Source organism: Motilimonas cestriensis (assembly GCF_021295315.1).
Taxonomy (GTDB): domain Bacteria; phylum Pseudomonadota; class Gammaproteobacteria; order Enterobacterales; family CBDFNC01; genus Motilimonas; species Motilimonas cestriensis.
On record NZ_JAIMJA010000007.1, the window covers coordinates 115,343 to 227,787 of the forward strand.

79 protein-coding genes, 1 pseudogene and 1 other annotated feature (1 of these 81 cut by a window edge) are annotated in these 112,445 nt (G+C 43.2%); of the genes and pseudogenes, 33 read left to right on the forward strand and 47 right to left on the reverse strand.

The features are described from left to right. Both pbpC and K6Y31_RS08730 read right to left on the reverse strand, forming a co-directional pair. Positions 1-1,022, reverse strand: the 5' portion of a protein-coding gene (gene pbpC, locus K6Y31_RS08725; RefSeq protein ID WP_233052404.1) for a penicillin-binding protein 1C. 1,165 nt of this gene lie to the left of the window's left edge; the window shows 1,022 of its 2,187 coding nt (coding positions 1-1,022); the start codon lies at positions 1,020-1,022; the stop codon falls past the left edge of the window. A 26-nt stretch (positions 1,023-1,048) separates the two neighbouring features. Continuing rightward, the gene (locus tag K6Y31_RS08730) at positions 1,049-5,752 is read right to left on the reverse strand and encodes an alpha-2-macroglobulin family protein (RefSeq protein WP_233052405.1); all 4,704 of its coding nucleotides are present in this window, start codon (positions 5,750-5,752) and stop codon (positions 1,049-1,051) included. Positions 5,753-6,043: 291 nt separating this feature from the next. Between K6Y31_RS08730 and K6Y31_RS08735 the strand changes: the two genes are divergently transcribed. After that, positions 6,044-7,765 (forward strand): methyl-accepting chemotaxis protein, encoded by a 1,722-nt coding sequence (locus tag K6Y31_RS08735; RefSeq protein WP_233052406.1) that lies wholly within the window; start codon positions 6,044-6,046, stop codon positions 7,763-7,765. A 96-nt stretch (positions 7,766-7,861) separates the two neighbouring features. On the opposite strand, the gene K6Y31_RS08740 is transcribed toward K6Y31_RS08735, so the two are convergent. From K6Y31_RS08740 to K6Y31_RS08785, 10 genes are all read right to left on the reverse strand, one after another. Beyond that, complete coding sequence (locus tag K6Y31_RS08740; RefSeq protein WP_233052407.1) at positions 7,862-9,916, reverse strand: M4 family metallopeptidase; 2,055 nt, start codon at positions 9,914-9,916, stop codon at positions 7,862-7,864. 343 nt (positions 9,917-10,259) lie between these two features. Beyond that, entirely contained in the window at positions 10,260-14,228 is a 3,969-nt protein-coding gene (locus tag K6Y31_RS08745; RefSeq protein ID WP_233052408.1) for a hybrid sensor histidine kinase/response regulator transcription factor, read from the reverse strand. 817 nt (positions 14,229-15,045) lie between these two features. Continuing rightward, a complete protein-coding gene (locus K6Y31_RS08750; RefSeq protein ID WP_233052409.1) occupies positions 15,046-16,164 on the reverse strand; it encodes a hypothetical protein in 1,119 nt (372 codons plus the stop codon). Positions 16,165-16,178: 14 nt separating this feature from the next. After that, on the reverse strand, positions 16,179-19,043 hold the full coding sequence (locus tag K6Y31_RS08755) for a DUF4132 domain-containing protein (RefSeq protein ID WP_233052410.1): 2,865 nt from the start codon (positions 19,041-19,043) through the stop codon (positions 16,179-16,181). A gap of 14 nt (positions 19,044-19,057) precedes the next feature. Further along, positions 19,058-19,504 carry a hypothetical protein gene (locus tag K6Y31_RS08760; RefSeq protein WP_233052411.1) on the reverse strand — a complete coding sequence of 149 codons (447 nt, stop codon included), beginning with the start codon at positions 19,502-19,504 and terminating at the stop codon, positions 19,058-19,060. A gap of 921 nt (positions 19,505-20,425) precedes the next feature. Then, positions 20,426-21,850, reverse strand: a complete 1,425-nt coding sequence (creD, locus tag K6Y31_RS08765) for a cell envelope integrity protein CreD (protein ID WP_233052412.1) — start codon at positions 21,848-21,850, stop codon at positions 20,426-20,428. 101 nt (positions 21,851-21,951) lie between these two features. Continuing rightward, on the reverse strand, positions 21,952-23,397 hold the full coding sequence (creC, locus tag K6Y31_RS08770) for a two-component system sensor histidine kinase CreC (RefSeq protein ID WP_233052413.1): 1,446 nt from the start codon (positions 23,395-23,397) through the stop codon (positions 21,952-21,954). Positions 23,398-23,399: 2 nt separating this feature from the next. Beyond that, positions 23,400-24,095: a two-component system response regulator CreB gene (creB, locus tag K6Y31_RS08775; RefSeq protein ID WP_233052414.1), complete on the reverse strand. Its 696-nt coding sequence runs from the start codon at positions 24,093-24,095 to the stop codon at positions 23,400-23,402. A 205-nt stretch (positions 24,096-24,300) separates the two neighbouring features. Next, positions 24,301-25,218, reverse strand: a complete 918-nt coding sequence (locus K6Y31_RS08780; protein WP_233052415.1) for a carbohydrate-binding protein — start codon at positions 25,216-25,218, stop codon at positions 24,301-24,303. A 211-nt stretch (positions 25,219-25,429) separates the two neighbouring features. Beyond that, positions 25,430-26,317, reverse strand: a complete 888-nt coding sequence (locus K6Y31_RS08785; protein ID WP_233052416.1) for a carbohydrate-binding protein — start codon at positions 26,315-26,317, stop codon at positions 25,430-25,432. 368 nt (positions 26,318-26,685) lie between these two features. Between K6Y31_RS08785 and K6Y31_RS08790 the strand changes: the two genes are divergently transcribed. From K6Y31_RS08790 to K6Y31_RS08825, 8 genes are all read left to right on the forward strand, one after another. Beyond that, entirely contained in the window at positions 26,686-27,654 is a 969-nt protein-coding gene (locus K6Y31_RS08790; RefSeq protein ID WP_233052417.1) for an alpha/beta hydrolase, read from the forward strand. Further along, positions 27,651-28,409 carry a chitosanase gene (locus tag K6Y31_RS08795; protein ID WP_233052418.1) on the forward strand — a complete coding sequence of 253 codons (759 nt, stop codon included), beginning with the start codon at positions 27,651-27,653 and terminating at the stop codon, positions 28,407-28,409. Before K6Y31_RS08790 ends, K6Y31_RS08795 begins: the two co-directional genes overlap by 4 nt. Positions 28,410-28,577: 168 nt before the next feature. Then, positions 28,578-29,711, forward strand: a complete 1,134-nt coding sequence (locus tag K6Y31_RS08800; RefSeq protein ID WP_233052419.1) for a PQQ-dependent sugar dehydrogenase — start codon at positions 28,578-28,580, stop codon at positions 29,709-29,711. A 412-nt stretch (positions 29,712-30,123) separates the two neighbouring features. Next, positions 30,124-31,362 (forward strand): helix-turn-helix domain-containing protein, encoded by a 1,239-nt coding sequence (locus K6Y31_RS08805; protein ID WP_233052420.1) that lies wholly within the window; start codon positions 30,124-30,126, stop codon positions 31,360-31,362. A 93-nt stretch (positions 31,363-31,455) separates the two neighbouring features. Next, entirely contained in the window at positions 31,456-32,829 is a 1,374-nt protein-coding gene (locus K6Y31_RS08810) for an isochorismatase family protein (RefSeq protein WP_233052421.1), read from the forward strand. Between the two features lie 234 nt (positions 32,830-33,063). Beyond that, complete coding sequence (locus tag K6Y31_RS08815) at positions 33,064-34,188, forward strand: nuclease-related domain-containing protein (RefSeq protein WP_233052422.1); 1,125 nt, start codon at positions 33,064-33,066, stop codon at positions 34,186-34,188. 45 nt (positions 34,189-34,233) lie between these two features. After that, positions 34,234-34,863, forward strand: a complete 630-nt coding sequence (locus tag K6Y31_RS08820) for a nuclease-related domain-containing protein (protein WP_233052423.1) — start codon at positions 34,234-34,236, stop codon at positions 34,861-34,863. 216 nt (positions 34,864-35,079) lie between these two features. Next, positions 35,080-37,152, forward strand: coding sequence for a DNA phosphorothioation-associated putative methyltransferase (locus K6Y31_RS08825; RefSeq protein WP_233052424.1), 2,073 nt, complete (start codon positions 35,080-35,082; stop codon positions 37,150-37,152). On the opposite strand, the gene K6Y31_RS08830 is transcribed toward K6Y31_RS08825, so the two are convergent. Continuing rightward, the gene (locus K6Y31_RS08830) at positions 37,125-37,907 is read right to left on the reverse strand and encodes a restriction endonuclease (RefSeq protein WP_233052425.1); all 783 of its coding nucleotides are present in this window, start codon (positions 37,905-37,907) and stop codon (positions 37,125-37,127) included. The genes K6Y31_RS08825 and K6Y31_RS08830 overlap by 28 nt on opposite strands. Then, complete coding sequence (dndA, locus tag K6Y31_RS08835) at positions 37,904-39,028, reverse strand: cysteine desulfurase DndA (protein WP_233052426.1); 1,125 nt, start codon at positions 39,026-39,028, stop codon at positions 37,904-37,906. Before dndA ends, K6Y31_RS08830 begins: the two co-directional genes overlap by 4 nt. A gap of 151 nt (positions 39,029-39,179) precedes the next feature. Here dndA and dndB point away from each other — a divergent pair, with 151 nt between their 5' ends. Genes dndB through dndE form a run of 4 tightly spaced genes read left to right on the forward strand, consistent with a single transcriptional unit; the run spans position 39,180 to position 44,226 of the window. Continuing rightward, a complete protein-coding gene (gene dndB, locus K6Y31_RS08840; RefSeq protein ID WP_233052427.1) occupies positions 39,180-40,271 on the forward strand; it encodes a DNA sulfur modification protein DndB in 1,092 nt (363 codons plus the stop codon). Continuing rightward, on the forward strand, positions 40,261-41,928 hold the full coding sequence (gene dndC, locus K6Y31_RS08845; RefSeq protein WP_233052428.1) for a DNA phosphorothioation system sulfurtransferase DndC: 1,668 nt from the start codon (positions 40,261-40,263) through the stop codon (positions 41,926-41,928). Before dndB ends, dndC begins: the two co-directional genes overlap by 11 nt. Continuing rightward, positions 41,918-43,876, forward strand: coding sequence for a DNA sulfur modification protein DndD (gene dndD / locus K6Y31_RS08850; RefSeq protein WP_233052429.1), 1,959 nt, complete (start codon positions 41,918-41,920; stop codon positions 43,874-43,876). The genes dndC and dndD overlap by 11 nt, the downstream gene beginning before the upstream one ends. Next, positions 43,876-44,226: a DNA sulfur modification protein DndE gene (dndE, locus tag K6Y31_RS08855; RefSeq protein WP_233052430.1), complete on the forward strand. Its 351-nt coding sequence runs from the start codon at positions 43,876-43,878 to the stop codon at positions 44,224-44,226. Before dndD ends, dndE begins: the two co-directional genes overlap by 1 nt. A gap of 5 nt (positions 44,227-44,231) precedes the next feature. Here the strand turns inward: dndE and K6Y31_RS08860 are convergent, their stop codons facing one another. The 5 genes from K6Y31_RS08860 to dptF are packed head-to-tail and all read right to left on the reverse strand — an operon-like array spanning position 44,232 to position 54,333. Continuing rightward, entirely contained in the window at positions 44,232-44,711 is a 480-nt protein-coding gene (locus K6Y31_RS08860; RefSeq protein ID WP_233052431.1) for a hypothetical protein, read from the reverse strand. Between the two features lie 2 nt (positions 44,712-44,713). Continuing rightward, on the reverse strand, positions 44,714-46,366 hold the full coding sequence (locus tag K6Y31_RS08865; RefSeq protein WP_233052432.1) for an ATP-binding protein: 1,653 nt from the start codon (positions 46,364-46,366) through the stop codon (positions 44,714-44,716). A gap of 12 nt (positions 46,367-46,378) precedes the next feature. Then, the gene (dptH, locus tag K6Y31_RS08870; RefSeq protein WP_233052433.1) at positions 46,379-51,448 is read right to left on the reverse strand and encodes a DNA phosphorothioation-dependent restriction protein DptH; all 5,070 of its coding nucleotides are present in this window, start codon (positions 51,446-51,448) and stop codon (positions 46,379-46,381) included. Further along, entirely contained in the window at positions 51,429-52,739 is a 1,311-nt protein-coding gene (gene dptG, locus K6Y31_RS08875) for a DNA phosphorothioation-dependent restriction protein DptG (RefSeq protein ID WP_233052434.1), read from the reverse strand. Before dptG ends, dptH begins: the two co-directional genes overlap by 20 nt. 1 nt (position 52,740) lies before the next feature. Then, positions 52,741-54,333 (reverse strand): DNA phosphorothioation-dependent restriction protein DptF, encoded by a 1,593-nt coding sequence (dptF, locus tag K6Y31_RS08880; protein ID WP_233052435.1) that lies wholly within the window; start codon positions 54,331-54,333, stop codon positions 52,741-52,743. A gap of 842 nt (positions 54,334-55,175) precedes the next feature. Here dptF and K6Y31_RS08885 point away from each other — a divergent pair. Continuing rightward, positions 55,176-55,874, forward strand: a complete 699-nt coding sequence (locus K6Y31_RS08885) for a pirin family protein (RefSeq protein ID WP_233052436.1) — start codon at positions 55,176-55,178, stop codon at positions 55,872-55,874. Positions 55,875-56,071: 197 nt separating this feature from the next. Continuing rightward, a complete protein-coding gene (locus K6Y31_RS08890; RefSeq protein ID WP_233052437.1) occupies positions 56,072-58,762 on the forward strand; it encodes a UvrD-helicase domain-containing protein in 2,691 nt (896 codons plus the stop codon). A gap of 156 nt (positions 58,763-58,918) precedes the next feature. On the opposite strand, the gene K6Y31_RS08895 is transcribed toward K6Y31_RS08890, so the two are convergent. The 9 genes from K6Y31_RS08895 to proQ all read right to left on the reverse strand — a co-directional run bounded on the left by K6Y31_RS08895 (position 58,919) and on the right by proQ (position 74,783). Then, positions 58,919-60,112: a cyclic di-GMP phosphodiesterase gene (locus K6Y31_RS08895; protein ID WP_233052438.1), complete on the reverse strand. Its 1,194-nt coding sequence runs from the start codon at positions 60,110-60,112 to the stop codon at positions 58,919-58,921. Between the two features lie 130 nt (positions 60,113-60,242). After that, positions 60,243-60,782 carry a cell division protein ZapC domain-containing protein gene (locus tag K6Y31_RS08900; protein WP_233052439.1) on the reverse strand — a complete coding sequence of 180 codons (540 nt, stop codon included), beginning with the start codon at positions 60,780-60,782 and terminating at the stop codon, positions 60,243-60,245. An 88-nt stretch (positions 60,783-60,870) separates the two neighbouring features. After that, complete coding sequence (gene pyrD / locus K6Y31_RS08905) at positions 60,871-61,881, reverse strand: quinone-dependent dihydroorotate dehydrogenase (RefSeq protein WP_233052440.1); 1,011 nt, start codon at positions 61,879-61,881, stop codon at positions 60,871-60,873. A gap of 161 nt (positions 61,882-62,042) precedes the next feature. Continuing rightward, positions 62,043-66,899, reverse strand: coding sequence for an NAD-glutamate dehydrogenase (locus K6Y31_RS08910; protein ID WP_233052441.1), 4,857 nt, complete (start codon positions 66,897-66,899; stop codon positions 62,043-62,045). Between the two features lie 127 nt (positions 66,900-67,026). Then, complete coding sequence (locus K6Y31_RS08915) at positions 67,027-67,248, reverse strand: DUF2835 domain-containing protein (RefSeq protein WP_233052442.1); 222 nt, start codon at positions 67,246-67,248, stop codon at positions 67,027-67,029. 54 nt (positions 67,249-67,302) lie between these two features. After that, positions 67,303-69,918 (reverse strand): aminopeptidase N, encoded by a 2,616-nt coding sequence (gene pepN / locus K6Y31_RS08920; RefSeq protein WP_233052443.1) that lies wholly within the window; start codon positions 69,916-69,918, stop codon positions 67,303-67,305. 136 nt (positions 69,919-70,054) lie between these two features. After that, positions 70,055-71,458 carry a sodium-dependent transporter gene (locus K6Y31_RS08925; protein ID WP_233052444.1) on the reverse strand — a complete coding sequence of 468 codons (1,404 nt, stop codon included), beginning with the start codon at positions 71,456-71,458 and terminating at the stop codon, positions 70,055-70,057. Positions 71,459-72,140: 682 nt separating this feature from the next. Next, entirely contained in the window at positions 72,141-74,141 is a 2,001-nt protein-coding gene (prc, locus tag K6Y31_RS08930; protein ID WP_233052445.1) for a carboxy terminal-processing peptidase, read from the reverse strand. A 15-nt stretch (positions 74,142-74,156) separates the two neighbouring features. Continuing rightward, positions 74,157-74,783 carry an RNA chaperone ProQ gene (gene proQ, locus K6Y31_RS08935; RefSeq protein ID WP_233052446.1) on the reverse strand — a complete coding sequence of 209 codons (627 nt, stop codon included), beginning with the start codon at positions 74,781-74,783 and terminating at the stop codon, positions 74,157-74,159. Positions 74,784-75,189: 406 nt separating this feature from the next. Between proQ and K6Y31_RS08940 the strand changes: the two genes are divergently transcribed. Continuing rightward, positions 75,190-76,980 (forward strand): ABC transporter ATP-binding protein, encoded by a 1,791-nt coding sequence (locus K6Y31_RS08940; RefSeq protein WP_233052447.1) that lies wholly within the window; start codon positions 75,190-75,192, stop codon positions 76,978-76,980. A 10-nt stretch (positions 76,981-76,990) separates the two neighbouring features. After that, positions 76,991-77,995 (forward strand): helix-turn-helix domain-containing protein, encoded by a 1,005-nt coding sequence (locus K6Y31_RS08945; protein WP_233052448.1) that lies wholly within the window; start codon positions 76,991-76,993, stop codon positions 77,993-77,995. Here the strand turns inward: K6Y31_RS08945 and K6Y31_RS08950 are convergent. The 4 genes from K6Y31_RS08950 to K6Y31_RS08965 form a co-directional block, all read right to left on the reverse strand. After that, a complete protein-coding gene (locus tag K6Y31_RS08950) occupies positions 77,992-79,014 on the reverse strand; it encodes an alpha/beta hydrolase family protein (RefSeq protein WP_233052449.1) in 1,023 nt (340 codons plus the stop codon). The genes K6Y31_RS08945 and K6Y31_RS08950 overlap by 4 nt on opposite strands. 267 nt (positions 79,015-79,281) lie before the next feature. Beyond that, positions 79,282-80,988 (reverse strand): sodium:solute symporter family protein, encoded by a 1,707-nt coding sequence (locus K6Y31_RS08955; RefSeq protein ID WP_233052450.1) that lies wholly within the window; start codon positions 80,986-80,988, stop codon positions 79,282-79,284. 10 nt (positions 80,989-80,998) lie between these two features. Beyond that, positions 80,999-81,262 (reverse strand): DUF4212 domain-containing protein, encoded by a 264-nt coding sequence (locus K6Y31_RS08960; protein ID WP_232799650.1) that lies wholly within the window; start codon positions 81,260-81,262, stop codon positions 80,999-81,001. Positions 81,263-81,527: 265 nt separating this feature from the next. Then, positions 81,528-82,397 (reverse strand): hypothetical protein, encoded by an 870-nt coding sequence (locus K6Y31_RS08965; RefSeq protein WP_233052451.1) that lies wholly within the window; start codon positions 82,395-82,397, stop codon positions 81,528-81,530. A 373-nt stretch (positions 82,398-82,770) separates the two neighbouring features. Here K6Y31_RS08965 and K6Y31_RS08970 point away from each other — a divergent pair, with 373 nt between their 5' ends. The 4 genes from K6Y31_RS08970 (at position 82,771) to K6Y31_RS08985 (ending at position 88,643) form a co-directional block, all read left to right on the forward strand. Beyond that, positions 82,771-83,586, forward strand: coding sequence for an ion transporter (locus tag K6Y31_RS08970; RefSeq protein ID WP_233052452.1), 816 nt, complete (start codon positions 82,771-82,773; stop codon positions 83,584-83,586). Positions 83,587-83,898: 312 nt separating this feature from the next. Continuing rightward, positions 83,899-85,821 carry a PrkA family serine protein kinase gene (locus tag K6Y31_RS08975; protein WP_233052453.1) on the forward strand — a complete coding sequence of 641 codons (1,923 nt, stop codon included), beginning with the start codon at positions 83,899-83,901 and terminating at the stop codon, positions 85,819-85,821. A 23-nt stretch (positions 85,822-85,844) separates the two neighbouring features. Beyond that, positions 85,845-87,113: a YeaH/YhbH family protein gene (locus tag K6Y31_RS08980; RefSeq protein ID WP_233052454.1), complete on the forward strand. Its 1,269-nt coding sequence runs from the start codon at positions 85,845-85,847 to the stop codon at positions 87,111-87,113. Between the two features lie 9 nt (positions 87,114-87,122). Then, entirely contained in the window at positions 87,123-88,643 is a 1,521-nt protein-coding gene (locus K6Y31_RS08985; RefSeq protein WP_233052455.1) for a SpoVR family protein, read from the forward strand. Positions 88,644-88,861: 218 nt separating this feature from the next. Here K6Y31_RS08985 and fadR read toward each other — a convergent pair whose 3' ends face one another. Further along, positions 88,862-89,572 (reverse strand): fatty acid metabolism transcriptional regulator FadR, encoded by a 711-nt coding sequence (gene fadR, locus K6Y31_RS08990; protein WP_233052456.1) that lies wholly within the window; start codon positions 89,570-89,572, stop codon positions 88,862-88,864. 314 nt (positions 89,573-89,886) lie between these two features. Between fadR and nhaB the strand changes: the two genes are divergently transcribed. Together nhaB and dsbB are read left to right on the forward strand one after the other, a co-directional pair. Next, entirely contained in the window at positions 89,887-91,470 is a 1,584-nt protein-coding gene (gene nhaB, locus K6Y31_RS08995) for a Na(+)/H(+) antiporter NhaB (RefSeq protein ID WP_233052457.1), read from the forward strand. Positions 91,471-91,622: 152 nt separating this feature from the next. Next, a complete protein-coding gene (gene dsbB, locus K6Y31_RS09000) occupies positions 91,623-92,141 on the forward strand; it encodes a disulfide bond formation protein DsbB (protein ID WP_233052458.1) in 519 nt (172 codons plus the stop codon). Positions 92,142-92,317: 176 nt separating this feature from the next. Here the strand turns inward: dsbB and K6Y31_RS09005 are convergent, their stop codons facing one another. From K6Y31_RS09005 to K6Y31_RS09015, 3 genes are read right to left on the reverse strand one after another with little or no spacing between them, the layout of a single operon-like run. After that, a complete protein-coding gene (locus K6Y31_RS09005; protein ID WP_233052459.1) occupies positions 92,318-92,785 on the reverse strand; it encodes a YcgN family cysteine cluster protein in 468 nt (155 codons plus the stop codon). Between the two features lie 60 nt (positions 92,786-92,845). Continuing rightward, positions 92,846-93,811 carry a lytic murein transglycosylase gene (locus K6Y31_RS09010; RefSeq protein ID WP_233052460.1) on the reverse strand — a complete coding sequence of 322 codons (966 nt, stop codon included), beginning with the start codon at positions 93,809-93,811 and terminating at the stop codon, positions 92,846-92,848. Positions 93,812-93,829: 18 nt separating this feature from the next. Continuing rightward, positions 93,830-94,108, reverse strand: coding sequence for a YcgL domain-containing protein (locus tag K6Y31_RS09015; RefSeq protein WP_233052461.1), 279 nt, complete (start codon positions 94,106-94,108; stop codon positions 93,830-93,832). Between the two features lie 111 nt (positions 94,109-94,219). On the opposite strand from K6Y31_RS09015, the gene minC reads away from it, so the two are divergent. Genes minC through minE form a run of 3 tightly spaced genes read left to right on the forward strand, consistent with a single transcriptional unit; the run spans position 94,220 to position 96,036 of the window. Then, entirely contained in the window at positions 94,220-94,945 is a 726-nt protein-coding gene (gene minC / locus K6Y31_RS09020) for a septum site-determining protein MinC (RefSeq protein WP_233052462.1), read from the forward strand. Positions 94,946-94,964: 19 nt separating this feature from the next. Then, positions 94,965-95,774 carry a septum site-determining protein MinD gene (gene minD / locus K6Y31_RS09025; RefSeq protein WP_233052463.1) on the forward strand — a complete coding sequence of 270 codons (810 nt, stop codon included), beginning with the start codon at positions 94,965-94,967 and terminating at the stop codon, positions 95,772-95,774. Position 95,775: 1 nt separating this feature from the next. Then, positions 95,776-96,036 carry a cell division topological specificity factor MinE gene (gene minE, locus K6Y31_RS09030; RefSeq protein WP_232799663.1) on the forward strand — a complete coding sequence of 87 codons (261 nt, stop codon included), beginning with the start codon at positions 95,776-95,778 and terminating at the stop codon, positions 96,034-96,036. Positions 96,037-96,139: 103 nt separating this feature from the next. Here the strand turns inward: minE and rnd are convergent, their stop codons facing one another. The 7 genes from rnd to K6Y31_RS09065 all read right to left on the reverse strand — a co-directional run bounded on the left by rnd (position 96,140) and on the right by K6Y31_RS09065 (position 103,242). Then, positions 96,140-97,249 carry a ribonuclease D gene (gene rnd / locus K6Y31_RS09035; protein ID WP_233052464.1) on the reverse strand — a complete coding sequence of 370 codons (1,110 nt, stop codon included), beginning with the start codon at positions 97,247-97,249 and terminating at the stop codon, positions 96,140-96,142. An 11-nt stretch (positions 97,250-97,260) separates the two neighbouring features. Then, positions 97,261-98,946, reverse strand: coding sequence for a long-chain-fatty-acid--CoA ligase FadD (gene fadD / locus K6Y31_RS09040; RefSeq protein WP_233052465.1), 1,686 nt, complete (start codon positions 98,944-98,946; stop codon positions 97,261-97,263). Positions 98,947-99,046: 100 nt separating this feature from the next. Next, positions 99,047-99,931, reverse strand: coding sequence for an alpha/beta fold hydrolase (locus K6Y31_RS09045; RefSeq protein ID WP_233052466.1), 885 nt, complete (start codon positions 99,929-99,931; stop codon positions 99,047-99,049). After that, positions 99,931-100,206 carry a hypothetical protein gene (locus tag K6Y31_RS09050; protein WP_233052467.1) on the reverse strand — a complete coding sequence of 92 codons (276 nt, stop codon included), beginning with the start codon at positions 100,204-100,206 and terminating at the stop codon, positions 99,931-99,933. The genes K6Y31_RS09045 and K6Y31_RS09050 overlap by 1 nt, the downstream gene beginning before the upstream one ends. 100 nt (positions 100,207-100,306) lie before the next feature. Further along, positions 100,307-101,020 (reverse strand): tRNA (adenosine(37)-N6)-threonylcarbamoyltransferase complex dimerization subunit type 1 TsaB, encoded by a 714-nt coding sequence (gene tsaB, locus K6Y31_RS09055; RefSeq protein ID WP_233052468.1) that lies wholly within the window; start codon positions 101,018-101,020, stop codon positions 100,307-100,309. Between the two features lie 2 nt (positions 101,021-101,022). After that, a complete protein-coding gene (gene yoaA / locus K6Y31_RS09060) occupies positions 101,023-102,933 on the reverse strand; it encodes a DNA repair helicase YoaA (RefSeq protein ID WP_233052469.1) in 1,911 nt (636 codons plus the stop codon). 87 nt (positions 102,934-103,020) lie between these two features. Then, the gene (locus K6Y31_RS09065; protein ID WP_233052470.1) at positions 103,021-103,242 is read right to left on the reverse strand and encodes a hypothetical protein; all 222 of its coding nucleotides are present in this window, start codon (positions 103,240-103,242) and stop codon (positions 103,021-103,023) included. A gap of 182 nt (positions 103,243-103,424) precedes the next feature. Beyond that, positions 103,425-103,554 (forward strand) — a sequence feature (His leader region). 27 nt (positions 103,555-103,581) lie between these two features. Between K6Y31_RS09065 and hisG the strand changes: the two genes are divergently transcribed. The 6 genes from hisG to hisA all read left to right on the forward strand — a co-directional run bounded on the left by hisG (position 103,582) and on the right by hisA (position 109,327). Continuing rightward, positions 103,582-104,481: an ATP phosphoribosyltransferase gene (gene hisG, locus K6Y31_RS09070; protein WP_233052471.1), complete on the forward strand. Its 900-nt coding sequence runs from the start codon at positions 103,582-103,584 to the stop codon at positions 104,479-104,481. Positions 104,482-104,483: 2 nt separating this feature from the next. Beyond that, positions 104,484-105,794: a histidinol dehydrogenase gene (gene hisD, locus K6Y31_RS09075; protein ID WP_233052472.1), complete on the forward strand. Its 1,311-nt coding sequence runs from the start codon at positions 104,484-104,486 to the stop codon at positions 105,792-105,794. Further along, positions 105,791-106,846 (forward strand): histidinol-phosphate transaminase, encoded by a 1,056-nt coding sequence (gene hisC / locus K6Y31_RS09080; protein WP_233052473.1) that lies wholly within the window; start codon positions 105,791-105,793, stop codon positions 106,844-106,846. The genes hisD and hisC overlap by 4 nt, the downstream gene beginning before the upstream one ends. A gap of 61 nt (positions 106,847-106,907) precedes the next feature. Beyond that, complete coding sequence (gene hisB / locus K6Y31_RS09085) at positions 106,908-107,981, forward strand: bifunctional histidinol-phosphatase/imidazoleglycerol-phosphate dehydratase HisB (protein WP_233052474.1); 1,074 nt, start codon at positions 106,908-106,910, stop codon at positions 107,979-107,981. After that, on the forward strand, positions 107,981-108,577 hold the full coding sequence (gene hisH, locus K6Y31_RS09090) for an imidazole glycerol phosphate synthase subunit HisH (RefSeq protein WP_233052475.1): 597 nt from the start codon (positions 107,981-107,983) through the stop codon (positions 108,575-108,577). The genes hisB and hisH overlap by 1 nt, the downstream gene beginning before the upstream one ends. After that, positions 108,578-109,327 (forward strand): 1-(5-phosphoribosyl)-5-[(5-phosphoribosylamino)methylideneamino]imidazole-4-carboxamide isomerase, encoded by a 750-nt coding sequence (gene hisA / locus K6Y31_RS09095; RefSeq protein WP_233052476.1) that lies wholly within the window; start codon positions 108,578-108,580, stop codon positions 109,325-109,327. Positions 109,328-109,679: 352 nt separating this feature from the next. Here hisA and K6Y31_RS09100 read toward each other — a convergent pair whose 3' ends face one another. The 3 genes from K6Y31_RS09100 to K6Y31_RS09110 form a co-directional block, all read right to left on the reverse strand. Further along, complete coding sequence (locus K6Y31_RS09100) at positions 109,680-109,916, reverse strand: hypothetical protein (protein ID WP_233052477.1); 237 nt, start codon at positions 109,914-109,916, stop codon at positions 109,680-109,682. A 166-nt stretch (positions 109,917-110,082) separates the two neighbouring features. Next, positions 110,083-110,526 carry a hypothetical protein gene (locus K6Y31_RS09105; RefSeq protein WP_233052478.1) on the reverse strand — a complete coding sequence of 148 codons (444 nt, stop codon included), beginning with the start codon at positions 110,524-110,526 and terminating at the stop codon, positions 110,083-110,085. Between the two features lie 120 nt (positions 110,527-110,646). Continuing rightward, positions 110,647-110,937, reverse strand: coding sequence for a hypothetical protein (locus tag K6Y31_RS09110; RefSeq protein ID WP_233052479.1), 291 nt, complete (start codon positions 110,935-110,937; stop codon positions 110,647-110,649). Between the two features lie 151 nt (positions 110,938-111,088). On the opposite strand from K6Y31_RS09110, the pseudogene K6Y31_RS09115 reads away from it, so the two are divergent. Next, a pseudogene (locus K6Y31_RS09115) lies at positions 111,089-111,952 on the forward strand (IS91 family transposase); the annotation flags it as partial. A gap of 303 nt (positions 111,953-112,255) precedes the next feature. Here the strand turns inward: K6Y31_RS09115 and K6Y31_RS09120 are convergent. Further along, a partial coding sequence (locus tag K6Y31_RS09120) for a hypothetical protein (RefSeq protein ID WP_233052481.1) occupies positions 112,256-112,445 on the reverse strand: 190 nt, incomplete at its 5' end.

Genomic DNA, 112,445 nt, shown 5'->3' on the forward strand with positions numbered 1-112,445 from the left:
GTCATATCAACATGGCCAAAACGTTGTGCGCTGTAAAAATCTGCCGAGCCTTTATAAGCAAGTACATGCCCTTGGCGATTATCCATTACCATCACAGCGACAGAAAGCTGGCTAGACAAGCGACTTAACCGCCTTGCCACTACGGCATCGACATCGGCTTGTAAGGTTTGATTAATGTAGGTTTTGATATTGGCATCAACGGGCGCCTGTTGGCGCAGCTCTCTGGCTAGCAGTGGCGTGGATTGCGGCAAGCTTATACGCCCCGCTTTTATCGGCTCTTGACGCATCATCTTCTGCTGGTATTCGGAGATCACCTCAAACGTTAATAAACGGTCAATTACCTTGTTTCGGGCTTTTAGGGCGCGTTCAGGGTGGCGATCGGGTCGATATAAACTGGGTCGCTGCGGCACTACCACCAACAAAGCCGATTCAGTTAAATTAAGCTGATCGGCCGTTTTACCAAAATATCGCAGGCTAGCAGCTTGCACGCCCTCAATGTTGCCGCCCATTGGCGTATAAGTAAGGTATAAATTAAGGATCTGCGCTTTATCTAAATTCCACTCCAACTGCAGTGCCCGAAATAGCTGAGTTAATTTGCCAAGGTAGGTACGTGAGTGAGGATAAAACATTCTTGCTACTTGCATGGTCAGGGTTGAGCCACCTGAGATCACCCGGCCATAGTGCCAGTGTTGATACAAGGCGCGCACTAACGACAGCGGATTAACGCCAACGTGCTGATAAAAATAGCGGTCTTCATAGGCCATTAACGCCTTCAGATAAAACGGGCTGACGTCATGGCTATCCACTGCAATACGATAAACGCCTTGTTCGTTGGAGAACTGGCGTAAGATCTGCCCTTGCTCGGTATAAATGGTGGTAGAAACGTGCCCTTTTACCGAATAATCAAACGGAAACAGTTTGTTAAGTAAGTAAAAGAAAGCAAAAAGCGATACGCATAATAGCGCGCTAAAGCGAGTAAACCGCCACAACGCGCCTTTTAATTTTATAGCCTCTATCGCCATTGCTTTTTTATATAGCCTTACACGTGTTACTGAATATTAAGCTGAGCCACTGAGCCAGTTTGATAAATAAAACGTGCTGGCTGATACATATCCTCAATATAGAGCGCCGGCATTTTCGCCTGACCTTGGCTTTGCGCTCGTAACACATAAGCCAGTGTTAACTCTTTGTACTGACCAGCACTTGGTAATGCTACCACCCAGCGGTCGTTACGATATTCAATGCGCTCAGCGGCGGCATTATCGGTTTTTTCTAACACCGCGGCAATCAAGGCATCACTGTTAGTAAACGCAGGGTCTTCTAATACAAACCCTGTTGGTACTTGCTCTACCAATAAGCCATTTTTTAAATACTCTTTTAATTTTACCGTTAGCACCACAATGAGCTTATCCCCTACAGCGAGTGTTGCTGCTTGTTGAGTATTGTTGCCATCCATCGCTTGCATGCTAATTGGCTGGCCATTACTTTGATAAAAAGTTCTGGTCACGTGCTCAATATCGATTGTCGACGTTGGCGGCGTATTGGCGTTGGCATGGCCTTGCGCAGACGCAATCACATAAACAGGGTTGGTTGATTTATTTTCCAGTACCAACTCAGGCCACATTGGTGCACTGCCTTGCCCTTGCGCAGTATGTTCAACACCATCTAGGGTCAAGCTTACAGGCTGCTGATTTAACTGCTTTAAGCTTATGCCAGCCTCAACCAAGGCGTTATTTTCTTGGGTACTGAGGTAGCGGTCTTTACTGGCCTGCTGTACTACTTTTTCTACTAGTTGATTACGCAGCGCAATGAGCGGCTGACTCAGTTTTACCCGTTGTTCAAGTTGAGCGAGTAACGCAACAATACGCGCATTATCCCGCACCGCTGAGCCGTAATCATAATCCTGCCAGCGCGTCGATTGGCGGGTTTGAGTATTCGCGTTAAGCAAATATTGTTGACCTTTTGCCGCATCGCCAGCCAGCATAAACGCAGCGCCAAGATGAGCCGAGTCAAGGGCAGAGCTAAACGTTACTTGCTCTAACTGCCAAAGATCTGACACCGTAATTTGCCCCTCACGCGCTAAGATCCAAGCACTATAAAAAGCCGCAGATGACTGTTGTTGTAACAGCTGCCCTAGATAACGTTGGCTGGCATTAAACATATCATCAGGCACCAAGGCTTCATCAAATTGGTTCACCCGCGCCAAAAAGTCACTGACATAAGCACTGATCCAATAGCGGGTATCGCCGTGTTTACTCCACATGGCAAAACTGCCGTTGGCTTTTTGCATACCCGATAAGCGTTGTACCGCTTGACTGAGTAACTGACGCTCTGTTTTCTTTGCTAATATCGGCGCTTTTAATAAATCCAGCGACGTATCTTGATACAACCAAGGCAATGCCTTACTGGTCGTTTGTTCGGCGCAGCCATAAGGGTAAGCAAATAAATGTTGTGCGTATTGGCCAATATTTAGCATCGCCGATGACGAAAAACTTAACCAGCCAGCCTTCCCCTTAACCGGTGTCATATTCGGCCAGTTGCCGCTTTCATTTAACCAAACACTCTCACCGGCCGCTAAGGTGCGATGTACCACATGAGATAGCATCGGCTCAGGGCTGCGCACCGGCATCTGCCAGCTGCGGGTTTGAGAGTAAACATCACTGGCTAAGGTTAAGGTTAACTGTCCTTTACTAAAGCCTGCATTGGCCGACAAACTCACGGGTAAACTTGCCCGTTCACCGTCTTGCAACGTCACTTCAAGCTGCGTATTGCCTTCAAGGCTGAGGGCTTCATCACCACTGACTTGCGCGTTGATGGTTGCCACTTCGCCCGATTGATTAAATACTTCTAACAAAGTTTGCGTTTTGTCACCGGGCGCAATAAATCGAGGTACCGACAGCTCGGCGACCAGCGGCGCAGCAATAGCGACATCCTCAACTTGCTGTCCTACTTGCTTGGCGCTAAACACGGTCGCCACCACTTGTGCTTCACCGTTATAGTCAGGCAATGCAATAGACACCGTGGCTTGACCATTGGCATCAAGGGCCACCAGATCAGACATAATAGTAATTGTTTTGGCCTCAACCAAATCACCTAAATGATTATTTGCAGCCATATCACCGCCATAACGATGACGTAAAAAGGAATCAGGACGCTGCTGATATTGACGAGAATATAAATCCACGACATCAGCGCCGTATCTACGCTGGGCAAAAAACCAATCACTGATGGATGGCACCTGATAACGCGATAAGTTCGTAATGCCCTTGTCCATTAAAGAAAGGGTTAACCATGCCTGCTCACCGGTGAGCTCGCCGGCGCTAACGGTAAAGGTGGCATTTTCAAGGGGACGCAGCGGCTGTTGATGCTCGATGGCAACTTTAACTATGCGCTGCTGACGATCCAGTAGCACTGGCTTAATGCTAAACAAGCGTCTTGGCATATGCTCAGTGGTGACTATCTGCGTGGCCGTTAAGTAAATGTCGTGGCGCTTTAGATTTTCAGGTATCGTCACGGCGGCACTGCCTTTGCCATCAACAACAGTAATATTTTGTTGCCAAAGAATTTTGCCTGCTTCTAACGCCAGCTGAATGTCGCCATCAAAATCGCTGTTGATGGTAACCTCAACTTGCTCACCATTTTGGTAATGGGGTTTATTTAGCGTTAAGTCTAGATGATCGGGTTTTGCTGGTTTTTGCTGTCCGCCTTCCTGCCAGCCAGCATAAAAAGTGTATAAGGTTTCGACGCCATCACTGTTGCGTAACCGCACGCGATAATCGCCCCACTCTACAGCAACATTAATGTCAGCGGCCTCGCCTTGGTTGACGTTAATCACTTCACTTAATACTGGGCGCCACTCATTATCACGCACTAAATCCCAACCATAAGCTTCGCTATAGGTCCAATAGTAGCCACCGCGGTTGCGCTCTAGCTTATACTCCAACTTACCTGCCATTGGCTCAGTGCCGTCGCTGCTGAGGTTTATCACCTTAAAGTCTAAATGGCTAAATGATTGGGCCTCATCAAACTCAGCTCGGATCCCCGGAATGGCAAGATTGCGCCATAACAAGGCTTGCTGCTGACGCGTCACTGCTGCGCCACCTGTTTCAAGTAGCTCAAAACTGATATTGGCGACAGCGGGCCCTTTTAATTTCTGTTGATCTATCAAAGGTAATGAAAAAGCCACGTCACCTTGTTGATCCAATTTTAACGCTGGTAACTCCGGTAAATCACGATAGCTATCAACATAAAAAGGCGTACCGACAAAATAGTCTTGATAAGGCCCCACCAGCTCATTCACACTTTGATAAGTAACGTTTAGCTTTAGCTCATTGCCCGCCGCTGGCGCGCCAAATAAATAGCGGCCATTGGCGGTCACATCTACACGCTCTTGGCCAATTAACAAAGGTTTTTTAGCACTGCCCTGACCCCCTAAGGCAAAGGTTAAGTCCATGCGCTCAGGCACAAATTCACTCACATTGAACGAAAACACCGACAAGGCTTTACTGGCAGCTTTATTTGCTTTTACCATCAATGACCAGCGGCCCAACGGCGCATCTTTTGGTATATCAAACCACTGCTGAAAAAAGCCTCGACCTTGCTCTGTTAGCAGCTGGCCAATGACCACTTTGCCATCGGGTTTAACCAGCTCAACATAGACACTATTTTGTTTAATCGCAGCGCCATCAGCATCACGCAAAACAATATTAAGGGGTAAGGACTCGCCCGGTTTAAACAAGTCTCGATTAGAATAAGTAAACGCTTCAACCGGCTGATAATCTCGGCCATCCACACTAAAGTCAGAGAGATCTAATGGCACTTCACGCAGTGGTAAATAAGCCAAGCCTTGGTCAGACTCCACTAATAACACATCGCCAGTGTGCGCTTTATAATCAAAGCTGGCAGCGCCATTACTAAGTTGTCCAAGTAAGTTTTGCTTACCTCCTTCGGTTAGCACCCACACTTTGGCTTTAGGTAACGGAGCATCGTTTTTCAGCCAAACTGCATTCACATTTAACTGTTCAGGATAAACCTTGGCCTGTAAACCTATGTCTGTTAATAACAGTTGCGCAACGGTCATGTTGTCACTTGAAAACTGGCCGCCGCCTTTTATTGCAACTAAATACCATCCGTTAGTTACTTCATCTGGAATTCGAATATTGGCTTGTACCGCTTCATTTTTAGCAGCCGTTGGCAGGTCAAACTGCAGCGTGGTCACGGTAGTAAAATACTTACTTAATTGATCAACCCGCCAACCAGATGCCTGCTCAGAATAGTAAAACTGGCTTAATAGGTCGGCTTGATTGTTAAGGCGCAATACCTCAACCGATACACTGGATAAATTCACCGCCGAAATCGGTAAGGTGCGCGAGCCCGACGCCATCACGAAAGGGCCTCGGCCCAATAACTTAACCGCAGGTTGAATTTCAGCAATCTCAACTTGCTGGCTAAATGTTTGCTCACCATTAGCCACTTGCACATTATAACGCTGGCCTATTTCAACATCAGTTGTAATAAAAGCGTTTTCAGCTTGGTTCATAAACCAGCTCATTGTCACAACCTGGTCAGAGTTCTCCATGGTTACCTTAATGTCGTTCACATCCGGCACCACCACTGCATCATTAAATTCCAGAATAATTGCAGGTTTACCTAAGTGCGTGTAAGGCCCGACATAATCAACCTCGGTCGCAATACTAAACACGCTAACAACACATAAAATAAAGCCTAAAAATAGTTGATAAAGGAAACGCATATTGCCGCCTTACAATCAGAAAGAAAAAGATGTTGAACGTTATTGGAACTAATATAACGCTTAAATCGAAAAAACGGGTTAGGAAAATCGACCTAAACGGGTTTGCATCATAACGAAGCGATACCAAGAGGTAAAATATTGTCAGAAATAACAATAAGTAAATAAATATTGCTACCCGCCCTTGATATAAATCAACCTTGATTAAACTACACTAGTAGTTAGTCTATGCTTTCTCTTCGCAAAGCCTAGAATAAAAAAAAGAATAATATGCTAAGTGTTAGGAAGTGAAAGATGCAATCTATTACAACCAATGTCGATAAACCACAGCGCTCTAGTCCAAAAGCCAATAAAACAGGGTTTTTGTCATTGTTTCAAACGGTCAATGCTCGCCTTAAAATCAGTGCATTAATTACACTGCTATCGTTAATCTTTATTGCCTACCAAGGCATCACTGGTATGCAACAAGCGACTAATTCCCTAGAAGACCTGTACACACAAGGCATGCAACATACAGTACGCTCAGGAAAAATTTTGCAACTCTTAAGCAGTGCCCGCAGCCAGCTGTTATTGTCCTTTCAGCATGATCCAACTTCTGACTTTGCCAAAATGCATCAACACCACCTTAACCAGCATATTGATGCAATTAATAATGCGTTAAAAGAGCTGCACAATATCGTCGACAAAGAAATATTAACGTCCCAATTATCGCCCGAAGAAAGCAAGCAAATCAATAAATTAGTAGCAGAGCTCGACAAGATCACTAACCAAGGTTTCAACCCCGCAATTTCTGCATTACAAAACAATGAATTCACCAAAGCAAATCTCATTTTGCTGCAAGTGATTAATCCTATGTTCGTTCAAGTCAGCCAGCAAGCAACGGGCTTTTTAACGCTACAGACGAACGAGGCAAGAACGAATTTCGAACACGCAAAAAACAACAGCGAGTCTTTCTTTACTTTTACCCTTGCTACGGTAGTCATCTGCATCAGTGTTATTTCATGGCTATCTTGGTTAATCATTAACAGAATTAACCGCGCCTCATACCAACTTGAGCATACCGGTAACGATATTGCCCAAGGTGATTTAACCCAGCGCGTGCATATTTCGGGTGATGATGAATTTGCCCATATCGCCGTCCACGTTAATCGAATTGTGGATAGCTTCCATCACTTAGTACAAACCACCCATCAATCAACCCAACTATTGGCTCAAGCGGCTGAAGAAAACTCAGCGGTGTCTTTGCAAACTAAACAAAATATTCTAGACCAACAGATGCAAACCCAGCTCATCGCCACCGCAATCCATCAATTTACCGCGACCGTCCACGAGGTGGCGCAAAGTGCACAATCTGCCTCAACCGCATCAGAGCAAGCCGACATATCAGCCGCTAGTGGTCTTAAAATAGTCAAAGACAGTATCACCATGATTGAAAACTTGTCTGATGAAATGCAGCAATCTGTTGCTTCAATGCAAGCGCTAGCACAACATGCTTTAGATATTGGCAGCGTAGTCGATGTGATCCAAAGTATTTCAGAGCAAACCAACTTACTGGCACTTAACGCAGCGATTGAAGCCGCGCGCGCAGGCGAACAAGGCCGTGGTTTTGCCGTGGTTGCTGATGAGGTTCGCACCCTTGCTAGTCGTACGCAACATTCAACCCAAGAAATTCAAGGAACGATCCTCACCTTACAACAAGGCAGTAAGGACGCAACGCAACGCTTAGAAAGAGGCGCGGAGCATGCCAGTAGCACAGCACTTGAAGCGAAAAAAGCGGGAGATGCACTGGTTGAAATCACTGCAAGTGTAGATCAAATCAATGCCATGAACGCACAAATTGCCACCGCAGCTGAACAGCAAAGCTCTGTCACCGAAGAAATAAACCGCAACATCACCAACATCAGTGAAATAGCCAATCAAACTGCATCAGGTGCAGAGCAAAGCAGTGCGGCCAGTGACCAGCTAGCGCAACTAGCCGAGAACTTACAACAAGAAATCGAAACATTTAAAGTGTAAAACCAAACAAACTCGCCATCCGATCAAGGGTGGCGAGTGAGTGATTAGTTGAATATTAAAGGAGCCAACTGGCTCCTTTATCATTCATTAAGCAGATTAACAACCGCCTAATTTTTTCCAAATATTCCAAGCTGAACTCGCGGTAGGAACGACATTGGTACTCCACCAAATTGCCTCGTAACGGTTACCTGAGTAAACCACTTCATCGCCTAGTGAATAAGACTGATTAGCGCTCCAAGCGCCAACACCGTTACAACCTTCACCCGGCTCATTGGTTGGCGTAACACTTGGCTCAACTGTAGGTGCTACCGTTGGGGCAACGGTAGGTTGTGGCGTTGGCTCAGGCACTGTGCCGCCATCCACTAAATCCCATGGTCCCCATTGTGCAGTCCCTGGCTCTTGACCTTGGTTCCACCACAGTGATACATACTGCTTGCCTTTGTGTGACACTTTATCACCCGCAAGATAAACTTTTTGGCTGTTCCAAGCGCCGCCTGGTAACGGATCAGGCGTGGGCGCTATCGTCGGCTCCGTTGTTGGTGTAACGGTTGGTGCTAATGTGGGTGCAACCGTTGGCGTCACGCCACCCACGGGTTTTTTACCAGCGCGACAATAGCTTGATGACAAACCAACATCACTAAGGGCAGCCGCAATGTCATTACCGTCCCAGCCTAAATCGGCAGCCGCACGACAAGCGCCATCGCCCGCTTGCTGATAAGTTGCGTTAGAGGTCCATAAACGACGCTCATTGGCACGTAAGAACACTTCAAATGCATATCTCACATTCCAACCGGGCGTAGTCGCTAAGTTGTAAAACACCTTGTTAAACACACCTGACGAATGGTGAGGATCCATACCAGTGGTGTATCTTGATACATGATCAATCGAGCGTCCATCAGATGTCGGGTTTTTCATGCTGCGCATAAAGCCCGAATTTTTATAGATTTCATTACCCATAATGAAATCAGCACGGCCATAAATGTATTCCTTTAATGCCATGCCCGCCATGTCAGAAAATGATTCATTCAGCCCACCTGATTGGTTTCTATAAACTAAACCTGAGTGGTTTTCTGTAAAACCGTGAGCGACTTCATGGCCCACCACAGACACACTGGTAAACGGATGAAAGCGTGAGCCGCCATCACCAAAACTCATTTTGCCCTGATACCAAAAAGCATTATTGGCGTCTTTGTCTGTATTGCCATAATGCACACGCATTATCAACTTAGAAGGTAACGCCGCCGTGGCATACCAATCACGAAACATTTGTACATGTTTAGTACCATTGTACAAAGCTTCACTGCCCACGCCGTAAGCACCATTCACATCCGCTTCAACAAAACGGTTATCAGAATCAACACAGTTGTATGGGTAAGCCGGAGATGTAGTCGTGTAATCAGCACGATTATTTAGATTGACTATGCGCACATCTTGGTTTTCCAAGGTACAGCGATTGCCTGATTTCGTAACGCTCAGATGATCCCACTCACCTTGACCGTAACTGATTAAACCGCGTCTTTCATTGCCACCTTCACCCGTCGCTTTGGCATGGGGAATATTATTATATTGCTCTAATACCTCCCCAGTATTGGCATCCATGATCAACACTGGTGCTTTAACGGCATTGACATCAACAAAGCCAAAGAATAAGTAAGCTAAGTGCGCTTTACCCGATTCACTGGCGTAAATATAAAGCTGGGTTGGCTGCTCTTGTTTAACTCGATCAAGAGAGGTGCCTTCATCACGCGCGATAATCTGTTTCGCTAAGCCATCAATATCCCGAACACTGATCAGAGGCGTGACTGATTTTACATCGTCCTCAATATTTTTAAGCACGCTACCTGCTACATATGTGTATTTTTCCGTTTGCTCATTTTTAAGCAACACAATATCACCACCGAGGATCGGGACACCTTGGTAATATTGTTGCAACGTCTGATGCAGTTCGCCGTGTTGCGCGCTATTACTTTGCTCAGCCACGCTCAACCCATCTGGCTCAGCAAGTATGCCTAAACTCAGTGCTTGTGGACTACCAACAATACCTAGGCTGTTGACATCGTCTAGGTTCAATTCCACTACTTCTGCTGAAAAAGCAGGGCTGGCTATTAATGCAGCGGCGACTGCAATGACGCTTCCTTTCAATTTAAACATTATCATGTCTTCCTTTATCAATTCTAATGAGTGCTCAACCAGAACGTCCTCGTTCTTTTAAGCCCATTTAGAGTAGATAAAGCGCACAACCATTTATTTCAGATAAGGGACGTTTTTTTGAAACTAAACGACAAGATGTCATAAACAATGTTTAAGCTACTTTTGTCATTTCTCTGCAAATTAGCTAGGCTATTTCCATAATGAATGGCTTATTTCAGCGAACAGAGTGGTTACCATTCAACGCAGGCTAAAACTGACAAGTAATTTTTTTATAACTAAATTTCATTAACTTAATAATGAACAGGTATCAATTTAGCGAAAGTAAATGGCACCAACCAGCTTGTTATACCCGCTCGACTTGATCCTGATATTTTTTCGGTGTGACGCCAAAGCGAGCCTTATAAAGGGTTGTAAAATAACTTTGCGAACTAAAGCCACACATTAACGCCACTTCCGATATGGCAATGCCAGAGCGTAGAATTTCATTAGACTGCAGTAACCGATATTCCCGTAGCATTTCACTCGGTGTCACCCCTAGCAAGCCTTTAATTTTGCGCTGCAACTGCTTACTACTCATAAACATTTGCTCAGCACATTGCACAACACTGAAATCACTATCATGAAAATGCTGCTTAAAAATATGCTCAAGTTTATTAATAAACTCTTGGTCTTTACCTTTAAGACCATGGCTAATGCCTATGGGACCCGCGGGCTCACTTTTATCAGCGGAGAAACCATGGGTAAGCACATTTAAGTTATCTACTTTTAATTTAAGCTCATCGATATCAAATGGCTTGGTGATAAAATCCGTCACTTGATGTACTAGCGCCATCCTTCGTGAGTCATCATCGACCTTAGCGGTCACTAATAAAAAAGGGATATGGCAGGTTTTATCATTGTCACGAATCGCATCACATACTTCCAGCCCGGTTAAACTTGGGATCTGCCAGTCACATAGGATCACATTTGGAATTGCATCAGTGGCTATCGCCAATGCTTGCTGGCCATCACTGGCCACCAAGCATTGGTAGTGGTCACAAAATACCGACACCAAGTAATCTGACAACTCAATATTATCCTCAACAATCAACAAAATATCGTCTATGTCTGTGGCAGTATTCATTGCATTAGTCTGTGAACGTGTAACGGGTCGCAAGGGCTCTGTTAATGGCTGAAAGTCAAAACAAGGCTCAACAATTTCCTTAGCGCGCGCGAGGGGCAAACGAATCAAAAAGACGCTACCTTGATCAGAGGTTGATTCCGCTGTTATATCGCCGCCTATCGCAATTAAGGTTTCCTTAACTAAAGCTAAGCCTAATCCGGTGCCTGTTACATCGGGATGCCGTCGCTGTTGTTCTCGATAAAAAGGTTCAAAAATATGGTCTAAATCAGCCTCATCAATGCCATAGCCATCGTCTTCAACCGTTATGATCAACTGGCCATTGTCTCCATGCCACTTAACGTTAACATGACCACCGGGACGGTTATATTTAATGCCGTTACTGATGACATTTTGAATAATGAGTTGTAACTCATCCGCGCTGGCCGCCACACAATAACCCGCCTGTCCCGATAGGCAAATATCAACTTGTTGATGCTGTGCTAAATCTTGATACTGCAGCTTAATGTGCTTGATCACCGGATCAAACGGCGTGACTGCAGAGGGCTCCCTGAGCCCAGTTTGGGTCAATTTAAGCAGTTTATCTGTCATTAACAGTAAGCGACGCGCGTTTCTCTCTATTACTGCCCACTGGGTTGGGGTGATAGCAGATGATGCCTTGTCAGATAGAGCCGACGTTAACGGGCTCAGAATAAGCGTCAAAGGTGTGCGAAACTCATGGGACACATTAGCAAACAAGCGAACCCGCTGATCCAACATAGCTTTTATTTCATGGGTACGCTCTTGTACTTTTCCCTCAAGTTTATGATTCTGACGCTGTAAAAATCGCGCTCTAGAGCGCGCAATCAATACGCCAACCATGACCAGCAGCAACCCCAACAACAAGGTAAACCAAAGTGTTTGGTAAAAATAAGCCGGAACTGCTAGCTTCAGCTTTTGTTGCCCCAACCACTCACCGTTCGCGTTTTCACTTTCAATAAAAAATGTGTGACGCCCAGGCGGTAATTGATGATAAGTGACCGAATGCTGACCGGGCTCGGTATAATTCCAGCTATTATCTATGCCTTGCATTTTATAGCGAAAGCGTGTGTCGGGGTTAAATGAGAAATCGGCAAAATGTAATCTAATGGCCGAATCTTGCACTAGGTTAAGTCTTTGTTCATATCGAAACGGCACCGTTACCCAAGACGATTCATCACTGCGCATGGTTGTCGCCTGTTTGATTTCTATATGGGTGACTTGTGCAGCACTGGCCTGCTGCTCTAAATCAACCAGCGCAGGATCAATCTTTAACAGACCATTTATCCCGCCCATATAAAAACGGCCGTCTGCGAGGGCAAGACTGGCCTTAGCGTTAAATTCTTGAATAGCCATGCCGTTAGCTAATGAAAAGCGCCTTACTTGCAAACTGTTGGGATCAATATGCAATAAGGTCGACCCTGCGTTACTCCAAATATCGCCTTTGGCGTCCTCAAAAACCGAATATGCGGCTCGCCCTTGGTCAAAGCCACTGGGCTCCTTTATTGATTGAAACTGTTTAGTATTTAAATCAAAACGGATAACCCCAGAGCGACTAGCAAGCCACAGTGCGTGACTAGATTGATCAACTAAATGATCGTACACCCCATCAAAAACCAAGGCGCCATTGGCCGTCAGCTCAGTGAGCTGAAAACTTTTCTTATCCATCTCAATAAGTTGATTATCCACGGTGGTCAACCAAACTTTTGCTTGGTTTTGCGCGGCGCTGGTCACCTTAGCTAAAAAGGGCTGATGACTCGGCCAGTCATCCGGTTTGAATGGTGAGAACCGATCGGTAACCTGATCGTATTTCAATAAACCAGACTCAAACGATAGTGCCCAGAGCGCATCATTGAATACCATTAATTCACTGACAAAGCGCCCTCTATTCATCTGATCAAAGTGGTCAAACGAATAAGGCTCAAGCTGGCTAGATTGAGGCGAAAAAGTAGCAACACCAAAATCGCCAGCTAACCACGTTTTACCATTAAAGGGTAAAGAATGAACGATGACGCCAAGCTTATTGCCGTTCATTTTAGTCAATATTTTTTTGTCGATTAACTTGCCATCGTCAGACACCAAGTTATAGGCCCCGTTTGCGGTAAAGCTTTGTAGCTGATTGTATTTATCTTTGTTTAACGCCATGACAGAGCTATCTAATAAGCCATCACTTTTGTCAATTAAGTTAAAATATCGTGCAGTATTCGATAATTTAAACGCACCATGAAGTTGGCTGCCAATCCATAGATTACCGACCTTATCCTCAAAAATCGCACTAACAAACACTTCAGAGAAGCCCTGACCCAGGCTAATAGGATATGCACGTTGTTTGACAAAATCAGCTTGATAAAGGCCTGCTTTTGAGCCCAGCCAAATCAGCCCTGCTGAATCTTCAAACAATATTTGCACGGGATCGGTTAACGCCAGTGCTTGATTCGAGAAATAGCGCACCTCATGCGTTTGGCTATTTATTTCATAAAGTCCGTCAGCACTACAAACCCATACCACTTGATTGGTGGCAGTAAGACACGTGGCATCAAGCTCTGCATTGATGGCTTCACCGGTAAAAAGCTCAAAATCGTTGCTCTGTGCCGGTGAGAAATATAGCCCTTTGTTGGTCGCCGCCCAAAGGGTATTGAGCCCATCTTTAGCAAGGCTATGAACATCAAGAGTGAGTTTGCTGAGATTAGATTCAGCAGAAATATTGGTGACATCCCCCCTTTCAGAAACCATATAAACGCCGCCCCTGCCCGCTAAATAGGCGTGCTCACCATCAATAAGAATGCTGCGAATGAGATAGCCAGCATGGGTGCCCGTTAACTGCTCAGGTGTGAAACTGCGAACGACAGATTGTGTCGTTGGATCATAAATATCAAGGCCATTAGGAGTTAATATCCACAAATGACCATTCCTACCCTTTGCTAAGCGCCAGATAAATTGGCTTGATAACGCGCCAGCGGGAATCGATTCAAAGCGGTGACCATCAAAACGATTCGCCCCTTCTTGCGTGGCTAACCACAGAAAACCGCTGTCGTCTTGCACCATGGCATTAACACTGGCTTGGGTTAACCCTTGATTTAATGACACATTGGCAAAGCTATAATGAGGCGCGCTATGAATTTGCTTTGTAAACAATAACATGAATACAATAAAGGCGAGTTTGGCTTGATACATCTGTCTCATCCTTGAGATCGCTTATTTCACCATGGATAACACTAGTATCCTGCTGAGATATAGAACATTGTATGTTAATTGATTGTTAAGGAACGGCGCAATAACTGAGATGCTTAATTGGGATCTAAGTGGCTTCGAACTCGGCTGGAGCAGCAGAAATACTGCAACATTGCATACGCTTTGTTCGCAGAATAAATTCTGCTCCTACGCCACGCATCAGGCCCTGTAGGAGCGGTATTTATACCGCGAAAACTAGTGATTATTCGCAGAATAAATTCTGCTCCTGCGCCACAAATCAGGCCCTGTAGGAGCGGTATTTATACCGCGAAAACTAGTGATTATTCGCAGAATAAATTCTGCTCCTGCGCCACAAATCAGGCCCTGTAGGAGCGGTATTTATACCGCGAAATCTAGTGATTATTCGCAGAATAAATTCTGCTCCTGCGCCACGCATCAGGCCCTGTAGGAGCGGTATTTATACCGCGAAATCTAGTGATTATTCGCAGAATAAATTCTCCTACTGCGCCACGCATCAGGCCCTGCAGGAGCGGTATTTATACCGCGAAATCTAGTGATTATTCGCAGAATAAATTCTCCTACTGCGCCACGCATCAGGCCCCGTAGGAGCGGTATTTATACCGCGAAATCTAGTGATTATTCGCAGAATGAATTCTGCTCCTGCGCCACGAATCAGGCCATGTAGGAGCGGTATTTATACCGCGAAATCTAGTGATTATTCGCAGAATAAATTCTCCTACTGCGCCACGAATCAGGCCCTGTAGGAGCGGTATTTATACCGCGAAAACTAGTAATTAACTTACTCTGCTTCCATCATCAATACCAAAAAGTCTTTCCAAACCAGAAAATCATCATAACTTTCAATGGCTCCTTCTAGCAGCTCCGCGCCTTCTTCTAACACAGGCCCCAATACGCAAATAAAATCTAACACTTCATCATGTTGCAAAATCAAGGTACCGAGTAAGTTACCTTGCGCTAACTTTGAGACAACTTGTTTTAAGTAAGTTGCTAAGTGAGTGTTTAATGGCTCCATCGCAATGGCATCGCTATATTGCGGATAAAATTCTAAGAAATCTTGCGGATTCTCAGGTGCCATTTCATAACCCGACTGATATTGGCTTTCTAATTCCACTAAACATTGGCTGGCTTTGCTCAGCACCAGCAACGTCTCTTCAATACTGGCTTCTTGCGACAAGCCCGCGCAAATGGCACGTAAGCCCTCTAAAGCAACATCGTCTAATTCAGGGCCAACTTGCTCAATTTCAGCTTCTTCATAAGGCGCATCTTCGTCGTATTCATCGTCTTGACCTAATTCCGACAACCATTCTTGGTAGCGCATCTCCGACACCATTTGGTAATCATCGTGCTCAACCTCATCGGCATAGTCAGCGTCATACAAAAAACCTTCGCGGATTTGCTTGGGTAAGCCTTGGTGCCAACGCCGATAGATAGTGCCCAATAAAATAGTGTCCTCCCCTTCAAATGGGTAGTCATCAAACCGCATTACTTGGCCATCATGAACAAAGAACCAAAATTCCCAAGGGTCATCATCGCCACAGCCCCAAGACAACACATGTATCTCTGGGCAAAGATGATGTAAAAAGCTAACCAAACCATATTGAATTTCATCACCCGGTGAACCTCCGACCCAATGGGAGGTAAAATAGCCCGCAATTTCCCCTACGCTCTCAGAGCCAAACTCACTGTAAAGCTCATTCGTTACGTAATTGAGCAGATCAGTTGCTAACTCGGCGCCCTTTTCTGGGTTAATGTCAGCCGCTAAGTGTATAAATTGCTGGTCAATATCATCTTGATTTTGACCAGAATTAAGATCATGTAAGGTGAGCAACGCCACCAACTTTTTATGTTGATCTGGCTCTGGGTGTTTAAAATATAAATTTGAATGTAACTCTGCCATTTTGCTCTCCTTACTTACGCGCTTTGCGCGGCGCATTGATTAATTTGACTTAGAATGGTTTCATCTTTGATCTGGTCATCGCTAATCAGTAAAAATATCTTACTGATAATTTCTGCCATGCGTTTATCGACATCGGCAAACGGCAGATATAAATCCTCACTCGCTTGTCCTTCTGGCACGATACATAAGTAGTTGCCTGGTTGAATATGGATCACCCCCGTACCGAGGTGCACTCGATATTGAGCTAGCTTACCGTCAATATAGGCATAGTTGTCTTCACAACGAACTTGTTTCAAGCCTAAATCTTGGATCAGGTTTAATACTAACTCGCCGCGGCGCTGCGCACTTTCTGTAGACCAACGGCCATACTCATCGTCCAGCTGCGCAACCGATGCAACAAGATCAATATCTCGCATCACTTCAGAGAACACGACCGGCTCAACATCTTCAAGTAACAGCTTGTCATTGCCGCGTTTAAAGTAAATCACATCCATCGGGCCATCATCTTCAGCCAAATAGTGACGTGATTCGGGAAATTCCACTTGGGCATAGCATTGCTGTTTCGGAAAACGTTTAAAAACCTCGACCCAATCACCACCATATTGAGTCCAGTTTCTCCCTTGGAATAAGCGACTAGCAATCGCGCCATCAACCACATGACCGGCAAAACGCATCGAGTCATGTTTTGCTTCAATTTCAGCGGGCGTCACCACGTAGAGCTCACGAAACGCTTGCTTAAAAGGTTGAACTAATCGCTGTGAAACTACTGTCTGTTGGCTTTGCGGTAAAATATTCACTTTTAATAAATCATACACATGGGCAATCACCGGCTCATCAACAATGGCCACTGCTTCCCCTGATAAACCCGTTAACGTATCCGTAGTGCCATTGAAAAAACCAAAACCTGTACCCGATTTTAAAATCAACTGGCTTAACATGCCTTTCACCACAGGCAAGCGACTTAAAGTTGCTAGCTCATCGGCGCTGATGGTATCGCGCTGACACATCATTTCTTCTAAGGTATTTTTAAATCGGCTTGCTTGGCTTCGCACATTATCTTGCGCGGCGCGCATGGCCTGATAAATCTGCGTTTTACGCACTTTTGGCGGCACTGACTTTAGGGGCTTGCCGGCTTTTTTCACCACTATCTTAGCTTTGAGTCCTGCCATCACTAAGCTGACAGTCCAATCTTCTGCTTCATGCTCTTGGTTAAACGCCACCATGTCATCAGCAATGTCCGCTTCTAATGCCCATTCCATGCGAATTTCATCGCTGTATCCGGCCGACTGCGCTAAATTTTTCAAGCCCGCTTTCACTGCAGCTTGAGTATTCGCTTGACGCTCCGCGCCATATTGCGTCGCTTCTTTGTGCATTTGTTTAAATTTAAGATAACGCGCTTTTAACTCAACATCATCTTCGATGGCATACAAGCCATAGGCTTTAATGGCTATTTGGTGGTGGCGCACTAACTTTTTCTCAAGTTTTTCCTTGTCCCAGCCTTTAACAGCGGTCAATAGCACCAGATAGTTCTTCAGATCGATACTCGATGCGTTCATCGCTTTAATATATTTTTTTAATGCCTTATCGTCGGCGGCCGCCAACACCTCACTGGCGGCACTTCTATCTATCACGCCGGAATTTGTGCTGGTTGAATTACAAACGTCTCTGCAACTATCTAACGTTGCTGGATTTCCTTTGCCCCAATGAAATAGCATTTTTTGCACGGGTAAAAGAGACTGCCAACCTAGCGCGATCAAAATGGCATCACGGGCAAAGCCTGCATAAGGTAGCGCAGTTAATAAAGTGGCTTCTTTAAACTCACCTAACATGGCAATTAATTGCGCTTGAGTTTCATCTTTGAGCAAACCAGGACAACGGATTAAATAGTAAGCCGCTTTCGATACATCATGCTCATAGAGATCTTTTAGGGCTTTTGCCTTGATGCCGTACTGCTCAATTAGCCCCAACCCTTTTTTCAACCATGAAATACCCGCCGTTTGTGAATAATCAAAAATACTCGATAGCGCATAACCATTTTCAATAGGATCTAATTCTTCCACCAGCTGCTTTAAATACGTGGAATAGGCTTTGATAAATTCGCTGGAGAACTCACTATCTGCTTTAACTTCATCAATATCAGGCTCAAGCCAATAGCTGCGCACTAACTCGGGGTGAACTAATACCGCCTGTTTAAACCAATCATAATCAAACTGGTTATTGCTGTGTAAACGCTGGCACACATCTGCAAACTCGCTATAAAGTGAACCCAACAAATTGTGATTGCTGCGGTTACGTCTTTCATAAGCATAATCACTTTCTTTACGTGCAATTATTCGGTTATGCTGCCCTGAAAAAGCCACTTTTAATGCTTGATTAATCGCAGGGGTTTCTTGCATCAATAGTAGAAAGCGTACACAGTCATAACTGTTGGGAAAACAGTAACGCTGTAAAATATCCTCCTCACTTAAGTATGTATTTGGTGCTATTTCAGTGCCCTCAGAGTAAGCCTCTAAGATCCAAAATAAACGTTTAATCACCCCTTGGGTTAGGCTCTCATCTGGATGTTCCGCAAAATAATACACGGCAAGCAAGCTGGCAATATCAGCAATAAAGCCGTCCATATTTTTCCAGTTGCTTTCAATATAATGCTCCGCCGGGTGCAATAAATATTCAGCTAATTGACTTGATGCATTATCACCTAATTTTTCCATTAGTTGAGTAACATACTGTTCAATTTCGCGCTGCGACTCTGGCTTGTTATCCCTGCCTTCAAATAGGTCTGAAAAATCATCTTTCAGGTCTCGAATATTGTTTACGTCAGTCAAAAGTTCGCTAACGGCATTAAACACCTGCTGGTGTGCTGGGCGCCAATTTTCCATTTTATCTCTCCTAGTTAGCCGCCAACCAGCGGGATCAAGCGTAAAAATTTAATGTTTGAATCATTGTGTAGCTGACAAAGTTGATCTACGTCGTGGACTTCTTCACCGTCGATAAAGATTTTGAAGCGTTTATTACGAAATGCCGTGATGGCTTTCGCCGCTTCTTGTTCAACATTGATGACAGGTGTTGACGTGGTAAGGGGCTTAGCTAAAGCAATTTTGCCCTCGACTTGCATTTGCTCGACGTCATCAGGGTGCAAGTATTGATGATGAACGCTCTCAGCAATCGATTCAGGCTGATTTTGCGCGGCCGTCATGGCGCTTATTTGTTTAGCAACCGTTAAGCGAATTAACTCACTGACACTAATACCGGTTTGCGTTAATTGCAACGAAACATCGGGGATAGGAATATGGGTTGGCTCGTGACCAAACACTAAAACAGAAATATTGACATGTAGCATAGCGAGACTTTTAACTATTTAATATTGGTATTGCGCCAGTAAAACAAATAATCAGTTAAAGATGGTTATTTTTTCTTGGTTAACGTACATTTTTGTGAGGTGGATTTGATCACGTTAGCGCGGCCATGCTGTTAGATTGTATGCGGGATAAATATCTCGATATTCCACGCGCTGTATTCGCAGTATAAATGCTACTCCTACGTGGGTTTAGATGCGGCTTTCATCGGTGATTCATACTGCGATATTTCACGCGCTTTATTCGCAGCATAAATGCTGCTCCTACGTGGGTTTAGATGCGGCTTTCATCGGTGATTCATACTGCGATATTTCACGCGCTTTATTCGCAGCATAAATGCTACTCCTACGTGGGTTTAGATGCGGCCTTCATCGGGGATTCATACTGCGATATTTCACGCGCTTTATTTGCAGCATAAATGCTGCTCCTACGTGGGTTTAGATGCGGCTTTCATCGGTGATTCGTACTGCGATATTTCACGCGCTTTATTCGCAGCATAAATGCTGCTCCTACGTGGGTTTAGATGCGGTTTTAATCGGTGATTCATACTGCGATATTTCACGCGCTTTATTCGCAGCATAAATGCTGCTCCTACGTGGGTTTAGATGCGGCTTTCATCGGTGATTCGTACTGCGATATTTTACGCGCTTTATTCGCAGCATAAATGCTACTCCTACGTGGGTTTAGATGCGGTTTTAATCGGTGATTCATACTGCGATATTTCACGCGCTTTATTCGCAGCATAAATGCTACTCCTACGTGGTGTTTATCCCCTGTAGGAGCAGAGCTTGCTCTGCGAATATCACACATCCCTGAGCAAGCTAAGGTTCTACAAAAAATACCAATCAACAAGTTCAACATACAAGGAGCGGCTTTTAAGCCGCGAAAAACCATATCCTCGGTGGTTAATCTTTTGACTGGCTGATTGGGGCTTCAGGCTCATCTAACAGGTCATCTGCCCATTGCTCTTCTTGCTTGGCGCGATACAGCTGCGCTTTGGCTTTTTCGCTAGCCCAATTACTTACTTGATACCAATCTAAATGGCGGGTGGCAGCCATGACTAAAACAAGGGCGGCAAACACTAATCCCGCGCCAAGTAATAACGCATGGTCTTCAGAGCTTAAAATCACATAAAGCAGCACATATAACAGAGCGATAAAGCCGCCAAATCCGAGCCCCCATTTCACATTACGCAGTATTGAAGCGACGTAAAAGGTCAGCAACAACACACAAGCGCTGGTGGCAAGACCATAAGCCATTAAAAAGCCAAGGTGTTCAGACAATGCAATTAACAATAAATAAAACACCGATAACGCCAGCGCCACTAAGGTGTATTGCACCGGGTGAATCTGCAGACGCTTGAGCACTTCAAACACAAAGAAGCTAATAAAGGTTAATCCTACAAACAACAAACCATATTTAGCACTGCGAATAGACTGTCGGTAAATATCCACCGGCGTGTTTAAACTCACGCCAAAACGATTGCTCATCAAGCCTGAACAATCCCCAGTTTGGCAACGCGTCACATCCTGCGTGATATTGCTGCTAAATTCCGATACTTGCCATTTAGCTTGAAACTGCTGTTGACTGATTTCACGCTCGGTCGGTAAAAACTGGCCGACAAAATTGGGATGGGGCCACGAAGCGGCTAAATCCACTTTGGTGTCTTTGGCAATGGGCGTAAACCACAATGTATCCATGCCGCGCAGGTTTAATTCAAAATCAAACTTAGCGCGGGTGCCAGTTAGGTTTTCTAACGGTGCGTGCACGCCTTGTGGGCTAAAGCTCAAATTACTGCCTGCGGCAAAGGTGTGCTGACTACTTTGCCAATTCAAAATGGGCTTGTTATTGATGCCGCGCATATCCGATAAAGTAACGGCCAAATACGGCGTTTCAATGTTAAATACATTTGGCATATTTTTAAGACGGTTATATTCGGTTAAATCAAACTCACCTGCTAACGTCATTTGACTGGTAAACACCGGAAACGAGAATATGCCCCGGGCCCGCTGCTGCGTGGTCATTTGTGAGTCTAACTTAAGATGCTCTGGAATAATGTACAGCACGCTGCGGTGCTCAACCGTGCGATTAATATACTTTTCAAGCTTGCCGTCCCAAACCGATTTTACTTCTCGGTAATGATGCGGCACCACCAGCATCGGCCCAAATACCTGCTGCTCACCACTCCATGCGTGGGCAACACTGCGCTTAGCTTGATCTTGATAGTGCAATCGCTCTTGAATTAATTCTTCAATCACGGTTAACGCAAAAGCGGCGAGTAACCCGCTAAAAACTAAGAAAATGATTTTTTTACCTAACATCGATTTCATATTGGCTCTCCCTTTTGATATAGCAAAAGAGTAACCAAGGCATTTGTGTTAACGATGTGGCTTTTGTGTGTTTTATGTGTGAATTGTCAAGCCATTCACGTCTATTTTGGCTGAGTGAACGGCAACGTTAGCTGCGCGATTGCGCCTTGTTCACCATTTCTTAAACTGCATTTGGCTTGATGTAAATAACATATTTGCTGAACAAAGCTTAAGCCCAAGCCAGAGCTCTTCTTCCCTGTATGCGGACGCGGTAAAGAATAAAAACGCTCAAACACCCGCGCCAACGCATAATCCGGTAAACCGGGGCCTTGATCGGCCACTTTTAAAAAAATGTGATCGCTTTTAGCGCCGATGGTCAAACTGATCTCAGCCCCAACAGGACTAAAATCAATGGCATTGGTCATGAGATTCTCAATGGCTTGGCCTAACAAAAAGGCATCACCTTCTACACAGCCTGTACCTTGAATATTAACCGTTAACTGTTTTTCCTTAAGTGATAGGTCTAAACGTTCAACCACAGCTAGTGCCAATTGCCCTAAGTCAACAGCAACGATGTTATTCAACCCCTGCTGGTTTTCAAGCGCAGCCAAAGCCAATAGCTGGTTAATCAATATTTCAACGCGCACACTTTCATTTTTAATATTACCAATGAAATGCGCTTGATCAGCCGGTGGTAATCCCTGCTCTAACAACTCAGCAGCCCCTTTGATGGCGGCAACAGGGCTTTTCATTTCATGGGTTAAACTATGAATGTATTGTTCAACGTAATTTTTGCCTTCTAATTGCACCCGCATGTGCGCCATCGCCTGAGCCAAGTGCTCAAGCTCAATATCGGAAAATTGCGGCACCGCGACCGCCTCTTTGCCTTGGCTCACCGCCACAGCGTAGTCGCGTAACTTTCTTATTGATCCCGTTAACCAATAACTCACGGCTAAGCCCAACAACACCGCCAGTAAGATTAACACCATGCCAAAGCGCTCTACTTTATCCCGCGAGACCTCTAAAAAAGGTTGTAATGAGAGATTGGGTTTGACTAAAGTCAGCACACCTATAACTTGTTCGCCCACCAAGATAGGCGCCGCCACATACATCTCAGAAGTTAACGGATCCCCCTTCACCGCTTCGGTGCTGCGCGCGCCGTATTGGCCATTTAAGGTACGCTGTACATCGTTCCAGCGATAATAGCTTTTGCCTATATCGCGCCCTTCACTGTGATACACCACCACACCCCGACTATCGGTAATGTATACCCTTAATAAGCTTTCGGTTTTTGCTTTGGTCCAAATTTGCGCATTCAGCTCACGTTGCTTAAACGCTTTAAAGGCGCGATCAAATTCGCCATTTGCTAACTCACCGCGAACAAATTCAGGCGTGGCTATTTCAGCAAGCAAATTTGCCGCATCCACCATGCTTTCTTCGGTGGCTTGACGCAGCCCAGGCTTTAATTCGCTGGTCAGCACGTTTAATTGCAGCGACAAGCCAACGCCAATCAGTAGAAAGAAAAACAAAAACAATCGTAAGCGAAAACTAATTTTGGGCAATTTCATGGTTAACGTTCCGCTGACGAGCCAGGCAGCACGAGGCTGTAACCTAATCCACGATGGGTTTTTATCGGGTCGTTATCAGAAACTTTCTTCAGCTTCGCTCTTAACCCTTTAATATGAGTATCAACAGCCCGATCAAAACTGCCACAAGCATCAGGCCAAACCTCGGCCATTAATTGCTCGCGGCTAAATACCCGCTCCGGCTGACTAAACAAAGTCGCCAATAGGCCATATTCATAGCGCGTTAAATCAAGGGGCTCACCGTAATATCGCCATTGTTTTTTAACTTCATCGCATAGTAAAACGTCTTCTTGTTTATGCGCTACTGGCACTGGCTGCGCTGGCCCAACGCGCTTTAAAATCACCTTCACTCTTGCCACCAGCTCACGCGGACTAAAAGGCTTAGTCACGTAATCATCGCCGCCAATCTCTAGGCCTACTACACGATCAATTTCGTGATCGCGAGCGGTTAAAAAGATGATCGGCAGTTCGCTGAATTGGCGCACCAACTTACACACTTCAAAACCATTAATATCTGGTAAGCCAACATCCAAAATTATTAAGTCAAAAGGTTGCTGTTTTAATAAGGTCAAGGCGTCGTTGCCTAGCATGCAGTGCTGCGGCGCAAAGCCCTCAAGTTTAAGGGAATAAACGATGTTATCTGCAATGGCCTGTTCATCTTCAACTACCAGCACCTTCATGGAAAACCTATTACATTTCAATATTATTGATGGGGTTGATATTTAGCAGATATGAACAGTAAGTACAAATATTAACGCCTATAGCAGCTGAGCTCGCTCAGGGAATCGCTATCCTTCGCCGAGCAAGCTCGTCTCCTACCGAACATTACATCCGAAATACCTGTAGGACCTGAGCTTGCTCAGGGAACCTTCCATCGGAAACTGTTTACAGGTTAACAATAACCTTTCGACAAATATCTTTTTCACTACAAACCAACACAACCTCTGGCACAGGCGTTGGCTCTAAAGTGGGTGGCATCATAGTACGAGATTCAAGCTCTTCATTTGCTTGTGCCTGCTCAAAACTTGGTGGAGGTGTTGGGATGGGAGTCGGCGTTGGCATCACACTGCCATAAGTTTTAGACCAAGACTTAGTGGCAATGGAATAGTAGCTTACTTGTTTCTCCTCACCATTTAGCAGCGCATTACAAGCCGCTTGGCCTTTACAAGTTTGACCATCAATCACAGCCGTGATCGGCTCAATCTTACCGGTAAAGTTAGATGAGAAACGCACCGTATCAAAAATCACTTCATCGGTCATTTCGGTCGCAAGGCTAATGCTGCGAACATAATGGCGGGTGTAGTAGTAGCTGCCATCAGGATTCATTTGCGGCGGTGCACCGCAATCATAACTCTCCAGACTAAATTGCGCAGCTTGCATCTTTTTGGTGACTTCTGCTACCACCCAAGGCCCTAACTCGCTTGGCGTTTGTCCTTGAGTCCAATATTGCGCTTGGTAGATTTTTCCACCAAACAGCACCGTATCGCCTTGGTTATATACTGCATTTGAACGCCAAACATCATTCTCACGTGTCAGCAGTTTCCAACTTGCCCAGGTTGGCCCCGGCGCTTCATTTTGTGTCCACCAACGAGCTTGATACAAACCATTAGTGTGCAAAACAATCTCACCTGCTTGATAGACCTGCTCTGATTGCCAAAGCGGGGCGCTCACATCAACCAAGGGAAAATCCACCACCAAATCAGTATTATCTGTGATCGGGGTATTGATTATTGGGCCACACGTTGCTTGTACTTGCCCTGCGGCCAGTAGCGACAGTAAGCCGATTGGTAACATCCTTTTCATTATTGCTCCTTTTTTATTACTAGCCAACTCATGTTAGCCATCAATCAAGCATTATAGATATAAGAAAAATCAAAGAGGTGCGAATGAGTAGAATTGAGAGAGCTGGCAACAAATCAGTCCAAAAACACGCGATGAAAACGATGATTCGGATAAATTGCAGGAGTGGCTTTTAAGCCGCGATCTTAACAATCGCGGCAGTTCCTCCATAACATTAAAAGCTAATTGGCAAACAAACATGCTGTTGATTACAGAACTTCACCACAACATCTGGCCGCTTTTGGTTTTCAGCATTAACCAACTCAAAGGCTGAAGACGCTAACGCAGGGTTCACTGGCAGCGGCGTTGGTTCCGGCGTTGGTTCTTTAGAGCCATGGCTTTCGGTATATGAATAGCTATAGCCATTATAATAATCAACCTGCTTCGCCACGCCATCAAGCAAAGCATTACAAGCCATCTGCCCCTCACAAGAAACACCCCCAATTGAGGCGCGGATCGGCTCAGAGGAAATTTCTTCATCACGCTCAATAATCACGTAATCAAAGATCACTTCATCGGTGATAATAGGCATCATTTTTAACGAGTTAGAGCCTGACACCTCCCAATAGTTACCGCCAAAATCAGACGGTGGTCGGGCACAACTGTAGCCAGAGCGTATAAAGAAGGCACTACGCATTTTTTGCGTCACTGGATGATGCGACCACGCGCCACTTGCACCCGGCGTGGTTTGTTGGTTCCAATACTCAGCTTGATAAATTACGCCTTCAAACAAAACCGTGTCACCTTGCTTGTATACAGCCGTTGCATCCCAAACTGCATTTTGTTGCATTATTTTTTGCCAACTTACCCAGCTCGGGCCAGGCTCTTCATTTTGCGTCCACCAGCGCGCCTGATAATTAACAAGTTGGTGCTGTACACTATCGCCCGCTTGATAAACCTGATCAGGCAGCCATGGTGGAGCAGTCAAATCAACCACTGGAGTCTCCACCACTAACTGTGCATGTGTATTGTTGAATAACGTCTCTGGAAAAAGCGTACAAGTGGCTTGTGCTTGCCCGGCCGCGAGTGCCGCTAGCACCGCCGTTGATAACAGTGTTTTCATCGTTCATCCTTAAACAGTTTTTTATACATATCTAATCAACCTGAAAATGCTTGAAACATGCATGTTCAAGTTGATTGGGTATAAACCAACCCCTTGTCGGTTCATTCAATTCAGATTATAGATAAATTATTTGCCATCGAAACGGCAAAAGATAAAACTGCGAATTAGGCCTTACTTTTATTATGGTTTTTAGCTTTGAAACGATGAATGCGTTATACGTATTGCAGCGAAGCAGCAGGCTTAAACAGCAATGTTTCAACAAGTGCAGCAATCAACAATATCTACCTTGCGCACATTTTTTATATAAACAGCCAACAACTAGCCATTTTTGTCTAACTTTATAAAATCAAAAACCACTACTGATATATATGTTATTTATAACTAATCGGGCGCCATTAGGCGATCGCGCCGCTGCTGCCAACAGCACGTTTAACTTTGATCCAAAATGTAACGCGCCAAGCTGCGAGGTGTTTTATTGTTTGCGCAACCAAGCCAACCAATACACCGAACTTGGCTCCACTGGCTTCATGCAGCAACTCAAACAAAGTCCTTATCAGCAACTGCTGTTTTATATCCATGGTTTTAGCAATCAGCCCGAGCCTGACATTTTTCCAAGGGCGCAGCAGCTACAACAATACTTTGATCAACACCAGCACAACCATATTCAAGTGGTGCCGATTATCTGGCCATGTGATACCGATATCGGCATTGTGAAAGACTACTGGGACGATCAAAAATCCGCCGACGCCAGTGGCATGGCATTCGCACGGGTACTGCAAAAGCTACTTGTTTGGCAGCAAAGCAACCTTGACGATCCCTGTTTAAAACGAATGAACGTGTTGGCTCACTCAATGGGTAACCGTGTACTGCGTGAAACCCTATACCGGTGGGAGCATGACTACCTAGGTAAAGGCGTCCCCTTAATTTTTCGCCACATTTTTTTAGTCGCCGCCGACGTCAACAATCAAACCTTAGGTCACGCCGAGCCGGGCAGACTAATAAGCCAAGCGGCGCGTAATGTGAGTGTCTATTTTGCCAGTGACGATCTAGCATTACGCGCAAGTAAAGTATCCAACCTTGCCAATGGCATTGCCTCACGCCGTTTAGGTCACAGCGGGCCAGAAGACAAAAGCCAACTGGCGCAAAACGTTTACAGCATCGATTGTGACGACATCAATACCCACTACGATTTCCCCAAAGGCCATAGCTACTTTATCAACCAAACTCATCAGCAGCCTGGCGTGGTGTTTCAGCATCTTCTTAACACGCTAATAAGTGGGCGAGTCAACGCCACACTTGCCAATCAAAGCCATCAACTAAGTGAGCATACGCCATGAGCCTGCATTACAATCCACACAAGCCCCCAACGCAAGCGAGCCCACAACCAGTGGCAGTGGCAAACAATGCCAACAAACTTGCTAACCAAGAGGTCATCGAGCGTATATGGCGTATCATCAACGTGTTTGAAACAGGGAAAACCAGCGGTAACTATCATGCACTGGTTGTAATGCAAGATGGCAAAGGCAACACGCGGCAAATAACCTATGGCCGCAGCCAAACCACCGAGCAAGGAAAATTAATTGATTTAATTCGTCTTTACTGCACTAATCAAGGCCGCTACAAAACTGAGCTTGCGCCTTATTTAAACAAAATTAAACGCCAACCGCTGGCTGACAACAACCACTTCAAACAGCTATTAATCCAAGCAGGCCAACACGACCCTATTATGCAACAAAGCCAAGACCAATTTTTTAGCCAGCACTATTGGCAGCCCGCCTACCACTGGGCCCAGCAACAAGGTTTTGTTTGCCCCCTTAGCTGGCTGGTTATTTACGACTCATATATTCATTCAGGCCATATTATGGCGTTTTTACGCAAGCGCTTTGCCGCTAAAACACCGCGCCACCAAGGCAACGAACAGCAATGGATCTCACAATACACTCAAACTCGTCACCACTGGCTCAGCAACCATAGCAAACCACTACTGCGTAACACCCGCTATCGCACTCAATGCCTACTTAACCAAATTGAGCTCAACAACTGGCAGCTTGATCAGCTGCCTATTATTGCCCATGGCGTAGCGGTGAGCTAAGCAACACGAGCTTCATTCACGCGCCTTGTTCGCAGAATAAATTCTGCTCCTACTTGGTGTTTCGCCCCCGTGGGAGCAGCATTCATGCTGCGATATTTAACTGACATAAATTGCACTATTTAGCCTAAATGATATGGTTAAACGTAAACAACATAAGCAGGTGAATTTATGACCTTATCTAACACGTTGCTATTACCTACATCATTTGCCTCTAGCAAAACCCTGCGCCTAGTATATTTCTTAACAAGCGCAATCATGCTCACTACCCTAACCACCAATAACGCTTACGCTTGGCAGGCGAAAAAAATGGCCGACGGCCTAACTCTGCCTTGGGGAGTCACCTACATAAACGAAAGCACCCTACTCATCACCGAGCGCGGCGGAGCAATTAAACAACTCAACCTCAAAACTGGCCAACATCAAACCTTATTTCAAGTGCCTAACGTGTCGGCAAAAGGCCAAGGAGGCTTACTCGATATCGCCAAATCTCCTTTTGCTGAAAACGCCGTGTATTTCACCTACAGCAAAGACATCAACGGCCAAGGTGCTACTACCCTTGCATCCGCTAAATATGAAAACGGCAAACTCAACCACTGGCAAGATATACTCGTCACCCAATCACGCAGTGACACCGGACGCCACTTTGGCAGCCGAATTACCTTTGACAACAACAGCGTGTATTTTTCAATAGGCGATCGCGGCGTGCGTGACAACGGCCAAAACACCCAGACCCACGCTGGCAGCATTTTACGCTTAACGCCCCCCGGCCAAGTGCCGTCAGACAACCCGTTTCTCAATAACAACAAGGTACGCAACGAAATTTGGAGCTACGGCCATCGCAATCCACAAGGGCTATTTTTTGATAGCCAAACCAACCAGCTCTGGTCGATTGAACACGGCCCACGTGGCGGTGACGAAATTAACCTGATCAAAAAAGGTGCTAACTACGGCTGGCCCATCACCTCACACGGCAAAGAATACTGGGGCCCCATCAGCGTGGGAGAAGCCAAAGAGAAACAAGGCATAGAATCACCCGTTAAAGTGTATGTGCCCTCCATCGCCCCCGGCAGCTTAGTGCTATATCGCGGTGACAAATTTCCTGAGCTTAATGGCAAACTACTCGCTGGCGCGCTCAAACTCATGCACATTAACGTGGTCACACTTAACCAAGCCGGTGAGGCAGTAGATGAACAACGCCTCTTGGGAGATTTAAACGAGCGTATTAGAGACATCGAAACCAGCCCTGCAGGCGACATCTATTTTGTTACTGACAGCGGTAATTTGTATCAGCTAACGCGTTAACAGCCAAGCGGGTCAGCTTTAAACATCCCATGTAGGCGCAGAGCTTGCTCTGCGAATATCACACATTCCCTGAGCAAGCTCAGGTCCTACAAAAGACACAAATCAACAAGTTCAGCATACAAAAAACGGCTTTTAAGCCACTAAGCAGCGCGCGCACTATTCGCGGTATAAATACATCTCCCACAACATTGCTTAACTTGGTAGGAGCGGCTTTTAAGCCGCGAAGCAGCGCGCGTAACAATCTAATGTTACTTGTGCTCATTTAAGTTGAACTTCTAACCAACCCTGTTTAATGCCAGCGTGTATTACAAGCCAATCACCCAACTGAGATCACACCCTCGCCCTATTATGATTGCAGGCAAGCATAAGGGCACAAATAATCAGCACTTCTTAAATCTTAACTGGTTAGTTTATGGATGAATCAATCAGTGCAGGGGCGGTGGTATGCACACTCATTCTAATGGGAGCAATACAAGCCGCTTTTTCTGCGTTTTCTATCTACCGTCAACAGCAATATTACTTAGCGGCATGGCTTGGCTGCTTTAGCATCGAAGTTGCCAGTAAAGGCCTGCTTTACATGGGATTTTTGACCAATTGGACGCAATGGTTAGGTTATTGGTTCTCGTTCGATATTACCTATGGACCCCTGTTATTGCTTTGGATCTTGAAGCTAACATCCAACAAGCCGCTATCAAAATGGCATTTATTGCACTTTTTACCCGCTGCTGGCTACGTAGCATTAACCCTGCCCGAAGCGCTGTCGATGCCAAGTGCAACGCGCATGGAACGAGTAAACAACTACCTCTCTGCTGGCGAATGGGTCAGTTACAGTCCAGAAACCATTCAGTGGTTAGGCGGTTTATTGTGGCACCCTTATGTTTATGTTCTGCTCGCGTTCGCTTGCGTAATTTGGCGACGAAACCAAGTGCAAGCAATCATTTATCGCTGGCTTATCTCCATTCGATTGGTTCATTTAGCAATGTGGTGCGCCGTTATATTTGGTATGGAGCGGCTTCCTTTATCGCTGCCGCTGCTCTTTCTGGCCAGCTACTTACCAGCCGTGCTGTGGGTAAATTTTCTGGCTTGGTTAAGCCTGTCATATTTTCAACTCAAACCAACAGCGGAGCTAAAATACCCACTGCAGCCAAACACATTTAACGAGTTAGAAAGGCAAACGGCGATAACCACCCCGCCCCAATACAGCACATTAACAACACCCACCGATCAGCCCGTTACAACGAAAGAGAAGTATCAACACACACGGCTAGATCAAGACCAACAGATATTAATAGCCACACAACTGGATAACTTAATGTCACAAGGCGCTTTTAAAAGGTCGCGCTTATCACTGGCCGAAGTGGCAGACGAAATAGGCATTGCGCCCCACTATGTTAGCCAAGTAGTAAACGACCATTACCAGAGTCACTTTTCAGATTTTGTAAACAAATATCGAATTAAGGCTATCAAAGCGCAGTTGTTGGATGCCCAATTACAACAGCAAACCATTTTAGAAATTGCCCTTGCCAATGGATTTAGCAGCAAAGCAACCTTTAATGCGGTATTTAAAAAAGAAACCGGAGTCACTCCCTCTTATTACCGTAAGCAAAAAAACCATAATAAATGTGATGTGGAGCAAATTTGTTTTAAGTAAAAGGTACAGTTTTATAAGACTGAACGCCTTAGTTGTTGTTTTTATTCATCATATTTTCGCGAAATGGATTTACTTATCGTTCAAGGAGAAAATATGAAGAACCAAACCTATACATTGATCTGCAGTGCATTACTGTCTGGAAGTGTGATTACCTCAGCCCACAGTGCTAGCGCAGACCAGGTTACCAACGCGCAAAAAATCACAGACAAACACAGCTACAACCAGCAATTACACTACGTGAAAACAGACGTATTTGCTGACTTCAAACGTCATAATACCGCTTTATTGGTGATAGACGCCCAGCAAGGCTACATACCCAATTCGCCCGATTATTGGGCAAATATTTACTACCCCGATATGCCAAGACCCCCTGAAAACAATTATTATCAAACCGATCAGCAAATTGACAATATTGTTGCGCTCACCAAAGCCGCGGCCAATAAAAATTTATCCACCCATATAACCTATGAAGGCTACCCTGAAGACCACTCACCCTATATTGAAAAAGTTGCACAAGAGCTACCAGCCAACACCAAGCGCTATTTCAAGTCTTACTTTAACTCAACCACAGAGCAAGACGTTAAAGCGGGCATGCAAAAGCTAAGGGAGCAAGGTATTCATCAAATCATTGTGGCTGGCGCCGAAACCGATGTGTGCGTGATGCAAACAGTATTGGGGCTACGCAAAATGGGCTTTGACGTATACCTGGCCAGTGACGCAGTGTTTTCTTCCGAGCTTTACACTCGGCCAACCTTTAAACGCTTACAACAAGCCGGGGTAAAATTAGCCAAAACAGACCAACTTATCGCCGCTATCAATGGTGACGACAAGTTAACCTTAAGTCCGCGCTACAATATCAAACCGCGCTACAACTTGTTTCAACCTGATCGCCAGCAAATGGCAACGTTGCATTTTAACCAAGACGAAGTGAGTATCAGTAAAGCAGAGCATGACAATAAATCGGCTGTCGACTACCGCATGCGCCAATCGAGCGAATACACCAGCTATGTGATGGCGCCAGCCATGGGTGTAGCAACCTTCCATATATCTGGTAACAACAAACCGTATAGCGTGAACCTAGTCCAACCCGATAATTTGCAAAACGTGCGAAATATCAAACAAGCTATAACGGGCATGCAGGCAGAAGGAAAAACACAAGCCATCATTTCAGGCGTAGTGTCTAAAAGTGAATTAATTGGCGCAACCATTAAGTTAATTGAGTCGGGGATCGTGCCAGTCATCATGGAAGATAACCTAATGGGTAAACAAATAGACCCCATTAACTACCTCGATACGGTGTATAGCTTAGGCGCAATACCTGCCACCTATAAATCGTTGGGTTATGAAATTACCAAAGCCATCTACTATCTTGACTTGTCGCAAGCTGAAATAGATGCCCACTATGACATGTATAACAACACCAACCAAATCATCATGGAGCTGTTACCTAGAGTGCGCCAATTTTAACCCCATAACGGCCTTGCCAATGGCAAGGCCGTTACTACCCTCAACATCACCTTTTCGCCCGCGTAGGAACATCACAAATTGCCTGAGCAAGCTCAGGCCCCACAACATTGAAATATCACTAGCAAATCTCACTCATCCCCACTCAACTCACAACTAAACACAAAACTAATTTTAAAAACCGTTGCAAAACCTTAATATCGATATATCAACTTTATATCACCTGTGAGGTGCGCCTTGATTTGTAAAGACAAAGACAACCAAACCACTAATAGCATCAAAGTAAAAGCGGGCATTAAACAAGAGCAAGACGTCGCCTTTTTCCTAAAGCGAGCCTTCAGCGACAGCCCTAACATAATGATATTTAACGATCTCAAGCTACATCACCAAGGTGAAAACGCGCAAATTGATCACTTGGTGTTATACCCCTATGGCTTTGTACTCATCGAATCAAAAAGCATCACTGGCCACGTAAAAGTTAATCAACACAGCGAATGGCAGCGCAGCTACAAAGGCAACTGGTCGGGCATGCGCTCGCCCATTAAACAAGTCGAGCTACAACAACACCTGCTACGGCAACTCCTGCACGATCACAAACAAAACATCTTGCCTAAAATGCTATTTGGTAAAGTGCAACAAAGCTTTGGTGGCCGTTGCTGGGACAACATCTGTGCTATCTCAAGTAATGCCATTATCGACCGAGGCGACATGCCTGCAAAACTTGAAAAACAGGTGGTTAAATCTGAATTTGTCGTCGACAAACTCAAGCAAATAATGGACTTGCCAAGCGGTATTTTTAAAGCACTTAAACCCACTACCCGTCCAGAGTTCAGCGGCGAAGACATGCAAGCTATCAAAGCGTTTTTGTTAAGCCAACATCAGGGGGATACACAAAAAGGCAGTGAACAGACTCCCCCTGAGACAACAGAATTGGCCATGGCTACACCAACGGAAGCCATCATTTCAGAGCAAAATGAACCCGCGGCCAATGAGCAAATAGCCCCACCTCAGCCAGCGATAAACAACAGCAATAAAAGCGTGGCAAAAGCCGTTACCTTTCCTGCGAAAGCCGAGCCTAAACCGCTACCAGCAGTAACCAATAACGACAATGCAACTAAGCGGGTCAAATGCAAAAAATGCGGCGCCACTGCGCAACTCACCGCCGCCTTTGGCAAGTATGGCTACTACGTGATTTGTGGCGTGTGTGAAACCAACACAGCAATGAAAATGCCCTGCCCCGCGTGTAATAGCAAAAATACCAAGGTGGCGAAAAAACGTGATGACTACTCAGTAAATTGCAGTGACTGTGAAACCACTACCTTGATTTATCAACAAGACAAACAAGCAGCGAAAACCGCTTAGCCCGTTAACTAACATTGGGTTAGCGCATTAAAGGAAAAGTATTACATGTGGTTAGCTTTCACTTGTGTGGCGATTGTCTTTGCCTATTTGCTAGGCAAATCTCACGCCAGCTATCGAATCAGTGCAAGTGAAAGAAAAGTCGCAGGCATCATCAACCAGCATATTAACCCCGAAACAGAAGTGCTGGTAAACAACGTTACGTTGAAGTTAAAAGACGGCACCACCACACAAATTGATCACTTACTCCTCTCTCAATTTGGCGTGCTAGTGATAGAAACCAAAGATTACAGCGGCTGGATCTTTGGCGAACAAAAATCAGCTAAGTGGACACAAGTGTTGTACCGGGCGAAAACGAGATTTCAAAATCCGATTCGGCAAAACTACAAACACATTAAGGCTATTGAAGCCCTTTTTGAATTTTTACCCCGCCAAGATATCCATTCGTTGGTGGTTTTTTCAGGCACAGCCAGCTTTAAAACGGCCATGCCAAGCGGGGTTATATATGTCAAGGACCTGCCAAATTGCCTAAACGCCAGAGTTGAAAAAACCATTAGCCTTAATCGCGTTCAATTTTGCCTTGGCAGACTACAGTTTTACCGCCTGCCTGAGACCAAGCAGACGGATAAGATTCATATTCAGAACATCAAAACCAAGGTAGGAGGTTCAACCCTGTAGGGCGTAGGTACAGAAAACACATTAAAATGATGGAGCAGCATTTAGTCTTACCAACAATACAAACCAATCAAAATCTTTTACTAAGCTGCCTGTGCGGCAGTGAACGTCAGCAAGCGTTATCGCGCATTGGTTGCAGGTCACATTAGGCCAGCAAAAACCTACCAATAAACCTGAAATCGCAATAGCATTGCTCTATCTCTCAGACAGGGGCACACTATGCTAAACGCAACCGAATTCAAACAATTAGTAAAGCAAGTTCCCTATAAAAAAGTCTTGCCTGATGCCATCTACCTTCATAAAAGCGCATTGGAGTATGCACCGGATAAGCTTAATAAATTTATCTACGCCGTTGCAACAGCGCTCAAAATTAACGAGCAAGAATGGGACTTGGTCAAATTAGCTAAAAATACCTTTCGGTTGTCATTACTCCACTACCCTGATTTTTTTAACGAGTCTTACCCCGCACTTAAAACCGCCATCACAATCGATTTAGAGAAACTGAGCCATCGCATCACCCAATATCAGCAGCAAGATAACCCGCCAATTTTGCACCGCAAAGAAACCATGATTTCACCGGAACATGAATGCTACAACACATTCAAAAGCATCACCGAAGAAGGCGAGCAAGCAGGCCTATATGAAAAGCCGCGGCTTATTGGGTTTCAGCAAACTTGGTTACGCTTAATAGAAAAGAAAGGCTACCACTTAATCGATGGCCGCCTATTTCCTAACGCTTCAGGGCAGCAGCAAGAAGAAAAAACCGGTATAGAGAGAGAGAAAACTGCCATTGTGCGCCACGAATTGTCTGCGCCAATGAAACAACTGGCCAAGCATGGCTACCTGAGTGGTGAATATACCGTATTTGATTACGGCTGTGGGCGTGGCGACGATCTGCGCGAACTAGAAGCACATGGAATTGACGCTCTTGGCTGGGACCCTAACTTTAGACCTGAAGATGAACGAGTTAAATCCGATATCGTGAATTTAGGATTTGTTATAAATGTTATTGAAGATCAAGACGAACGAATTGCTGCTCTACTGAGTGCATGGGAGCTGACTGAGAAATTATTGGTCGTATCGGCCATGCTAGGCAATGAACAAACAACATCACAATTCAAAGCATATAAAGATGGGGTAATCACTTCCCGTAATACCTTTCAAAAATACTTTGATCAAAGTGAATTAAAGCATTACCTCGAACGAGTTGTTGATGAAGTCCCTATCGCCGTTGCACCCGGTATTTTCTACTTATTTAGAGACAAAATAGAAGAACAACGCTTTCTAACCAAAAGACATCGCCGCCATCACCAATGGCAACAACTCACAACACCAACACCAGTCAGTGAAACTCAAGCACGGTTACTCATTACTACCAACCTGCCACTATTTGAAGATTATTGGTTACATTGCCTACAACTAGGTCGTATCCCAGCTGCTCCAGAATTTAGCCAAAGTGACCAGCTCAAGCATCTCGCAGGCTCACCAAGAAAAGCCTTTAAACTGGCTGAGAGTTATTTTGATGCTAATGAATTTCAACAAGCACAGGCACTAAAGCGGGAAGACCTACTGGTCTATTTCGCGCTCAGCCAATTTGATAAACGAAAAACCTATGTCAGCCTACCCGATGAGCTTAAACGTGACGCAAAATACTTCTTCACCCAATACCAGCAAGCACATGAAGAAGCAAAAGCACTGCTATTTTCTATCGCCAATACCGAGCTTATTGAAGAGGCCTGCATCGCAGCACACAAAACCCTACCAGCAAGCGTATTAAACCAAGGTCATTCGCTGATCTTACATAAACAATGGCTAGTTATGTTACCCGCAATTCTTCGTGTTTATGTTGGCGCAGCCGCACAACTGTATGGCGAATTAGAGCCTATTGATTTGGTCAAAATCCACATAACCTCAGGCAAAGTCAGCTTTATGATTTATGACGATTTTGAAAACAGTGCAGTGCCATTCTTGGTTGAGCGCATCAAGGTGAAAATGATGGAGCAAGACATCGACTTTTTTGATTATGTTGAGCCACTAAGGCAGCCGCCACTTTTATGCAAAGGAAATTATCTGGCTCCTGAGCATCATCTTTATTTAAAGCAGTCACGTTTTGATAAACGCTTAGCTAAACTCCTACAGATATCTACTGACATAGATACAAATATGCCTAGGATTGAGTACGAACAACTATTGAACAAGCATTTTAAAAAGGTCAATAATTACTCCCTAATTACTAATATCCGCAACCCTGAAAATCAACTGGTTCAAACAAAATCTATCTCAAAATCATAAATTGGAATATGGCTGGTAGTCACGCCTATCCCTCTATCGATCATAATCTCAGCTAAAGTTTCACCGTCGATCAATACAATAGGTACACAACCGCGCTTAAAAGCCACATCTTGGGCATCTTGAGTAAATGTGCTAGTCGTAATGAAAATACCTTGTTGATAATCACCCTGTATAGCCCCGCGGAATTGATCTATTTCAGGACGAGAGACTTTGTTACCCTTTTTATAACGCTTACATTGTGCAGCAACATGCAACGGAGAGATTCCGACTTCCAAAGTCCCATAAACGTCAATGCCACCGTCACGCCCTCTCTGCGTAATCTGCATATCTTCAAAGCCATATCGTTCTAGAAACCTAAGACAAAAAAACTCAAACTCTTCAGGTTCTAAAGTATATAGATGATCAATTATCCTTAAGATCGTATCTTGCTTTAATTTATTTGCTAATTTTTTAACGAGCTCAAGGTTGTCAACACTTTCCGGTACTGATGCGCTCACATTCACATGACAATCTAGTAAGTAAAACAACCCATCTTCATTTTTTGAAAATAGCTTACGTTTGGCTCCTGAACCCCAGCTTGTACTATCGCAGTGCCTTTCCATTTGAATTCGTAAAACTGACAAAGGGTCTTTAGCACCAAACTTGTATAATGAGCGTTCCATTATTTTCGCATATACTTGCTTCGGGTTAGATGGAGCAGCCAAAATCTTTAATGCTTCTTCAGCAGCCTCAACAATTGTTCTTTTTATATTCATAATAATTGGCTTAACTTCTCAACAATCTGCTTTGAAGGAATAAAATCAGTTTGATGGCTCCAAGATGCTCTTAACGCGCCTTCGATACGCTTAGAGTCTAGCTTCATAGCAGTTAACACGTGTGACGGGGTGTAACTTGAAGAAGTACACGCTGAGCCATTGGAAACCGCAACGAGTCCTTTAAGCATAACCATCGCAGCTTCCGAGTTGACGCCAGGTATAGAAAAATTCAGTACGTAGGGTGAAGTGTTTGCCCCATTATATTGCGCTCCAATCTTATCGAGATCTTCTATAAGCTCGTTCTTCAACTTCATAGCATGAGCTTGCCAAGTATCTGAATTTTTAACAGCAATTTCGCAAGCCAACCCAAACCCAGCGATCAATGGTGCGGCTAGCGTGCCTGGCCTTAGGGTTTTTTCTTGTCCTCCCCCAAATAATATCGGCTTCAAAGGAGGACGCATAAATCCACGCTTTCGTATAATAAGAGCTCCAATACCATTGGGAGCGTACACTTTATGTCCGCTTGCACTTATCATATCGATGCGGCTGTGATTCAGATCCATACTCAATTTGCCAAAGCTTTGCGCCGCATCGACATGAAAATAGGCGTCATGTTCGGCTAGAATCTCACAAAGCTCAACAAGTGGCTGAATACACCCTGTTTCGTTATTCACATGCATAATCGACACCAGTAAAGTATCTTCCCGCAAAAGAGACTTTAATGATGCAGGGTCAACTAAGCCAGATTCATCGACTTCAATATAGCTTACCTCAAACCCTTGGTTTACTAGCTGCTCTATCGGCTCAAGTACCGCTTTATGCTCAATACGAGTTGTTATGATGTGCCGTTTTGATACTTCATTGCCATATTCTTTCAGACCTAAAATGGCAATATTATTGCTTTCAGTAGCTCCGCTCGTGAAGATCACCTCAGATTTATCTGCTCCTGCAACATCCGCAACTTGTTTTCGCGCTTTTTCAACAGCTCTCTTAGCACTTAGCCCAAATTCATGAGTACGACTTCCAGCATTGCCATATTGCTCAGTGAACATTTTCAAAACTAAATCAGCAACTTCTGGAAGTACTGGTGTGGTAGCATTCATATCTAGATAAAGTGTCATAAAAAACCCCGATTAAACTCACACTAACAGCGAGACACTAACAAAGAATTCAAGTAGAATACGCACGCTAAAAGTTCGTACGAACAAACTAAAAAATCACGAACAAACTAAAAAATCACGAACAAGAACTATAAAACGATTTAAGAAGATAATGAACCAAATTGTATCAGGAACATCGTTCCCCGCCATCAGGGGAACTCAAGCAAAAACAGAATATTACATCGTAATGTGCCCACTAAAAAGGCTCAGTAAAATATTTACATTAGATGAAGGACAACTTCCAGTAGATCAACGAGCACAACGCATTATAAATGAAGAACGCATTCCTGATATCACCAATTACATCTTAGAAAGCAGAGACAAGTATGTTTTCTCCGCGCTAACTGCCTGTATTGATGGTATTAGCGAGTTTGTTGCGATAGGCAGTGCCAAACATGAACAAAAAATTGGCACTCTCATTATTGATGAAGATGCAGAAATATACATTACTGATGGTCAGCATCGAAATGCAGCAATCTTGGAAGCGCTTCAAGCGGATCCGACACTTGCGGACGAGACTATTTCAGTGGTCTTCTTCACTAACAAATCGCTTGAAGAGCGCCAACGTATATTCAAAGACCTCAATTTATATCCGGTTAAAACAGATAGCTCTTTGAGTATTACTTACGACGACAAGCCCGATGCGATCCTGTCGAAGACCGTTATATTTCGAAGTGAACAGTTAACAAAACTCGTACACATGGAAAAAAGCAATTTAGGGGCGCGCTCAAAAAAACTAATAAGCCATAGTGCTATCAATAAAGCCACAAAATATTTACTTGGAAGCATAACAAAAAGCAATTACGAGTCTTTAATCCCTATTGCGGGAGAGTTTTGGCATGAAGTAATTAAAAACATGCCAGCATGGCAATTAGTTTGCAACGATAAAGCATCGGGTGGCGAGTTCCGTGATGAAGCAATACATGCACATGCCGTTACATTTCATGCATTCGGCTTATTAGGGCGCGACTTACTAAAAAATGACCTCAACTGGCGAGAAGTATTAAAAGGTTTTGAGCAGATAAATTGGAGCCGCAATAATCCCGACTGGGCAGGTCGGTGTGTCGTTAATAAAACAATGACAAATACACGAAAGGCAGCCGAGCTAACTTGCATAAAAATTAAATCATATCTGAATATTCCACTTACCGATAAAGAACAAGTGGCAGAGAAATCATTTGTAGAGGAACGAAATGGCTACTGATAATGAAGTACAGTTCCATTCGGCATTTGACAGAAGTGGTTTAAAAAACACGATCCGTCAAAGTATCGAACACATAAAGATGTTATATCAAAGCGACTCAATACCTTGGGTCATTGGCTACAGTGGCGGTAAGGACTCAACCGCGATACTGCAATTAATTTGGTATGCGTTACAGGAACTTCAGCAAGAAAAAAAATGCGGAAAAAAAGTACATGTTATAAGTACTGACACATTAGTAGAAAATCCAATTGTCGCAATGTGGGTAGGAAAATCGTTAGAGCGGATGAAAGAGCAAGCTAATGAGCAAAAACTCCCCATCGTGCCACATCGTTTAACCCCTGCAGTTAAAGATAGATTTTGGGTCAATTTAATCGGGAAAGGTTACCCTGCTCCTCGCTATAAATTTCGATGGTGCACAGATCGCCTCAAAATATCCCCCTCCAATACCTTTATACAAAATATGGCGGATAAAAGTGGTGAAGCCATTTTGGTACTTGGTACGCGTAAAGCCGAAAGTACAGCGCGTGCTGCCAGTATGGATCGTTTTGAGAATTCAGCATCTAACACCCGTAAAGCATTAGGGCTAACAGAAAATGGCTCACTCGAACGAGTGTGGGTCTATACGCCTATTGCTAGCTGGAGTAATGATGATGTTTGGGTGTATTTAAACAGTGTTGAAAACCCATGGAACTTTCCCAATCAAGATCTGATGGGTATGTATCAAGGTGCAACAGACGGCGGTGAATGCCCGCTGGTCGTCGACAAGTCTACGCAGAGCTGTGGCGATAGCCGTTTTGGTTGTTATGTTTGCACTATGGTGTCCGAAGACAAGTCAATGAACGCAATGATCTCAAACGACGAAGAAAAAGAGTGGATGTACCCATTAGTCGCTCTGCGCAATGAGATTGAAGTTAACGATGCAAATCGTAGCAAAAAGATTGAGAAGCTAACACGTGATAAGGCCAACCGTGATTTTAGACGCATGAATGGCAATCTCACCGTACATATATCAAAACATGGCGCGGATTTAGTACCTGGACCTTATATCCAATCATTTCGTGAACACTTATTAGGAAAAGTACTTGAAGCGCAGCAAGCGGTCCAGCAATTAGGACCGGCTGAAGTTAAAGATCTTGAGTTACTTCCACTGGAAGACCTCGAAGAAATTAGAAGAATTTGGCTAGATGAGAAGCATGAAGTCGAAGACAGTGTACCTAAAATATATGAGAAAATACTCAAACGAACTTATCCTGGGAAGAAACGCGCACATCACCCAATTTTAAACTTGGATGTATTAACGAAACTGAAATCGCATTGTGAAAAAGAAGGCGATGAAGACGGCCTACTCTATCAGCAAATGTGCGCAGTTTTGAGTATTGCAAACAAACATAGAAACCAATTACGCAGAGCCAAACTGTCTGAAGAACTAGCCAAAACGTTAGACAAAGGCGCATTTAATAACCTGTTTGAAGCAAAGAAATTTGCATTAGAGCGTGAGCGTCATCGTTTGCAAATTCAGTTAAATAACTCACCGAATTTAAGTGACGACGACAAAAAGACCATTAATGACAAAATCATCATGGTAACAAAGTCGATCAAAGAGCAAGGCTATAGCTCAATGATTATCGATTTCGAAGAGGTACAAGATGATAATTAAACGCCTTGAAATAGAAAACTTTGGTATCTACAAAGGTCACCACATCATAGATTTAAGAACGACGGCCAACAAACCTATCGTTCTATTTGGTGGTTTAAATGGTGGCGGTAAAACAACTTTTCTCGATGCTCTTCAGCTCGTTCTATACGGAAAACATGCAAAGTGTTCAAACCGCGGGCACCAATCTTATAGTAAATTTTTAGCGAGTTCAAAAAACAGGCATGCACCAGACAACGAGATTGTTGAGCTAACCCTTGTCTTTGACCATACCACTGAAACAGACACCAATGAGTTTAAAATCATTCGGAATTGGAATATCAATAACAAAGAAGTAAAAGATTACGTAACTGTATTTTGCAATCAAAAAGAAGACCCTCACCTAACGCAATATTGGGATGAATTCGTAAGTGAGTTTATACCACTAAGCTTATCTGATCTGTTCTTTTTTGACGGTGAAAAGATTGAAAATTTAGCCCATCAAGATCGCAGTGCAGACTTAATAAAAACAGGCATTGAGAACCTTCTAGGCTTAGACCTGTTAACACAACTACAAATTGATTTAAATAATGTAGAGCGTAAGCGTCAGAGTGACAACCTTGACAGTAGTGTTATATCAAAAGTAGCAACCTTAGAGGCAGAAATAGGAGAACAATCAACTATTGTGTCCTCACTTAAAAAAGACATTGCGACTTTAGAAAATCACGCATCTGATACAAACATTAAAATAAATAAATCTCGTCAAAAAATACGTCATGCAGGAGCACACTTAATAGAAGAGCGCGATACATTAAAATTCGAATTAGGTGCCATTGAAGAAAAAATAAAGACTAATATCACTGAGCGTGTAAAGCTTGACGCCGGGTGTGGGCCGCTGGGTTTAATCAAAAACCTAATCAGTGCTACAAAAAAACAGGTGTTGAAAGAAGAGCAAGCCACTCAGGCAACTGTTATCAAAAATGCCATTAATGAATATGAATCTAAGATAAAGCAAACACTCAGAAACGAAAATGTAACTCAAGAGGCTTTAAGCGCATTAGAAGCAACCATGGCTGCTATGGCACATGAGCGTGAAGAGCTTGCAAGTACAGAATGTTACATTGGTGCCAATATAAATATATTTGACGGCCTGGATGAAAAATTAAGTCTAGACACAAGAACACGAAACACGCTTTTAGTGCACAAAGAACAATTGTTAGAGCAACAAGCCTTATTTGAGAAGAAGCTTGAAGCGATCCCCGACTATGAGACCGTTCAACACCTTTTAAGTGAGCTAGCAGAGCTAGAAGCAGAGCTAAAAAACGATGTTGTATTGATCAAACAAAAGCAGCAGCTACTGCAACAAGCCGAAGCAAGAGCTGAAGTATTAAATACTCGCTATTCAAATCTGCTAACAAAACAAAATAAAGACACTTTTGAGCAAAAACGCTCCATTCAAGTAGCTGAACATATTGGTAAACTTAAAAATACCATGAAGTCATTTGCAGATGAGTTAATACGTGAAAATGTAACAGGGCTTGAAAAGCACATTGCGACTAAGTTTTTTGATCTTTCCCGTAAAGCCAACTTAATTACCGGTGTTAAAATTTGCCCAGATTCGTTCAGGCTTACGTTGCTTGATACCAATAATAACCCTATGACGACAAGCCGCTTTTCGGCCGGTGAAAGGCAGTTACTGGCTATCGCTATTTTATGGGGATTAGCAGAAGCATCAGGTAAAGAAATCCCAACCGTTATCGATACACCACTTGGTCGCTTAGATGGAAAACACCGCACTAAGCTTATTAATAACTACTTTCCTAAAGCGTCAAGCCAAGTGATTTTATTATCGACCGATGAAGAAATAACAGGGCAATACTACACGCAATTAAAGCATGCTATTTGCCGTGAATATCACATTAGTTACAACGAGAAAGAACAAACCTCAACCTTTACTGAGGGGTACTTTTAATGAATACCACACTCCATACAATTGACTCGATTAAGCTCTCTGAAAAACAAAAGCAGCAGCTCGTTCGCCTTAAAAGTAAAACAGGCATCGAAAACTGGAACGTACTGTGCCGCTGGGCGCTGTGTATGTCGCTCGCTGAAGATTCAATACCGCCTGTTGAAGAAATCCCCTCAGACAGTAACGTTGAAATGAGCTGGAAGGTGTTTGCAGGCGAATATGCTGATGTATATTTAGCCGTGCTGAGAGAAGCTTATCAAAAACAAAGTACACACCTAGAAGGCGTGCACTTTAGTGATTTTGTTAAGTTGCATTTGAATCGTGGGATTAGTTACTTAATTTCTAAGAAATAAAATTGTCATAACTGATAAACAAACGGGCTATCTTCCTTTCGCAGATATAGCATACGAGTTATACATGACTCTGCTATATCTTCGATTTCCTTCCAATGAAAAAAATTCCTCGGTGCAGTTTTTTTAGTTTCAGATATTACTCTTATATTGCTACCAAAAATGCCTTTCGATTGAACAATCTCATGCAACTTATGCTCTAAAGCTTGTGTTGGTATCCTATATCCACAATATTCAGATTGCATATCTCTTAATAATTCAAAACAAGAAATACTAAAAAATGACAACGAATTCAAATATGGCTGTATACATCCACCATCAAGATAATTGTTTAACTTTTTAGTAAAGCTACCTGACTTATCTAAGTGACTACTCCAACGCCTAACAGGAATATGCTGAGTTTCTCCAATATAGATTACATCATGAGCAAAAATAAAATATACATGTGGTGTAAAATAACCACCTTTAACTATCCCTGAGCCACTCATGATTAATCAAATAAATCTTGATTATGTGCGGTCCAATTTTGTAAATTCCATGACACGATTTGGTTGTATCTATCCATAACTCTTTTGGTATCATCATATTCTACAGTTGTTAAGTTTTGTTTTGTTTTAAGCTCACCTACAGCTAAACAGTATATAAAGCACTCTATAGCCTGTCGCTTGGGATCTATAGCATTTAAACTTTTAAGTACTAACTGATAAAATGGATGCGACTTATTGATTTGTACGATCGTGCCGTAATCAGGGTCAAGCCTAGACTCCCACAAATTAGGTACGGACAAAAAATCTCTGTAGACTATCTTTTTTATTCTAATATCGTTGTTATCATCACAAGGAGTATTAGTGTCAACTTGTATAGATCCATTTGTCTTTATAATTTCATCAGTTCGTCTTTTCGTTTCTGCAGGGTCGTCCTGTTCAATGTATGTATTTGGATCTTCCTCTTCAATATCAATAACACTATCACTAGCAGATGCACCTTCATTATTTTCAGCTCCTTCAAACTTAGAAGAGCAAAGCTTAAATGCTTTATTAGCATACTCTTTTGGTATTCGACACTTAAGACTTAAAGCATCTAAAAATTCATCCGGTAACTCTAGGTTTTGTTTTGATACATCAACGTTTAGAAGCTCATCATGCTCGGTACTGATATCTATTCTTCCACGTAACGTTCTGAGATCTCGGTCTACAATACCTAAATTATCTCCCCAACGAATCAGACGATTATTCCTATAAATGAAAAAACCTGAATTCGGTAGTGAAACATTATATTCTTTAATTAATTCTCTTTCTTCTTTTTTAAAACCTGCATATGTATGCATCTTTTGTTGGGGAAAAACAGTTAAATTCAACTTGATTGGGGCAACATCCTTGGGGGCATTGGGCAAAGATAGCGCTTCATCGCTTAATAGTTTACATGGGGTTTTACAATCATAATCTGACTCTATAAATCTGTCTAAACTTTGAGTTTTAAACATTATATCTTTTGGAGCAACAACAAACTTTTTATCTTTAATTTGTAGAGAAATTGATAAGGGTTCTTGTGTACTCCCATTTAAGTATTCAAAATAAATCACACCCAAACGGTCAAGCAATCTTTTTTTAAGTGTATTAACTGTATCATAGTTATTTATCTCTGAAATATCTATAACAGTGCCATAATCACAATCAATTAGTAACTGCTTTTGCCCATCACTTACAGCGGTTACAAGTACACCATATTCCTCATTATCACGAATTGTTTCCATATCTAATGTCAAACAATCAGAAAAAACACCATTCTTAACACTAAATACTTTTATTCTATCCCCTAAAGAAAGCCCTGCACTTTTTAGTCCCATACCATATTTAGATAGACTATTTTCTTCATAATCGACTACTGAACCAATATCTAAGGCTTTGCGTATTAAATCATTATCCATTCCTCTCCCATTATCAATAATTCTTACTCTTGAAATACTCCCCTTTTCAGTGAGAGTTTTATTTTCATGTACATCAATAATTACCCTAATTTCCCCAGCCCCTGCAGCAACTGAATTATCTATAATATCTTCTATCGCGGCATATGACTTGTAGCCAATGTTAGCCAAACCGACACATAACCGGGCGGCATTAATCTCTCTTGGTTCAAAACTCATTGTTATTCCTTATTATTCTAATACAACTCTTGCACATTGAATTCTAACGAGCTTACCTTCTGATTTAAGGTAAGCATCACCTTTGCCGTTAAGTACTTCTGCACCTTGCTCATCGAGTATTACACGGCTTTCAGTACCATTTTTAACTCGCAGTGCGAGCTGCGCAGGCAGATTAGAACGTAAGTTTGTGCTGATTACATCGCCACTGGGTTTTTGTGTGGCAATAATTAAATGAATACCGGCAGCACGAGCTTTTTGAGCTAAGCGCCTAAGCTCACCTTCAATATCCTTTTTCATGTCTTTATCTGATGTTAAATCGGCGTATTCATCAAGCACCAAAACCCACCAAGGTATACGCTCTTCAGGGGTTACTTTGGCGTTGTAGTCTGGCAAGGAGCGAACACCTTCCGCTTTAAATTGCGTATAGCGTGATTGCATTTCAGCTACAGCTTGAGTTAATAACTCAAGCGCATCTTCATCATCAAAACCAATACGCCCTATTAAATGTGGGTAACGTTCAAAATCGTTGAGCTCAGTCCCTTTAGGGTCGATTAGCATCAACTTTAGTTCACTTGGCGCGTAATGCTCAACCATGCCGTATAAAATAGTATTGAGTGCTTCAGACTTACCGCTACCTGTTGTACCACCAATAAGTAAATGCGGGCAGTTTGAGGATGAGAAATTAAGTTTAATTACATCGCCAAAACGGTCTTCACCTAACGGCACCTCAAGCGCATTTTGTGGTCGCTGCCAGTTTGGCCAAATGTCATTTTGGTCTACAAAGTAACGTTGTTCTTGGCTTTTTGGTACATCAATCGTAATGCAGCCTTTATCTATGCCAAAACCCACATCCTGCTCTTGCTCTAGTTTTAACGCGAGCTTAAGTGATTGCGATTTGGCAAATACGCTTTCAGGCTTGTCACCTAAGTTTAAACCAACTCTAAATAAAATAGAGGCTGGGCCTTCAATATAAGGTTCAACATTATCGGGTTTGAGTAACGTAATGTTATGGCTGTAGTAACAATCGATAATTTGCTGATAGATAGCGCTTAAATCGCCCTCACTCATTTTTTTACGTGCCGCTGTTACTACCATATCTAAGTTGTTTGTATTTGCCTCTTTAACTTCTGTAGGGTTTGTTTGCTCTGCACTTTTACTATTGCTACTAGGTGGTGATATATCGTCTAATGCGGTAATTTTTGTACCTTGCGTTTTTGTAAGCTCAGTTTGCTCGTCAGCTTTGGCGTTTTGTTCAAGTACAACTTTTTGCGTTGTTGCGCTTTTAGTTAAAATATATTGCGCATCAATATGGTGTAATTTAGCAGGAGTTAAATCGGCTAATAAATTCTGCATTGGGGTTTTAACCCAGTGAGATAAATTGCCCGCTGGTAGCTCTACTTTGAGTATGTTGTGCACTTTTAAGAATGATGCTTTTGTAAAGTCGCGATCTTCCACATTTACAAATAAAAAGCCTGCTGGGTAACCTACAAGTTCTGCAAGTTCATAATCGCCTTGTAGCCACTGCGCACTGCGTTGCTCAATGCTATTGAAGTATCCCTCTTTATAAACTTTATAAAGTTTGTACTTATCAATTTGCATTAATACTTGGCGCATGAATAAGCCACGGTATAAATGCCCTGCCAGCGTTTTCTGCCCTAGGAGCGCTTCAAAATATTGCTTTAGTTCTTTGGCTTGCTCAACTCCTTTACTGTGCGTTTGCCGCTTTCCTGTTTTAACTTCAACAGGCAGTAAAATCATTTTCTGGTCTTTAAAACCAACAAATAGAATATCGTCTGAAATGACCCCTTTTTTAAAACCTTGCGCATGACGCGATAAGTCGCTATCAGCCATATTTAACCCTAAGTTACCTGCCACGCGAATAACCTCAGCAATAGAAAGTGGTACCCACGTAATATCAGAGTCTGCAACTAAACAATTTACGTATTTATAGGCACAAATAATGCCTCGCTTTTCTTTTCGTTCGTTGTCATTTGCCGTGACTAGGTTTAACAACCATTCACCATTAAAAGCATTAAACTCCTCGATAATACCGCCATCGTCATTTTCGAGTACTTTGTGGTATAAATCTGTTTGCTTAGTTACGGTTATTGCATCGTAATTAACTGAGTTTGTGTAATTATCGGAATAGTGAATAAGCACCATGTTCTTCTGGTCTTTAAAAAAATCTAACGTTACTTTAGGATCAATTATTGTAGTCCATATTGAGTTTTCGTAGGAGCGCTCTAGTAGCCTTTTAAAGTTTTCAGTAACCACGAGGGCTTGAGATCTAGACCCGCTGTATTCATCATAGTAGTTCTTTGCAGGTTTGATTAGTCCGCTATATTTTGCAATAAGCTTTAACTGTGGAGCACTATCAACATCAATGCCTTTTAGGCCAAAAGATGTGTAATAGCTACCATTTTTGTTTGCTGCTGACTCACCTGGCATTAAGCCATGACATACAACACCGGTTTCTTGTTTTAATATGTCAACATCGGTTGCTTTCACGCGTTCGTTATTTTTAAAGAACGACATGTGTGCATAGTTCTGCTCTTTTTGGCCTTTTTCGTGCTCGAATTTACTGTACGTTAAACGCGTTCTAAGTAAATCAATGATGCTATCGGCCTGCTCGCGAGCAGCGCCTTTGTTTAACTCACAGAGCTCTTTTAAGTCATCATAGCTTGCCATTTCAGCAAATCTGTCAAACCAGGTATAACACTGCGCTTCGTCGTATAAATTCACATGAATATTGGTAACTTTATTTTTTTTGAGTTTGATGTAGTCAATCAGGCCTAAAAATAGCTCTTTATTTTTCTGATTATTGACAGAGTTAATAATTAGTGTTGTTTTACTACCGGCTACAAATAAATGTTTAAAGGCAGTTGTGAACTTGCCTACTTTGTCTTTAACAAGCGTACGTACAAAGTCATAGCTACTTTCTTGTTGTGGAACAAGTTTTGACCAGAATACATTCTCTTTTTCGGCGTGGTTATACGAAAAATCATGCGTAGGGTCGTACACGAATGGTAAAAGTCCTTGGGCAGTTAAGCGCTGAATAGTAACTGGCGGTAATTTTTTAAAGCTGCCTGTTGCCTCTTTATCTTTACTTAATACGTCTGCCAAGTTGCAATTATAAGCAAGCACTAGTGGATGATATGGCGTAATATATGTTTGCTCATCAAAATCTGCAAAGCCAATATTCACAAGTAACTTATGCTGATCTAAAAGTGGCGCATCATAGGGTATTTCATCAATAGTGATTTGATAGATTTCAACAATTTGTAAGGCAAGCGCTCTAATTTTCACACCCCAGCCTGATAAACTTAACAACGATTTTTTATGTGTTAAATAATCAAATAAATCCCGGTAAGCAAAGTATAAATCAGCATAATGTGATTCTAAGTCTTGTAGTTTAATATCATGGCCATTCGTAAGCTTAGCTAAAGTTAAGCTATCCAATAACTCCGCTTCATTTTGCAATAGCGTTAGCCGCTTAGCTTTAGGTGCGACTTCTTTCCCGTCAATAAGTACTTTATTTTTACTACGGTTGAATTGCCCGAAGTATTCATCATTAAATAAATGATTAAAGCGCCCTTGGTCTAACAATAAAGGCAATGACAAAGTATCGGTAGATACTTCACCTTCAACATTAAATGTTAATTGGCTAATCGAGCCTTGTACGATAAAGCTTATTTCATCCGATTCAGTTGCTAGCTTTTTAAAATCAACAATACCTACAGCATCCGAATCAAACACTTGATTATTTTCTGACAGAATACTGGTATTTGTTAAATTACTTATTTGTAATGACTGCTCATCAGTTTGCAACGTTAACCATTGTTTTACAGGATCAACTAAGTATATGTGCTTAAATCCGTCTATGTGAAAATCATTTCCACTAATTACTAACACTTTGAAATTATGAGTTTCTTTTGGTTTTTCGGTTTTTACACGAAAGTTAAAGTAGCGAGCTTTCCCGTCGAAACTACTTGTAAGAACAGCTCTACTTCTTATTCCGCCTAGGTTTTTAATCGTTAAATCAATATTTGGAAGTTCTTTATTTTGTTGTACTTTACAAGAACTATCTTTTAACTTTTGATTTATAAAACAAAGCTCTAATTCAAATATATGCTGTTCTGGCTCTAATATTAATATTAGGTGTTGTTCTCTGATTCCAGCCCCTTTTTCTGACTTTGCTCTGGCGAGTAGCTCAATGTAAGGAGCTTTAACACTTTCCAGCTCTAGCAGATTAGTTCGGTTTTTTTGTTGCTCGGTGAAACATTCACCAATATCTAGGCTTTCTTTGTATTTTTCTATATTACCTTCAGGGAAGTGCTCTTTTATAAATTTTTCGCCAAAATCTAAAGCAGCAAGTTTGTCATGTAGTTCGTTAGGAAAATGATGAGTAATAAAATCAAGTTTTTCGCTCAGTGCTTTATTTTCTTTCAACCTATCTGTAATACTTTCTTTCTGATCCCAACCTTCCTTAGTGAGCTGATCATCTTTGAGTAATCCAATTTCTGGAAATTGTAAGTCACCATCTGCAATTGCATAGTAAAGTTTTTCAAAGCCAAACATAGTGGCCTCGTCCTCAACTATTTCATCAAAATGATAATCAAGTAAACACTCAGAAACTCTCGCTTTTTCGTTAGTTTGATCTATTTCTTTATGTAGCAATAGTTTGATGTTCTTTGGATCCCAAACAACGCCAGGCTGAGCAACATCTTCGGTCGAGTTTTTTAACGTATCGAGCATAGAATTATGGATGATTAATAAAGCAGTGCCTTTTGCTTCCCCCTCCATAGCTGATACAACATCACGTAAATGGGCAATATAATTCTCTGTAAAGTTTTCACCTTCATATACTGGAATTAATTCAACATTGCCGTACTGTACTGTCTTTAACTCAATGCCTTTTATAACCACACTCTTATCTGTAATTTTCATGAAGGCTTGATATAGTGCAAAACCCTTATCACTATCAGGACTTGTGAACTGATAACGAAAACCAACTTTTAATTCTTCAGCTGCCCAAATATTAAAGTGATAAACCAAAAAATCTTCAAACTGTTTTTCTAACATATACTGCATCTCCGCTATCACTCATTCGTTCCACGTTACCCATTCGCTCATAAAAACCGATTAATGATTGCTGGCTTTGTTTATCAAAATAAACACCTCTCGCTTCAAACTCTTTAATTATTTCGTGAAAACGTAATCTTTCTCGCTCCCCAATAGCAAGGTTTGTCAGTAGAACTATGTAATCTTGGTTAAACGTAAGCACTTGTCCCGCGCGTCCTCGGCGCTGAATAAATGGGTCAAGAATGTTACCCAACGTTCCTTTAACTACGGTGTCGTTATATTCAGTTAAGCGTCCTTTTTTATTATCGAACTGAGCATGTGATAAGCTAAGTAACTGGTTTAATACTTCTTTTTTATCGCTAGAATCTAACCATCTTTGCTCAATGTTGTACCATTTTCGTTGCATTCGATCTTCTACAAAATTATGACCAAATTGATTCAGCTTAGTAACGTCAATTTCGCTAATAGATTCAAATAGCTGCCAAAGGGGTTTAACTTCCCCTTTTACTTGTATAGCCTCATTCATAAACAAGTATGGAAATAGGTACTCTAGATATTCATGAAGCTGGCTATAACCAAAATTTTTGACTTGTGAACGTTCGTCGCTTGCCTTTTCATTATCAACAATGAAAAAGCAGGGCTTGCTTGTCGGTGCACCGCTAGCCCAGTTTTTAATATTCAGCGCCATTTGCGAAATATATAAAAATCCATATAGGCGAATAACAGAATTAAAGTTACTGAGTAAGTAGTGAGGTCTTTTATTTAAAAAGTCTAAGTCCTTTTTAAACAGTTCACTTAAAAATGGTAAATAGGCTGGTTCTGTCTTCTGGGATGCTTTTGTTTTACCTGATACATAAAAACTATCAAATTCAGATTTTATTTCTCTTTCTATAAAATTCAAGTCATTGATTGAAGAGCTTTCTAGCCTTAAACCATTTAATAGACCAACATACATGTCTCCTAACTTTCTGCTATTTGTGTCTACTTCATTTTTAAGCGCTTTAAAAATGAGAAGCTCTGGCGATATTTCAAAAAAATTTTCTTTTTCAAAATACATTTTTTCTAGCACATACCAAAATTCCGATTCATCTAATTTTGTTGAAAACCTCTGCTTACATAACTTTTTAAAATCATCCACATTTCCGGTAATTAGTGACTTACCATATAGAATATGTACGAAATACCCCAACACTGTATCCCAACAAAATTTATAGTGTTTATCTTTTGTTCTTAAAGGTAAAAATGTATTAAATGCATTATTGTTTGGTGACGTTAAAGTTTCTTTTATCATTTTATAGTCCACTCACTTCAAACTCTTCGTTATCAACATTTTTGATAGTGAAGTGTTTACTTTCTTTAATAATATGTAACGTTGCAACTTTATTTGCCACTTGTGCAATTTCATCTATCAATTCATCTAAGAGTACAACTGTATTTTTATCGTGTTTATTAGGACGGTAACCATCAGAAATTCTTTCCATTAAGTGTAATAAATTAATGTTTACTGGGATTGCTAATGAGTGTTCTTGAACATTAATAAAAGCTGTGAAACTTGCAGAAGACTTTGGTGAAAAGTTTGAAATACTCTTTATATCAGCCTTAACATCCAACTTTGAAACTAACTGAAAGCCGTTTAGCTCAGATATTAAATAATGATTTTTATCTAAATTTGGCGCATTGCGGTTATTGTATTTTCGTATAGCGCTGCGGATTGTATTGTTATAAAATAATTTAATCTGTTTTTTATGTTCTAAGCTACCATTGAAGTCTCTGTGCAACTGATAGACTGTAACGTATTGCTCAATTAGAGTTTCATTGAAGTCATGCTCGAATTTACTATGATAATTATTAGAAAATTCATATCCTTTAATAATATAGAATAAACGCAAGTAAGATAGACTGCTTTCTAGCGACTCAACCCCTAATATTTTTAAACACTCTTTAAACTCAGAAAACTCTTGATCTGGAAGATGTAGATCATTTGCTAGTATAAACCGATCAATTTTTTTTGTTCTTAAATGCGCAGGATCAAATTCAATTACTTTATTTGCCAACTCATTATCGCCACCTGAAAAAATATTATCGAAGAGGTAACCAGGCCCAGCTAAGAGCATAAAAACAAAATCGAGCAATGCACGAGCAGTTAAGAATTGATCACGAATTAGGCGGGCTTTAAAAAGTAACACTATTATATTTTTTTGTACTTCTGGGATACATAAAATCTCATAGTTAGCTTGGAGCCTTTTACTCGCTTGGCTGGTTTGCTCTAGTTTTTCTTTATCAAAAATCTGGCGAATAATATTGTCATCATTTGCTGTCAGTTTTTGTAATAGTTTTTGCGCAAACTCAGAAGTATATCCCCCTTCACCGATAAAGAATTTAGGGTAATCTTCAAAATTTATAAAAGTTACATCTTCGGTTGAAATATTGTTTGAGAGGTAATTTTTTATTACATCTTTGAACTTTTCGTTTGAGCCCTCTTCAGCATAATTTCCTAGCATACCGGTGTTAATACCAACGATCAGTGGCATGGTGCCAGACTCAAATTCGTCAAACACTTTATCTAAAGTTTGAATTGCATTCTCACGGGGATCGAAGCTGTGTGTTGCATCTAAGTGGAAGTGAGCTCGATTACTAAAACGCTTCTTACAATCAGTCAGTATTTCTGATTTACCATCACCACTACTACCACACAAAAACAAAACTTCAGGTTTATTGGATGAAAAACTAGAAATTTTCTTCTCCACATCAATAGCTATTGGCATCTTGATGTACAAATATTCCTTTACATCATCAAGTTGGTTTTTATTTTTACTGTCTCGCTCTGTAGACACAGCATAGGGTGATGACTTGGATAAAACGCTGAGGGCTTCTTTTAAGCGCATAAACTAGATTCCATTAATAACGGCTTAAACTAACCGCTCCTGGTTGATTTTTATACTTAGTGTCTATTCCCGACTTACCACTCCACTACCACCACACGGCGTTATTCAGGCAAGTAACTTTCATATTGGTTGAAGTTAAACCTAAAAATATCTCTTCAAAATCCGCTCCAAGATTAATAGTCATATTAAGATATTTTTTCCTCGACTAGCTCAGTAGACGGCATTGAATTTCAATCTGCTGAAACGGCGTAAGGTGATGATTTGGACATCACGCTTAAAGCGGTACGAAGATTCAAAAATGTTCACCATGCTGTGAGACTGACAAATGAAGCGGATAACAACGAAACACCGACATTTACCATCAAAAAATTGGAACCGATAATATCAAGGTTATGTTATTAAAACAGTTGTTTATTCCTTGTTTAGCCATTAAGTTCACGTTTTTATCTGATATTTTGCTTAACTTGCTTTGGTGTTGAAATCACCGCGCGTACCATTTCGCGGTTTAAAAACCGCTCTTACGGGTGTGTTGAATACAGTGAATGCTTTGATTATGGCGCGTGGTTTTTCGCAGCATAAATGCTGCTCCTACTGGTGTGTTGAATACGGTGATTGCTTTGATTATGGTACGTGGGTTTTCGTAGCATAAATGCTGCCCCTACGAGGGTTTGTGCGCGTTTGAGGCCATTAGTACCTGACTAGTTAATTCTATATTTTAGAACATATCATCATATATTTGGCGTTATTATTTCACTTAATAACACGATAAACTGGCTTTATTGAATAGCGATACCCAATAACTTTGTCGTTTCGCCCGATGTGGGCGGTTAAGGAGTTACATTATGATTACAGTGAGAAAAGCCAGTAACCGCGGTCGTGGCGACTATGGCTGGCTTAATACCCGTTACTCTTTTTCGTTTGCGAATTATTACGACCCGCGCCATATGGGCGTGTCGTCGCTGCGAGTGATTAATGATGATGTGATTGCGCCCGGTGCAGGGTTTGATACCCATGGCCATCGCGACATGGAAATTATTACTTATGTTACCTCTGGCACCATTGCTCATAAAGACAGCATGGGCAATGTGACTGAACTGCCAGCTGGCGAGTTTCAGTTAATGTCGGCAGGCAGTGGTATTCGCCACAGTGAGTATAATGCCTCAGAAACGGAGGGCTTAACCTTACTGCAAATTTGGATTGAGCCGAATAAATTTGGTGGCCAGCCAGGTTATCAGCAAAAGGCGTTTGGCCGTCGCCAAGGCTTACATGCGGTGATCACGCCTGATGGCAGTGATGACACCTTAAAAATAAAACAAGATGCGCGTTTGTTGCATTTGTTACTTGAGCCACAATCTGAAGATACCTTACAGCTACCGGCTGATCGCGTGGTGTATGTACAGCTATTGTCTGGTTTGCTCATGGTGAACGATGAGCCCCTTAGTCCCGGCGATGGTGCGCGGCTTGATAATGTAACCAATATTCGTTTTAGCAGTGGCAACAAACAAGCCGTTGAGGCTTTGGTGTTTGACTTGCCCGCCTAGGCCAAGTTTTAAACATAAGGCTACGAGGGGTAAGTTAGTTACCCCTTTCAGGCTGAAAATTTTAGTCTTTTTGCCTCATTTCGCGATTCAAAACAAGACATCTCAAGCGCTTAACAGTAACATTGCCTCAGTTGTTTTCAAGCGGCCAGCCTTTCAGGGCTGACCGCTTGTTTGTGTTACTACCATGGACTTGGCCCTTGAATAATTCGTCTGTATTGCTGCCCCCCTTCTCTTTTGATAGCCATTGGTATGGCGGTTTTTTTGGCAACAAAATCACCCGTTTGGTGTTTTGTGATAAAGGGTTAACTATTCAGGATAAGCTGATCCCTTGGGCGCAGATCACCGCGCCGTTAAGCCTGATTAACGGCACGCTGTTTGATACTTTATGTATTGAGCAAGGCGATGATACGTTATATATCCCTTGGTTAGCTAAACGTGCGTTTAGTCAGGTTTTTCGCCAAGGTGTGCAGCATTGGGCCAATTATCACCGCGACCATTTAATCAATCACGGCAAAGCCTTTGTCGCTTTAATCAAACAAGGTTATTTACGCCGCCATGAAACCCTTGCAGCCATTAGCCAAGCACAGGGTGTTTTAGCGCCTCTTGCGCAGCCTGATCGCGATGATCCCAATCAACCTATTCGCCATTTTGTAATGCTGCCAGCGTTACTCGATGAGGCAGGCAATAATGCCCTTAAGCTATTACAAGTATTGGCAGGCTGGGATGAAGCTGAGTTAGCTAAGCATCAGCAAACCTTCATTAGCCAACAAAAAGCGTTGTATCGTCATTACTTTAATACCGTAGAAAGCAACCCGCTAACGCCGCTACAACAAGATGCCTGTGTGATTAACGAGCGCAGCAATTTGGTATTAGCGGGCGCTGGCACCGGTAAAACCAGCACTATGGTGGGCCGCGCTGGCTATTTAATTACCAGTGGGCAAGCGCAAGGTGAGCAAATTTTACTGTTGGCGTTTGGCCGCAAAGCCGCCGATGAAATGGATCAACGTTTAGCGCTGTGTTTGCCTGAGCAAATCATTAAGTGCAGTACCTTTCACTCTCTGGGGCTGGCGATCATTGCGCAAGTAGAGGGTGAGAAACCCACATTATCGCCGTTTGTGGAAGACAGCGCGGCGAAACAAGCTTGGCTAGTAGAGCAATTTGAGCGCTTGTTAGCGCAAGACAGTTATCGCGAGCAGGTGTGTGATTATTTTGCCGAGCACAGTGTGCCTTGGATTACGCCGTTTGATTTTGACCAAGCGGGTGACTATTTGAGCTTTATGCAAAAGCAGGGCATTAAAAGCTTAAAAGGTGAAACCATTGTTGGCCAAAGTGATTTACTGATTGCCAATTGGTTGTTTCAACAAGGGGTGGAATACGAGTATCAAGCCAGCCCAAACACCGGTCAGCAAGCCTTGATGTCGCCCGCGCGCATTTATTTACCCGAGCATCAAATTACCTTGATCAATTGGTTGTTGGATGAGCATGACTCTCCACCTGAGTATCTTGATAAACGCGAATATCTAAATGATAAGCAGCGAATTAGCCAACAAACCTTTAAGTTGATTTCTCATTATTGCTGCGATCTGCAAAAAGAGAACTTTTTTGATAACTTGTCGCAACAGCTCACCGCCCAAGGGGTCATTTTCAAGCCATTATCACAGCAGGCTTTATTTGAGCATTACACCCATGTTGGTCTGATTGATAATTTGGCTGAGCAGTTAAGCCAAATGCTGAGTATTTATAAAGCCTGCTGGCTGGAACAGTCACAATTAAACGTGCGCTTGGCGGGCCATGATCATCAAGAGCAAGTGCGCGCTGCAGTAAACCTGTTGCAGCCTCTATTAATGGCCTATCAAAGCTATTTGGCGAGCCGCAATGAGATTGATTTTGATGACATGATTGGCCGCGCCATTAATTATGTCAATGACGGCCGCTTTGTGTCGCCGTGGCAACATATTTTAGTGGATGAGTTTCAAGATATCTCCGAGCCGCGGGCGCGGTTGTTAAAGGCGCTGCGCGATCTTCACCCGCAAGGCTCACTGTTTTGTGTTGGCGATGATTGGCAGGCCATATATCGCTTTACTGGCGCAGACGTGAATTTAACCACGCGTTTTGCCAATTATTTTGGCGACAGCGCGATCACCTCGCTGGATAAAACCTTTCGTTTTAATAACAGCATTGCGCAGGTGAGTAGCGATTTTGTTTGTCAAAATCCTGCGCAAATTAAGAAGCAATTAGTGACTCACGCCTTAGTAAATGAGCCGGCCATTTCCCTGCGCAGCGCAAGCCCAAGTGCATTACATGATGTGCTTGAGCAAATTCAGCAGCAAACACAGCATAAAGCCAATACCAGCGTACTTATTTTGGCGCGCTACCATCACTTATTACCTCAAGCTGGTGCGCTAGAGCAGCTTAAGCGCAGTTTTGCCCCTTTGGTTATTCGAGCCATGAGTATTCATGCCAGTAAGGGGATGGAAGCTGACTATGTCATTGTGGTGGGTTTAGAGCAGGGCTCGGCGGGTTTTCCGGCCACTAAGAGCACGCCGATATTATTAGATGCTATGTTGCCAAAAGCGGAAGCTTTTAATGATGCCGAAGAGCGTCGTTTGTTTTATGTGGCTCTCACGCGCGCTAAGCATAAGGTGTTTTTGCTGGCGAATATGCAGCGCCCTAGCCCCTTTGTGATTGAGTTGTTAGAGCAAGATTACGAGGTGTACACTGAGCAGCTGAGTACTACACCCGCTGCGCCAATTGCGATGCAAGCCCACCATTGCCCTGCTTGTGGTACGGGGGTGTTGCAAGCTAAACAAGGGCCATTTGGTGAGTTTTTTGGTTGTAGCCATTTTCCATTTTGCAGCCACAGCCAAAAGAGCTTAGAGATGTCTTAGGCAACCCGAATCTTGGATGAGCGAAATCGTATGTTTTGCGGCAAAAACGCTGTAAATATGTCCTTATACGCTTTGCGTTTTCATCCTTGAAAACGAAATTTTGCCGTAAAAAAAACTTTATCTTGGCTGCAATAAGCGTAAACAGGGCTAGTTTGATTAGCCCTGCTTCATTAAAAACTCCATCACTTGGTCCATGTCTAGTTCAAAATCATCGGGTCGCACGCCTTTGATAATGAAGTCATCTTCTTCACTTAGGTCCATTGGTTTGGATGGCTTGTAGTCATGCTGCTGCATATTGAAGAATGGCCTGACCTTTGGGCAAATAGGATCGTTGGGGTTACTGCTTTCAACAATCGCGAGCTGATTCGAGTTCAGCTCGACTAAGGTGCCAACAGGATACACCCCCATACATTTGATAAAGCTATCGACAAGTTCAACGTCAAGGTGTTCGTCTTTGGCCATGTGGCGCAAAATATTAAATGCTTTGATGTGGGCGAAACCGTCTTTGTAAACTCGATTTGCGGTTAGCGCATCGAATATATCGCAAATGGCGATCATTCTGCCGTATTTAGAAATATTATTGCCGCGCACTCTATACGGGTAACCGGTGCCGTTAAGCTTTTCATGGTGCAATGCCGCCACTTCTAAACTGAGCTTACTAATGTTTGGCGTGCGCTCTATCACGTGGATTGAGTGATTAACGTGGGTTTTCATGATGGTGAATTCGTTTTCGGTGAGCTTGCCCGGCTTATTTAAAATAGCATCGGGCACCATGATTTTACCTACGTCGTGTAAAAAAGCGCCTATGGCCAATTGGTGAATAATTTTTCGCTCTAATTTTAAGAATTTAGCGAAGATAGCAATTAACACTGACACTGAAACCGAATGCTCTAATAGGTACTGATCTTTTTTACGAATATTAATCACACTGGCAAGGGCGTCTGAGTTTTGAAAAATTTCATCAATAACTTCGTTGGTGGCTTCAATTACCGGCGCTAAATCTAATTCTCGGCCACTTTGCGCATCATGAAATATTTTTTTTTGTAGCTGTTTCGATTCTTTAAAAATATTGGTTGCGCGGGTCATGCGCTGAATAAAGCCTGCCTTCAGTTTTACGCCGCTGTTAGGCGCCTCTGGCTCGGTGGAGTCTTCATCCTCTGGCGCTTTAGGATAACGTGTTTTACTGGTATCGATCATCACACTAACCACACCTTTACTGTGCAAGGTGGCGACAGTTTGCGGCGTTTCGACATAACAGGCATGAGTGATCTTATAATTCTTGGCTTGCTCGATTATGTCGACTATATAATGACCGATTGCTAGTTCGGATAGTTTTTTTTCAACGAGCATGATTCACTCCAAATTAAAGACATGCAATGCGAGCTTAATGGTGGCTGCTATTAGCTTTATTATGGCGTTTTTTTAGCGGGTTGTATGAGGATATTTACGGTTTTTACTAACTTGTTTTAATTAACTTGTTTTAACTAACTTGGCTCATCAGGAAGGTTTGTTGTTGTAAACGGCATACTCGGTCGTTCATTACCTTGATCACGTCAAACTGCTGCAATGCTTTTTGTTGGCTGAACACGTGTTTAGGATCCACCAGCATACATAAACTGACTTGTGAATTTGACTCTAACACTAAATAACGGGCGCGTTGCTGTGCAAAACATGCTAGCTCAATCAACTCGCCCTGCTCTGGCCGATAAAATTGTGTTTGGACTTTAAAAAACCAGCTTTGCGGCATCATCGGTTTATGAAAACGGAGTGCCGTGATCGCATTTAATATCCAATGCACTTTTACCGCACTGGGTAGATCATGATCAGAAAGCTGCTCTAACAATTGGTAATATATCGCCGCATCATCAACGGTAAATGGCATCACTGATTTAGGAAATGCCACCATCTTTTTACGGTTCAAATAGGGTTGAAAAACCAACTCATCGCCCAACTCTAAACAGAGTTGTGACTGAGTTTTATCAAATTTCCATAACCAATTATCATCGGGCTTTAAAATCATAATCTACTCGTTAGTTATTTAACGGCTATAGCTATAAAATAAATATGATTATAAATCAAGTATAATGTTTAAAAACCAGTGAATAGCACTAGTAATTTTCAACAATGTTCTTAATTAAACCTGGACCATGATAAATAAAACCAGAATAAACTTGCACTAATTTAGCACCTGCTTGCATTTTTTCTTTCGCCGCAATAACCGAATCAATTCCGCCGACACCAATAATTGGCATTGCCCCGTTTAATTCTTTATTGAGCATACGGATCACTTCCGTGCTTAATGTTTGCACAGGGCGACCACTTAATCCCCCCGCTTCACCTGCATGAGGCATGCCTTTAACCATGCCACGCTCTAGCGTGGTATTGGTAGCAATAACCCCATCAATTTGGTGGCGGATAAAGCAATCTGATATTTGAACTATTTCTTCAACGCTTAAATCAGGTGCAATTTTAACCGTGAGTGGAACATATTTATTATACTTTTCGGCTAATTTAAGTTGACGATCTTTTAGATCTTTTAATAGATCATCTAACGCTTCTCCATATTGCAGCGTTCTTAATCCTGGGGTATTGGGTGAAGAAATATTAACCGCTATATATGAAGCGTGATCATATACTTTGTCCATGCAAATTAAATAATCGTCTTTACCTTGTTCAACCGGTGTATCAAAGTTTTTACCAATGTTAATACCAATAACGCCTTGGTATTTTGCCGCTTTAACATTTTGCACTAATTGATCAACGCCGTGGTTATTAAACCCCATGCGATTAATAATGCCTTCGGCTTCTTTTATTCTGAATAAACGCGGTTTAGGGTTGCCGTCTTGCGCTCGTGGTGTAACGGTGCCCACTTCCACAAAACCAAATCCCATGGCAGCGAAGGCGTCAATACATTCACCATTTTTGTCTAAACCAGCCGCCAACCCTACTGGGTTATCAAAAGTGATCCCCATTACTTCCACTGGACGCTTTCTTAAGTTTTGACGATAAACCATTTCGAGTGGTGTATTTTGAGTTCTTTTAAAATTATTTATCGCAAGATCATGGGCTTTTTCAGCATCTAATTTGAAGAAAGCCTCTCTGGCAAGACGGTATAACATGTTGACCTCAATATATTTGTTAAACAAACTTGTGCACTTAGCATGTTGCTATACCACGCAGCGGGTATTCACATTTGTTTCGCACACAATAAAGGGGCATAAGCCCCTTTATGTTCCCTTTTTAAGTTTGCTAGGCGCTCTCTATACCTAAGTCTAACCCTTTATTCTTGTTCCGTATTGGCAAGACAATTTAGGTTAAGCAGATTAAGTTCTCGCAGTGCTACCGAGAACTTGGCAAATTCATGGGTTGAGCTAGTTTTGAAATCCGCTAGCATGTGATACCAGCGCGCCAGTAACCCTTCATGTCTTTGCAACCAAGCGTCGAGTATGTTACCGCAGAAATCAGTTTCATGACAGGCAGATAATACCGCAGAAGCGAGGGATCTTTGTTGCCAATCAAGTTCTTCGCGAAATGATGCCCGTGCCAGTGCTTGCCAATGATTATCGACAACCAAGCCGTTAATTTGTGCCAAGAACCAATGCAGCTCTAGTTTCGCCCCGAGACTGAAGTAAATTTCCGCACACACCATCACGGTGCGCTGATGTTGCTCAGAAATTTGCGCTAAATCTAATGCTGAGAATAGTAGTTTTTGCTGACACATTAGCTGGGCTAATTTTTTTGGTACGCCTTGCTCAATCAGCGCATCACTTTGCTCATTAAGGGTGGCCACTTCGTCTTCTACTAACACATTAAGTAAGTTTTCTTGCAGCTGCTCATATGCCGGTTTGTAAAACTCAATATTCTCTGCGATGGTCCAATTACGATTGCGTAACCGCAAAAACCAACGAGTAGCACGGCGAATAGTACGACGCGTTTCACTCATCATGGCGACTTGGGTGGCTGCGGGTACCTTGTTATCAAGGGCTTCAATTTCACGCCAAATGGGATTAAGTGAGAAAATTTCTCGCGCCATCACATAGCATTTAGCAATTTCAGCATCAGAGGCGCCGGTTTCATCTTTCAGCCGTGAAACAAAGTTAAGACCCATGTCGTTAACAATTTGATTGGCTATTTGGGTGGCAATGATTTCACTGCGCAGTGGATGGTTACCCATTTGAGCAGCGTATTTTTGTTGTAATACTTGCGGGAATGCCGACACTAAGCTGTTTGCTAAATAGCCGTCATCGGTAATTTCAGGGCAGTTTAGGCTGTCTTTGAGCACCATTTTGCCATAGGCCAATAACACTGAAAGCTCTGGCCGTGTCAAACCTTGGTCATGGGCCAAACGCTCTGAAAGCTCGTCTTCGTTGGGCAAGTATTCTAGTGCTCGGTCGAGTTTTTTCTCTTTTTCCAAACTATGGATAAAGCGAATTTGTTCTTTTAAACTTTCTGCGCCAAGGCTTTGGGTGACAGAAATTGACTGTGCTTGACGATAGGCATTTTGCAACACAATTTGGCTGACATTAGCTGTCATATCAACCAACAATTTATTGCGCTGTTTTAAGGTTAACTCGCCATCACTGACCAGCCCGTTGAGGAGAATTTTAATATTTACTTCATTATCTGAACAATCTACCCCTCCCACGTTGTCGATAAAGTCGGTATCAATGCGGCCACCCTTAGTGGCAAACTCAATACGGCCCAGTTGGGTACAACCTAGGTTACCCCCCTCACCCACAACCTTAGCGTTAAGTTCACTGCCATTGATGCGCACGGCGTCATTGGCACGATCCCCCACTTGGGCGTCGGACTCTTTTTCTGATTTGATGTAGGTGCCGATGCCGCCATTCCACAATAGATCCACGGGCATTTTTATTAACTCGCGGATCAACTCATTGGGCGCCATGGCACGTTGAGTCGTGCCTAGCATGGCTTTAATTTCAGGCGTTAAAGTAATGGACTTAGCACTGCGCAAAAAGATGCCGCCGCCTTTGGATATGAGCTTGTTGTTATAGTCAGACCAACTGGATCCGGCAAGCTCAAACAACCGCTTACGCTCATCCCACGTGCGCGCCGCATCTGGCTCGGGATCGATAAAGATATGCATGTGGTTAAACGCGGCTTGTAACTTAATGTGTTTCGACAATAGCATGCCGTTACCAAACACATCCCCTGCCATGTCGCCAATACCGACACAAGTAAAGTCAGTGGTTTGGCAGTCAATATCCATTTCTTTAAAGTGGCGCTTAACAGACTCCCACGCACCTTTAGCGGTGATGCCCATTTTTTTATGGTCGTAGCCTTGGCTGCCGCCTGAAGCAAACGCGTCACCCAGCCAGAAGTTGTATTCGGCGCTAATTTCGTTGGCAATATCAGAGAAGGTAGCGGTGCCTTTATCGGCTGCAACCACCAAGTAAGGGTCGTCTTCATCAAGTCGCACCACTGCAGGAGGAGGCACAATCTCGCCGTTAATAATGTTATCGGTGATGTCCAGTAACGCACGAATAAAGATGCGATAACAACGTTGCCCTTCAGCAAAAATAGCACTGCGATCGCCGTCAACAGGTAGCTTTTTACAGACAAAACCGCCCTTGGCACCCACGGGAACAATCACGGTATTTTTAACTTGTTGCGCTTTCACTAAGCCCAGAACTTCGGTGCGGAAGTCTTCTCGGCGATCAGACCAGCGCAAACCGCCTCGCGCGACTTTACCGCCGCGAAGGTGGACCCCTTCGACATCTGGCGAATATACAAAGATTTCAAATACCGGACGTGGCCGTGGCATGTCGGTAATTTCATTTGGCTTGATCTTCATCGATAGATAAGACTTGGCTTTGCGCTTACCATCGGTTTGGTAGTAGTTGGTGCGCACCGTGGCTTGGATCATTTCTAGGAAGTGTCTAATGATCCGATCGTCATCTAAATTAACCACGTCGTCTAATTGCGCCATAATGGTTTCAATTAGCTTTTCTTGGTTGACGGACTTTTTCTGCTTGGGATTAAACTTAGCGTCAAATAGCGCGACAATTAAGCGCGATAACTCAGGATAACGATTAAGTGCGGCTTCAATGTAATTTTGGCTAAAAGTAGTACCCGTTTGGCGCATGTATTTGGCGTAAGCACGCAATACCACGGTTTGTCTGCCGGTTAAGTCGGCCCCCAGCACTAAGCGGTTAAAACCATCATCTTCCAGCTCACCTGACCAAACTTGGGCAAATGCATTTTGAAAGTCTTGCTGGCGGGTGTCCATGTTCAACGAGCCTAAGCCCGCATAAGTCATGGAGAAGTCTAAGATCCAGCCAACCGAGCCATCGCTAATTTTAACAGCATATGGCGTTTCACCAATTACCCTCAGTCCCATGTTTTCAAGCATCGGCAATACATCGGATAAATGAATGGGGTTGTTTTTATGAAACAGTTTAAGTTTGACATTCAGCGAGTCGGAATGCTCCTCTTGTGCGCGGTAAAACTGCATGCCAAGGGGATTATCCTCATTTAGCGCTTCAAGGGCTTGAATATCAGCAAGGGCGCTGCCGGCCAACATGTCGGCTTTGTATGCTCTTGGGAAGCCTTGAATGTATCGACCCGCAAGGGTGTTACCTTTGGCTTCACCAAAATGGGTAAATAAAGCGGATTGAACTTTGTCATCCCATGAGCGAGCCGCTTCAATGAGGTTGTTTTCAATTTCTTTCACGTCTACCTGCATTTCACTATTACTCACGCGTACGAGGTATTGCGTTCGGGCTAAAACACCCTCGGTAAAATAGGTATTAAATTCGACTTCACTGTCGGTTTTAAAATAGCGCGCCAGAATTTCTTGGGTTTTGATCCTTAGCGCCGTATTAAATCGGTCTTTGGTGACAAATACCAGACACGACATGTAGCGACCAAAAGCGTCTTTACGAATAAACAGCCGGGTCATGTCACGCTCTTGCATTTGTAGCACGCCCGTACCCGTTGTGAGCAGCTCCGATTCTTTGGCTTGCAGTAATTCGTCACGCGGATAGGTTTCAAGCACATTAACCAGGGCTTTATAAGCATGAGAGCCTTTGATTAGCCCTGATTTAACCATGATGTTTTCGACTTTATGGCGCACCATAGGTATTTGTGTCGCACTGCTGTTATACAACGACGACGCATACAGGCCAATAAAACGGTGCTCGCCAATCACCCGGCCTTGTTTATTAAATTGCTTGATACCGATATGGTCTATGTATGCTGGGCGATGCACGCGGCTTTTTACATTGGTTTTAGTTAAGATCAGCAGCTCTTCACTAGCCGCTTCTTCTTGTGCTGTTTTCGGCAATTGCGATAACAAGTGAATTTCTTGACCTTGACCTTTTTGCATTAAGCCTAAGCTGGTGTCCATTTTGGGGTTAATTTTATAATCCCCTTTGACCGCTTCAATAGCGTATTCACGATAGCCCATCATGGTTAAATTGTGCTCGGCTAACCAAGCTAAAAATGATAGCACTTGCGCTTTATGCTCAGGATCACCATGGTACGACGACTCTTTTAACTGCTTGATCACTTTATCAAGCTGCTGGCTCATCGGTTGCCAATCTTGTACTACAAGCTCGACGTCGCGCAGTACCGCTTGTAGGTCTTCAGCTAAACGAGATAAACAGCTGTTATCCGATTGACGATCTATCTCAATTAGAAAAACAGTCTCAAGTTTTAAGCCAGCGGGATCGCGTAAGTTACTGCTATCTACAATGCTTTCGATCTGCTGATCTTTATCTCGGATCAGCCCCATCGGTTGATGTAGCACTAAGTGTGAAGTGATGTTTTGTCGCTTTAGCGTCATCTGCACCGAGTCGACTAAAAAAGGCATATCATCGACGATGATTTCAATAATGCTGTGTGCTGATTGCCAACCGTGCTTTTCTAAAGACGGGTTATATACTTTAATGTAAGGCTCACTGCCCTGCCTTTGGTTGAGAGAGTTCCACAGACCGATAGCAGCGCCGTACATGTCGCTGTCATTTCGTTCGACTAAATCATGCTCTGCAATGTGTTGGTAAAGATGTAAAACAAACTCTTGCGCCAGCTTGGCTTTTGCCGCTGGTAGTTTATTTTTAACTAGATTAAGGACATTTTGCAGAATAACAGAGCTGGGTGATTCGGGTTTTACCATAATAAACCTCTAAGATATGAATATAGTCAGACACTTACTCATGAATAATAGCCAAACTAATATTACTTCATAGGGTTTTGTGGTGAATTTGTTTGAAAACGGTTAAGAATCGTTTTGATTTGTTAAGTTAAGCAGTTTTTTCCAGAGCAACAAACTTATTATCTGCGGTTAGGGTCAATTTAAAACGACCACGGATACCAAGCTGACTCAGCCAAGGAATAAACTTTACAGCAGGTAAGCGAATCGATTTTCCGTTATCAGCGATCACTTGTACATTGCGTACACTGCCGCGGTAGAGGGCTTCAAACTCTTGGTAGGTTACGTGAATTGAAAAGTGAAATTCTTGCATTTTTTTGCTCACAAAAAATGCGATAGCTGCGTTAACAGCTATCGCCTAGATGATTTACTTTATTTGATCTAAACCACGGGTAACTTTTTCGTAGAGATCTTTGGCTAATTCCGGCTCAGCTAACAGACGCTGCAACTGCGCGACCATTAATGCTTGACGTGTTGCGTCAAGACGTTTGAATTGGATCAGCGGGGTGATCAGACGAGAAGCCACTTGTGGGTTTATCTTGTTAAGCTGCAGTAATACATCGCCTAAGAATGCATAACCAGAGCCATCTATCGCGTGAAACAGCGCAGTATTAGCAGATACAAAACTGCCAATTAATGAACGTGTTCTATTAGGATTTTTGATGCTAAAGCTTGGATGTTCCATTAGCGCTTTGACTTGTTCTAAACAGTCTGGTGCCGGACTGGTTGCCGCTAGTGCAAACCACTTATCCATCACTAACCCATCATGACGCCACTTGCTGTCAAAATCAGCCATCAATTCAGCAAGACAGTCTAACTGAGCAACATTTGCCGCGCTAAGGGCGGCAAACGTATCTGTCATGTTATCACTTTGCTCATAGTGCGCTTTTGCCAATTCATTAGCATGCTCGGTTGCCACTCGGCCATACAGGCTTAAACAAATACCTGATAAGTTACGTTTTTCAACGGCTTGCTGCGTAAGCTCGTATGGTGATTGGCTGCGATTTGTAAGATACAGGCACAATAACTCATCAGACAACGCACCAGCCAAGGTATCGAGCATGGCTTTACGCGCCTGCGCAATTGCATCAACATCAACTTGTTCAAACAACTGCCACAGTGCGCTTTGACTTGGGAATGCCAAGATTTCTGCAATGAGTGCTAAGTCAGGCGTTTCATCGAGTAGCAGACTGCGATAGGCATCAATCACAAAATCAGGCAGTTCAATTGCTTGTTGCTGCTGAACAAGGGCGACATTAGTAATGAGGTACTTGTTGAATAAGTTATGGGCGGCATCCCAACGAGCAAACGCATTGGTTGCCGTTTTGATCAAAATCGCTAACTGTTGGTCTGTATAATCATATTGATATTTTACTGGCGCTGAAAAATCTCTAAACAAAGCAGGCACCGGCTTGCTTGCTACGTCAGTGAATTCAAACGTTTGTTCTGCTTGGGTAAAGTTAAGAACTTGACTAGCTGCGCCACCAACAAGAATACTTTCGCCTGCTTCACTTACCAATTCGATATCTAACGGAATATGTTGTGGTTGCTTCTCGGTTTGATCCGCTGTGGCTTCGGTTTTCTGCGTTAAATGTAAACGGTAAGTTTGACTGGCTTGATCATACTCATCCGTCGCGGTGACCAAAGGCGTACCAGACTGGCTGTACCAACGGCGGAACTGCCCTAAGTCGACACCTGAGCCATCTTCCATTGCTTTAACAAAGTCCTCACAGGTGACGGCTTGGCCATCAAAGCGTGAAACATAAAGCTTCATACCTGCTTGGAACTTTTCTTCGCCCAACAAGGTATGGATCATACGGATAACTTCCGAGCCTTTGTTATAAACCGTAACCGTGTAGAAGTTGTTCATTTCTATCACAGACTCTGGCCGGATAGGATGTGACATTGGGCCTGCATCTTCTGCAAACTGATGGTTACGCATAATTTTCACGTTGTTAATGCGATTAACCACGCGACTGCCTAAATCACTGCTGAATTCTTGATCGCGAAAGACTGTTAAGCCCTCTTTTAGACTTAATTGAAACCAATCGCGACAGGTAATACGGTTACCTGTCCAGTTGTGGAAATATTCATGACCGATCACCGCTTCAACGCCATCGTAATCGGCGTCAGTCGCTGTTTTGCTATTAGCCAATACAAATTTTGAGTTGAATACGTTAAGGCCTTTGTTTTCCATTGCGCCCATGTTGAAGAAATCAACCGCGACAATCATATAAATGTCTAAGTCATATTCAAGGCCAAAACGTTGCTCGTCCCATTCCATTGAGCGTTTCAGTGCGCCCATGGCGTAATCAGCGCGATCGAGGTTGCCTTTATCAACAAAAATTTCTAACGCCACATTGCGACCAGAAACGGTTTTGTAGCTGTCTTTTAAAACATCAAAGTCACCCGCAACAAGGGCAAACAAATAACAGGGTTTAGGAAACGGGTCTTGCCATTCTACCCAGTGCTTATTGTCAGCCAATTCACCATGCGCAACTTTATTACCGTTTGACAGTAGGAATGGGTAGCTGGTTTTATCTGCAGTGATCTTGGTACTAAACTTAGCCAGTACATCAGGACGGTCTAAATAGTAAGTAATACGACGAAAACCTTCTGCTTCACATTGCGTACAAAGGGCATCACCCGATTTGTATAAGCCTTCGCCCGAGAAATTTGCCTGAGGATCAATTTGGGTTTGAATTTCTAAATCAAATTCGGCGGGTACATTCAATAAGGTAATACCAAGCTCATTGACTTGATAGTCGGTGTAGGCTTGTCCGTTAATTTTGAGGTCAAGTAAAGTTAAGTGCTCACCGTTTAAGAATACTTGCTCGGCGGCTTGGTTTTGGCGCACAAAGTGAGTATTTGCAGTGACGATAGTGGCACTGTCTTCAAGCTGAAAATCTAATGCGAGAGTGGTAATGGTGTAATCTGGTGATTGGTAATCTTTTAAATGCTTAGCTTGAGGTTGCTGTTCCATAACTTTACCTAACAATGAGAAATTGCCTTAAGGCTGACAAAATTTATTCATTGGGTCAATTTTATTTAACAGTTAGTAAAAAAGGGCCAATTAATGGCCCTTTTAGTGCTAGTGCTTTCGCATAAGATACGCCTGATTAAAGGGTAATGATGCCTATTAGCTGGGCAAACACTATAGTGATTGCCACGGGTGCGATGAATTTCAAGCAAATATAAAATATGTTGAAAGCGACACTGCTAAGCACTATTTCTTGTTCAAGAATATGGCGTTTTACTTTCCATCCAACAAAGATGGCAGTAAATAAACCCGCTACCGGCATCATGATTTTAGAGGTTAAGTAATCGATAACATCAAAGAAGTTCTCGCCATGGCCAAACAACGACATTTTCGTCCATTCTGCACCAGTGAATGAGTAGATAGAGCCTAAACTTAACACCCAAATACCTAAACCAGATACGATAGCAGCAGGCCAGCGATTCATGCCTTTGCGCTCTACTAGGTATGCCGTTGCCGATTCAAGCAAAGCAATGGCTGAGGTAAAGGCCGCGAAAACAATCATTACAAAAAATACTGTACCAAACAGATCACCCATTGGCATTTTACCAAATGCAATCGGCAGTGTTTGGAACAACAAACCAGGGCCTGCGTTTGGCTCCATGCCATTGGCGAAAACGATAGGATAAATCGCTAAACCTGCCATCAATGCCACAATCGTATCGCAGATTGCGATCCAAATAGAGGTACGGGCAATAGACACGCCTTCAGGTAGGTAGGCGCCGTAAATCATCATAATGCCAGATGACAAGCTTAAGGTGAAAAACGCATGGCCGAGGGCTTCAAGCACACTTTGTATGGTTAATTTGCTAAAGTCTGGCGCGAACATAAACGCAGCAGCTTCACCAAAATTACCTTCGATAGCCGAGTAGACCATAACGATAGCAAGCAAGATGAATAAAGCAGGCATTAACGCAGTCACCGCTGTTTCTAAGCCCTTATTTAAACCTTTACCCAATACGAGCACTGTGGCAACAACCATTAAGGTAGTGCACAAGATAAGCTTGAACGGGTCACTTAACAGACCACCAAATAATGCGCCAACCGCATCAGCGTGGGCTGTGCCTGTATCACCCGCCGCGAGTGCCATTGCAGAGAACTGCCCGTCACCGGCGAAGAACACATAAGCGAGTGCCCAACCAGCAATCACCACGTAGAAACTCAAGATCAAAAAACCAGCCAATACACCGGATGTACCGAGTAAAGACCAGTGTGTAGTATGACCAGACTCTTGGGCCACTTTCGCGGCTGCGTTCGCTGGCGTTGAACGACCGCGCTTACCGATGAACGTTTCTGCCATCATCACTGGAATACCAATGAAGAGGATACAAAGTAAATAAACGATAACGAAAGCGCCGCCGCCATTTTCACCCATGATATACGGGAACTTCCAAATGTTACCTAAACCTACCGCTGCGCCTGTTGCTGCCAATATATAGGCAAAGCGGCTGGACCACCTTCCTGTGACACTCGTATTTGTATTCATTTTTTTAATAACTCTTTTTTAATATTGTGTTTGCAGCCGCAATATAATCATAAAAAACAAACGCCTGACAACTGACAAAAAGCTAGCAAATGGCAAATTTTAGCTATTTATGCTGGATTAAGCCTAGTTTATCGAGAAGTGATGCATAAATAATGCATAATTATTCCTTGGTGATGAATCCATCATGCTAGATGGAGGTTTTTTGTTGCGTTATTAGCTAGGATAATAATTAAAAACCAGTTTATATAACTGCTTTTTATTTAATCTGCAGATTATTAGATTGGTGAGGGAAAGTTAAATATGCCGTTGTTTCATGCAGTTTTACCGGATTAACACTTCAAATAAAAATGAGATATATTTTACATTTCTATTTTGTTAAATATTGTTAATTTAATTAACACAACTTAATAATCATGATTATTTTCTATAAAGCAGTGTCAATCACTGATAGATAGCTCAAATGCAAAACTATTGTTGCTATCATTTTCACGCAGTATTAGCTGAACTCAGTTACCTGAATTCTCGATTTATAAACGAGTGACCCTGTCATAAAAGGTGATGAATATGTTCCTATATGCTGTCTTTAAAACAAATTTCATTCCATGAAGGGCTCAAGATTTTAAATAACAAAAAACCCAAACAAAGGTTTGGGTTTTTAAGGTTACTTGAGGTTGTACTTAAACTAAGACTTGGCCAAATCCAATGTGATAGCCGCAGCTTCATCTAAATAAGGATCCGGTATCTCGATGTCATCAGGTACATCATCTAATTTGGTGACAGGCTTTTTGCCTAGACGTGCAAGACGTTCGTTAACACGCTTTAGCTCTTGCGCTTCTTTTTCTTCACGTAAACGTACTCGCTCAGCTTCAATAAGGCTGATCGTTTTTCGGTCTTTCTCTTTTTTATATTCTTCAATATCTTGATAAATATAAGCAAACTCTGGCGATGCTTGCATACGCGCTTTATGCTCTTTATCAAGCTCAGGTAACAGAGCACTGAAGCTACCTAGCTGGCTATAATTGGCTGGTTTAATGTGATCCCAAGGAAGTGCGTTATCTTCGACACTTTCGCCTGTTTCAGCAGCATCTATTGCCGTTGGGAATAGGATGTCTGGCACTACGCCTTTATTTTGTGTACTGCCACCGTCTATACGGTAGAATTTTGCAATGGTGTATTGCACATTACCCATTGGCTTTTCATAGAAGTCATAAATACGTGACACTTTGCGGTGTTGTTGCACTGTGCCTTTACCAAAGGTATTTTCGCCTAAGATAAGTGCACGACCATAATCTTGTAGCGCCGCGGCAAATATTTCTGATGCTGACGCGCTGTAACGATCAACTAATACCGTGAGTGGGCCGTCATAACTGACTTTACCGTCGGTATCGGCATTCACTTCAATGCGATTACGGTTATTGCGCACCTGCACAACTGGGCCGGAATCAATGAATAAACCTGTCAATAAAGTGGCTTCTGTTAATGCCCCGCCGCCATTACTGCGCAGGTCAATCACGATGCCTTTCACTTTTTCAGCTTTAAGCTTAGTGATTTCTTTGTCGACGTCTTGACTTAGATTGACATAAAAACTTGGAATGTCGATGACACCAATTTTTTCGTTATTTAAGTTGATGACTTCTGATTTGGCTGCGCGATCTTCTAAATGTACTTTTTCACGTACGATTGGCACAATTTTAGTGCCTGCGTCACTGCCTGCTTTGGCGGGTAACACTTCAAGCCTTACAGTGGTGCCTTTCGGTCCTTTGATCAGATCAACTACGTCATCAAGGCGCCAGCCAATCACATCCACCATTTTCTCATCGCCTTGAGCAACACCGACAATTTTATCATCGGCATTGAGGTTTTTTGTTTTGTCAGCCGGACCACCAGGGACCAAACTGCGTACCACGGTGTAATCTTCTTCGCCCTGCAACACTGCGCCAATCCCTTCAAGAGACAGGTTCATTTCCATGTTAAAGCGATCAGCATTACGCGGTGATAAGTAGCTAGTATGTGGTTCTATGGTGCGCGCGTAAGCGTTCATCACGGTTTGGAACACATCTTCGCTTTGTGTTTGGGTTAAACGTTTGATGGCATTGTCATAACGCTTGGTTAATATCTTTTTAATTTCAGGCCATTTTTTACCCGTTAATTTAAGATTTAATGCATCATGTTTAACTTTTTGACGCCAGATTTCGTTCAGTTCTGCGGTGGTTTTAGGCCAAGGCGCTTCACTGCGATCAAATACGTATTCATCTGGCGTATCGAATTTGATTTCTTCATCAAGCAACGTAAGAGCGAATTGAAAGCGCTCATAGCGACGTTGCAAGTTAAGGGCAAACATATCGTAAGTCGGCGCAAGTCGGCCTTTACTTAGATCTTCATCTAACTGCAGGCGAAACTTTTCAAATTGCTCTAAATCCGATTCAAGGAAAATATTACGATTATAATCAAGTTGCTTGATGTAACGGTCAAAGATTTCAGAAGAAAGTTCATCGTCAAGTAACATCGACTTATAGTGATTGCGACTAAAAAGTTGCGTTACTCGCTTACTCACCGTGGCATGCTGTGCCTCTTGCTCAAGTTTTGGTAATTGTTCAACATTGATATTTGGCTGAACGGCAAAACTTAAACCTGCAACACACAAGCTGGTAGCGATTAGCGTTAAGTGAAAAACTTTCTTCATAGGGTAATCCTTGTATTAAAGAATCAGATGCTGGGCTTTCACTTTCAATGTCATTCCTGACATTAACTGCACTTGCACATCGTCTTTATTGATATCTACTATAGTAGCAGGCACTGGCGCTTTACCCACAATCACCTTCACTTCTTGTGCCACTTTAAGCTGGCTAATCTCTGCTGGCACGTAAGTAACCTTTTCAGCAGGTTTGTCTGCTTTTGGCTTACTTGTACGGGCAGGTTTAGCTGATTTAGCGGGTACTTTCTTCGCAGGGTTCTTCGCTGCTTTCTCTTTTTCAGCCGCTTTGCGATCAGCGAATACTTTCGCTTTGCTTTCTTTTAGCGCTTTTTGAGCATGCTCGATATGTTCTGCTTCTAGTTCATCACCTTCTACGCCGTCAAGATCAACACGTTTTGCACCCGGTTTAACACCGTGCAAATAACGCCAGCTTGATGTGTATTGGCGTAGCGCCGAGCGCAATTGGGTTTTACTGACTTTATCATCATCGCCTAAACGTTCAGCTAAGTCTTGGAATATACCAATTTTGAGGGGCTTTGCCTCGCCTTCGGCGATAAAGCAAAGAGGGAACATTTCTACGAGATAAGCAATGATTTGCTTGTTGTTAGTCAATTTTTCAGTGTTTTCCATGTAAAACCTAAATCTCACTACGTTTGTATATAAGCGGTTAGCCAAAAACCACATTAGAGCGGTCGTATTCGTGAATGCTAACAAAAATATTCACGTTCGACCATGCTTGCGCTGAAGTTCGCTAACCCTATCTCATCCCGCCGCGTAAATCGAACAATAATTAAACTTAGTAACGTGATTATCCCGAAATTGATTCAATCTTAAGCACTTTTTAACTGCTTGAACTTTTTTTAACCATTCAAAGACCAAAACAACCTTAAACTCGGAACTAAACAACACAGCATAACACTGGGTACGTTGCGTAATGCTAATAAGCTCACTTTTTACCTAAGCAGCGAATAGTGAATAAAGTTGCGCGATTCAACTCACTCGCTAAAATGTGCTTCTTTTTAGTATAAGCATAACGATGATCCTTAATTCTTCTCAGCAATTTAGCTGGCGCAGCATTTTTAATAGCGCCAAACAGTTTAAAAAAGAAATTGTCATAGCCCACCTAATTGCCATTTTGGCCACCATTGCATCTGTTCCAGTGCCGTTATTAATGCCGTTAATGGTGGATGAAGTATTACTTAATTCGCCAGGTACGGCCATTAGGCTAATGGACCAATTTTTACCCCCCGATTGGCAGCAGCCAGCAATGTATATCGTTTGTGTATTGCTGTTAACCATCTTTCTGCGCACCCTTTCAGTCGCATTAACGGTATTTCAATCGCGTCAATTCACCATTATAGCCAAACATGTCACCTTTATGGTGCGCCGGGTGCTCGTAAAGCAGATGAGCAAAATAGCCATCAGTGAATATGAAACCATTGGCTCTGGCAGTTTAAGTTCACATTTTGTCACTGATGTAGAAACCTTAGACAAGTTTATTGGGGATACCTTAAGTCGATTTTTAGTCAGCGTGTTGGCGGTGTTGGGCACGGCGGTTATTTTGCTTTGGCTAAACTGGCAGTTGGGTTTGTTTATTCTGCTATTAAACCCCGTTGTTATTTATTTTTCCACTAAGCTAGGCAGCAAGGTTAAGCACCTAAAACGTAATGAAAACAGTGCATTTGAGCTATTTCAGCAAGCGGTGGTTGAAACCCTAGACAGTATTTATGAAATTCGCGCCGCCAATAAAGAGCGCCACTATATTGATCGCATAACCGATCGCGCTAAAGGCTTACGCAACAGCGCCATTGATTACTCTTGGCGCAGTGAAGCGGCAGGCAGAGCCAGTTTTTTAATCTTTCTGATTGGTTTTGAAATATTTCGCGCCACGGCCATGATCATGGTGTTATTTACCGACTTAACGGTGGGCGAAATTTTCGCCGTATTCGGGTACTTGTGGTTTATGATGGGGCCGGTTCAAGAGCTACTTAACATGCAATATTCCTATTTTGCTGCGTCAGCCTCTTTAAAACGCCTTAATTCGGTGTTAGCGCTTAATACTGAGCCTAAGTACCCTGTGACAAAAGATCCCTTTAAGGACGCCTCTGGCTTGTCCCTTTCTATTCGTGATTTACACTTTTCATACAACGAAGAGCTTGAAGTGATCCGCGGTATTTCATTAGATATTAAGCCCGGTGAAAAAGTCGCTTTTGTTGGCGCCAGTGGCGGAGGTAAATCAACGTTAATACATTTATTACTCGGCCTTTATCCACTCCAGCAAGGGCAGATATTATTTAACGAAGTGGACGTCACCGAATGTGGTTTTGAAACGATTCGCGATCACACCGCGACAGTACTGCAAAGTCCTAGCTTATTTAATGACAATATTCGCAACAATTTAACCTTGGGGCAAAACCTTGACGATGAGCAAATTTGGCAAGCTCTCGCAGTGGCCCAATTAGATGATTTTGTCCGTCAGTTAGACGATCAACTTAACACTCAAGTCGGTCAGCGCGGTGTAAAACTGTCTGGCGGTCAAAAACAGCGGATTGCGTTAGCTCGTATGGTGCTATCAGATCCCAAGTTAGTGATCATGGATGAAGCAACCTCAGCCTTAGATACTAAGACAGAAGCAAATTTACACGGTGCGTTGACTGATTTCCTCAAAGATCGCACCACGATTATCGTTGCTCACCGTTTATCATCGGTGAAACAAGCCGACCGGATATTTGTCTTTGAGGACGGTAAAATCAGCCAAACTGGACAACACCACTCTCTGGTGAATCAACCGGGTGTGTATCAGAGCCTTTACGGTAGTCACGAGTGAGAGTCGATCTATGTTAAGTATTCCACTGCCGTATATTGCTTCGCTGTTCTTCCTATTAATTACCGGCTTAGTTTGGGTTAAGCGCCCCGTGGCAGAAAATAGAATAACTGCTTTTTTATTACTGTGTAGCGCCAGCACTTTGGTTGTCGGACTTCGCTGGACCGTTGACATTCAACTGGTTAAGTTCTTACAACCTGTATTGGCATCTTTGCTTCCAGTGATGGCTTGGTATTGCTTCTACATGGCAGAGCGCGTGGCGTCATTTTCAGTTAAGCATGCGGTTGCTCCTAGCATCATTTTTCTCTGCTCACTAACCTACCCTTGGTGGACACCGCCCATTGATTTAATGTTAGTGGGTTTATTTGTTTGGTATGGCGTCAGATTGCTCCTTGCTGCTCAATCGGATCCTGAGCAAGTGAGGTTTTTTGATGTGCAAACCATCACTAATCTAAAGTACACCGCAGGTATTATGTTACTGTTCTCTGCTGCTATTGATGCCGCATTATCGATGGATATTGCGTTTTTCCAAGGCGAGAATGTATCTAATATTCTTACCTTTTCATATTTAGTGTTAATACCTACTTTGGCCATTGCCGTTTTGGTTGTGGGTTCACTCACATGTAGCCGCGACCCCTCCCCGGTTCCAGAGCAAGACGCGAGTAACATACACCTCGATTTCGATGCAGCAACAGATATAGTAGAAAAACTAAGCAGCCATATGGAACAAGAACAAACTTATCTCGATCCTAATTTAACCCTTGATCGACTCGCGAGAAAGTTGGGGCTGCCTAGCCGGCAAATATCATTGGCTGTCAATCTTATCTATCAGCGTAATGTGTCGAGAGTGATTAACGAATACCGTATAAGGCGCGCTCAAACGCTATTGAAAACGACCGAACTCAGTATCACAGAAATTTACCTTGATTCAGGCTTTAACACTAAATCAAATTTTAACCGCGAATTCAGCCGTATAACTTCAACAACGCCGAGCGCTTACCGCCGTGCTAACGATTAAATAGGTTGTGTTAAAAAACGATAAATATCTCTGAACATGATTTGGTGTAGCTGCTCCCGTGTTGTATCGACACCATCGCGACAAATGATACTGTCTCCGGCGTGCTCCTGCTCCAAGATCAGACTTGCTTGCGCCTTACATAACTGAATAAAGCTAAAATGCGCCGCTTTTTCATAGACTTTGTATCGCCGTGTTGAAATGGGCATATGCTCAGCTAAGTAACCCGATTCTAATGCTTGTGGCAGATCCCCAATATCAACCCCTGCAGCGAGAATAAGCGTTGGCACGTCAATCTTATTTAAACTGGTAACGGATAAGCTCCTCGCTAAACCAAGGTCTAAAATAATGGCTTTTGTAATGCGCTTGTCCAGCAGAGCTACCTGATTGGGTTCGTCGGGTTGCGGTTCGTTTAACCCAAGCTCTTCGCCTAAGCCACAGGTTCGAGGATTGTTATATTCTCGACATTGTTCTAGAAACACACCTCGGTCAAATTGAGCACCAATTAAATGCATTGCGCTCCAGCCACCTAGAGAGTGCCCAACAACTGAAATCTCGGCTTGGTCGATTATTGCTTGCCACTTTGTATCCGCTAATAAAACATCCAGTAACCGGACTAAATCATTCGCCCTTAGCCACCATTTTGAGGCAGAAAAAGCTGACTGATCAAAGCTAGTCGTTCCCGGATGATCAACAGCAGCCACGATCATTCCTTGCTCTGCAAGTGCAGTGGCGAGCCAATTTAAGTTGCGCCAATTGCCACGATAACCATGGGATAAAAGTACGAGGGGTCGTTTCATTGTGCTCAAGGATGCATTTTTAACCACAGTCGTGCCGATAAAAGCAATATTTTCACCGATTCTTTCTTTCGGTGTCGCCTCCTGAGTGGGATACCAAATACTGGCATTCACTTGCCGCGAGGCTTCACTTACCAAGGTAAACTGTTGGAACCCAACTGACGCAGCACTGGCTAAATTTGCGATACCGCTCAATATCATCAATATAATGCATTTAACTTTCATTGTTTCCTTTCCGCTCTGTTACAAAATAGAAACCTATTTTGCAACCATACGTCTAGCTTTGAGACTCAATACGCGATTGAGCACGTCCTAAATCAAGATTTAGGACAAAAACACAGTTCATTTACTTAGACTTGGGGTAGATAGCGTTTGTTTTTACAGAAAAAAGCATTTAAGGGAATGACAGGCTCAAACTTAATTAATCAAAATACTCAGCAACAAAAAAACCCAGCTCGCGCTGGGTTTTAACTTATTAAGAAAGGTTAACTCTTAGTGGTCTATTGCAGCGCCCGCTCCTTTCGGATAGCGAATGCTTTCAACCATGTCTTGTACCTCTTGCGGCGTTTCGGCTGTGACTTTATTCACTGCAATGGCCACCACAAAGTTCAAGATCATGCCTAGGGTACCAATACCTTCTGGTGAAATCCCAAACCACCAGTTATCTGGCGTGTTCATTTCAGGATTAATGAACTTGAAGAACACGATGTAAGCGGTAGTGAAAACGATACCTGAGATCATGCCCGCAATCGCCCCCTCTTTATTCATCTTCTTATAGAAGATACCTAAAATGATGGCAGGGAAGAAAGACGAGGCCGCCAGACCAAATGCAAAGGCAACCACCTGTGCCACAAACCCTGGTGGATTGATCCCCATGTAGCCCGCTGCAATAACCGCACCTACAGCACTTAATCGCGCGGCAAGCAGCTCTTGTTTTTCCGTCATATCAGGCTTGAGGCCTTTTTTCAGTAAATCATGGGCCACCGAAGTCGAAATAACCAATAACAAACCTGCAGCTGTTGATAGTGCCGCTGCTAAACCACCCGCAGCAAGTAATGCCACTACCCAGTTTGGTAGATTGGCTAGCTCTGGTGAAGCCAGTACAATGATATCGCGGTTAATGTCCATTTCGTTGCGGGCATCGCCTGAGTAGAACATGCGACCATCGCCGTTTTTGTCTTCCCACTTAACGAGACCTGTTTTTTCCCAGTTAGTTACCCAACCAGGTGCTTGTTCAGCTGGAACACCTTTTAAGTCTGGTCCATTGATTGAATCAATCATGTTAACTCGAGCAAACGCTGCAACAGCTGGCGCGGTAGTGTAAAGAATGGCAATAAAGATTAATGCCCAGCCCGCAGAGATGCGCGCATCTTTTACTTTAGGCACAGTGAAGAAACGAATGATTACGTGTGGTAGACCCGCTGTACCCACCATTAGCGCAGCGGTAATAAAGAACACGTCAACCATGGATTTGGAGCCATCGGTGTACTGGTTAAAGCCGAGCTCAGCAGAGAGCCCATCAATTTTGTCCAGTAAGTACATACCAGAGCCATCAGCCATGGTGCCACCAAAACCAAGTTGTGGTACTGGGTTACCTGTCATCATAATTGAAGTGAAGATTGCAGGTACCATAAAGGCAAAGATCAACACACAATATTGAGCAACTTGGGTATAGGTAATACCTTTCATGCCGCCCATTACCGCGTAGAAAAACACGATACACATACCGATGATGATACCCATGTTGATATCAACTTCGAGGAAGCGTGAAAACACCACACCCACGCCACGCATTTGACCTGCAACGTAAGTAAAAGATACAAAAATTGCACAGAAAACAGCTACCATACGCGCAGTTTGCGAGTAATAACGGTCACCTATGAAATCTGGCACGGTAAATTTACCGAACTTACGTAAATAAGGAGCAAGACACAAGGCAAGCAGTACATAACCGCCGGTCCAACCCATTAAGTAAACGCCACCGTCATAACCGATAAAAGAAATAATACCGGCCATTGAAATAAACGATGCTGCTGACATCCAATCAGCCGCCGTCGCCATACCGTTTGCAATGGGGTGCACACCACCGCCAGCCACATAAAACTCGCCCGTTGAAGCCGCACGTGCCCAAATGGCAATGCCAATATATAGGGCAAACGTAATGCCGACTAATATAAAGGTCCAGGTTTGAATATCCATATGTTAACCCCTACTCTTCTACGTTATATTTTTTATCGAGCTGGTTCATTTTTGCTACGTACACAAAAATCAGAACCACGAAGGTGTAAATTGAGCCTTGTTGTGCAAACCAAAAGCCTAACTTAAAACCGCCTAGTGAAATTTGATTGAGTGGCTCAACCAATAAAATGCCAAAGCCATACGAGACTGCAAACCAAACGGCGAGCAGGATCCCCATGATTTTTAGGTTTTCACCCCAATAGCGTTTTGCCATGTCTTTATTTTCGAAAGCCATTGCGCTCTCCTTAAAATGTTAATAGGTTGTTGCACAAACAACATTAAATGTAAAAGCTCAATAAAAAACTTAGACTTTAGTAGAAATTACGTTTTTTCAGTTGGTTAAGGCTGGAATTAGCAATAATTCGTTAGCTAGATCGCTTTTCGAATAGATGATTTTGACTTATTTAGGGTTGGAGTGAGCTGGAAGTAATGTTTTGCTCACCTAAAACGCAGAAAAGCCAGCAAATAGCTGGCTTTTCATTATTTAGGGTAACGAGTATTTAGAGTAATTTTTGCCAATCTTTGACCTTAGTATTAAAGAAACCAGAGTCTTGATAAGCTTGGTTTACTAGCCCCCTCTCTTTCATGATGGCAATACCGCGATCTAACGCCTCAGCCACTGCTTTGCCTTGTGGGTGGCGTTTTGATATTGCAAAATGACGCGAGCCTTGTAAGCCTATTTTTAGATTAGGGATAGGGATGAGCTTGACACCTTCAGGATCGAATGACATATCAGGTGTTGGTTGAAATGGTGCCAGCAAAAAGTCTGCTCGGCCAATATTCACCATTTTAACCATTGACGACCATTTAACTGTGTTTATCAATTTGCGCATTTTCATTGCATTTAAGGTTTGCCAATCGATGATCCAAGCTTTGCTTGATACGGCTATCAAGCTACGAATTTCATCCATGCCTTTCGCTTTGAGCGCCGTTTTATTACTTTCTATCGTATACAAACCAGCCTCAAATTGACCACTTTCTATAATCGGCTGCGACACATACAACAGCTCTTCACTGCTGGTGAGTAAATCTAACCAAATTGAGTTACCCGCTAATACCGCGCGACCCGCCAATACTTGTTTAATAATACGGGCGTGGGAATCTGCAGTTATGAAACGCACTGGTGAATCAATGCCACCAAATTTAAGCGCTTGTTGTACCAGCACCACTTCAACTACATCTCGTCTTGCGCCATTGCCGGTATAATTTGTCATGGTCAGTGGATCGCGCCCTGCGATATAAGTTTCGTAATCTGCTTTTACATCGGCAGGCAACACAATGATGAGTTGATCAGATTTTTGCGGTGCTGCCCAGACTTGCAACGAAAACGCACTCACTAAAAAAGAAACAAGCATTAAAAAGATTTTCACTCAAATCACTCCGTATACTGAGGAAGAAAACGTGCTAATGCCCCTAGTGTGAAGGTATTTAGTCTCGAGTTAAAGATAAGAGGTAATTCTTTATGATGAATCTCATATATTTTTGCCTTTGGAGCTAGTAAACAAGTCTGCTTTTCGTACATAAGAATTTTATTTTTAGCAAGTTATGCTATTTTAACCACCTTAAACAGGTAGATATAACAACCTATTTGTCAGTATTGAATTTCCAAGTGAAATAAACAAATATTCATCAAACTTTTTTAAAATGTGGGCTACATCATTCGGTAAACGCTTAAAGGCTAAGCAGTTCCTCCGAAGGATTCAATTTAATGCCCTCCTTAACTGATTTCCCAATGAGACCCCAATGACCAAAGAACACGTTTTCGAAATTATATTTGGCACCCACAGTGCTGCTGGTCGCCGCTTTGATATCTGCCTGATCATTGCCATTTTCGCCAGTGTGTCAGTGGTTATCCTTGATTCCGTCACCCTACTTTCACCACAATATCATCGCTATTTTTATTATGCAGAGTGGTTTTTTACACTGTTATTCACTCTTGAATACGTCGTACGCCTCTATGTGTCACCTAAGCCTAAAGTGTATGCCTTTAGCTTTTACGGCATTATCGATTTGCTCTCTATTTTACCAGCATTTATTTCTTTGCTATTCCCGGGCGCCAACTACTTAATGATCATTCGTATTATGCGTGTATTACGTATCTTTCGCGTGTTAAAGCTGTTTCGCTACCTACAAGAGGCCAATACGTTATTTCGCTCATTGCTCGCCTCAAAACGTAAAATTTTAGTTTTTCTCTTTTGTGTCGCGCTATTAATCGTGGTTTTCGGTTGCTTGATGTACCTTATTGAGGGACCAGAAAATGGTTTTACCAGTATTCCAAAGAGTATTTATTGGGCCATTGTCACCATCACTACGGTTGGTTATGGTGACATCAGTCCTAGTACGCCATTAGGACAAACCCTTGCCTCGATTACCATGTTAGTGGGTTATTCGATTTTAGCCGTTCCCACTGGGATTATAACGGCTGAGCTTGCACAAGAAATGCACCGTGAGCGCCACCTTATTCACTGTGATCATTGTGATCGAAGCGGCCATGATCTTGACGCTAAATTTTGCAACCATTGCGGTACGCCGCTGCCTCCGAAAGAGGTTGAAAGTTGATTGTCAACCGAAGCTTCTCGCCTCATTATCAGCTAATGAAATAAATAACCGTTAAGATTAGCAAACATTATTGCTAAGGCAAAAAATACTGTGTAGAGAAAAAATTGCTTTAAAAACACTCCTTTAATAAGGCAATTTTCAAACTTACAGCTAGGCTTATAAACAGAGCATTCCTCTGGCTACAAACTTCGCTGGGTTAACGGAATCTTTCTTGAATCAGGGATCCATTTTCATATGGGCAGGCAAATAACAGTCTTATGAACGAACTTTAATGGCGTCATTGGAGTTTGCATAACTGAGGGAGTGTAGGTTATGAGCATTTTTGAGCATTATAAATCACGTTACGAAGAAGCAAGAGAAGAAGAATTCAGTATTAGCGAGTATCTGGACTTATGTCGGGAGGACAGAAGCGTTTATGCCTCTGCCTCCGAACGCCTGCTCATTGCAATTGGTGAGCCTGAGACCATCGATACCGCGAAAGACCCAGTATTGAGCCGTATTTTTTCTAATCGCTTAATCCACCGTTACCCCGCTTTTAAAGACTTTTATGGCATGGAAGAAGCTATCGAGCAGATAGTTTCTTACCTCAAGCATGCCTCACAGGGCTTAGAAGAGCGTAAACAAATTCTTTATTTACTGGGCCCGGTGGGTGGCGGTAAATCTTCATTAGCTGAAAAACTCAAGCAATTAATGCAAAAAGTGCCTATTTATAAACTCAAAGGATCGCCCGTTAACGACAGCCCTTTGTGTTTGTTTGACCCAGCCGAAGACGGTAATTTACTTAAAAGTGAATACGGTATTCCGCCACGGTACCTACAAAATATTATGTCACCTTGGGCAGCCAAACGTTTAAAAGAATATGGCGGAGACATTAGTCAGTTTAAAGTGGTTAAAGTTTACCCTTCTATCCTAAACCAATTAGGCATCGCTAAAACTGAGCCCGGCGATGAGAATAACCAAGATATCTCATCATTAGTGGGTAAAGTCGATATTCGTCAATTAGAGCATTACGCCCAAGACGATGCGGACGCTTATGCCTATTCAGGCGCTTTATGCCGTGCCAACCAAGGCTTAATGGAATTTGTTGAAATGTTTAAGGCGCCCATCAAGGTGCTACATCCACTATTAACCGCTACCCAAGAAGGTAACTATAACGGCACCGAGGGCTTATCTGCCCTGCCATTTGAAGGCATTATTTTAGCTCACTCTAACGAATCTGAGTGGACCGCATTTAGAAATAATAAAAATAATGAGGCCTTTTTAGACCGGGTGTATATCGTAAAAGTGCCTTACTGTTTACGTGTCACGGAAGAAGTTAAAATTTACAAAAAACTGCTTAATAACAGTGAATTGATTGGCGAAAAATGTGCGCCGGGCACACTCGAAACACTGGCCCAATTCTCTATTTTGTCACGGATAAAAGAGCCCGAAAATTCTAGCATCTACTCTAAGATGCGGGTTTACGATGGTGAAAGCTTAAAAGACACCGATCCAAAAGCTAAGTCTTACCAAGAGTATCGAGACTTTGCCGGTATTGACGAAGGCATGACGGGCTTATCCACTCGATTTGCGTTTAAAATTTTGTCCCGTGTTTTTAACTTTGATGAAACAGAAATTGCCGCCAATCCGGTACACTTGTTTTACGTGTTAGAGCAACAAATAGAACGCGAGCAGTTTTCCAATGAAGTTGCTGAGCGCTACTTAGAATTTTTGAAAGGTTACTTAACGCCTAAATACGTTGAGTTCATCGGCAAAGAAATTCAAACGGCTTACCTTGAGTCTTATTCAGAGTATGGCCAAAACATTTTTGACCGCTATGTCACCTATGCGGATTTTTGGATCCAAGATCAAGAGTTCAGAGACCCTGAAACTGGCCAACTATTTGATCGCTCAGCCCTAAACAGTGAACTGGAAAAAATAGAGAAGCCAGCGGGTATCAGTAATCCAAAAGATTTCCGTAACGAAATCGTCAATTTCGTGTTGCGCGCACGCGCCGGTAACCAAGGTAAGAACCCCAATTGGACCAGTTATGAAAAACTGCGTACCGTAATAGAGAAGAAAATGTTCTCCAACACCGAAGACTTACTCCCGGTTATTTCTTTTAATGGTAAAACCTCTGCCGATGATCAGAAAAAACACGATGACTTTGTTGCCCGCATGATGGAGAAAGGCTACACCCGTAAACAAGTTAGGTTGCTGGCTGAATGGTATTTACGCGTGCGTAAAGCTTCGTAAACACCATTATTTAGGGGACGTTTATGTCACATTTTATTGATCGGCGATTAAATTCAAAAAACAAAAGCACAGTCAATCGCCAGCGCTTTATGCGCCGTTATAAAAAGCAAATAAAACATGCAGTATCGGATGCAGTGACCCAAAGAAGCATTCAAGATGTTTCATCGGGCGAAAGTATCAGTATCCCGCAAAAAGACTTATCTGAGCCTTTTTTTCATCAAGGTAATGGTGGCAAACGTGGCAAAGTTCACCCGGGCAATGATAGCTTTGTCACTGGTGATAAGATTAAACGTCCACCGCCTCAAGGCGGTGCCGGCAGCGGTGAAGGTGAAGCCAGTGACCAAGGTGAAGGTAACGATGATTTTGTTTTTCAAATCTCCAAAGATGAATATTTAGATTTATTGTTTGAAGATCTCGCTCTACCTAATCTTGAGCAAAAGCAATTAGACAAGCTGATTGAATACAAAACTTATCGTGCGGGTTTTACCTCTGATGGTGTTCCCGCTAACATAAACATTGTACGTTCATTACAAAATTCGCTGTTACGTCGGACTGCGTTAGGTGCGGGGAAAAAACGACGCATCAATGAACTAGAACAACAGATAAACGAGCTAAGACAAGTAAAAAAGCCAAATTTGATATTAATAGCAGAATTAGAACAGGAGGTTGAAACCCTTAAAAACAGGGTCCGTCATTTACCTTTTATCGATACCTTTGACCTTAAATTTAATAACTTTGTACAGCGGCCCGTGCCCAGTAGCCAAGCCGTTATGTTTTGTTTGATGGACGTTTCTGGCTCAATGGATCAAGCTACCAAAGAAATGGCGAAGCGCTTTTATGTTTTACTCTATTTATTTCTCACCCGCAGTTATCAGCATATTGAAGTGGTTTTTATTCGCCATCATACCCAAGCTAAAGAAGTGGATGAGCAAGAGTTTTTTTACTCACAAGAAACTGGCGGCACTATCGTATCTAGTGCGTTAAAGTTAATGCATGAAATAGTACAAGAGCGCTACCCTGAGAATCAATGGAACATCTACGCAGCACAAGCGTCAGATGGAGATAACTGGGCCGATGATTCACCGACTTGCAGGAAAATACTCGAGGATAAACTACTGCCTTGGCTACGCTATTATGCCTATATTGAAATAACTAATCGTCCTCACCAGTCCCTATGGCGTGAATACGAGAAATTAACTGAAACGCACCCTGAATTTGCCATGCAACATATTCGCAGCGTAAACGATATTTTCCCTGTTTTTAGGGAGTTATTTAAGAAGCAAGCTGCTTAGGAAGGGAATATGAAAAAAACCAAACATTTACCCCATGGACCGGACTGGGATTTTGATTTGCTTGCCCTTTATGATAAAGAAATTCAACGGGTTGCTAATATTTATCGCCTTAATACTTACCCGAATCAAATCGAGGTGATTACCGCTGAACAAATGATGGATGCCTACTCAAGCGTGGGCATGCCTATTGGTTATCGCCACTGGTCATTTGGTAAGAAATTTATTCAAACCGAACAAACCTATAAGCGCGGCCAAATGGGGTTGGCCTATGAAATAGTGATTAACTCTGATCCTTGTATTGCCTATTTAATGGAAGAAAACACCTTGCCCATGCAAGCATTAGTGATCGCACACGCTTGTTATGGCCATAATTCATTTTTCAAAAATAATTACTTATTTAAAACCTGGACCGACGCCAGCTCTATTATCGATTATCTATTATTTGCTAAACAGTACATTGAACAATGTGAAGAAAAATATGGTATCGATGAAGTAGAAGACATTCTCGATTCATGCCATGCGTTAATGAACTATGGCGTAGATCGCTATAAGCGCCCACAAAAAATATCCCTAAGTGAGGAAAAGCGCCGCCAGCAAGAGCGCACAGATTACATGCAAAGCCAAGTTAATGCTTTGTGGCGGACTATTCCGATTAAACCAGAAAAAACGAATCCCGCTGCTGCACGTTTTCCAAATGAGCCGCAAGAAAACATTCTCTATTTTATTGAAAAACATGCACCACTACTGCAACCTTGGCAGCGCGAGATCGTGAGAATAGTGCGTAAGATCAGTCAGTATTTTTACCCACAAAAACAAACTCAAGTGATGAACGAAGGCTGGGCGACTTTTTGGCACTACACCTTAATGCAACATTTGTACGATGAAGGAAAGCTATCAGACAAATTTATGCTAGAGGTAATCCACAACCATACCAACGTGACACTACAGCCTCCTTATAACGCCAATTATTATTCTGGCATTAATCCCTATGCCCTTGGCTTTGCCATGTTTACGGATATTAGACGCATTTGCGAACATCCTACCGATGAAGACAAAGAGTGGTTTCCGGATATTGCAGGCAGTAACTGGTTAGATACGCTGCACTTTGCCATGCAAAACTTTAAAGATGAAAGTTTTATTGGCCAATATTTGTCCCCTAAGCTAATACGAGATTTTAAGCTTTTTGGTGTAATTGATGATGACAGTAAAAACTACATTAATGTTGAAGCGATTCACGATGAAGCCGGCTACCAGAAAATTCGCCAACAGCTCGCAGAGCAGTACAATTTGAGTAATATTGAACCCAACATACAAGTTTACAGTGTTGATTTAAATGGTGATCGTTCATTGAAATTACGCTATGTGCCGCATCAAAAAATCCCACTTGGTGAAAGCACTCAGGAAGTATTAAAACACCTGCATCGTTTATGGGGATTTGACGTTTCATTAGAGCAAGAGCAAGATGATGGCAAGATTCACATCTTAGCTAAGGTACCGCCAAACATAGCGGTGTCAGATGATTTAATTTAACTCACCTCAGTTCTGTTTAAGCCTAACGCAGCCAGATACAGTATGTTTTAAAGCAAAATTTCGTTTTCAGGGATGAAAACGCAAAGCGTATAGGAGCATATTCACAGCGCTTTGCGATAGACATACTCTTTTAAATAATTGCAGGTTTAGATTAAATGTTACTTAAACTCGCCTTTTGGCTTAAACTCGAGCCAAAAGGCGAACGCTCAACAAGATGGTTAATCATTAAAGCTATCAGGCAATTGGCTTTTTACTAAGCTCCATAACTCAGCGCTTTGCTTACCATATTCACGGACATATTGGTGCAAGCTATTGTGCTTATCCGCTGCAACAAAATGCTCAAGGCCAAGGTAAAATTCTAATGCTAAATGACGTGCTTGAGGTAAGGCGAAGTAAAAAACACCTAACTTCTTGTATAAATTTTTAAAACCGTTCAGTACTAATACATAAATCATGTTGTCTGACGCTAACGCCAGTTCATGATAAAAGTAATAATCATAATCAACAAATTGATCGCCATTTGCATCAACTGAGGGCCGCTGCGCAATAATTTCAAGCACTTTCTCTGGGTTACGCTTTAACGCACTGCGAATAAAAATGGCACTGATATTTGTCCTTGCCGATAACAACTGATCAATCAGTTGAGGGAATTTGTCACCGTCAAGCCGAGCCAATGTTTCTAATATATTAAGGCCAGATGTTTGCCATATATCATTTACTTGCGTGGGTTTACCATGGCGTATGGTCAACCATCCATCGCGAGCAAGGCGCTGTAATACTTCCCTTAATGTCGTTCTTGTTACCCCTATCATTTCTGATAGCTCACGCTCTGCAGGCAAAATTGAGCCCGGTGGGAAACGCTCATTCCAAATGGAATCGATTAAATATTCTTCTGCTACACCAGCAGGGCTTTGGGCTCTAAATACCATTCTATCCACTCTTGAATAACCTAATGACCTGAGTTAAAGCTGTCGTCCTTAAGACCCAAAAGGAAATGGAAATCTAAAGAAAAAATGAACCATTACTTGCATCCATTACTTCGTGACGTAGATCACGTTATTTTTTGTTATCAACTACATCAAAATTGCACCAATCTGGCTACAATACGCGCGATTTAATAAGACGCATATATTGTGCCATCAAATCGGACTGGCAAAAAAAAGAATTTTCCCACCAGGACTGAATTCATAACTATACATGCTAGCCGCACCTATTATATTGGACAAAGGAAGTTAATAAAACAATGTCAGACTTACTGATCGCCGGTTGCCGAAATTTCCTCGGTAACGCGCCAAAATGGTACAAATGGGCCATTATTACATTTTTAGTAATTAACCCTATCATTTTCTCTATTGATCCCTTTGTAGCGGGCTGGCTACTAGTGGCTCAATTTATCTTTACTTTGGCCATGGCGCTTAAATGTTACCCACTGCAACCAGGCGGCCTGTTGGCGATAGAAGCCGTTGTTATCGGTATGACTTCCCCCACTCAAGTTGAACATGAACTGTTAGCTAATTTTGAAGTAATACTGCTGTTGATCTTTATGGTTGCAGGTATTTACTTCATGAAGAACTTATTACTTTATATATTTACTAAGTTGTTGATTAAAGTTAAATCTAAGCCACTGCTTTCACTTTCATTTTGTTTCGCTGCGGCTTTCCTATCGGCCTTCCTTGATGCGTTAACCGTTATTGCCGTGGTCATCAGTGTCGCAGTTGGGTTCTATAGCATTTATCATAAAGTAGCTTCTGGTAAGGATAACAGTGCCCTAGACCATGACCACACTTGTGATAACAGCCTACAAGAGCAACGTCGTGAAGATTTAGAAACGTTCCGCGCTTTCCTACGTAGCCTATTGATGCATGCCGGTGTCGGCTCTGCACTAGGTGGTGTGTGTACTCAAGTTGGTGAGCCACAAAACCTAATAATTGCTGACCAAGCCTCTTGGGACTTTATAGAATTTGCCTTACGTATGGCGCCCGTTACTGTACCTGTTTTTATCTGTGGTATGGCAACCTGTTACTTTGTAGAGAAAATGGGTTGGTTTGGCTACGGTGCAAAATTACCCGCTGCAGTACGTCAAATTATGGTTGATTTTGATAACGAATCCGATGCCAAAATGACAGAGCGAGATGTAGCTAAACTGCTTATTCAAGGCTTAATTGGCGTTTGGTTAATCATCGGTTTAGCATTGCATTTGGCTCCCGTTGGTTTAATTGGTCTGTCTGTGATTGTGCTTGCTACCGCTTTTACCGGCATTATTGAAGAGCACGCGCTAGGTAAAGCCTTTGAAGAAGCCTTACCCTTTACCGCACTACTCGCCGTATTTTTCACGATTGTTGCAGTCATCATCGATCAACAGTTGTTTAAGCCTGTTATCGAAGCCGTACTTGCGCAAGATGGTCACTCTCAACTAGCACTATTTTATGTCGCAAACGGCTTGCTTTCTATGCTCAGCGATAACGTGTTTGTTGGCACTATTTACATTAGCGAAGTAAAAACAGCGCTACTCAATGGCCAAATCACGCGTGACCAGTTTGATCTATTAGCGGTAGCCATCAATACCGGTACTAACCTACCGTCAGTGGCAACGCCAAATGGTCAAGCAGCATTTTTATTCCTATTAACTTCTGCAATTGCACCATTAGTACGCTTGTCTTACGGCCGTATGGTGTGGATGGCACTGCCATACACTATCGTGCTTGCCATTGTCGGCATGATCGGCATTATGTTTTTCTTGGAAGGCACAACAGATTGGTTGTACATGCATGAACTGATTAATCATCATTCGGCTGCTGGAGCAGCAGGTGCTGTCAGCGGACACTAATCACACAGCAAGGGTATCGTGATGTATGTTATTTGATTACGATACAAATTTGTTACAGCAGATTAATGTCTAGTTGTGTAAAGATCATAGTTTTAGCAAATAAAAACCCAGTATAATAACTGGGTTTTTTATTATTCAAGGAACGAAATTTTATGCAGTACCTCAATCAGTTAGCGTCAACACGTGGCCCTTGGTTACTGTTGGCCTTTTCCGCCTTTTGCCTTGAGCTAACCGCCCTATTCTTTCAGCATGTGATGGAATTAGAGCCCTGTGTGATGTGCATTTATGAACGCATCGCCATGATGGGGATCATCGCAACCGGATTAGTTGGCGCGATCAAGCCTGATTTTTTTGCCACCCGCTGGCTGGGCTTTGTATTATGGGGTACCAGTGCGTTTTGGGGCCTACAACTTGCTCTTGAGCATGTTGATTACCAAATGAATCCTTCTCCTTTCTACACTTGTGACTTTATTCCAAACTTCCCTGAATGGATGCCATTGCATCAATGGGTACCATGGTTATTTAACCCGACCGGTGATTGTGCCGATATTGTATGGCAGTTCCTCGGTTATAGCATGCCGCAATGGCTAGTGGTGTGTTTCACTATCTACAGTGTCATTTTCTTAGTGGTGCTAGCGGGTCAATTTGGCAAAAAGAAGTGCTGTGAATAGCAAAGCTCGTTGGGGAAAATACCTAATAAAACAAGTGGCAGAGTGCTGCTTGTTTTATTAGTCGGTCTTATCTAGAGCCTCTAGCCACGCTAATCAGCTATCCCTCATCCGTGTAAGTTGTCATGCCCTGAGCTTTTCTTTCAAAATGAACCTTGCCTCGGTCGAATATTGTTATTTTACTCTGCAGGCCAAGTCGCCACGTGATCTTCTAAATCAATATCATCATATTCGGTGATCACTTTGCCGCGCACCGAGTGCCCGCCTGCATGCATTGCACTGCTGCTGCCTGTGAGCAAAGGATGCCACTCGGGCAAATCTTGCCCCTCAACAATTCTTCGGTAAGCGCAACTCAGGGGCAACCATTGAAATTGATCAATATTCACCAATGACACTTTGACGCAGTCAGGCACTAACTTAAACCGCTTGTCATATTTTTTACACTGACAGCTTTTAGTGTTGAGTAACTTACAAGCAACATTGGTGTAATGCAGCTCATCTGTTTCATCATCTATCAGCTTACTTAGGCAGCACTTACCACAACCGTCACATAATGACTCCCATTCTTGCGGCGTCATTTTGGCTAAGGTTTTTTCCTGCCAAAATTTAGTTTCTAGTTGTTTTATATTAATTTTTTTCTTGGTCATCACATTGGCTCAATAAAAAAGGTGCGCGAATGCGCACCTTAAAAACACATTATAACGTTCTTACTTAATCGGTGGATAGGCAATGCTGTCGGCAAGTGTGCCCACTGCCGCAACAAAATAGTTAGAGCGATTCCACTTCATTAAGGTGGCATAGTTATCATAGGCTAAATACGCACGGCCATGTTCATCATCGGGCAGCACCAACCATGCTGAAATATCACGGGTTGGTAAGTCTGAGCCATCAGCCTTTCTCACGCCGAGGGCTTGCCATTGCGCTAAGGTTTTTTGAGATTGTTTTAAACCGGTCAGACTAATATCTAAATTTTCTGGAATTTTAACTTGGCGCCCCCAAGTTAAATCATTATTCCAACCTGACATTTTTAAGTAGTTAGCCGCTGAGGCAAAAACATCTGATTTAGTTTGCCAAATGTCTTTACGACCATCGCCACTGTAATCCACGGCGTAAGTTAAAAATGACGTAGGCATAAACTGGCATTGCCCCATGGCACCAGCCCATGAGCCTTGCATTTTGTCTAAACTAATGTGGCCTTCATCCAAAATGGTTAGCGCGGCAAACAGTTGCTCTTTAAAGAAGGCTTCTCTGCGGCCATCGTAAGCTAAGGTGGCTAATGCTGACACCACATCAAAATTGCCGGTGTAACCACCAAAGTTAGTTTCAATGCCCCACAAGGCCACAATAAAGCGCGGTTGTACACCGAAATCTTTGCCAATTTTCTCTAACTCTACGCGGTGCTTTTTGTATAAATCACGCGCCTGTTTAATTTTCCACTGCGGCACCGCTTTCGGTAAATAGGTGTCTAAAGTTTGCTTAAATTCTGGCTGGGATTTATCCAATTTAACTGCGCGTTCGATAAATTTAGCTTGAGACAAGGCTTGCTGGGCTACCTTCTCGCTAATACCTTGCTCAATAGCTTCGGCCTTAATAGCGCTAAGATAGGTTTTATAGTCTGGCTTTTCAGCTGCTTGGGCAAATACGGCGCCCGAAAAAAGTAAGCTTGTTAACATTAAAAAACGCATAGTCTATTATTTGTCCTTTTTTTGTTGAGCTTTATGTTGCTCTAAATAATTGATTGGCGGAGGCGGCAACTGCAAGTAAAAACCCTCATCGGTGAGTGACTGCTTTACTTTATCAATATCGGCACGCACTAAATGCTGCTGTTTTGCTAAGTTGATCACTAAAACCAACTGCGCCTTACCGAACATCTTCATCAAGGCTTCTGGAACAGGTGTAAAATCGTCTTTCTTCGCTAAATAAAGATAGGTCTCTTCTTTCTTTAAACTTTTATATATCGCACACAACATAAGATGCTTCTTGGTCATTTCTTGCCTAACTTGGAGACAGACTATAACATGACGGGCAATAGGCAATTAATAGATTTAGCAGAATTATTACTGATAGGAAATCGCCACCATATGGCCGAGAATAATATTGAGTTAAAAGGCACCAATTTTACACTTTTTGTTTTAAATATCAGCGATGGTAATTTGTCTTCGATCCAGCATGCATTGCAACAAAAAGTGCAACAGGCTCCCGCTTTCTTTAGTGGCGCACCTGTCGTTATCAACATTGAAAAATGTGAAGACGAAATTGATTTTATGGGGCTCAGTGAGGTGATTAAGAGCCAACAGTTTGTCTTGGTTGGCATTACCGGTGCTCAAAGTAATGCGGTGAAACAAGCAGCGCGTCAGGCCGGGCTAGCCGTTTTAACCTCAGGACAAGCCAGTCAAGCGGAAACACCGGTGCCAGTTGTTGAAGCAAAAGTTGAAACTCGCATCGAAACACAGGTTGAGATCCAGCATCAAGACTCGCCCGCCACCTTATTTCATCAAGGGCAACTTAGATCTGGTCAGCAATTATATGCGAAAGATAAAAATTTGGTCATTATTGGCTCCGTCAGCGCTGGAGCTGAAGTCATTGCTGATGGTAGTATTCACGTTTACGGCCATTTACGTGGACGCGCAATTGCAGGTGCTAAAGGCGATATAAACTCACGCATATTTTGTCGTAACTTGGAAGCTGAACTAATTTCTATTTGCGGCAATTACAAATTAAGTGAAACGTTACAAGAAGAATGCTGGCAACACGCTGCCACTGTTTCCCTTGAAAACGATCAATTGAAAATTTCAAATCTAGATTAATCATAAAGGAACATCGGGAATGGCAAGAATTATTGTCGTCACATCAGGTAAAGGCGGCGTTGGTAAAACGACCACCAGCGCAGCAATTGGTACAGGTCTAGCGCAAGCAGGTAAGAAAACGGTGATCGTAGATTTTGATATTGGATTACGTAACCTTGACTTGATCATGGGCTGTGAGCGTCGCGTTGTTTATGATTTTGTAAATGTAATCAATGAAGAAGCAAACCTTAACCAAGCGCTTATCAAAGACAAACGCATCGAAAATTTATATATTTTACCTGCGTCTCAAACGCGAGACAAAGACGCGTTAACCAAAGAAGGCGTTGAGAAGGTTTTAAACGACTTAGCCGAACGCTTTGATTACATTGTTTGTGATTCACCAGCAGGTATCGAGAAAGGCGCGATGATGGCCCTTTACTTTGCCGACGAGGCGATTATTACCTCTAACCCTGAAGTATCATCAGTGCGCGATTCAGATCGTATTATTGGCATGCTTTCAAGTAAATCTCGCCGAGCTGAACAAGGCTTAGAGCCGATTGTAGAACACTTGTTAATTACTCGCTATTCACCAAAGCGTGTTAATACTGGCGACATGCTCAGCGTTGAAGACATCAATGATATTTTAGCGGTGAAGCTACTCGGTGTGATCCCTGAATCACAGGCTGTACTTAAAGCGTCAAACTCAGGTGAACCCGTTATACTTGATAGTGAAAGCGATGCAGGTATGGCTTACCAAGATGCGGTTGACCGCCTATTAGGTGAAAGCCGCGAGTTCCGTTTTATACAAGAAGAAAAGAAAGGCCTACTGAGTCGCATATTTGGAGGATAAGATGTCGTTGCTTGATTACTTTAGATCAAATAAGAATAATACTGCACAGCTCGCTAAGGAACGCCTGCAAATTATCGTTGCTCATGAACGCGGCCAGCGCGCAGGTCCGGATTACTTACCTGAGCTACGCAATGACATTTTGCAAGTGATCCGTAAATACGTAGAGATTTCACCTGAGCAGGTTACCGTGCAACTTGAGCAAAAAGGTTCAAACTTATCGGTGCTTGAGCTAAACGTGATGTTGCCTGAAGATAACAAGTAACAGTTACTTCACTGCGACGGCTCTAGAATACAAAAAACCGCACGATTGTGTGGTTTTTTCGTTCTATTCTTGTAGTGACCTTCTAACTAACAGCTAAAATCCACTATTCGCCTAAATGCTTCGCCATTAACTCAAACCGCCAGCTAGACAATAACATGGGTTTTTCAGCTGTCTCTTTTTGCGCATCCGATAATTTCCATAACCAAGATAAATATTGGTGAATAGTCTTCTTTGAAGCAATAAGCTCAACGGGAAGATCATAGGTAGTGGCAGCCAAGGTCACTGCATCTTTTATCCGTTTGAATTCTTTTTTATAAGCTGGGTATTCTATGATTGGTTTGATTTTGCTTGGACAATCATCATTCGCCACAGCCAAGCCTTGTTTCACAAGCTGTAACAAAGCATTACCATGAATTCGAATTTCTTGGTCGGTCACACCAATGGCTGATAATTGTGCTTTGGTGGTGGGTGCATGTTTAGCAATTTCCCATAAATGGGCTTCTTTAACCACAAAGTTTAACGCATAGTTGCGTGACTTCGCGGTTTGATAACGCCAACTGGCCAGCAGCTTAAAAATAGCTAAACTGCGACGTGAAAGCTTAGACGCATTTTTTAAATCAATATAGATCTCATCTGGCTGCACTTTTTGCAGTCGCTTTTGCACTAAGTTTTGACATTCTTGCTTGAAAAACTCAGTCATGCCTTTAATGGCTAATTTTTCCGCCAGTTGGTTATAGCACTGCTCAAGATAAACCACGTCTTTAATGGCGTAATCAAGCTGAGCGGGCTGCAACGGACGCGCTAACCAATCGGTTCTTGATTCGCCTTTATCTAATACCACTCCGGTGAGCTGGGCAACCATGGCCGCATAACCTAATGAGTGGCCCATATTCAAAAAGCCACAAGCAACTTGCGTATCTAAATATTCACCCTCTAAGTTACCTTTATGGTTAAGAACAATTTCTAAATCCTCACCAAACGAGTGCCATAAGCTGGTTTTCACTGATAGTTGTTGCCAAAATGGCGTTAAATCCCCTACTGCTAACGGATCAATGAGATGAAACTGGCCATCTTGAGCTAATTGTAACAAGCCTAAGTTGGCATAAAAGGTACGGGTTCTAACAAATTCGGTATCCAATGCCATTAGGCTTGGCGTTAAGCCAGCACAGAGTTGCTGTAGCTGACTTTGACTATCAATAAAATTAAATTCCAACTGCTTATCTCTTAACTTTCGGCCTTTGCCAATTTGGCTAATTCTTCTTCCCTTAAGACACGGCGTAATATTTTTCCGACATTGGTTTTAGGAAGCTCATCGCGAAATTCTACCAGTTTTGGCACCTTATAGGCAGTTAACTCTTTGCGGCAGTATTGGATTAATTCTTCTTTTGTTAAGGTACTGTCTTTTTTCACCACAAAAACTTTTACTGCTTCACCAGAAACGGCATCAGGGATACCAATAGCGGCCACTTCTAATACCTTGGCATTACTGGACACCACATCTTCAAGTTCATTCGGAAATACGTTAAAACCAGAAACCAATATCATGTCTTTTTTACGGTCGACAATGTAGATAAACCCTTGCTCATCTATTCGAGCAATATCGCCGGTGCAAATCCAATTGTCTTCGGTAAGCTCAGGGGTGTGTTTTTTGCCCCAATAACCTGACATCACTTGGGGACCACGCACTTGCATTTCACCCGACTCGCCTAGGGCGACCTCTTGGCCTGATTCATCTACAAAACGCACCTCTGTTGAGGGCATAGGCAAACCAATACTGTGATTGTAAGTGTCTAAGTTGTATGGGTTCACCGTTACTAATGGCGAACATTCAGTTAAACCATAACCTTCTAGCAGACGACAACCTGTAATGTTTTGCCATTGCTCTGCGACCGCTTGTTGCACAGCCATACCGCCGCCAACACTGAAACGCAAAGGGCTAAAATCCAGTTGTTTAAATTCCTCGTTATTGATTAAGGCATTAAACAAGGTATTAACGCCAGTGATTGCTGTGTAAGGAATGCTGGCTAAGTCTTTAACAAACGCAGGGATATCTCGTGGGTTAGTGATCAGTAGATTGGTTGCACCTAAGCGCATAAACAATAAGCAATTAACCGTTAAAGCAAAGATGTGATACAGGGGCAGCGCGGTAACAACAATCTCTTTGCCTTCTTTTAGCACTGGGCCATAAGCACCAAGTGCCTGCAATAAATTAGCAATAATATTTTTATGACTTAACATCGCACCTTTAGATAAACCAGTTGTGCCACCGGTATATTGCAAAAATGCTAAATCATCAGGACATAATTTAGGTTTTACATATTGTAAATATTCGCCCTTTTTCAAGGCATGACGAAACGTACCGGCGTTAGGTAAATGGTATTTGGGCACCATTTTTTTAATGTACTTGACCACAAAATTGACCAGCGTGCCTTTAATGGGATTAAGCTGGTCGCCCAAACGGGTCAAAATAACGTGTTCAATCGGTGTTTCTTGTACCACTTTTTCTAAGGTATGAGCAAAGTTAGACACGATAACAATGGCTTTAGCACCGGAGTCTTTTAGCTGATGTTTCAGCTCACGTGGGGTATATAAGGGATTAACATTGACCACCACCATGCCCGCTCTTAGTACTCCGAACATCGCAATGGGGTATTGCAATAAATTTGGCATCATCAGCGCGACGCGATCGCCCTTTTCCAGCTTAAGCTCTTCTTGCAAATAAGCGGCAAAGTGGCGAGAAAGGGTTTCTAAACGGCGATAAGTCATCGCCTGCCCCATATTGATGTAGGCCGCTTGATCTGCATATTTGTTGACGCTTTCATCGAGTAAGTCCACTAACGAGTCATATTGCTCAGCGTCAATTTCAGATGGCACATCACTCGGGTAACGCTCTAGCCAAATTTTGTCCATAACTTACTTCATCCTATATCTGGGTGCTTTAATTGTTATCGTTATGTTAAACAGTATATGAATGACTTGCTTAATAACCAAGATTATTAGCGCTAACAAACTAACATTTAACTAAATATTCTTTTATGGTTTGGGCCACGCCCAGATGATTTTCCATATGCAAATGGTGGTTGCCTGCCAATTTAACCTTGCTCAGCTGCGCAAATAAGTGCTGGCGTTCGGCTAATTGTGCACTCATTTCAGCATAACCATCTGTGCCCAAAATGCACATTGTTGGGCATTTAATGTCTTTAATTAATTGCTGCGCTTGTGATTCTGACAGCCGAAAAGGTGATAAATATGTCAGCCTAGGATCATGACGCCAAATATAGCCATTGTTTACCTGCACCGCCCCACGCGTGGCTAATAACGTCGCACAACGCTTACTGATCCCTAATGCGCGCTGTTTCGCCTGCACTAATGAACTTAATGCTCTGGGTTTCGGTGCCGAGGATTGCTGACGCGATAAAATAGCACGGCGCAGATGAGTGGTGGTAGACGCGACAGATTGAACCAACGGCCCAGCCCCTTCAATCATGACTAAAGCGCTCACTTTTTCCGGAAAAGCTGCAGCCACACAGCTGGCCACTAACGCGCCAAGAGAATGCCCAACCAAAATAACGGGCCGTTCGCCGAGTGCGGTGATAACCTGATAAACATCATCAACCCAATCAGCAAAGTGATACGCGCTGTTTTTATGCTGTGACTGACCGTGACCGGGTAGGTCAATACACACAAAACGGAATTGAGATGTCAGTTGTTGCTGCGCAAACGCCTGCAGTAACGGTATAAATGACGCCCCATTGTCTAGCCAACCATGAAGGCATAAAACAATAGGCAAGTCAGGTTGGCCAACAGCGAGTGCTGCCAAAGAGCCATCACGCAATGCAATAGATTGGCTTTCAAGCTTAGATTGAATAGGGAATGAAACGGCAGTGTCGAGCATTATGCGTAGAGGTCAATACCAAAGGTGCTGGATATTTCTTCTCGCATTTGGGCTTTTTCAATATCTTGATAAGAGGCTAACGCTTTTTGATTGCGTCCATCTGGCTGATCATAAGCCAATTTGACGGTTTCTATCTCTTGCTCATTTAACTGAGTTTGTCTTATTGGCGCAGGTGACTTGGCGACTTGCTCGGGAACGGCGGGCGCAGCCGGCTGCTTGGGTTTTTGATACCCCGATGAAATACTATCAATATTGTTTGAAATTTGATTAATCATCGCCATCAATCCAACACATCAACTCAATTAATTTCGCTATTACTGTTATCTAGGTTTGTGTCGCGCTATTGAAATTATAGCGCGAGAATAAATAAAGTAACTATTCTCTGCCCGGAAGTTTCTTCCACGTCACTTTATCACGTAAATATACTGGCGTTGCTTGGTCCGCCATCACTGTTTGACCATTCAAAAACTGATCCAACGCCGCAGGTAACATAAATTCACTGTGCGGAAATGACACCACCACGGTTTCTGTTAAGTTGAATGCGCTCGACAGTTCAGCGTAAGCTTGCCAACCAGTGCCCACTGGCGTCATCGGTAAATCGAATTTGTCTGCATACAACTCAAGCACAGCGTGTGGTGGTAATACCTGCTCTTCACCAATCAAGGTCATTAATTGCTGCTCATTAAGCTGATATTCACCCCAGTATACTTCTCCCATGCGCGCATCAATTGCGGCTAACACACGGGTAGCGCCTTGCTGCACATAAGCTTGTTGCGCCATGGCCTGTAAGGTTGAAACGCCAATCATCGGCAAATCAGCGCCAAATGCTAAGCCTTGAGCAATGCCGATACCAATACGCACACCAGTAAAGCTGCCAGGGCCACGACCATATACTAAAGCGCTCACCTCGTTAAGTGATATATTTGCGTCTTTTAGCACAGCATCCACCATTGGCAATATGCGCTGAGTGTGCTCTCTTGGGCTCAAAATAAAGTTTGCATGAACCCTATCAGATCCTGATAAAGCAACCGAGCAGCCCTCTGTAGAGGTGTCCATTGCGAGTAAAATTGTTGGTTTTGTGCTGGCCATAATTAATCCAAGTGTTGCAGAAATTCAGTCACTTTAGTGAGATCCCGAGTACGGGGCATGCAAGGTAAACTATTCAAAAAGATATTGCCATAGTTTCGACTGACTAATCTTGGGTCACAGATGATGACGGCGCCTTTATCTTCCACGTCACGGATCAATCGCCCTACCCCTTGTTTTAAGGTGATCACCGCTTGCGGTAACTGTACATGTTGAAACGGCTCTAGCCCTTTAAGCTGAGCATCTTCCATTCGCGCCTTCAATAAGGGATCGTCTGGTGAAGCAAAAGGGATTTTATCGATAATCACTAAAGACAAGCCTTGGCCGCGCACATCGATACCTTCCCAAAATGCTCCCGTTGCCACTAATAATGCATTACCCGAGTCAATAAACTCATTCAACAGCGCCTGTTTACTGGCTTCGCCTTGCACTAAAATAGGCAAATCCAATAACTCACGAAAACAATTCGCTAGCTCGTTCATCATGTAATGACTGGTGCATAAAAAGAAACAACGGCCTTTATTATGGGCAATGATAGGCGCTAATAATTTTGCCAGCACCGGCGCTAAGTTTTTACCACCCGGCTCAGGTAAAAAGCGCGGCACAGCCAACAAGCTTTGCTGGGCATAATCAAACGGGCTTTTAAGCAGTAATGTTTGTGCATCGGTCACGCCAAGTAATTGCGCAAAGTGATCAAATTTTTGATCCACCGCTAAGGTAGCACTGGTAAACACCCAAGCAGCGGGTCTTTTTTCCATCTCACTAGCAAAGCGCTCTGCCACACTCAATGGCGTGATATTGAGGCTAAATTGCATGCGGTTACAGTCAAACCAATAGCTAAAACCAGCGGTGTCGACAGACAACAGCTTTTCAAACTGACTTTTAAATAGCACCAGCCGTTCAAAACAATGGTCCAGTACTTCACTGCGATTCAAGCCCAACTTGGCGACCTCGTACACCAGTTGCATCGCTTCCATAAACCTTGCCACCGATTGTTTCATTTGGTCGTCGCGCAGTTTATCGCGCCAGCTGCCACTGCCTTTATCAACATTGAAAGCAATGCGTAACTCTTGTATCGACGATTTAAAGCGATCACAAGCTTTACCGAGTTGCGCCATATCACGCAACTCAGCCCGATAAACATAATCCATGTCTTTACACAGCTCAAATAGCTGGCGGCTGGATAATGACTCGCCAAAATATTGACTGGCAATATCGGGTAATTGATGGGCTTCATCAAAAATATACACGTCGGCGTCTGGGATCAGCTCACCAAAACCGGTGTCTTTCACAGCTAAGTCGGCAAAAAACAAATGGTGATTGACCACCAACACATCGGCTTCAAGGGCACGCTTGCGCGCTTTGATCAAATAGCAGTCGTCATAGCTGGGACAATCACGGCCTAGGCAATTGTCATTGGTGCTGGTCACAAGTGGGATAATGTCGGCATCTTCCGCCAGTTCAGCGAGCTCGCCAATGTCACCTTGCTCACTACTGGTGGACCAGGTTTTCACTTTGACCAGATCAGCCAGTAAGTTGGTGTCTTGCTGATGGCTTTGCAACATAAAGCGGTTCATTCGCTCTAAACACAAATAATTATTACGCCCTTTAAGTAAAGCCACCACACCAGTGAAGCCACTGGCATTAAGTAATAAGGGCAAATCGCGCAAATACAGTTGTTCTTGTAGGTTTTTACTGCCGGTAGAAATAACCGTACGCTTACCATGTACCAAAGCTGGCGCCAGATAAGCAAAGGTTTTACCGGTGCCCGTTTCTGCTTCCACTAATAAAGCACTTGCGTCTTTGATACTCTGACCAACGGCTTGCGCCATCTCAAGTTGTGGTTGACGCGGCTGGTAGCCCTTAATCAATTCAGATAAAGGCCCTGAAGCAGAAAAAAATTGAGCAACCGACATAGTGATCCAGCAACAAATAAAAAAGGCATTATGCCAGAATTATTATTTGTTGCAGCTACTAGGGTCCGCGGGCCCTAGTAAAGCTAGCTAAACAAATACATCAATATCCCCTTCGTGGGGTTTTTCAGTCGTTGATTCAACTTTATCCGGATGTTTGGGCAACTTTTGCTGCGTTTTTAAATGCTTTTTATTTTTCTCCGATATTTTACCTGTTTGCTGCGCCTTATGAACATCAATCGTGCTGTCTTTGTCCGTTACCCGTGGTAAAGGTTTACTGACCACATCATTGACTAAGCTTTGACCTGACATAAATCACCCCCTTATACTCACTATATCGGCACGATATTCTATAATTTTAGCTCACTTAGCAGATGATTCACTATTTAGAAAAAAACCGTTTGCAATTTGAGCCTGCGTTGGTAATGTGTGCTTGTTTTGTTTTTCAATATAAGAATTTAAATGAACCGTAAGCTGACTACACAAGTTGTAATTCATCACCATCATCATCCGAAGTAATCTTCCGGAGGAATGGTTCTGGAAGGCTAATTTTGAGGTACTTCCAGCAGCGGTTTAACAAGAATTTTAAAACCCTCGGAAGGAAACTTCAGAGGGTTTTTTCGTTTTAGCGGGTAAAGGAATAGTATAAATATGTTAGATAAAAAAAGATTACGTATCGCGATACAAAAATCAGGTCGTTTAAGCAAAGATTCACAAGAAATGCTAAAAGCCTGTGGCTTAAAAATAAACATGCGCGAACAACGCCTGATTGCACATTGTGAAAACATGCCAGTTGATCTGCTACGTGTGCGCGATGACGATATCCCAGGCTTAGTAATGGATGGCGTGGTTGATTTAGGTATCATCGGCGAAAACGTGTTGGAAGAAGAGAGCTTGCTACGTGCTCAAACTGAAGATCCAGCGCAATTTGAGTTATTAAAACGTCTAGATTTCGGTGGTTGTCGCCTGTCGCTTGCCGTGCCAGAAGACTTTGACTACCAAGGGCCTGAGTCACTACGTGACTTACGTATTGCTACCTCTTACCCTGGTATCTTAAAAGCCTTCATGGATAAAGCCGGCGTACCTTTTAGCTCTTGTATGCTCAATGGTTCGGTTGAAGTTGCACCACGTGCAGGCTTGGCTGACGCTATCTGCGACTTAGTATCAACAGGTGCCACCCTAGAAGCGAACGGCCTGAAAGAGACCGAAGTTATTTACAAATCTAAAGCCGTACTGATTAAAGCTGCGGGTAAATTTGATGAAGAAAAACAAGCGCTAATCAATAAAATTCTCACGCGCGTACAAGGCGTGCAACAAGCCCGTGAAAGCAAGTACATCATGCTACACGCGCCAAAAGCGCAGCTAAACAAAGTCATTGATTTAATGCCAGGCTCAGAAAAACCGACGGTATTGCCATTAGCTGGAACGACCGATACCGTTGCCATCCATGTTGTTAGCACTGAAAACCTATTTTGGGAAACCATGGAAGAGCTTAAAGAACTTGGCGCAAGCTCAATTCTAGTATTACCAATTGAAAAAATGTTGGAGTAGTCATGCTTACGGTCAACTGGCAAACGTTAAGTGACAAACAACAAACTCAGTTGTTGTCACGCCCAGCTATAAATTCATCGGCCGATATTACGGCGATTGTCACTGACATTATCGCCAATATTCGCAGCCGTGGTGATGAAGCTTTGTTCGAATATACTAAGAAATTCGATCAAGTAGATTCAAATGATATCCGTGTTACAGCTGCGCAAATTGACGCAGCCGAACAGCGTTTAGGCAGTGAGATTAAACAAGCTATTGAAGTGGCTTATCAGCAAATTCGCCGCTTTCACCAAGCGCAAGTGCAAGACGTTATTCGCGTTGAAACCATGCCGGGTGTAGTGTGCGAAATGCACACTCAAGCGATTGAAGCAGTTGGCCTATATATCCCAGGTGGCAGTGCGCCATTACCGTCAACGGTATTAATGGTCGGCGCACCGGCGCAATTAGCTGGCTGTAATCGCTTAGTATTATGCTCTCCGCCGCCACTGGCTGATGAAATTCTGTATGCGGCAAAAATGTGTGGCGTTGATGAAATTTACACCGTCGGCGGCGCACAAGCCGTTGCAGCAATGGCCTATGGCACACAAAGCATTGCGAAGGTTAACAAAATTTTCGGTCCCGGGAACGCTTTTGTAACCGAAGCCAAACGTCAAGTGAGCATGGACTTTGCTGGTGCCGCCATTGATATGCCAGCTGGCCCATCGGAAGTGTTAGTGATTGCTGATGACAGTGCAGACTCACAATTTATTGCATCCGATCTGTTATCACAAGCCGAGCACGGTCATGACTCACAATCGGTTCTTGTGACCACTTGTCCTGTGGTTGCCGAGAACACTGCGCAGGCCGTGTTAGATCAACTTGAACTGCTAAGCCGTAAAGACATTGCGGCGCAAGCCCTTGGCCATAGCATGATTATTATTGCTAAAGATCTTGAGCAAGCCATCGAGATTTCTAACACTTACGCGCCTGAGCACTTAATTGTGCAAACTCGTGATGCGCGCAGTTTAGTTGGCCAATTAAAAAATGCTGGCTCGATCTTTTTAGGTGAATGGACACCGGAGTCGGTCGGTGATTATGCCAGTGGCACCAATCACGTACTGCCCACATACGGTTACACCAAAACCTATTCAAGTTTAGGCATGGCCGACTTTGTGAAGCGCTATACCGTGCAAGAGCTTAGCCAAGACGGCTTACGTAATCTTGCACCAACGGTTACCCGCTTAGCGGACGCAGAAGGCTTAACGGCGCACAAACGTGCTGTTACCATTCGCATGGACCAACTCGCTAAATGCGATCAGGCTGGTAAAAAATGAGCATTGAAAAATTAGCAAGACAAACAGTGCAGGATCTGGTGCCTTATGAAAGCGCCCGTCGCATTGGCGGTAAAGGTGAAGTTTGGATCAACGCTAACGAAGCCCCTGATTGCAGTGAGTATCAATTAAACTGCGACCGGATGAATCGTTATCCTGAATTTCAGCCACCTGAAGTGATTAACGCTTATGCTTCATACGCGGGCTTAAACACTGACCAAGTATTAGCAACGCGCGGCGCAGATGAAAGTATTGAACTGCTTATTCGTACCTTTTGTGAGCCGGGTAAAGACAGCATTTTAATCTGCCCACCTACCTATGGCATGTATAGCGTTAGCGCGAATACCTGTGGTGTGGATATTAAAACGGTGCCACTGCAAGCCAACTTTGATGTGGATTACCAAGCAGTCGCTGACAACCTAGATAACGTTAAAGTGGTGTTTTTATGCGCCCCTAACAACCCAACCGGTAATATGCTTGATACTAAACAGCTGAAACAGCTATTGGCAGCCGCTAAAGATCGCGCGTTGATAGTGGTGGATGAGGCCTACATTGAGTTTTGTATCGACCAGAGCCAGGTTGAGTTAATTGAACACTACGAAAACCTAGTGGTGACTCGCACACTGTCTAAAGCCTTTGCGTTGGCTGCTATCCGCTGTGGTTTTACCTTAGCGCAGCCTAGCGTAATTGACATGATGAAAAAAGTCATTCCGCCCTATCCAGTCCCCGGTCCGGTCGCGCAGATTGCCAGCCAAGCATTATCGACTGGTGGCTTACACACCATGGAGCAGCGCGTCACTACCCTAAATGCTTTGCGTCGTGAAGCATTGGCGCAATTAGATGGCTTAGCGTGTGTGACAGAGTTATTTCCAGCCACGGGTAACTTTATCTTGGCACGCTTTGTCGATTCTAAATTGGCCTTTGCCACACTTGCTAAGGCCGGTATTATCGCCCGTGATTTTGCCAACAAGCCACGTCTAGAAAACTGCATCCGTATTACCATAGGTAATAAAGCGGAAATGAGAGCCACCATCAAGGCACTCGCAGCACTATAAAAAATTATTGGCCGCCTGAGTGCGGCCTTTTTGCTCTGCCAGGCAGAGGGAGAAGTAGTAAATGAGCAAACAAAAATTTCTATTTATTGATCGTGACGGCACTTTAATTGACGAGCCCATTACCGATAAACAAGTTGATAGCCTAGAAAAACTAAAGTTAGAGCCCATGGTGATCCCTAACTTATTAAAGCTACAGGATGCAGGCTATGTCCTCGTCATCGTCAGCAACCAAGACGGCCTAGGCACTGACAGCTATCCACAACAAGATTTTGATATCCCGCAAAATGCCATGATGGAAATTTTTGCTAGCCAAGGGGTTAAATTTGAATCGGTATTACTTTGCCCACATTTCCCTCATGAAAATTGCAGCTGTCGCAAGCCACACTTAGGCATGGTGAAAGAATACTTAGCCTCAGGGCGCATTGATTTCTCTGATTCTTACGTCATTGGCGATCGCGTTACTGATGTGCAACTTGCTGAAAACATGGGCTTAGAAGGTATTTTGTACAATACAGAAACGCTTAATTGGAATGACATCAGCGCAAAATTGCTCAACAAAGGCAATCGCGTAGGCCAAGTAACGCGCGTAACCAAAGAAACGTCCATTAGTGTTGCGGTTGATTTAGACCAAAGTGGCGGCAATGAAATCAGCACGGGCATCGACTTTTTTGATCACATGCTTGATCAAATAGCGACTCACGGCGGCATCCAGCTAAAAATGAACGTGAAAGGCGATTTACACATTGACGATCACCACAGCGTAGAAGACACCGCCCTCGCCCTTGGCCAAGCACTGCGCGATGCCATTGGTGATAAACGCGGTATTGGCCGTTTTGGTTTTGTCCTGCCAATGGACGAAAGTGAAGCCAGCTGTTCAATGGACTTATCGGGTCGACCATACCTCACCTTTAAAGCGCAATTCCCGCGCGACATGGTTGGCGCGATGGCCACTGAAATGGTTGAACACTTCTTCTATTCACTAAGCCAAACCTTAGGCGCAACGTTAAACCTAAAAGTAGAAGGCGAGAACACCCACCACATGGTTGAAGGCCTATTTAAAGCGTTCGGTCGTACTCTGCGTCAATGTGTGAAAAAAGAAGGCAATGAACTGCCATCGAGCAAAGGGGTACTTTAATGTCTGATCTTAACGTCGTCATTATCGACACTGGTTGTGCTAACTTATCCTCGGTGCGCTTTGCCATTGAGCGCTTAGGTTACCAAGTCACCGTGTCAAAAGACCCAGCTGTATTACAAAGTGCTGACAAGCTGTTTTTACCTGGCGTTGGCACTGCCAAAGAAGCCATGAACAACTTTGTTGAGCGCGACCTTGTTGAGCAAGTGCGCGGCCTCAAACAACCTGTATTAGGTATTTGCTTAGGCATGCAGCTGATGGCTGAATATTCCCAAGAAGGTGATTTGGCCACTCTGGGTTTAGTGCCCGGCAATGTTGATAAGATGCAAGTAGGCAAACTACGCTTGCCACACATGGGCTGGAACCAAATCACTCCGGTTGATGGTCATCCGCTGTTTAAAGACATTCCTGCGGGCAGCTATTTTTACTTTGTGCATTCCTATGCACTCGCGGTAAACGAATACACTATTGCCAGTTGTGAATACGGTCATCCATTTACCGCAGCAGTAGGTAAAGACAATTTTTACGGGGTGCAATTTCACCCTGAGCGCAGCGGTAAAGCTGGCGCGCAACTGATTAAAAACTTTTTGGAGCTATAAATGATCATCCCTGCATTAGATTTAATCGATGGCAATATTGTCCGGTTGTACCAAGGTGATTACGCGCAAAAAACCATTTATGGCGACGATCCACAAAGCCAATTTAACGCCTACAACAGCCAAGGTGCCGACTGGTTACACTTAGTTGATTTAGACGGCGCAAAAGACGTGACCAAGCGTCAACTAGACGTGATTGCGTCACTTATCAAACATACCCCAGCCAAAATTCAAATTGGCGGTGGCGTGCGCAGTGAGCAAGATGTGATTGACTTACTTGATGCAGGTGCGCAGCGTGTGGTGATCGGCTCAACAGCCGTGAAACAGCCCGAAATGGTGGTTGAATGGATGAAGAAATACGGCGCTGAGCACATCGTATTAGCATTGGATATCAATATCGACGCTGATGGCAATAAAATTGTTGCCATCGCAGGCTGGCAAGAAGCCAGTGGTCAAACCATTGAAAGCCTCATCAATATCTACTCCCCTGCTGGCTTAAAGCATGTGTTATGTACGGATATCTCCCGTGACGGCACACTCGCTGGCTCAAATGTGGAATTGTACGCTGAGCTTAAGCAACAGTTTCCAAACATTTTATGGCAAGCATCAGGCGGCATCGGTGGTTTAGATGACATAGCAGCAGTGGCGCGCTCTGGCGCCGATGGTGTCATTGTTGGCCGCGCGCTGCTAGAAGGTAAGTTTAACGTTGAGCAAGCCATCGCTTGTTGGAACGAGAACGTAACCGCTAACTAGTGCATAACTAATATTCTTTGATAACAATCGTTTGTGTAAATGGTTGTTATCAAGTTTAGCTTCATTGCTCTCTATTTCCCTCAAGACCAATACTACGATACGTGGGTAGTTTAACTTCATCTGTCAGAAGTAATAAAGTTTGCCACTTTTGAGTGCCTATCCGCTCGTCTTGAGAAAGGTACTCAGGCTAAGCGCGGTTAAAGATCAATGCAGCAATTTACTTAATAAGGCAGAACGCGAGATCGGCGAGGCTCAGGGGATAATCCGAGCGTTGTCCAACAATTGAATATGGGGTGTCGACTTCACGACACCTATTCTTATCTGTTAGGTGAATTCTACGATTATCCTATTCTCAATCACAGCCACCAGAATCACCAAAATCAATTGAGAAAAAGTCAGCTCCACCACCAGATGAATAACTTGATGTATTAGTTTGCCTTTTCAAGGACTCTGCTTGCTGCCTATCTAGGTTATCGACATCATTTTGTGAGTACAATAACTCGTTTGGTAAAGCATCCCCGCAAAACTCACACTTCTCGATTCTGCGGTTATAGATTGGTCTTTCACAGCTTGGGCATACAAACTTCATAGATTGAGACTCCATTCACCTAACGAGACTGTAGAATAACTCCAACAGCCAGATTTGACTAAAAAACGGGCCCTGCAATCAATCCTAAGCGCTTTTAAGACAATAGGTAATGCATTTGGAACCCATAAAACAGGCTGTTTTTCTTAAAAAAGAGAAATTATACAGCCTAACGCCGCCAAAACTGCCACCATTTTTTTGATGTAGCCTGACACATAGCTTCGCCTTCCGCCTTTAGCTCTTGCCAATTGGACTGGCCATCCTCGCCGTAAACTTCACCTTCTTCGCCTTGGACTTTTGCTTTTAAGGACACTGCTATCTGATACATTTTCTTGATAATTTCATCATCAGGATTCTTAACTTTGATATTGCCCTCAAAATAATCAAACCATGCCATATTTCCGTCTTTCTCATGTCCGGAGTATCCAGTCCAAACAGATAACCCTTCGCTTTCTACTCTAAGAGTTCCATTTGGCAATTCCGCCTCAGCATAGCCGTCCAATCTTATATCTGGAGAGGATTTAACAAAGTCACGCCACTCATCGAGCGTTATTTCATCACCCTCTTCGTCAAACCATTCAGCCTTTCTAGTGATGTGAAGGTCGTATCCCATGACGTCTCCTTGGGCAGCTAACGCTGCCAATACAGGCCGAGCGTAGCGAGGTCCAGTGCAATGCGCATTTTGCATTGCACGATTGTGCTTGGCCTTGTTATGAGTTTTTCTTGCAGCATGCTATAGCTCCAAGTCCTCTTTTACTTCAATTATCATTTTTGCAATATTCAGGTCGTGCACCGGCGCGGCAGATAATCCCATGCTTTCCGTTGAGACTTCGCCTAGATATTTGGCAATTGAATCAGGCGAATCACTTTCCATTGCGTAAGCGAAAACTCTTGGCAGGTAAGATTGATACTCGTCCCTGGCCCAGTCTCCATCTGAAATTCCGATTGGATCCCACTTATAAAAAAGAATCTCATCAATTCTTTTATAGAGTTCCAATTGATCTGGCGGTAACTTCTTTCCCATTACTCACTCTTGGTCGCTCAATTGCATAATACATTAGCATCTTCTTGAAATTACTCCAATTGTAACTGCGTCTACCACTTCGCCTATTCAACCATTTATATAAACTGTGAAGTATATAACGGTACAATCTATCAAGGCTGTGGCTATTGTCTGTGGCCATCGGTTTTGCCCTCAGTGCCAACAGCGCTCCGCGTCCCAATGGTTATGGCGACAACAAAGCAAGCTACTGCCCACCACTTACTTTATGGTCACCTTCACCTTGCCTTATGAACTGCGCCCCTTAGCCGCCTCACACCCGCGTCATCTGTATCCGCTGATGTTTAAAGTGAGCGCCCAAATCCTTAAAGACTTCGCCGCCAAACAAAACCAAGGCGAACTCGGCTTTACCTCGGTGCTGCACACCCACAGCCGACAGCGTAATCTGCATCCGCACATTCACATATTGGTGGCCAGCGGGCGTTACGATGAAAAGAAAAAACAATGGCATAAAGGCAGCAAAAACTACCTGTTTAACGCCTTTGCACTGGCCAACGTGTGGCGAGCCAGAATGCTCGACGCCATCAATCAACACCCGAGTTTAGCGCTGCCCAATCACCTGCCGCCAAAATGGGTGGTGGATTGTCGCGCCGTGGGGGAAGGATTACCGACATTGAAATATCTATCACGTTATTTATATCGCGGCGTGCTGCCAGACAAAGACATCATTAACATCACCAAGGATAACGTCACCTTCCGCTATCGTGATGGGCAAACCAACCACTGGAAGCAGCGCACGCTGCCAACACTGAAGTTCCTGATGCTAATGTTGCAACACGTGCTGCCCAAGGGATTACAACGCGCTCGTGATTACGGCTTTTTACGCGGTAACGCCAAAGCCATCTTGCACCAAATACAGTGCTTGCTATTGCCGTTGCTGCAACAGCTACTGGGGATTGAGCCACTGAGCCAACCGACGCGAACTTGCCCTTGCTGCCAACACAGCATGCGCTGCATTGGTATCCTGCGACCGAGATAATCAACCCCGCAAGGACGCAATAAGGATAATGGCATTCACCACGCTAAGGGCGACAACAAGAGGAATACGAATAAAGAAACAACACACAGGCAAGCCGTAACAAACTGATAAGGCAAGCGTTTATATTATGATCGCCCCCTTACATCCCTCCCGCTCGTCTTAAGAAAGGTACTCAGGCTAAGCGCGGTTAAGGCTCAATGCAGCAATTTACTTATTAAGGAAGGAATCGAGCTTATCGAGGCTCCGGGGATAATCCGAGCGTTGTCCAATCGAGTAGGAGGAGACCTCACGGCCTCCGTCCTCTCACACCACCGTACAAGCGTGGGTCGCATACGGCGGTTTCGAATATATTTTTAATGCTTCATACCCACCTAGCAGTGAGTATAATCCTTGTTCAGTAAATCGACTATCAGGTAACGCTTGATGAAGTTGAGGCGTTTTCGACAATGCCCACCACCCCTTATCTGATATCGCGAGTCTCCACGCATTGCGT

Coding starts and splice junctions, on each gene's coding strand:
- K6Y31_RS08730 (WP_233052405.1), bottom strand. CDS start 5,752: ATGCGTTTCCTTTATCAACTATTTTTAGGCTTTATTTTATGTGTTGTT.
- K6Y31_RS08735 (WP_233052406.1), top strand. CDS start 6,044: ATGCAATCTATTACAACCAATGTCGATAAACCACAGCGCTCTAGTCCA.
- K6Y31_RS08740 (WP_233052407.1), bottom strand. CDS start 9,916: ATGTTTAAATTGAAAGGAAGCGTCATTGCAGTCGCCGCTGCATTAATA.
- K6Y31_RS08745 (WP_233052408.1), bottom strand. CDS start 14,228: ATGTATCAAGCCAAACTCGCCTTTATTGTATTCATGTTATTGTTTACA.
- K6Y31_RS08750 (WP_233052409.1), bottom strand. CDS start 16,164: ATGGCAGAGTTACATTCAAATTTATATTTTAAACACCCAGAGCCAGAT.
- K6Y31_RS08755 (WP_233052410.1), bottom strand. CDS start 19,043: ATGGAAAATTGGCGCCCAGCACACCAGCAGGTGTTTAATGCCGTTAGC.
- K6Y31_RS08760 (WP_233052411.1), bottom strand. CDS start 19,504: ATGCTACATGTCAATATTTCTGTTTTAGTGTTTGGTCACGAGCCAACC.
- creD (WP_233052412.1), bottom strand. CDS start 21,850: ATGAAATCGATGTTAGGTAAAAAAATCATTTTCTTAGTTTTTAGCGGG.
- creC (WP_233052413.1), bottom strand. CDS start 23,397: ATGAAATTGCCCAAAATTAGTTTTCGCTTACGATTGTTTTTGTTTTTC.
- creB (WP_233052414.1), bottom strand. CDS start 24,095: ATGAAGGTGCTGGTAGTTGAAGATGAACAGGCCATTGCAGATAACATC.
- K6Y31_RS08780 (WP_233052415.1), bottom strand. CDS start 25,218: ATGAAAAGGATGTTACCAATCGGCTTACTGTCGCTACTGGCCGCAGGG.
- K6Y31_RS08785 (WP_233052416.1), bottom strand. CDS start 26,317: ATGAAAACACTGTTATCAACGGCGGTGCTAGCGGCACTCGCGGCCGGG.
- K6Y31_RS08790 (WP_233052417.1), top strand. CDS start 26,686: ATGTTATTTATAACTAATCGGGCGCCATTAGGCGATCGCGCCGCTGCT.
- K6Y31_RS08795 (WP_233052418.1), top strand. CDS start 27,651: ATGAGCCTGCATTACAATCCACACAAGCCCCCAACGCAAGCGAGCCCA.
- K6Y31_RS08800 (WP_233052419.1), top strand. CDS start 28,578: ATGACCTTATCTAACACGTTGCTATTACCTACATCATTTGCCTCTAGC.
- K6Y31_RS08805 (WP_233052420.1), top strand. CDS start 30,124: ATGGATGAATCAATCAGTGCAGGGGCGGTGGTATGCACACTCATTCTA.
- K6Y31_RS08810 (WP_233052421.1), top strand. CDS start 31,456: ATGAAGAACCAAACCTATACATTGATCTGCAGTGCATTACTGTCTGGA.
- K6Y31_RS08820 (WP_233052423.1), top strand. CDS start 34,234: ATGTGGTTAGCTTTCACTTGTGTGGCGATTGTCTTTGCCTATTTGCTA.
- K6Y31_RS08825 (WP_233052424.1), top strand. CDS start 35,080: ATGCTAAACGCAACCGAATTCAAACAATTAGTAAAGCAAGTTCCCTAT.
- K6Y31_RS08830 (WP_233052425.1), bottom strand. CDS start 37,907: ATGAATATAAAAAGAACAATTGTTGAGGCTGCTGAAGAAGCATTAAAG.
- dndA (WP_233052426.1), bottom strand. CDS start 39,028: ATGACACTTTATCTAGATATGAATGCTACCACACCAGTACTTCCAGAA.
- dndB (WP_233052427.1), top strand. CDS start 39,180: ATGAACCAAATTGTATCAGGAACATCGTTCCCCGCCATCAGGGGAACT.
- dndC (WP_233052428.1), top strand. CDS start 40,261: ATGGCTACTGATAATGAAGTACAGTTCCATTCGGCATTTGACAGAAGT.
- dndD (WP_233052429.1), top strand. CDS start 41,918: ATGATAATTAAACGCCTTGAAATAGAAAACTTTGGTATCTACAAAGGT.
- dndE (WP_233052430.1), top strand. CDS start 43,876: ATGAATACCACACTCCATACAATTGACTCGATTAAGCTCTCTGAAAAA.
- K6Y31_RS08860 (WP_233052431.1), bottom strand. CDS start 44,711: ATGAGTGGCTCAGGGATAGTTAAAGGTGGTTATTTTACACCACATGTA.
- K6Y31_RS08865 (WP_233052432.1), bottom strand. CDS start 46,366: ATGAGTTTTGAACCAAGAGAGATTAATGCCGCCCGGTTATGTGTCGGT.
- dptH (WP_233052433.1), bottom strand. CDS start 51,448: ATGTTAGAAAAACAGTTTGAAGATTTTTTGGTTTATCACTTTAATATT.
- dptG (WP_233052434.1), bottom strand. CDS start 52,739: ATGATAAAAGAAACTTTAACGTCACCAAACAATAATGCATTTAATACA.
- dptF (WP_233052435.1), bottom strand. CDS start 54,333: ATGCGCTTAAAAGAAGCCCTCAGCGTTTTATCCAAGTCATCACCCTAT.
- K6Y31_RS08885 (WP_233052436.1), top strand. CDS start 55,176: ATGATTACAGTGAGAAAAGCCAGTAACCGCGGTCGTGGCGACTATGGC.
- K6Y31_RS08895 (WP_233052438.1), bottom strand. CDS start 60,112: ATGCTCGTTGAAAAAAAACTATCCGAACTAGCAATCGGTCATTATATA.
- K6Y31_RS08900 (WP_233052439.1), bottom strand. CDS start 60,782: ATGATTTTAAAGCCCGATGATAATTGGTTATGGAAATTTGATAAAACT.
- pyrD (WP_233052440.1), bottom strand. CDS start 61,881: ATGTTATACCGTCTTGCCAGAGAGGCTTTCTTCAAATTAGATGCTGAA.
- K6Y31_RS08910 (WP_233052441.1), bottom strand. CDS start 66,899: ATGGTAAAACCCGAATCACCCAGCTCTGTTATTCTGCAAAATGTCCTT.
- K6Y31_RS08915 (WP_233052442.1), bottom strand. CDS start 67,248: ATGCAAGAATTTCACTTTTCAATTCACGTAACCTACCAAGAGTTTGAA.
- pepN (WP_233052443.1), bottom strand. CDS start 69,918: ATGGAACAGCAACCTCAAGCTAAGCATTTAAAAGATTACCAATCACCA.
- K6Y31_RS08925 (WP_233052444.1), bottom strand. CDS start 71,458: ATGAATACAAATACGAGTGTCACAGGAAGGTGGTCCAGCCGCTTTGCC.
- prc (WP_233052445.1), bottom strand. CDS start 74,141: ATGAAGAAAGTTTTTCACTTAACGCTAATCGCTACCAGCTTGTGTGTT.
- proQ (WP_233052446.1), bottom strand. CDS start 74,783: ATGGAAAACACTGAAAAATTGACTAACAACAAGCAAATCATTGCTTAT.
- K6Y31_RS08940 (WP_233052447.1), top strand. CDS start 75,190: ATGATCCTTAATTCTTCTCAGCAATTTAGCTGGCGCAGCATTTTTAAT.
- K6Y31_RS08945 (WP_233052448.1), top strand. CDS start 76,991: ATGTTAAGTATTCCACTGCCGTATATTGCTTCGCTGTTCTTCCTATTA.
- K6Y31_RS08950 (WP_233052449.1), bottom strand. CDS start 79,014: ATGAAAGTTAAATGCATTATATTGATGATATTGAGCGGTATCGCAAAT.
- K6Y31_RS08955 (WP_233052450.1), bottom strand. CDS start 80,988: ATGGATATTCAAACCTGGACCTTTATATTAGTCGGCATTACGTTTGCC.
- K6Y31_RS08960 (WP_232799650.1), bottom strand. CDS start 81,262: ATGGCTTTCGAAAATAAAGACATGGCAAAACGCTATTGGGGTGAAAAC.
- K6Y31_RS08970 (WP_233052452.1), top strand. CDS start 82,771: ATGACCAAAGAACACGTTTTCGAAATTATATTTGGCACCCACAGTGCT.
- K6Y31_RS08975 (WP_233052453.1), top strand. CDS start 83,899: ATGAGCATTTTTGAGCATTATAAATCACGTTACGAAGAAGCAAGAGAA.
- K6Y31_RS08980 (WP_233052454.1), top strand. CDS start 85,845: ATGTCACATTTTATTGATCGGCGATTAAATTCAAAAAACAAAAGCACA.
- K6Y31_RS08985 (WP_233052455.1), top strand. CDS start 87,123: ATGAAAAAAACCAAACATTTACCCCATGGACCGGACTGGGATTTTGAT.
- fadR (WP_233052456.1), bottom strand. CDS start 89,572: ATGGTATTTAGAGCCCAAAGCCCTGCTGGTGTAGCAGAAGAATATTTA.
- nhaB (WP_233052457.1), top strand. CDS start 89,887: ATGTCAGACTTACTGATCGCCGGTTGCCGAAATTTCCTCGGTAACGCG.
- dsbB (WP_233052458.1), top strand. CDS start 91,623: ATGCAGTACCTCAATCAGTTAGCGTCAACACGTGGCCCTTGGTTACTG.
- K6Y31_RS09005 (WP_233052459.1), bottom strand. CDS start 92,785: ATGACCAAGAAAAAAATTAATATAAAACAACTAGAAACTAAATTTTGG.
- K6Y31_RS09010 (WP_233052460.1), bottom strand. CDS start 93,811: ATGTTAACAAGCTTACTTTTTTCGGGCGCCGTATTTGCCCAAGCAGCT.
- K6Y31_RS09015 (WP_233052461.1), bottom strand. CDS start 94,108: ATGTTGTGTGCGATATATAAAAGTTTAAAGAAAGAAGAGACCTATCTT.
- minC (WP_233052462.1), top strand. CDS start 94,220: ATGGCCGAGAATAATATTGAGTTAAAAGGCACCAATTTTACACTTTTT.
- minD (WP_233052463.1), top strand. CDS start 94,965: ATGGCAAGAATTATTGTCGTCACATCAGGTAAAGGCGGCGTTGGTAAA.
- minE (WP_232799663.1), top strand. CDS start 95,776: ATGTCGTTGCTTGATTACTTTAGATCAAATAAGAATAATACTGCACAG.
- fadD (WP_233052465.1), bottom strand. CDS start 98,946: ATGGACAAAATTTGGCTAGAGCGTTACCCGAGTGATGTGCCATCTGAA.
- K6Y31_RS09045 (WP_233052466.1), bottom strand. CDS start 99,931: ATGCTCGACACTGCCGTTTCATTCCCTATTCAATCTAAGCTTGAAAGC.
- K6Y31_RS09050 (WP_233052467.1), bottom strand. CDS start 100,206: ATGATTAATCAAATTTCAAACAATATTGATAGTATTTCATCGGGGTAT.
- tsaB (WP_233052468.1), bottom strand. CDS start 101,020: ATGGCCAGCACAAAACCAACAATTTTACTCGCAATGGACACCTCTACA.
- yoaA (WP_233052469.1), bottom strand. CDS start 102,933: ATGTCGGTTGCTCAATTTTTTTCTGCTTCAGGGCCTTTATCTGAATTG.
- K6Y31_RS09065 (WP_233052470.1), bottom strand. CDS start 103,242: ATGTCAGGTCAAAGCTTAGTCAATGATGTGGTCAGTAAACCTTTACCA.
- hisG (WP_233052471.1), top strand. CDS start 103,582: ATGTTAGATAAAAAAAGATTACGTATCGCGATACAAAAATCAGGTCGT.
- hisD (WP_233052472.1), top strand. CDS start 104,484: ATGCTTACGGTCAACTGGCAAACGTTAAGTGACAAACAACAAACTCAG.
- hisC (WP_233052473.1), top strand. CDS start 105,791: ATGAGCATTGAAAAATTAGCAAGACAAACAGTGCAGGATCTGGTGCCT.
- hisB (WP_233052474.1), top strand. CDS start 106,908: ATGAGCAAACAAAAATTTCTATTTATTGATCGTGACGGCACTTTAATT.
- hisH (WP_233052475.1), top strand. CDS start 107,981: ATGTCTGATCTTAACGTCGTCATTATCGACACTGGTTGTGCTAACTTA.
- hisA (WP_233052476.1), top strand. CDS start 108,578: ATGATCATCCCTGCATTAGATTTAATCGATGGCAATATTGTCCGGTTG.
- K6Y31_RS09100 (WP_233052477.1), bottom strand. CDS start 109,916: ATGAAGTTTGTATGCCCAAGCTGTGAAAGACCAATCTATAACCGCAGA.
- K6Y31_RS09105 (WP_233052478.1), bottom strand. CDS start 110,526: ATGGGATACGACCTTCACATCACTAGAAAGGCTGAATGGTTTGACGAA.
- K6Y31_RS09110 (WP_233052479.1), bottom strand. CDS start 110,937: ATGGGAAAGAAGTTACCGCCAGATCAATTGGAACTCTATAAAAGAATT.